This is a genomic window from Thiolinea disciformis DSM 14473, from assembly GCF_000371925.1.
In the GTDB taxonomy this organism is placed as follows: domain Bacteria; phylum Pseudomonadota; class Gammaproteobacteria; order Thiotrichales; family Thiotrichaceae; genus Thiolinea; species Thiolinea disciformis.
In genome coordinates this window covers 1-97,133 of sequence record NZ_AQVE01000014.1, presented here as the reverse complement: position 1 = coordinate 97,133, position 97,133 = coordinate 1, and the positions used below count along the sequence as shown (strand labels likewise).

The window sequence follows — 97,133 nt, the reverse complement described above, 5'->3', positions numbered from 1 at the left end:
CCATCGCCATCGGTGTCTGCCTTCAAAGGATCCGTTTTCGATGTGTTAAGCTCATAACTATCACTTAAACCATCGCCATCCGTATCCGCCTTTAACGGGTCGGTTTTATGTGTCGTCACTTCAGCGCCATCAGTCAAGCTATCACCATCGGTATCCGCTTTTAACGGATCGGTTTTATGTGTCGTCACTTCAGCGCCATCAGTCAAGCCGTCACTATCCGTATCCACCTTTAACGGATCGGTTTTGTGCGTTGTCACCTCAGCACCATCGCTTAAACCATCACCATCCGTATCAGACGTTAATGGATCCGTTTTATGGGTAGTCACTTCAGCGCCATCACTCAAGCCATCGCCATCCGTGTCAGCCTTTAACGGATCGGTTTTATGCGTCGCCACCTCAGCACCATCACTTAAACCATCACCATCCGTATCGGACTTTAGAGGATCGGTTTTGCTGGTATTTACCTCATAGTTATCACTTAAACCATCACCATCCGTATCGGACTTTAATGGATTAGTTTTGCTGGTATTCACCTCATAGGCATCACTTAAACCATCCCCATCGGTATCCGCTTTTAATGGATCCGTTTTATGGGTATTGACCTCAACACCATCGCTCAGTCCATCACCGTCGGTATCTGCTTTTAATGGATCGGTTTTGTGCGTTGTCACCTCAGCACCATCGCTTAGTCCATCACCATCGGTATCTGCTTTTAATGGATCCGTTTTATGGGTATTCACCTCAGCACCATCACTTAAACCATCCCCATCCGTATCAGACTTCAATGGATCGGTTTTAGTGTTAACAACCTCCACACCATCACTTAAACCATCATCATCAGAATCACTATCATTCGGATTCGTCCCTAGTGCTTTTTCCTCACCATTCTTTAAACCATCACCATCCGTATCAAAACTATCACTACATTCAGCACCAGTCCCATAATTGCCCGCGTAGTTATTTTCTCCCGGATAATCAATCCAGCCCATATTAGAGAACTGATTCCCCGGATTAGTATTCGCTGAATTTTTTACAATATTAAAAGGATCGGTATCCTCTAACACAATAACCTTTCCAAGACAGCTACCTAGATTTTTAAAATTGAAAACTTCTTTTTCGACATTCGCTTGCCACTTAAACGCCGCTGAATCACTGGTAGCCAATGTAAAGGACAAGTAATCTGCAGCAGGATCTTCAACAGGCGCATCAACACGAGATGTTAATGACCAAGAGGCATTAGGGACGGTATTTACCAAGGTGCTCGAAATATCAAAAGTCTGTAATTTAAGGCCGTGCGGTACCTTGATAGTGATTTGTGCAGTAGAGCTTCGATCCGGCACAGGCGTAGTACTTGGCGTCATATAAACATGATACCGCTCATCCGTCATGCTCCAGCGAATACTGTAGCTTAATGTCTGAGCAGCCCATGCTTGACTGGTTGTCATCAATAAGACCGATGCACTTAAACTCAAGCTAAGTGATAAGGATAATTTTCTATTACGCATGGGAACATCTCTGTTATTTTTATTAATGTTTAAATGCCTAAGCCAAGACGCCTATACTATAAAGCTATATGCACAAAAGGAGGCGCTAGTTAATACTATTTTTTAGGGCATTTCGGTGTATTGCCATACACTTTTCTAAAGTGATTTTCATTGGCAGCACCCCAACCCAAATTGGAAAAATGATTACCCGGATTGGTATGGGCTGAGTTATCAGTTTTATTAAAAGGATCATTGGCCTCAATAATACTGACATCATTCACACAGCCTGCTTCGTTCGAAAACGAAAAAATAAGCTGTTCTTTACCTGCTTCCCAATTATATTTTTTGACACTACTACCGTTTTGCACGCCAAAAAATGAGAAGGAAATATAATCGGAGTCTTTAGCTTCTTGAGGCGCATCTACGCGTGAAGCCTCTGTCCACATGACATCTTTAATGGCTGGCTTCACTTCACTGATCTTAAAGCCTGCTTTATGTGGAACCTTAATCGTTAATTGACCAGTTAAACTCAAATCAGGTTTAGGTGTTTCAGTGGGCATCATCCACACTTGATAGGCAGAACCATCTTCAGAAAGTGTAAGTTTGTAATCCAACACCGGTGCTGCCTGAGCAAGCACAGTACAAAAACTTAGACTCGCCCCTACCAACCATAAACCATACCAACGCAAGCGACTTTTCATTGGGTTCGCATCCTTATATAAGAAATCTAGATTTACATAATTATATAATTTTATCCATGGACGTGAGTGCTGAACTGATAAGCGGTGAAGCCCAGCGAGCGTCCATCACGCTCAGCGTCGCTTTATAAAACTTGCGCCTGACTACATGAACCGCTAGATTGCCAAGAATTTGTTGAGAGCTGACCATGAGCCAAAATGTCACGATTTACCACAACCCACGCTGCTCTAAATCACGGCAAACCTTGGAATTATTGCAAACCCGAGGATTAGCACCAGATGTGATTCATTATTTAGAGACACCCCCTGATGCGCAAACTTTGGAAGCTTTATTATCATTATTAACAATGGAGCCACGTGACTTAATGCGTCAGCAAGAAGAAATTTATACAACCTTACATTTAGCGCAACCTGATTTAACACGCGCCCAATTAATTCAAGCTATGGTAGATCACCCACAATTAATAGAACGCCCCATCGTTATTATAAATGGTAAAGCTGTTATTGCCCGCCCACCTGAAAACGTCTTAAGTATTTTATGAAAACTGTTTTAGTCTTGTATTACAGCCGTCATGGCTCAACCGCAGCCATGGCCCAATTCATTGCCCGTGGTGCCGAAAGTGTGCCCGATACTCAAGCGATGTTACGCACAGTGCCTGAGGTTTCGGAAACGTGCGAAGTGACCAGTCCACGTGTTCCTAATGACGGTGCGCCCTATGTGAGCCTTGAGGATTTACAAAACTGTCATGCCTTAGCATTAGGTAGCCCCGGACGCTTTGGCAATATGGCAGCGCCACTTAAATACTTCCTCGAAAAAACCACCAGCTTATGGCTATCCAGCGCTTTATCTGGCAAGCCTGCTGGCGTTTTCACCTCCACCTCAAGTTTGCATGGCGGACAAGAATCCACCTTACTTTCCATGATGCTACCCTTATTACACCATGGCATGTTGATCAGCGGCCTCCCCTATTCTGAAGCAGACTTACTCAGTACGACCACGGGTGGCACACCTTATGGAGCAAGCCATGTAGCAGGCAGTGACAGTCAACGTCCGCTGGATAATGCGGAAAAACGCTTATGTATGGCCTTGGGCAAACGTCTAGCAAGTTTGGCGCATCAGTTATGACAAAAATATTATGGATTTGGCGCAGTTGCGTCATCATTGGTTTGATTGGACTTATTTTATTAATTGTTATTTGGAATGGTTGGCTGTCCCCGATTCAACATATTCCGCGTTCTGTAGAAATTATTATTTTAGTTGCCCCTTTATTATGGCTAGTACGTGGCGTGTTATATGGTCGTAATAGTACGCAGGTTTATTCGATCATCCTGTCACTCCCTTATGCTATACTAGGCGTTTGGTATTTATTAAGCCCAGTAGAAATCTATTATGGTGTAGGTTTATTAATCTTTAGTACCTTAATGTATCTTGGGGGCTTTTTCAGTGTTAAAATAGTAGGCTCACAAGCCGCTCTTGCCCCAAAACAATCCGTCAATCAGGAAAAATAAAGGCAATCAGCGAGATACGGCATAGTGAGTGCGCCATTCAAATTTGAGTAAGGTTTATAGCAAATGATCCCGTTTTCCCATTTGTGCCTGAGTAGCCTATTAATCCTCATAAGCTCAACAAGCTTTGCAAGTTCTAGCTTATGGCACGATATTCAGCAGCATACGGTGATTATGTCGGGCAACACCATCGAGCAGCGCATCCTCAGTTTGGACGAAGCTAATCTACAAACCTTACTTCTGCAAAGTGCAGAGCCAGAAGTTAGCATTCCATTACCACAAGGTGGCTATACCACCGTACGTTTTGTCGCTGATGCGCTCTTATCAGATGCACTTGTTACGCAATATCCACAAATCAAAACTTGGCGTCTTGAAGGCTTGGATGGACAAATACAGTCGGGGCGTGCTGACTTAACTCCTCTGGGTTTGCACGTCATGCTACTCACCACCCAAGGTGATACTTTATTTATTGAGCCGCAACAAATCACGGATTTAGCCAGCGAGCGTCAATACCGTAGCCTAAGCAAAACCGCCAACGCTACCCAATTTAAGCGTAATTATTCTTGTGGCGCACAAACAGCACCTGCCAATAAAACACAAGCATCCAAATTAATTCCTAACAACTCTACTGGTTTAACGCTAGGTGCTAAAGCCGGCGAAACCTTACATACCTATAGAATTGCCGTGGCAGCCACCGGCGAATATACCGCGTATTTTGGTGGTGATCAGGCTAATGCACTAAGTGCCATTGTCACCACCTTGAACCGTGTGAATGGTATTTTGGAGCGCGACTTAAGTATCAAACTTAAGCTAGTCAGTGACACCGCGACGGTTTATTCCGATATTAATACCGACCCTTACAATGCAAAATTAACAAGCTCGCAATTAATGGGCATTAATCAAACAGTCCTCGATGAAGTGGTAGGCAATGCCAATTATGATATTGGGCATTTGTTCACCACTGGTGTTGGTGGCGTCGCCATCATTCAAGGGCTATGTAATGATCAATATAAGGGACAAGGGCTCAGTGGCTGGAATTCACCCGAAGGCGATACCTTTGCTATTGATTTTGTGGCACACGAAATCGGCCACCAACTGGGTGCTACTCATACCTTTAACAGCGATAAGCTAGGCAGTTGCAATAGCAACAATCGTACCGGCGCTACTGCTTATGAACCGGGTTCTGGCAGCTCTATTATGGCTTATGCCGGTGCGTGCTACGGCGATGACCTTCAATTGCACAGTGATACCGCTTTCCATGCAGGTTCTATTGCACAAATCACTAATTTTGCTCATCTAGGCTCAGGTGCAAATTGCGCCACAAAAATAGCTTTCAGTAATCACAATCCTGTCGTCGATGCCGGTGCAAACTACACGATTCCTGCGAATACCCCTTTTGTCTTAAGTGGTACAGCGAGCGATGTGGATAATGACAGCTTGACCTATTCTTGGGAGCAAATGGATGCAGGCAAAGCTGCCAATGTCGATGTTGACCAACAAAATAATGCTATTTTGCGTGCTTATGCGCCCAGTAGCGCAGCAACACGAATGATTCCGCGCTTCACAGATTTAGTGAGTGGATCGCATACTATTGGCGAAATTCTTCCCACTACCAGCCGTAAACTCACGATGCGCTTGCAAGTCCGTGATGGCAAAGGTGGCACTGGTTTTGATGATACTGTGATCACAACTGTCGCCACTGGTGCTGTGTTTGGCATTGTTAGCCCGACCAAAGCCTCGATGGTGGCGGGTAGTACGACAGAAGTAAAATGGACGGTTGCTAGCACTGACCAAGCTCCGATTTCTTGCGCTACTGTCGATATCGCCTTCAATGCGGAAGGCACTGAAGACGGCTTTCAAGATTTAGTAAAAAACGTGCCTAATAATGGGACAGCCAGCGTTACCTTACCTGCTACGTTTGGCAGCAAAAATCTCATTCGTGTTAAATGCTCAGACAATATTTTCTTCGCCTTATCCGGCACCAATAGCAAAGCTACTGGCACAGGCGGTGGCACAACCGGAGGCGGAACGACCGGTGGTAGCACTAATAGCGGTGGTGGTGGCAGTCTACCCTTAAGTTTCTTACTTGGCTTAATCCCATTGCTTGCTTTGCGTGCCAGAAAAAGGATGAATAAATGAAAGTTTGGCTGATGTGCCTAAGCAGCTTTATCACATTAAGCGCATGTGCGGCGGATCGCGCTGCACCACCACATCAGCCTCAAGCCGAAGTGCATGTCCCTAGTGCTTCCGAGATTTTTCAAAATGAGGATGCAAGCTATAAAACCACACTGAGCCAACTCCAGCAACGCAATCCGATACAAGAAGCGCAGGCGGCCATTCAGCGTGGCGAACGTTATTTCTATTGCAACGCAGGACGGAGCAACACAATCCCAGGCATAACCGCACAAACCTATGCGAGTTTGCCCGCTAGATGTGAGGTACGTTGTTTAGAAGGGGTCACCGATGCTTTGCTAGGGCCGCATCATCACGCTTACCTCAGTGCAGCGTTAGCATTTTCGGCGCGCTGGAATCAAATCATGCTCCTAGCGTGTCGTTAACAGTTAACTAGCCTTTAGCGTTTTTGCACCGCTTGGCGTCCCAAGAATCAATATATCCGCAGGGCGCAAAGCAAAAATACCATTCGTTACCACCCCCGGAATATTATTCAGCTCACTCTCAAAATTCGCCGCATCGCGAATGTGTAAGCCATGCACATCCAAAATAAGATTGCCATTATCAGTCGTGAAACCGGCGCGTAATATAGGATTACCTCCCAAGTTTTTCAGGTAGCGCGCCACTACTTCACGCGCCATCGGAATAACTTCAATCGGTAGCGGAAATTTACCCAAAGTATCCACCAATTTGGTTTCATCAGCGATACACACAAAGGTCTTACTTGCACCCGCGACGATTTTTTCACGCGTTAAAGCACCACCACCGCCCTTCACGAGATGTAAATGATGATTTGATTCATCCGCGCCATCCACATACAAAGACAACTGCCCAGCTTCGTTCAAATCTAGCACACGAATACCATGCTTTTGTAAACGTTCGGCGCTGGCAATAGAGCTGGCTACCGTAGCATCGACTTTGTTTTTGATACCTGCCAATAAATCAATAAAGTGATTGGCCGTAGAACCTGTACCAATACCGATTATCGAACCGGCCTCGACGTAAGTGAGCGCGGCTTCTGCAGCAGCTTTTTTCATCTGATCTTGATTCATGCACACTCCAAGATGCTTGCTAGGAAAGATTGCCCTATACTAGCCGACTCATCATTGGCAAAGCTACCGAGAATAACGTGACTACCTCATCAGGCAAATCTCTCATTGAACGCATACTCACCGCGCGCGTGTATGACGCGGCGATTGAAACCCCACTAGATAAAGCAAAAAACCTAAGTAGCCGCTTGAATAATAATATTTTTTTAAAGCGCGAAGATTTGCAGCCGGTGTTTTCGTTCAAAATTCGCGGTGCTTTCAATCGTATGTTCCAGCTTACCGAACCAGAACGGGCGCGCGGTGTGGTCGCAGCTTCAGCGGGTAATCATGCGCAAGGGGTAGCGCTTTCTGGCAAGCAATTAGGCATTAGAACCACGATTGTGATGCCTAAGACTACACCTGATATTAAAGTGAATGCCGTGAAGTCGTTTGGTGGCAATGCGGTGTTACACGGCAATAATTTCGACGAAGCCTATGCCTATGCGCGCCAACTAGAGCGTGAAGAAGGCATGACTTTTGCGCATCCTTTTGATGATTTAGACGTTATTGCGGGTCAAGGTACGATTGCGATGGAGGTTTTGCGCCAGCATCAAGATCCTATCGATGCGATTTTCATTACTGTTGGTGGCGGCGGTTTGTTAGCTGGTGTGGGTAGCTATATCAAATATCTGTACCCCAACACCAAAATTATTGCCGTCGAGCATGAGGAGGCTCCCACTTTTCATGACGCTTTCAAAGCGGGTAAGCGGGTACAACTCGCCCAAGTCGGAACATTTGCCGATGGTGCAGCCGTAAAACTGATTGGTGAGCAAACTTTTGACATTGCTAGCAAAATTGTTGATGAAACCATTTTAGTGAACACCGATGAAACCTGCGCGGCGATTAAAGATGTATTTGAAGATACCCGTACCTTGCTTGAGCCTGCGGGCGCATTAGGATTGGCGGGACTGAAGAAATATGTTGAACACTATGGTCTACAAGGTAAGAACTTAGTCACCATTACCAGTGGTGCCAATATCAACTTTGATCGCTTACGCCATGTAGCGGAGCGCGCTGAGTTAGGAGAAGGCCGTGAAATCCTGCTTGCGGTAACGATCCCTGAACAGCCCGGCAGTTTCCGCCAATTCTGCCACGCCATTGGTAATCGTTCGATTTCAGAGTTTAACTACCGCTATGCCAATCAACGTGAAGCACAAGTCTTCGCGGGTGTAAAAATCTCAGGTGGCAAGGCAGAACGTGAAATATTATTAAATGAATTACGCGCCCAACATTATTCATTCGTCGATATGAGTGACAATGAAGTAGCCAAGATTCACTTGCGCTATATGGTAGGTGGCCATGCTCAAGGCATTGAAAATGAAGTACTTTATCGCTTTATGTTCCCCGAACGTCCTGGGGCTTTATTGCACTTCTTGACCAGTATGGGTGGCAATTGGAATATCAGCCTCTTTCACTATCGTAATCATGGCTCCGATTACGGACGCGTATTAGTCGGTATTCAAGTTCCACCGAATGAGCGTGCTGAATTCCAGAAGTTCTTAGAAAATCTGGGTTATGAATATTGGGAAGAAACCCAAAACCCAGCCTACCAGCGCTTTTTAGGGTAATGGAGATAGTTTTGACCGCATACCCTTCGGAATGAGTAGAGCCTTTGTGCAAATTGATTGTCGAGCACATGGATTGAGTGCAAACTGATACGAGACGTTTCAGTTTGCAATTTGACCACTGTTCATTAATTAGCGTAAGTTTTGTTTAAGACTGAGCTTCCAAAATGTATTTTCGGTTGCCGTTTCAAAAAAGGTTTTGAGGCGGTAATGCTGGCGAGAGTACTTGATTTGGGACTAATTGATCAGTGGGTCGTTGATGGTTCAATAATAAAAAGCGCTGAAATTAGTTTACCACCTGCCACACCACACGCTCAAACCCCAGCGCCACTACTGCTAAGGCATGTAAACGCTCAGGCTCTTGATATTTCTCCGTGAGTACTTGGCGATAATGGGTTAATTGGCGTAAAGCATCTTGTAATGCGGCTTGTACCACAGGGAGCTGTGCTAAAGCTTCACGAGATAAGTTCTTTAATTGCTCGCCTGTCAGGTTTAACTCACTCAGGCTTAAATACTTAAATTCAAAGATAATGTCCTGCAAGCCTCGGTACTGACGCATATTGGGGCGAATGATCATAATCAGATCGGTATAACGCCGCGCTAACGCGGTTTCGGAGTCCATGATGTAGTACAGATCATTATACAATAAGCTGGCAAATGCAGTTTTAATGGTCAGCTCATTACTCCAGCGGTAATCACGATTGCTGAACACTTTGAAATATTTCTGCTCCATGAAGTCAGCCAGTGCTTGTACGTTAGCATCTTGATAAAATTGTTCTGCGATAGCCTGTGCGGTTTTCTCGGTGCGAATATCAGGTAATGCATGACGTTTAAGTTCTTCTAAATACAAACCACGTACCACCAGATTCGGTATTTTCAAGGACAAACGCCCAACCTCATTCACACCGTCTAAAGTCACCACGCCAAAGTAATATAATAGCGACAGCATATAATCCGCATCTTGCTGCACACGCTCTAAATTACCAATGCCAAAATCACTGGCTAACTCATTTAAGGTACTGGGATTTTCTTCATCTAACAGTCGATCAATCACCGCTTGCCCACCTGCCAAACCCGCAATATAACGAATTCGTCCTTTATCCATCGCCAGATTGCCATCCAGCATTTGCCGTGGGGCAGCACAGCTTTTTTGATAGGCTTGTAGGAAATGAAAACACAGAATGGGGTTATAAATACGCGGAGCATTCAGGTCATAGCTAAAGCGATAACCATTGTAAAACTGGCGCAAAGTGTCCATGACCGATGGCTGTGCTGCTTCTTTTTGACAGGTATGTAATACAGGTTTTACTAAAGTATTTAATTCTGTTTCAGTCATACCGCATAAAATATTGAACTCATCTTCTAAAGAAATATTCTTAGACACATTATAACCACTGGTCATATCACTCATCACCACAGGTGAAACCCCAGTGATAAATACTCGTGCAATACTGCCTTGTGAGGCACGCGCCTTAATCACTTTGAATAATGATTTGAGAATGCCTTCCCCTTCCAATAGTGCAGAGTAGCGCACCTTATCACCTTGATTATGCATCAGAATTTCATTGGCGAAGTTATCGTATTCATCAATCAGTAAATACAGTTGATAACCACTATGACTGACCGCATTAAGTAAAGACTCAAAAGCAGTAATACCATCATTCAAGTCATTATGGATGGGAAGTGTTAAATAGCCTTGATAAGTAGCTGCGAATAGTTCAATCGAGCGATTGAGATGGGCAAACAAGCTACGTTTAATCTGTTCCACATCACCTTGTGGCGAAACAGCAGAAAAATCCCAATGCAGAATCAAGTATTGATTCTGCTCAGAAGTCGGGTTTTGCCCGATGGCTAAATCACCAAACAAGCTTGCAAATTGATCTGCTTGCTTAATGTCGTAATAGCTATTCAGCATAGACAGCAGCAAAGACTTACCAAAACGGCGCGGACGTAGGAATAGCAGTTGTTTTCCTGCTTGCTCTAGGGTAGGGATAAATGGGGTACGGTCAAGGTAGACATAATGCTCCTTGCGGATGGCAATAAAATTACTAATACCATATGGCAGTTTGAGCATGGAGTGATCCTACTATCCGACTGATTGGGCTTAGCAGGATTGTAGCATAGTGCAAGCACTGAGCTTAGCTCAGTGCTCTACACTCTCAGCACTAAAGTACTAGCGTGTTGATAAAGCAGGTTTCTATGGATTTTTCCATAACCCTATCCTCAGTGACCCGATAATTGTTTTAAAGCAGTACCCCAATCTTCTAAATGATAGGTATGAGCCAATTTGCCGTCTTTCAGGGTATGAATATCAATCGACATAATTTTAAAACTCTTACCTGTTTTCGGTACACCCATAAAATCACCCGTAGGTGTACCTGAGCCTTGACCACGCACTACAATTTTGTCGCCCGTATTGATGGTTTCTAGTACTTCCCATTTCAGATCAGGAATGAGTTTAAACAAACCATTCAGTGCACCTACTAACTCATCACGGGTTTGGCAAACTTCACCATTTGCGCCGCAATTTTGCCAATTATTGGCCGTACTTTGAGCAAGAATGGCTGCGGGATCACTACCAGCACTATAGGCACTGTAATGTTTTTGGACTAAAGCATTCACATCTGCCTCTGCATCGGCTGCATAACTGTGTGCTGTCCATAAACTTAATAGCAATACTGCTGTGTGCGCTAAACGTAGTTTCATTGGTCTTTTCCTAAAAAGTTTAAGTGCCCCAGAGCATAGCCTGAATGCTATTGGCTTGAGAAACCCATTTATGGAAGATACAATGCCAAAAATGAAAGAATCATGGGAAACCCTCGCTGATATTGCGCTATTTGTAGAAGTTGCCAAAACGCAAAGTTTTGCACGGGCTGCTACGCGTTTAGAAATGCCACCCTCCACTTTATCGCGGCGTATTAATCAGATGGAAAAACGCTTGGGTGTGCAACTGTTTCAACGTACCACGCGCAATGTGGCACTAACCTCCATCGCCCAACCCTATTATCAGCGCTGTTTAGAAGTGCTGGCTGCTGCGGAACGTGCGCAACATCAACTTGCCTCCAGCCATGCGCAACAAAGCAAAATTCGCATTGCGATGCCTGTAGATTTAGGTGTGGAAATTTTGGGGCCGATTATTGCGGATTATGCCTCACAACGTTCGGGTTTACGGATTGATTTTGATTTGTCGGCACGAGCAGTGGATTTGTATCGTGACCCGATTGATTTAGCTTTTCGGATTGGTAAGCCAATGGATGAACGCGTGATTGCTCGTAAAATTGGTAGCATTGCCAGTGGTTTATATGCAGCACCAAAGTACTTAGCAAACCATTCTAAAATCACAAAAAGCAGTGATTTGGAACATCATCACTGCCTAAATTTGCAAACCTCACAAGGATTCATGGCATGGGCAGTCGGTACTCAACATTGGCAGTCTGCACCGGGTCAATGTGCTTTTGCGGCTAATAGTGTGGGGCTATTGCGAACCCTTGCCGAACGCGGTTTAGGGATTGCACTCTTGCCTAGTCACATTGTTCAATCAAGTGTTGAGCAAAAAACGCTAGTGCAAGTACTAGCCCATGAAGCTACCCCACAATGGCCTTTGTATGCGATCACTGCCAGTCGCATTATCTCACCTGAGCTTAAACAGTTAATTAGTTTTGTGAAAATAGCACTAGTTAAGAGCGCACTGGGTGAGGTGTAAACACGAATGCTTCCCTTTGAACAACTTGGTAAACCTATTTGGAATTCCAAGTGTTATCGTGGCAAAGTCCGCGTCAAAGCTTTACGGTGGCGTTTGTTTAAAACATTCACAAGCTACCTGATCAGAACCTGCTTGCCTTAAGCAAACTCAGGCACACGCCTTCGCATATCAAATCACTGCCACAAACAACGACCCGCAGTTTTTTCAATGGCGGCTAAGCGCTCGATGTGTGCGGCGGTTTCTGTATCATTTGCTCGAATGACACGTAAGGCACTCGCATTAATCGTGAGGCGGCGAATTTCGCCACTCCCCTGCTGTGCATCGTCTTCTTGGCTTGAACCGAGCATTAAACTAACCTGCCCGCCTGTCATAGCCAGATAAACATCTGCTAAAATTTCAGAGTCCAGCAAAGCACCGTGCAAGGTTCGATGAGCATTGTCAATCGAATAACGCTTACAAAGTGCATCCAAGCTATTGCGCTGGCCAGGGTACATTTGCCGTGCCATTACCAATGTGTCAATGACACTACAATATTCGGTAATGGGTTTAAAACCGCGCTTAGTGCGATTTAATTCGTGATTTAAGAAACCAATATCGAAGGGAGCATTGTGAATAATCAGTTCCGCACCGCGCAGATAAGCAATCAGATCATCGACAATATCTTCAAAGTGCGGTTTATCCGCTAGAAACTCATTGGTGATGCCGTGCACTTGAATCGCTTCCACATCAATCTCACGGTCAGGTTGCAAGTAAAAATGAAAATTACGGCCGGTCAAACGCCGATCCACCATTTCTACACACCCAATCTCAATCAAGCGATGCCCTTCTTGTGGATCTAAACCGGTGGTTTCGGTATCGAGAATAATCTGCCTTGCCATGCTTTAACCTATAAATTTTTCTTCAATTGCGCGATTCGCCAAGGCATCCACACGTTCATTTTCAGCATGTCCCGTATGCCCACGCACCCATTGCCATTCAATCTGATGGGGTCGCGCGGCTTGATCGAGGCGCTGCCATAACTCTTGATTCTTAACCGCTTGGCCGTTGGCACTTTTCCAGCCTTTTTTTTTCCAAGCGGCTATCCACTCCGTCATGCCTTGCAAGACATACTTAGAATCCGTGGTTAGCTTCACGTGGCAAGGCCGTGTCAGCGCCTCCAAACCGCGAATGGCGGCCATCAACTCCATTTGATTATTCGTGGTGTCCGCTTGATAACCATATAACTCACGCTCAGTCGTACCATAGCGCAATAATACGCCCCAACCACCTACTCCAGGATTGCCTTTACAAGCACCGTCGGTAAATAACTCAACCACTTGACTCACTAGCGCACCTTCAGATGACGTAAACGCGATGGTGTAGAATTCACCACAATACTGGGCTGCAGCAAAGGACGCGCACGAAAACGCGGTTTACTACGGATCGGACGCATCACTTGCTTGCGAACATGAATCACCTGTAAATTACCGAGCGCCGGTTGATAACGCCCACCTAGCTCTTCTAACCAAGTACTACGTTGGAATAAGCCTTGGTTCAAGCGTGGACGAAAACCAATTTGTTGCGTTTCTAAATGCTCAAAACCCAATAAATCAAACCAGTCACGAATCCGTGAATTAGTATAAACGGCCGGTGAAGAAGGCCCTGCACCCACATCAGAGCGTAAGCGCTTCCACGATAAATTCAAACCGCGCATACTAAAGGGATTAAATGCCACTAAAATACAATGCCCTTCAGGCATCAAAATGCGATCAATTTCGCGTAATACTTGATGGGGGGAATAGGCATATTCCAACACATGAAAGCCAACGACTAAATCCACCATATCAAAGCCTATGGGTAAGGCTTCAGGGTCAGCAACCAAATCCGCATAAGCCAGCTCACTATTACTAGCCGGCATACGCCAATGCCGACTAATCCGTGACTCCTTCAAAAACTCGCATTGCTCATTAAGCCAACCGATTTCCAGCGCATAATAACCAAACACATCCGCCGTCATGCGTTGAATCACTTGCTGCACCTCAGCTAACGCATAAGCACCTTGGCGCGTGCTATACCAACGCTGCAAATCACTCATCACCGCTAAATTCGAACGGCGTTTGGCAGGGACAAGTTGCTGTAAAGAACTGGGCTTTATCAGCTTGTCAGTAAATTTTCGTTTTAACATAGTATTTGGTTTATGCTTACAACTTTAGGATGAGGCTCGCAACACAGACTCTCAGTCTGGCACTGTTGCCTCTTTGACGCAAATACAACTATAAAAAGCACAGCCCTAGGCCTTTGTTAGGAAATTATGGCACAACTAACCATTAGCTTAAGTAATCAAGTCCTAAAGCGCATCAAACTCACTAGGCCTTGCTACACCATTGGCCGCGCCGCCAATTGTGATGTACAGCTACAAGATCGCACGGTCAGTAGCCAACATGCACGCATTGTCGTCGCAGGCGAGGATTGCTTTTTGGAGGATCTAGGCAGCACTAATAAAGTGTTAATTAATAACCTGCCTTGTGAGCGCCATTTGTTGCATCATGATGATGTGATGTTAATTGGTATTTATACCCTCCTCTTCCAATCATCCACCCCAGCACCTGCCCCCAATAACCAATCTGCAGACCTTAAACTAAACACCCTCAAAATCGCACAATTAGAAATTCTCAGCGGTCGAAAACAAGGCCAAATCCTGCCACTCAATAAAGATCGTATGACTTTAGGTCAGTCCAGTAATGGGAGTGCCGTGATTATTGAGCGCTCTGCCCAAGGGCATTTTTTACTAAAAACGGTGAATAGCAAGGGTGAACAATCCAGCACCAACCTAGAGCACGGCTATACTTTTAAGGTGGGTGAACTGAGTCTACGCTTTCGTGAAGTACCAAAAACCGATACGCTACTGGTTTAAACCTCTTATGATTGGACTATGTTGCCCAATAAAAAACTATTACGTCAGGAATTAAAGCGCCGTCGCTCTGCCCTATCTTCGTTACAGCAAGCCAATCATTCCCAACAAGCCCTGCGACATTTGCTTAATCAACCCCGTATCCGTAGTGCGCGCTTAATAGCCCTTTATTGGCCCGTACGTGGTGAAATCAGCCCCCTCCAATTAAAGACCCTCGCATTGCCCCAGCAACGCTTGTATTTACCTATCGTACGACGCTTGGCTAGCCCTTTACTGTTTGTACGCTGGACGAAGTATACTCGCTTTCAAACCAACCGCTTTCATATTCCTGAGCCTTGGCCGCGCTACAAACAGGCCATAGCCGCTAAATCCTTGGACATAGTTCTTATGCCCTTAGTAGCGTTTGATGAGCAGGGCACACGACTTGGTATGGGAGGGGGATTTTACGATCGGAGCTTTGCTTTTAAGCAAAAACGGCGTTTTAAGCGTCCCCTGTTAGTCGGATTTGCTTATCAATTTCAGCGAGTTAGCCAGCTAGAGCGTGCTAGTTGGGATATAGCTTTAGATGCCGTAGTCACCGAAGATGGCTGGCATCGTTACTAATATTCAATTGACAATATTAGAATATACTGATATATTGAATACATGGTAATGCATATGTCTCATTCCGCATCAGGAGCGTGTATCATGAAAAAATTTTTAGTCGGCCTTAGTTTATTAGCCTTATCCTCCGTAGCGAGTGCTGATTTCTTTGGGGGTGGCAATAATGGCGAGTGGAAAATGGGGCCTTATGGGCCGTATTGGGACGCCAATGATTGGCCTGAATGGACACCTATGTACTGGATGCAGGAGATGTCTGACAGTTTCAACAACGATGATAACAATGGTGGTTGGAACATGCCTTTCTTTGGTAACGGTTCCAATTTTGGCGGTAACTTCCCCTTCGGAAATGGCAGCAATTTCGGTGGCACTATGCCTTTCTTTGGTAATAATCCTTATGGCGCGATGCCTTATGGCTATGCACCGATGCCTTACCCACAGCCCATGCTGCCTTATGGCGCAGCGCCTATGCCTGCACCAATGCCAGCGCCAGCCCCCTTAACCACGGCTCCTGGCCCTGCAACTAACACACAGTAATACGATTAGATTCTGAGGGATGAGACCATGAAAAAACTCACATGGATGGCATTGGGATTAAGCTTAATAAGCGCTAGCGCTGCACATGCTTTTAATTTCACACCCAACTTCAATTGGAGCACGCCTAATATGAATTGGGGAAGTGGCCCTTCTTGGAGCACTGGCCCTAATATGAGTTGGGGCTTTCAGCCTTCGTGGAATAGTGGTAGCTGGGGTTACAATCCCAGTATGAGTTGGGGCAATATGCCTTATGGAAACATGGGTTATATGCCATGGATGGGTTATAGCTATTCCAATCAACCCTATAACAGTTGGAGCCAGATGTATTACTGGAATCAACAGCCGGGGCAACCGCCCTCCTATATGTGGTATCAGTCAGCCCCCATGAATATGCCACCTATACCAGCACCACCTGAATCGACTATGCCTCCAACACCTGTACCCAACATGATGCCACCGGCTATGTTAAACCCAACACCTATTACACCACCGACGCCCAGTGCTCAGATGATGGGAAATCCGCAAGTAGCTGCACCCGCTAGCACCAATAGTAATGGTGCTGTATTTCCCAGTGCTACCGATGTACCTGCAGAAACTATGGAAACGCCTGCGCCCGCTGGCCAGAAACCAGCGCAGTAGTTATCTGCGTTATTCGGCTTTACACGTTCCTGCCTGACCTAATTGGCAAAAATCAGCAGGAAGGTCTACACCCGCTGGTGGCGTAGCAAAATGTGTTTTATTAGCAGTTTTTTGTAGCTCAGGCCCTACATTCTCAGCCTGAGCCTGCAAAGGAATATCGGCTTTGGGCGTGTGTAAAACAGCCGGTGTTGTCTGTTCTGGCGAGCTGCTTGAAGGCTTTTGTTCAGGGCGCAAACTACTCACACGCAAATGGTGAAAGTGCTGTTTTGCTTGCCAATAATCTTTCAAATAAACCTGTCGATTTTTATTCTGCTGCCATTCGCTATTATTCAAACCCAAACTAGGCAATAGCTCCTCCAAGCCTTGCAGTGCTTGGACAATAGCTTGAGACTGATAATCTAAAGCATTGTGTAACTCATAGTCATCTCGTCCTTGTGCTGCAAGGCGATCATATTGCTGCACGAGTTGCATAAATGCCTGATTTTTTGCCAAATAATCAGCTTGATTCGCAGTATGTTGAGCGCTAGTAACGACCGGCATCGTTAGGGGATTGGTGGTCGCGCTAAGCCGCGTTGATGGTTCGGTGGCTGACCATAAAAAACCTAGTAATACCAAACTACCCAAGCCAGTTGCTGTTAAATAAGGCCAGTGCGGTAAATAACGTTTATACCAAGGTGATTCTACTGCTTGGCGAACAACCAATTTAGCCATGACACTCATCCCTAACTGATTTATTGAATCAACACGCAAACTAGCGCTGCGAGAGAAATTTTTCTCTGATATAACAGATGATCCTAGGTAGGAATAGTTCAATTCGCAAATTGCTGAAATTTAGTACAAAACGCAGGAATTAATCATTCACTTATAAGAAAAGTGCTTAGCCCTGTGTCAGTAGTCAGTGGATTTACTGAGAGTGATTAGATAAGAGCCAAAACGAACAAGTCTCAGGATACAAGGTAGCAGCAGGATTAGCGCTTAAACCGCATCCCATTCCCCAATCAATACCCCTTCACTTTCATCAAGCCCTGTCAGACGCATCGTCGAAATACTATTGTCTAAATTAGCTTGATCATGACGTATTGCACTGACTTTACAATAATGGGAGGTATATCCCGTGTAAATGGTCTGTCCAGCGTCACTCTTTTGCTGCTCCCATAATACCGGTAGTGTTTTACCCACTTGCTGCTTGAGCCATTGCAGACGGGCTTGTTCAGCGAGACTGTGCAACATTTGACTACGCTGTTTTTTAAGCGCTTCTGGTACAGGATTAGCTAAACCAGCCGCTTTTGTGCCAGCGCGTGGCGAATAGGAAAAAATGTGAATATGGCTAAAACCAATCGCCTCAACAAATGCTAATGTCTCTTCCCATTCCTGCTCAGTTTCACCAGGAAAGCCGACAATAATATCGGTAGTAACATTAAAATTTGCAACGCTATTACGTGCCTGCGCTAATAATTGCTTGAACTCAGTGGTCTTACAACGGCGTGCCATACGCCTTAACACGCTATCTGAACCACTCTGAATCGGTAAGTGCATATGGGGCATCAGACGGGGGTTGGCAAAGAGCTCAAAAAAATTGTCAGGTAAATCCCAAGGCTCTACCGAGGCAAACCGAATACGCGGAATATCGGTGTCTTGCAATAAGCGCTTGACTAAACTGTATAAAGAACTGTGCTCTAAGTCGCTGCCATAACCCCCGACATGCACACCTGTGAGAACGATTTCTTTAATCCCTTGCTCGGCTAATTGATTAATCTCCGCAATGATGTCTGCTTCAGCACGACTACGTTCCGCACCACGCGCTACCGTGACAATACAAAAGGTACAGCGATAACGGCAACCATCTTGAATTTTAATAAACGCCCGATGCCGTCCGCGTAAAAATAGACTATTTTCGCCCGGCTCGGTCGCCAGTGATGGCATAGTTGGCAAAGCGAATGCTTGCATAACTTTCTGAGGTAACTGATCTTTTTCGCTATTAGGAACGACTAAATCAACCCCTAAATTAGCAGCGACTTGCTCGGCTTCTAAGGTGGCATAGCAACCACTCACTACTAAATGTGACGCAGGATTTTCACGGTATAAACGATTTAATAAGCGACGGGATTTGGCGGAGGCTTCTTGTGTGACGGCACAGGTATTTAAAATAACGACATCTGCGTCAACGGCCTCAGTGACAATCCGATGTCCTGAGGCACGAAATCCTTGCGACCACTGTTCCAACTCGGCTTCGTTTAAGCGACAACCCAGCGCTTTTAAATGAATTTTCATAACAGTGGCACAAGCAATTTAAGGATTAGAAACTATCAGGATGACGTTCGATCTTTGCCTGCTCGCGTAAAGCCTCAATAGCGGCTAAGGCTTCACGATTACCAAGATTTGCACTATAACCTTTAGCTATATTGGCATCCGCCTCATCGGTGCCATCTTGCACCGCCGCTACGGATAACAGTACATAATCGCCTGTTGGGAGAATCAAACTATCCCAAGTGAATTGATCTTTTGCTGGACGCCCCATAGAAAAGGCTTTTTGCACAAGTTCTGGATTTAAAGCAGAATCCGAGCGACCGATCAGCCCCGATTTTTGCACGGCTGTAGTAGGTATCCCTGCTGCCTCCAGAGCTGCCCAGCCACCCGCTTTTACTTTCTCCAATAACTCTTTACCTTTTGCTTCGGCTTGCTTACGCGCTTCCTCAGCCTTCAAACTAGCGACAATCATCTCTTTAACATCTGCCAAAGGTTTTTGCGCGGGTGCTTCTTGCGAAGCCAGACGCACAACAACCCCTTCGGTATCAGTCACAGGAATAAGCGCTGAATTCTTACCCGATTTGAGCACATCTTCTGAAAAAGCGGCTTGACGTACTTTAGGATTTTCAGCAATGCCTGTACCTGCATTTTGAGTAAACCAATCACTTTCCTGAATGGTTAATCCAGCCGCTTTCGCCGCAGGTGCTAAATCACCACTTTGCTCATAAGCAATATTTTGTACCGATTGGAGTTTCTCTTGAAAGATTTTCTCAGCCTCAGTATTTCGAAAATCCGTTTCAACTTGTGCTTTCACATCCGCAAAGCTTTTTTGCTCAGCAGGCTTAATCGCTGTTACTAATGCCAACTCATAACCACGTTGCGTTTTAATAGGCTCAGATACTTTATTCAGCTCTAACGCAAACACTGCCTTTTCAAAATTAGGATCCCAATCACCCACCACAACTTCGCCTAAAGCACCACCTTTAGCCGCGGTGTCTTTATCATCTGACTCGGCCACTGCTTGCTCAAAAGTCTTTTTATTGGCTAGGATATCCGCATAAAGCGCATCGGCTTTAGCCTTCGCTTCAGCATCTTTGCTCGGCTCGGTTACCGCCACCAAAACATGGCTCGTTTGGCGCGACTCTGGCGTGATGTACTTATCGTTATTTTGCTCATAATAAGCCTGCAGGCCAGCCTCATCGACTTGAACCTGTTTAGCATAATCATCTTGTTTAAGCGTCAAGTACGACACCTTGATACGCTCTTCGGTCATATAACTTGACTTATTTTTTTCGTAGTACTCATTAATTTGCTGATCAGTCACTTGAATTTGCGCTTCAAAATCAGCCGCCTTAACCGTAAAACTGGACACATCACGCTTTTGATTTTGCAGTGCTTGATACTGAGTAGCTTGTGCTTTGGTAATGAAAGCGGTCTCCGCAATACCTTTTTGAAATTGGCTATTGGTTAAATCATCTAAAATACCTTGTTCAAATTCCAATGAGCTACGGCGATTAGCATTAAGAATAGACTCATATTGAGCACGATCAAATTTGCCATCTTTTTGGAAAGCTTCCATGCCTGCAATCACATCAAATACTTGTTGCGGCGTAGCGCGATAACCTTGCTCTTTAACTTTTTGGCGCATTAGCTCTTGGGTGATTACTCCATCTAAGGCCATATTCTTTAGCGTGGTCGGATCCATATTCGCTGCCATGGGGCCAAATTGTTGACGTATTTGCGCCAAACGATTTTGTGCCTGCATACTAGAAATTTCTTCACCATTCACCGTGGCTGCTGGTATGGCCTTCCCACCATCAAAATAGGAGTTAATACCCCATAAGGCAAAGGGAACAATCAGCATCCCAACAATAACGTAGGAAGCCCAACCTTTAATATTATCGTGGAGATTCTGTAACATGAGTTCTGTATTTTAGTTAATGTTTAAGAAGTGTGAGGTCGCTACTAGCGGCGACTGGTGCAGCATCATACAAAATGCTGGTAGTCAGGGGAAGAAAAAAGAATCAATCTAAGGTTTAAGAATGGCGGAGTGGACGGGGCTCGAACCCGCGACCCCCGGCGTGACAGGCCGGTATTCTGACCAACTGAACTACCACTCCGCTGTTTAAACCATATTCCAATATGGTGGGTGATGAGGGACTCGAACCCCCAACCCTCGCCTTGTAAGGGCGATGCTCTACCAATTGAGCTAATCACCCATATTGAATTACAACTTCAATCCTAAGGGATGAACGAATTATATCTTTCAATAAAAAAGGATGCGCTGTGCATCCTTTAGAATAAGTGGCGGAGTGGACGGGGCTCGAACCCGCGACCCCCGGCGTGACAGGCCGGTATTCTGACCAACTGAACTACCACTCCGCTGTTTAAACTATATTCCAATATGGTGGGTGATGAGGGACTCGAACCCCCAACCCTCGCCTTGTAAGGGCGATGCTCTACCAATTGAGCTAATCACCCATACCGGAAAGCGCATTAGTTTACTGCATCTTTCAAAGCTTTACCAGCTTTAAATGCAGGAATTTTTGCTGCATCAATTTTAATCGTTTCATTGGTGCGTGGATTACGACCAGTACGTGCTTTACGCTCACGAACTAAGAAAGTGCCAAAACCAATTAAAGAAACCTGATCGCCCTTTGCGAGTGCTTCCGTGACCACATCCACCATGGCTTTAAATGCACGATCGCTATCCGCCTTCGTCAGCCCTGATTTAGCAGACACTGCATCAATCAATTCAGTTTTATTCATGAAAAAGTCCTTTGAATTCGTTATTAGGGAAACCGGAGCATTTCTCCCACACTTTGTCGCGAAAAAACGACGGGTGCGAATATGCATCACTGTTATACCAGTCCGCTTGAAAAGGTGTCAACCAATTTCAGCCTGAAATTGCTATAAAATGGCTCTGCAGCTCAGTGGGTACGGGCTGGCTCAGCATTTTCCTCAGCAATTGGGACCGATGGAACGGATTTACTCTCGTTTTCATCATCGTCATCATCGGCACTTAATGGTTCAGGCATACGCTCCAACGCTAATTGCAAAACCTCATCAATCCATTTGACAGGACGAATTTCCAAGCCTTTTTTGACCGTATCAGGCACTTCCGCCAGATCCTTTTCATTATCGCGAGGAATGAGCACCAATTTAATACCACCACGATGAGCCGCCAAGAGCTTTTCTTTTAAGCCACCAATCGGTAATACTTCACCGCGCAAAGTGATTTCACCGGTCATTGCTACGTCGGCACGCACCGGAATACCGGTCATGGCAGACACCATCGTAGTGACCATCCCAATACCAGCACTTGGGCCATCTTTGGGTGTTGCACCTTCAGGGACATGAATATGCACATTGTGCTTGCGAATAAAGCTACGCTTTAATCCTAACAAGGCAGCCCGACTTTTCACGACTGTTTCAGCCGCATGAATCGACTCTTTCATCACCTCGCCTAAGCGCCCCGTACTCTTCACCGCACCCGCTCCAGGTAAGAGCGCACTTTCAATAGTGAGTAAGTCCCCACCGACTGACGTCCATGCCAAACCCGTGACTTGCCCCACCTGGTTTTCTTTATGGCCACGGCCGTAATCATATTGCTGCACACCCAAAAACTTATGCAGATTTTTAGGGGTAACCGTCGTTTTTGCCTTAGCTTTATTACTTAATAAATGTTGCTTAATCGCTTTGCGGCAAATTTTCGAAATTTCCCGATCCAGATTACGCACACCCGCTTCACGGGTGTAATGGCGAATAATATCAATCAAAGCCGCATCAGAAAGAATTAACTCACCTTCACGCAGACCATTCGCTTTTAACTGCTTTGGGATAAGGTAATTCTTAGCAATATTAATCTTTTCATCTTCGGTATAGCCCGGAATCCGAATCACTTCCATACGATCCAACAAAGGTCCTGGAATGCGCATACTATTGGATGTGGCTACAAACATGACATCCGACAAATCAAAATCAACTTCCAGATAATGATCGGAGAATGTGTGATTCTGCTCAGGATCAAGGACTTCTAACAAGGCTGAAGAGGGATCACCCCGAAAATCGGTGGACATCTTATCGATTTCATCCAATAAGAATAGTGGATTACGTGTACCCACCTTACTTAAATTCTGAATAATTTTACCGGGCAAAGAACCAATATAAGTACGGCGGTGGCCACGAATCTCAGCCTCATCACGCACCCCGCCTAAAGCCATACGCGTAAACTTACGCCCTGTGGCCCGTGCAATGGACTGCCCCAAAGAGGTTTTGCCAACCCCGGGCGGTCCCACTAAACACAAAATAGGCCCTTTGATTTTCTTAACACGCTGCTGCACAGCTAAGAATTCTAAAATACGCTCCTTGACCTCATCGAGACCATAATGGTCTTCGTTCAGAATTTTTTCTGCTACCGCTAAATCGGATAAGACTTTAGATTTTTTCTTCCACGGCAAATTGACCATCCAGTCAATATAATTGCGCACCACCGTCGCTTCCGCTGACATCGGTGACATCATTTTTAACTTATTCAGCTCTGCGGTTGCTTTATCACGCGCTTCCTTCGACATACCAGCTTTGGCAATTTTGCGACTTAACTCCTCAACTTCATTCGGCGCATTATCATCTAAATCACCAAGCTCTTTCTGAATCGCCTTAATTTGCTCATTTAGATAATACTCACGTTGAGTCTTTTCCATCTGCTGCTTAACTCGCCCGCGAATCTTTTTCTCAACTTGCAGCAAATCCAACTCATTTTCAATCAACTCAATTAACTGCTGAATACGCTCAGTCGCATCCAATATTTCTAGCAATTCTTGCTTACGATTAATCTTGAGGCTCATATAGCCCGCGATGGTATCTGCCATGCGTGCCGGATCCTCAATGCTGGTCACAGCAGACACTGTTTCCGTAGAAATTTTTTTGCTCAGCTTGGCATACTGCTCAAATAAATTACTCATGGAGCGCATCAGCACTTCGCCCTTACGCGCATCAAACTCCGTCAATGTTGGGCGCAATTCAACCTTAGCGGCAAAATAATCACGCTCTTCGTCAATTTCGACCATTTCAGCGCGTTCTAAGCCTTCTACCAACACCTTTAAAGTACCATCAGGTAACTTTAATAATTGCAGAATCGTCGATAAGGTGCCTAGTGTATGCACATCGCTTAAATCGGGGTCATCAATATCAGCACTTTTTTGCGCTACTAATAAGACTTGCTTGTCTTCCGCCATCGCTGCCTCAAGGGCGTGAATTGACTTTTCGCGTCCCACAAATAAGGGGATAACCATATGGGGATAAACGACAACGTCACGCAATGGCAGAACCGGAACTACCTGTGAATTCATGGTTTCAAGTTTCTCGTATTTAGCAGATTTAGCTGGCATTTAAACACCTCATGTGGTGACACACCAGAAACATTAAATAGAACTAGGGCTTTGGCAGCCAATGAAAAGCTACTCCGAACTCGCTCGGAGCAGCTCAAAGAGTTATTCAGCAGCAGCGGCTTTCGGCTCAGGGTTTTCGTAAATCAAATAGGGAGTAGTGTCACCATTCACGACACCCTCATCCACCACCACCTTGCTAACCGAGCGCTCGGATGGTAAATCATACATGGTATCTAATAAGATTTTTTCCATAATGGTTCTTAAACCGCGTGCACCTGTTTTACGCTCCATCGCTTTCTTCGCGATGGCATGTAAGGCTTCTTCACGGAATACCAACTCCGCACCTTCCATGGAAAACAATTTGCCATACTGCTTGGTTAAAGCATTTTTCGGCTCAGTTAAGATACGCACCAAAGCCTCTTCATTCAGCTCATCCAAGGTCGCCACCACTGGCAAACGACCGACAAACTCAGGAATCAAGCCATAGCGCACTAAGTCTTCGGCTTCAATATCGCGAATCACATCACCAAAACTACGACTATTGTCGGCTGATTTGACGGCTGCCGAGAAACCAATACTGCCCTTTTCGGTACGATCCTTAATCACCTTATCCATACCAGCAAATGCGCCGCCACAAATAAAGAGAATGTTTTTCGTATCGACTTGCAAAAATTCTTGTTGCGGATGTTTACGACCACCTTGGGGTGGAACGGAAGCAATTGTCCCTTCAATTAACTTCAATAAGGCTTGCTGCACGCCTTCACCCGACACATCACGCGTAATCGAAGGATTATCTGATTTGCGCGAAATTTTGTCGATTTCGTCAATATACACGATCCCTGACTGCGCTTTTTCAACATCGTAATCGCATTTTTGCAGCAATTTTTGGATGATATTTTCAACGTCCTCACCCACGTACCCTGCTTCCGTCAAGGTAGTGGCATCGGCCATCGTAAAAGGCACATTTAAAAGACGCGCCAAAGTTTCCGCCAATAAGGTTTTGCCACTACCGGTTGGACCAATGAGCAAAATATTGCTTTTCGCCAGCTCTACATCGTCCTTACCAGTCTTTTTAAAGAGCCGTTTGTAATGATTATAAACCGCGACTGCTAGAACTTTTTTGGCTAGCTCTTGCCCAATAACATATTCGTCTAAGCTTTGGCTAATTTCGCGAGGGGTTGGCAAGGATGACTTTTCATCCACTTCATCATGGCTAGACGTCATTTCTTCTTGAATGATGTCGTTACACAAATCCACGCATTCGTCGCAGATAAATACAGAAGGACCGGCAATCAGTTTGCGCACTTCATGCTGACTTTTTCCGCAAAACGAGCAATACAACAATTTACTGTTGTCTTGGCTGCCTTTTTTATCTTTACTCATCAGAACCTCTATTCATGCCAGACTGCACTGACAACCCTCAAAAAAACATCATTAACCGTAGTATGTCGGGATAAAACCGCTAATTTCAACCATCTTTATTATAGATTCTAAGAGTTATCTAACGATTTAACCAGAAATAGAAATAAAAACAGCCTGATTAACAGGCTGCTTAATAAATACAGTGACGCTGAAGCTCATTAAACTAGGCGCGCTCGGTAAGAATTTGGTCAATCAAACCATAATCCTTTGCTTGCTGAGCTGTCATGAAATTGTCGCGATCCGTATCTTGCTCGACTCTTTCCAGCGGCTTACCGGTATGGCGCGACAAGACCTTATTTAACTCTTCGCGCACCTTTAGAATTTCACGTGCATGAATTTCAATATCTGATGCCTGCCCTTGGAAACCGCCTAAAGGCTGATGAATCATGACGCGTGAATGTGGTAAAGCAAAACGCTTACCCGCTGCACCACCGGCTAATAAGACAGCACCCATACTGGCCGCCTGACCAATACACAAGGTACTCACTTGTGGCTTAATAAACTGCATGGTGTCATAGATAGACATACCCGCAGTAACCACACCACCGGGCGAATTGATATAAAGATGAATATCTTTTTCAGGATTTTCTGATTCCAAAAACAACAACTGCGCGACAATTACATTAGCCATGTAATCTTCGACAGGTCCCACACAGAAAATTACACGCTCTTTTAATAAGCGCGAGTAAATATCATAAGCACGTTCACCACGTGATGATTGCTCAATGACCATGGGCACTAAATTCAGTGCTTTGGTTGGCATCCCACCGTATTGGTTAGACATTATTGAAGCTACTCCTAAAGTATCGATTAAGCAGCTACACGATCCTGTGCCCGACTCATCACGCTATCAAAATCGCGCGCTTCCTCGGTCACTTTCGCTTGATTCACTACCCAATCCACAATCATGTCTTCCATCACCGCCGCTTCTACGGTTTGCATGGCCTGACGATTAGAACGGTAGTATTTGATCAGTGCAGCAGGCTCTTCATAAGAAGCTGCCAATGAGTCTAACATCTCATCCACTTTTGCTGGATCCAGTTTCAGACCTTTTTGGCGAATCACTTCACCCACAATCAGCCCCAACTTAACCCGGCGCTCAGCTTGTGGTTTGAAAAGCTCATCAGGAATATTATTGGCAGGAGCCTGCATATTTTGCGAAAACTCTTGACGAATATGTTGGATTTCGTCTTTAACTAAAGCTTCTGGTAGCTCAACGTCGTGCAGTTTTGCCAAGCCATCCATGACTTGTTGTTTAACGTTAACTTTGAGCGCATTGCCTAATTCACGCTCCATATTCTTACGCACTTCTTGGCGGAAACCTTCTACACCGCCCTGTTCAACGCCAAATTGCTTAATAAAATCATCGGTCAATTCAGGCAAAACAGCTTCTTGTACTTTGCTAACAGTTAACTTGAATTGGGCTGTTTTTCCCTTCAAATTTTCCGCTTGGTAATCTTCAGGGAAAGCAACATCAGCGACTTTCTCATCACCAGCACTCATACCTTCCAAAGCCGTTTCGAAGTCTTTTAGCATACGACCTGCGCCCAACTCAACGCGATAGTCACTAGCCTGACCGCCCTCAAACGTCTCGCCTTCCAAAGAACCATCGAAATCTAATGTGACTAAATCACCTTCTTTAGCAGGACGCTCAACGTCGACCCAAGTGCGTTGTTGCTTACGAATAGTTTCCAACATTTTATCAATATCAGACTCTTGTACGCTGGCCACCGGGCGCGTTAATTCTAGGCCTGACACATCGGCGATTTCAAAGTCTGGGTAAATTTCAAAACTAGCCACATAAGCTAAGGGCTGACCAGCTTGCAATGTTTTTAAATCGATATTAGGCAAACCAGCGACACGTAGTTGCTGACTGGTGGCTGCTTCTCGGAACGTTTCTTCTAAAACTTCACCAACCACTTCTTGATGAACAGATTGACCATAACGCGCTTTGACAACATTAAAGGGGACTTTACCCGGACGGAAACCATCGATACGAACGCGCTTGGCTAGATTTTTTAGACGGCTATCTACCGCTTGGTCTACACGTTCGGCAGGCACTTCTACCGTCATTTTGCGCCCAATTTTCCCTGTTGTCTCTACAGAAACTTGCATGCCATACCTCTTTAACTCTCGCCATCATGTGTGGGAGAGTGCTCATCATGGATTTGAATTTGTTTATAGGTGGTGCGAAAGGAGAGACTCGAACTCTCACGCCTTACGGCACTGGAACCTAAATCCAGCGCGTCTACCAATTCCGCCACTTTCGCATATTTCATTAGTTTGTTGCTAATATTTTTAGCGGACAAACTAGAAAGGGGACGATTATACATACCAACGGAGAATTTGTATAACCAAAATGAAGGGAGTGGGGTGGATGATGGGGCTCGAACCCACGACAACCGGAATCACAATCCGGGGCTCTACCAACTGAGCTACAACCACCACTGATAACCTTTACTGAGTCTAGGCGGGACAACGATGGCGCGCCCGGCAGGACTCGAACCTGCGACCCACGGCTTAGAAGGCCGTTGCTCTATCCGGCTGAGCTACGGGCGCAGTGACTATGTAAGCCGGTCTAACCCTTTATAAAAATGGTCGGGGTAGAGAGATTCGAACTCCCGACATCCTGTACCCAAAACAGGCGCGCTACCAGACTGCGCTATACCCCGACTGAACTGGCAAACTCCGTTGCACAGCGTTTCAAGACCGCGAACTATACGCACCCTTTGAATAAACGTCAAGCAAAAACGCTACCGAAAATCCGAGTTAATACTAAGTTTGTCATGGATGCTCACTCAGCCACGCACCAATCGCTGGGGCAATCATTTTTTGAGCTTTACCACTCACATAAATGCCAATGTGTCCGCCTTGAAACACCAGCTCATCATAATCGTCACTCTTCACATAATGTTTTAGGGCCTTGGACGAGCTTGGCGGCACTAAATGATCTTGTTCCGCATAGACATTCAATACTGGCATCGTGATGTTGGCTAAATCAACCTGATAATCGCCAATCTGAAGTGTGTTATTGATCAAACGATTAGCTTGGTAGAAATCTTTAATAAATTGGCGGAAGGTTTCACCCGCTTGATCAGGGCTATCAAAAATCCACTTTTCCATGCGCATGAAATTTTGCAACAAGGTTTTGTCGCTCATCATGTCAACCATATTTAGGTATTTTTGTCCCATCAGTTGATAGGGCTTTAAGTTGAGAAAAGTCCAATTCAATAAAGCCCCAGGGATATTCCCCAGCGTGTCTACTAATAAATCAATGTCGACATTCTGCGCCCAATGGCTCAAATGGCTATCCGGCGTTTGAAAATCAACCGGCGTAACCATGGTCACTAAATTTTTGATTTTTTCCGGATGCATAGCGCTGTAACACAGGCTAAACGTTCCACCCTGACAAATCCCTAAGAGGTTAACCTGATTGGAGCCAGTAACTTCACAAACTTTATCAATACAAAGATCAAGATAATCATTCAGATAATCATCTAGGGTAAGAAAGCGTTCGGCTGCTTCAGGATAACCCCAATCCACCAGATAAACGTCCTGTCCCGCTTCTAATAGACAGCGTAATGTCGAGCGCCCTTCTTGCAAATCCAACATATAAGGGCGATTTATCAAGGCATACACAACAACGAGGGGAATGGGATTACGCGGTTCGGCTTGGGCGCTGGTTTCATCACAGTAATAATGCAACAAGCGCACTTTATCTTCTTGATAAACCACTTCATGTGGTGTAATGCCAACACGCACTTCGGGCATATCCAATAAATTACTCACTCCGCCCATGAGCTTCTCTTGAAAGTTTTTTACCTCATCAGCAATCGCTTCGGCGGGCATCTGAAACGGCGGCATTGAACTCTCCTTATGACTGTGTGTTTAATGCATCTAAACGACGTTCCAATTGCGCCAGTTGGCGACGCAATGCGCAATTTTCGCGGCGCAATTCATGCTGCTTTCGATATAACTCATCTAAATCGGAACGCACCGGCAAATTCAAAGTATGCATATGCTGCGTAAGTGCTTCACCAAAACCTTTGCGTAGAGCCATATGTGCATTCACCAAATCACCATAGACCACTTGGTACTGATCACTTAGCGCAAAACGCGCATAAGACTCCTCACTCACGGTTACCCACAAATCATATAAAGCACGCAAATGGCGAATGGAGCGCCCCTCCCCTGCCATGTGCCACAAGCGAGCACGCAACTGTTGCAGCGCCTCTAAATTTTGTTGCGCCATCGCATCCATAAACGCCGCTAAAGAGGTTTGATAATTATTAATCAATGGCAACAGAGCCTGCCAAGTTTGCTGCTGAGCCAGTGATGACGCATTAGGGATACTCAGGGATTTTTGCCAGTAATTGAGCCACTCTTGGGGATTCGCAGTTTGGCCGCGCATGGATGCTGGCATCACTGGCATCCCGGGCAACTGATTGACCAAATGATGCCAGCCTTCAAACAAGCTGCCCGCCAAGCCAAAACCACCACTATACGATTTTTTCTGTTGTTGCCACTGGGTTAAAAACGTCTGTTCCATCGAAACCAGCCACGCCTCTAATGGTGTTGCAGCATCGCTGTTATGGACTTTCGTATAGATTTGCTCAGCTAACTCCAAATAGCTGCGACTCATGGACAAAACACGATTTAGAACATCTTGTAAATGCGGAGGCGTATAAGTGATGGCGCTTTCCCACCACTGATCAATTTGCTTGCTCCAGTCAGGATTGTTGGAAACCTGAATAGGTAGTGAGGTAGTGGTTTGGAGGACTTGAGCCGTGTGTTCCCACCAGATTTTTTGTGTTTCAAGCCAAGTATTTAGCAAGTCTTGTTGCCAACCGGTGGTGTTCATACTTATCTCCGACAAAATGGTTGTGCGATTCAACCATATCATGGTAGTTTTTGCGGCGCAACACACGCAAATGCTAGTATTTGCGGGTAATATTGCCACGGTTAGACAAAGAATTGGGCTACGCTGTTTCACCCTATCTTAACGCTAGGATCTGATTCCCCAGAATCAACACACGATTCTTAAGATAATATAGGAAAAATCAAAGCGCTTGCCAGTGTGGGACTGCTTCCTGTTATGATGCAAGAAGACCCTGCACCAGCGACTATGAACGCCTGAAGCGAGCGGGCTTGCTACGAACCCAATGAACCCAACCACGCGGTTTATTGGAAATCAATCTAAATTTTCCACAAAGGACTTGAGCTATGAGCAAAATTGCATTGGTAACTGGTGGCACAGGGGGTATTGGCACCGCTGTTTGTCAACGTTTAGCAGATAACGGCTTCACGATCATCAGTACTTATTTCGAGCCAGAGGAGCAAGCAAAAGCGTGGGCAGCGAAACAAAATTTCAAAGCCTCCATCTACCCTTGCAACGTTAGCGACTATGCCTCTTGCCAAGAATTGAAAGCTAAAGTTTTAGCGGATCATGGCCAAGTCGATGTAATCGTTAATAACGCAGGCATTACGCGTGACGCTCGCTTCCTGAAAATGACACCCGATATGTGGCGTGCAGTTATTTCCACGAATCTAGACAGCTTATTCAATGTTTGCCATCAATTCTTCGAAGGAATGACTGAGCGTGGTTTTGGTCGTATCATCAATATCTCCTCAGTTAATGGTCAAAAAGGCCAATCGGGTCAAGTCAACTATAGTTCTGCTAAAGCAGGCGTACATGGCTTTACTATGGCATTAGCGCAAGAAGGTGTTAGCAAAGGCGTTACCGTCAATACCGTTTCTCCGGGCTATATCGGCACTGAAATGGTCATGGCGATTCGTGAAGATATTCGCAATAAAATCATTGAGCAGATTCCGGTGAAGCGCTTAGGCAAGCCTGAAGAAATTGCAGCAACCGTAGCATTCTTAGCTTCTGACGATGCAGCCTTCATTACAGGCGCGAATATTTCTGCCAATGGCGGTCAATTCATGCACTAAGACGCTAGCCGCGTCGCAAGCGATATAGAGATTCTATATCGCTTGTTAGGCTAGCGAGTTGGCACTTTGTTTTTATTAATTATTTTCAACTTGTTGCACAGTGCTTTACTAACCATCAAAATAGCATCTACAGATTAAAACAATCAGTCATCCATGACCAGCACCCAGCACCGATGAAACCATTAGTGCCAATCATTGGTTATAAACCCTATTGGTAAGATACATGCTAACAACCCGTATCATTAAAAAATACCCTAACCGCCGCCTTTATGATACCCATCAAAGCTGTTACATCACTTTGAACGATGTACGTGACTTGGTTATGAATCAAACGCCATTTCAAGTGATTGATCGCCAAACGGGTGAAGACATTACCCGCAGCATTTTATTGCAAATCATTTTGGAACAAGAGTCGGCTGGAAAACCTTTATTTACTGCAGAATTGCTAGCCCAATTTATTCGCCATTATGGCCTGAGTACTCAACAGGGTTTTAGCACTTTCCTTGAACAAAGCTTGAATGTATTTGGTATGCATCAACAGGCTCTCACTGAACAAATGCAAAAAGCTTTAGCGGGGACACCGTTAGACAATTGGTTAAAGCTTGGTGAGCAAAATATGCAGGCTTGGAATAAAATGCAGCAGGAATTATTGAAAAATATGACTAGCAAAAAAGATCACGAGTAAAACCACAGCAGCAGATACAAAAATACCCGCTAAAGCGGGTAAGAAAAATGAGCAACCGGATACTAGAGGAGGAGGAGAGGAGTAAGCACCCGGCTGCTGGACAACTAAATCGATCTAAAACTTAAGACTTTTTAGAAGCTGCTGGTGCAGCAGAAGCAACCACTTTGTTCATCGCTTCATTTGCTTTTTCCATGTTCTCGTTGAAAGCTTGCTTGCTAACTTCAGCCAATTTCTGAGTACCTTCAGAAGCTGCTTTAGTCGCTTCTTCAACGATAGCTAATAATTCATTGCGCGCTGCGTTTAATACGTCAGCTGATTCACGCAAACTAGCTAACCATTGTTCGCCATAGCCTTTTAATGCTTCTTGTTGTAAAGACATAAATTCTTGAGGATTTTTAGCTTTCGTTAGAGCTTCAAAGTTTTTAGTACCTGCTTCAAAACAAGTATTCATTAACTTGGTTTGCTTTGCTGCTAATTCTTCGAAAGTTTTCAGGTTCAATTCGCCAACACGCTTGGCAGATTTAACTGATTTTTCATTCAGGTCTTTTAATGTATCAACTACAGCGTTAGTCATGATTTCAATCCTACTAAAAAATTAATATGAAGTTACTGGTTAGTGCATTCGTTCTTGTTCTTTGTTGCAGTGCACAATAATAAAATTCACACCGCCTGTCAACTAATTTTGTTGCTTTGCACAAAAATTTTTTGGTTTTTTTGCGGTACTTTTTCTTACCCGTCTTGGAAGTTATCACTCAGCTATAGGTTTCGCGAAAAACTTGCGGCATAATTTTTGCTGCGTGCTTGATTGTTCACAAACCACCATGAGCAAATACTATGACGATGACGCCTACATCCACTCCCTCGACACCGCCCCCTTTGGAAAATTTGAATGTATTACAAGATAAAGTACGTCGCCTTGGCGATTTACTAGGCTCTGTATTACGCGAATTAGAAGGTGAAGAACTGTATCAGGCTGTTGAAAAACTACGCCGTGGCTATATCTCCCTGCGCCAACAAGATGATCCAAACCTAAGGCAGGAATTAATGGACTTTATCTTAGCTTTAAGTGTAGATCAGCTAGAAAAAGTGATCCGTGCCTTCAATGCGTTTTATATTCTCACCAATATTGCCGAAGAAGATTTTCAGCACCGCGAAAGGCGTAATCGCTTTGCCCACGGCGATCCTTTGTTGTGGAAAGGCTCAGCACGGCGCGCTGTGGTTGAATTGCGTGACTCGGGCATTACCGCCGAGCAAATGCAATATTTGATGAATCAACTGCGTTATATTCCCGTCTTTACAGCACATCCTACGGAAGCGCGCCGCCGCACCTTGATGGATTTACACCGACATATTTTCTTGGCAATTGATGAATTGGAATCGCCCGGCTTAGGTGATGATGAACATGCCTCATTGCTGCGCCAGTTAAAAGGGCATATTCAAATGCTATGGCGCACGAATGAGGTGCGGATCCGCAAACCTACCGTGGAAGATGAAGTACGCTATGGGCTTTATTATTTCCAAGAAAGTTTGTTTGAAGCGATTCCCATGCTGTATCGCTATTTCGAACGTGCCGTGCGGTATGCTTATCCCCAAGACCGCATTAGTATACCGAGCTTTCTGCGTATTGGCTCATGGATTGGGGGTGATCGCGATGGCAATCCGTTTGTTACCGCCGCCATCACGCGCAAAGCCATTCGCTTAGGCATGGAGCAAGCGCTCACTGAATACCTAAAGCGCGTGGAAAATCTGCGCAATATGCTCTCGCATTCGCTGCAATTCATCCAGCCTAGCGCTGAATTTATGGCCTATTTGAATACCGAGAATGAGCGTCTTGGTAGCCACCTCTTCGCGAACAAAACCGTCACTTTCTCAGAAGAACCTTATCGGCGCTTATTAAGCTTAATGCGCCACAAATTACAGCAGACGCTCTCCACCGTTAAAACCCGTCTCAAAACAGATTATGCAGTTTTACCTTGGGATGCGTATAACAGTGCTAGCGTATTTTTGGAAGAGTTACGCTTAATTGATCGCTCGTTGCGTAGCCACCATGATGCTCCCATTGCGGGGCGCGATTTGAAAGATTTAATCCGTTTAGTGGAAACTTGCGGCTTTGGCTTGTATCAATTAGATATTCGCCAAGAATCCACCATTCATAGTGAAACCGTTGCAGAAGCACTCAAGATTACCGATTTATGTCCTGACTACTTGGAACTTTCTGAAGAACAACGCCTTGCATTATTAAGCGATTTACTCATGCGTAATCGCTTGCCCATGCCACACCGCCCCAAGCTAAGCGCGCGTTCTATTGAAGTGATGGAAGTATTCGACACCATTAGCGAAATGCGTGTGGAATCTGATACCGGTATTTTTGGCACTTATGTCATCTCTATGACTCATCATGCTAGCCACTTACTGGAAGTCTTATTCCTTGCCAAACTCGCCGGATTAGTAGGCTATAACGCGGATCACAGCCTGTATTGCTATGTGCGAGTATCACCTTTATTTGAAACGATTGATGACCTAAAACGCATTAGCGCAGTACTGGGTACTGTACTTAATAATGAAGCTTATCGTGCTTTATTAAAAGCTTCGGGTGATTTGCAAGAAGTTATGCTGGGCTATTCGGATTCCAGTAAAGATGGCGGCATTTTAGCTTCCAACTGGAATTTGTATAACGCACAAAAAGAAGTCATTGGCTTAACCAAGCAGCATGGCATTGTCTGCCGCTTATTTCATGGGCGTGGCGGTACAGTAGGCCGTGGAGGTGGTCCTACCCACGAAGCGATCATTGCCCAACCCCCACACACCGTTCAAGGTCAAATCAAAATTACCGAACAAGGTGAAGTCTTAGCTGCCAAATACAGCAATCTTGAAACAGCCGTTTATGAATTAGGCGTAGGTGCAACGGGCTTATTAAAGGCCAGCGTCGATTTAGTCAAGCCGCGCCCCGAATTTAGCGCTGCGTTCATGCAAGCCATGAGTGAATTAGCTGCAAGCGGTGAGCGTAGTTATCGCGCCTTAACCGATGACACACCGGGTTTAATGGACTATTTTTATGAGGCCACGCCCGTTCAAGAAATTAGCCAGCTCAATATTGGTTCGCGTCCCGCCCATCGTAAGCAAACGATTCGCAGTAAATACTCGATTCGTGCGATTCCTTGGGTATTTGGCTGGGCGCAATCGCGTCATACCCTGCCCGCTTGGTATGGCATAGGAACCGCCTTGAGTGAGTATCAAAACAAACACAGCGATGGTGCAGAACAACTCAAGGCCATGTATCGCGAATGGCCTTCGTTTCGTGCCTTAATCAGCAATACGCAGATGGCTTTGAATAAAGCCGATATGGATATTGCACGCGAATATTCGCACTTGGCACACGATGCCGACAATAGTCGTCACATCTACGACATGATTCGCACCGAATATTTATTGACGGTGAAGGAAATTTTGCACATTAGTGGTCATAAGGAATTAATGGAAGATACGCCTTTGCTGCAATACTCCCTTAAACGGCGCTATCCTTATCTTGACCCACTCAACCATATTCAAACGTCCTTATTGCGCCGTCATCGAAGCGCCTTAGCAGCAGGACAAGAATCGCCTTGGCTAGAGGCTTTGTTGCGTACTATCAATGCTATAGCGGCAGGCATGCGTAACACCGGCTAAGTTAAGCTATAAAAAAAGCCGCTCTAAGAGCGGCTTTTAATCGAAAACCCGATTGGGATACTAGCTTAAATTACGCGCTAAAGGAAGAACCACAGCCACAAGTTGTGGTGGCATTAGGATTACGAATTACAAACTGCGCCCCTTCCAAACCTTCGGTGTAGTCAATCTCAGCACCGACCATATACTGGAAGCTCATAGGATCAATCAATAACTTCACTCCGCCATTCTCAATCAAGGTATCGCCATCACCCTCTTCCTCATCGAAAGTGAAGCCATACTGGAAGCCTGAGCAACCGCCGCCAGTGACGAATACACGTAGCATGAGCGCTGGATTATTTTCTTCCTCAATCAGGCTTTTTACTTTCGCCGCTGCTGCATCCGTAAAAATTAATGGCGCTTCCATCGGTGCGGGTGTACTCGCACTGGGAGGCGTTAAGGTTTCAACCTGCATGAGAATCTCCTAAAAACTGTTTAATAGCCAAACACTATCACCCCCCTAACAGAGTATCAATATGACCTATTAGGCGTAGGTTGTTGCTTTTGCATCAAGATTCGTCAGTAGATGACTGATGTGGCAAAGACATCGGTGCTGGACGTGGTGCATCCGTTGGCTTTTGACGTACTAATTTCCCATTCACTTCAGCGCCGACCGCCATTTCCAATAAGTTGTAGTAGACATCACCACAGATACGCGCCTTCTCAAACAGCTCTACTTTACCATTGGCAAATACATCGCCATCAATAGCACCATTTAATAGCATACTAGAAACGCGTACTTCGCCCTGAATGCGACCTTGCTCACTTAATATCAAGGTTGAATCGTCATTATCAGCCGTCAGATTGCCTTTAATGACCCCTTCAACATTTAAGTTACCCGAAAAATGCAAATCGCCATCAATTGTGGTACCTCGACCAATGAGCGTATCAACCCGAGCACTTCTATTACTTTTAATAGGTTCGTTTTGCTGTTGATGACTGGGCGCGGGTGGGAGCGGTGCTGGTAGGGGAGCGGAAGTCGTAATAGCTGGACTACTTAAAGTATTATTCGTTGCCGTGTTCCCTTTAGAACTTTTCCCAAACATGTTTGCTCACTCCTTAACTTTGCGTGGATTTGTGAATTATTGGAATGTATCCCAGTTATGGGTTTGTGTCACGGGCTGAAGCTATACTTTCTCTAGCAAGCGTCACCACCTGCCCATAAACTTATGGTCAACTCAAGCGATACCTATGAAACCCTTAGCAAGCTGCCTAAAGTCCGCACCAAGCACAGCAACCTTTTTCACACTGTTCCTTTTAACGGTATTAGCCTAAAACTGCTGTATAATGGCGGCTTCACTCACGATAGACAAGCATCACATTATGAAACTGGATATCAAAGCCCTACTCACTGTTGCTTTAATTGCTGGTGTTGCTGCATTCTTTTGGTTTGCTCCCAGCCAAGGCTTACAAGCAGCCCCCAAACTACAGATGACAACGATTGATGGTCAGCCCCTCAATTCAGCCGATTTCAAAGGCAAACCTTATTTAATGGTTTTTTGGGCCACTGATTGCAGCGGCTGTGTTAAAGAAATTCCGCATTTGACGGAATTAAACAAAGAATTTAGTGCTGAAGGCTTTAAAATTGTTGGTGTTGCCGTGAAACACGATCAAGTTCCTTTGATTAAAGCCATGCGCGATCAGAAACAAATGAATTATCCTTTGGTACACGATGCCACTGGCGAAATTGCTCAGCAATTCGGCAAGGTCAATATCACACCAACCAATTTTTTAGTATCTGCTGATGGCAAAATCGTGTATCAGAAAATGGGCGAATTTAAACCTGATGAAATGCGTGGTCGGATTCGCGATTTATTGAAAGGTTAATCATGCTCTATCTGTGGATTAAAGCCTTACACATTATTTTTATGGTGACGTGGTTTGCCGGTTTATTTTATCTGCCACGGCTCTATGTCTACCACGCTATGCCGGAAAATAAGCCGAGCTTTGAGCTTTATAAAGTCATGGAAAGACGCTTATTTGTCATGATGACGATTGGAATGCTGTTAACCGCGCTATTTGGCATCATTATGATTGTATTAGGTCATGGCGTGCTTTTTAAGTCAGGCTGGTTTCATGCCAAACTGTTATTCGTAGCAGGCTTGTTGGGGTATCACTATGCCTGTTACCGTTTAATGCTCAGCTTCCGAAACGATGCGAATACGCGTACGCACAAATGGTATCGCTACTTTAATGAAGCGCCGAGCTTATTATTGATTGTGATCGTAATTTTGGCCGTGGTAAAACCATTTTAAGGTCGGTAGCCATGAAAATGAAAAGGACGCCTTTAGGCGTCCTGATGCAGTAGGGGTGCTAGCTCATCTAAAGCCCGACGATAAACGCGTCGCTTAAAGAACACAACCTCCTGAGCAGGGTGCCAATAATCCACCCATTCCCAATGATCGAACTCTGGCTTTTCAGAAGCTTTTAAATTTACATCTCCGTCCCGACACAGCATTTTCAGTAAAAACCAACGCTGTTTTTGTCCAATGCATAACGGCCGAGAGCGACGGCGTAGCATGTAATGGGGAATGCGATAACGCAACCAACCGCGTGTCTGTCCGATAATCGCAACGTGTTCGCGTTTTAAGCCCGTCTCCTCACGCAATTCTCGAAACATCGCTTCGATGGGGGTTTCGCCTCTATCGATGCCACCTTGAGGGAACTGCCAAGAATCCTGTCCCAGCCTTCTACCCCAAAACACTTTGCCGTCGCGATTACAGAGGATAATGCCCACATTGGCACGGAAGCCGTCCTCGTCAATCACGACTGTTCTCCAAACATCAATTTCCAATGATTTTTTCATATTCTAACTGTTTCAGCAATTTCAAGGATGTACAATCAGGATTTTTTCTGCCGAACTGCTAGGATTTATTTTATGACACTCGCTTTATTTGATCTTGACCATACTTTATTGCAAGGCGACAGCGACCATACGTGGGGACGTTTTTTAGTACGTAAAGGCTTAGTCGATCAGGAAACCTATGCCCAAACCAATAACGATTTCTACCAACAATATTCCAATGGCACCTTAGACATTCACGAATATGCTGCGTTTGCGCTCCATTTCATTAGCCAAACCGATCGCGCTACACTGGAGCAATTACACCGTGAGTATATGGCGAGTGAGATTCTGCCGATGATTAGCCAAAAGGCGCGTGATTTAGTGGAATGGCATCGCTCGCAAGGCCATACCTTAGTCATTATTACGGCCACTAATAGCTTTGTGACGACGCCAATTGCTAAAGAATTAAACATCCCTAATTTATTGGCCATTGATATACAAATGGATGGCGAGCGTTATACGCGCAAAATCGCTGGGGTACCTACTTTTCGTGAAGGCAAAGTCACCCGTTTAAACATGTGGCTAGCAGATCGCCACGAGACCTTAGCAGGCAGCTATTTCTATAGCGACTCGCACAACGACCTACCCCTTATGCTGCAGGTCGATCACCCTATCGCTGTTGATCCTGATCCTAAGCTCAAAGCTTATGCTGAGCAACAAGGCTGGCAAATCATTAGCTTGAAAGATTAGTGTTATTCCAACTTCTCTAAAACCGCGAATAAACCTGCTAATACTTGTTGCGAGCACTCGCTAAACGCATCAGCCTGTTCTTGAATAGGCTGTCGCCCGCGATATAACAGCGCATATTCTGCTTGTGTGCTTTCCCCAGCTTTATAGTCCGTACCTTCCCAGACTTTCTGCGCTGCCTTAAAACTCATACCTTCCTCAACGAAAGCCCATGATGATTTCGGGAAAAAAGCCAATGGCTCACGCAAACCACGCCAATAAGCTTGCACTAAAACCTCTAACTGTTGCAGGGCGTTTGGAACTTCACCAAGTTTATAAGTAGCCTTTTCGGTGAATACTCGGGTACAGCGCTGATAAGCTGCCTGTACATTAGGTGCTGCATTCAAGGCCAAATGCTGAAACCAAATCATAATCCACTGCCACACCCCCGTATAACCAAAGTGGCATACTTGCAAGCCCTCCGAACTTAGCCCTTGCACATTGGCAAATAAATTGAACTCGCCCCATGCAAAGTTTACTTCCAAGGAACGTAATGCGTTTTGGATCGGCATTTTTTGATAAATCGCGGCAACTTTTTGATAATGCTCTTCGAAAATCAACTCACCTTTTTTACCATGCGGCAAAATCCCTTGGGCGCGGATAGAGCTTAGCAATTGTTCCGCATCGCCCCCGCGTTGCAAATGCTTTAAGGTTTGCTCACCCAGTGTACTATCCATGAAGGCCTCTAGGCTGAAAGGCTCACGCTGCGCTAACTCATCCTCGGTTTCACGCACCGCCACATCCAATTGACGCAAAAAACGTCGGGCTGGATGACGATAAAAACTAATCAGCTCACTTAAAGAAAGGTGTTTTAACTGCGCCTCAGGCTCAGCCAATAATTCGCCATTCCAGAACGGCTGTACTTGCTTACCGTATTCAGTATTCGTGTGCAATTGCACATAATCGTTGGCATAGCTGAACAACTCGCCACCTTGAAAATAACGCTGGCTAAACGCTTGCAAAGGATGCTGGGTGATTAAAGCCGCGTGTGGTAAACCGAAGCGTTTTTCCAGATAATCTAATAGCTCCTCCACCAACACCGACGGCATACTCGGACTATTATCTTGCACACTTTGGCCGATATAGCTGATATAAAAACGTTGACGCGCCGCCAGTAAGCTTTCGAGGAATAAATAGCGATCCTCATCACGCCGCGAACGATCGCCTTTGCGTTGGCTATCGTAGGCTAATTTATCAAAGCTCAGGCGATTCTCTTGGCGCGGAAATCCGCTATCTTGCATCCCCAATAAAGCCACTATTTGAAAGGGAACACTACGCATCGGCATCAGCGTGCAGAAAGTTATACCGTTGCCTAAAAAGCCTTCATTTTGATGCGTGGTTTCTAATAAACGACGTAAGGCGTCACGAAACACGATCCAGGCGATTCTATTGTGAAATTCGGCTTGTTTCGCCTCCGTGAGTAAAGTGTCCAAAGCCTGATAGATTAAATAGCTCTCAGCGTTATCGGGAAATAGTTGCTCCAAAATTACCACAAACGCATCACGCCACTCAGTTAAGGTTTTGCGCTGTGTAGACCATTCCGCCATGTCAAATAACACACGCACATAGTGCTGGAAGCGCTCCAGAATTTGCGCTTGTGTCCCCTCGATCTCGTTATAGGGCAAAATACCACCCAATAATTGCTCACCAGGCATGGCATAACCGAGTAATAAACGATCTAATCCATACATCCAAGTATGTTCAAACGTCGTCTGCTCAGCGAATTGACGGCGGAAATTTGCATCCACGCCCCAACGAATATTCACGGCACGCACCCAATCACGGCATTGTTGCACCTGTACCTCATCCAAATCGAAACGCTCACGAATCTCGGGATATTCGAGCAAGGTAAACACGGTTTCTGCTTCAAAACGTTGCTGCGGTAGATCCATTAATTGCAGGCAGGCATTGCTTAAACTTAAGGCCGTGGTAAAACGCTGATCGGCAATACTGAAGGGCAAATACACCTTAGCAGCACCAAAAATTGCCTCAATAAAAGGCGCATACGCTTCAATATCAGGCATCATCACCACAATATCAGCGGGTGTTAGGGTCTTTTCAGCTTCTAGCGCTGCCAAGATTTGATCGTAGAGCACTTCGACTTCGCGCATGGGTGAATGGCAGGAATGAAGCGCCAACGAGCCATCCGCCGACCAAGCTTTTCCCTGAGGCGTGGTTAAGACTTCTGCGTTATCAGCATCGCCTTGCAAATACAAAATATCAGTTTGTAGTGCATGGAGTATGCTGTCTGTATCAGGTGCAATAAAATACTCGGACTCCAGCGGATAAGGCTCGTTATTGCGCAAAATCTCAATAAAATCGCGACCTTGCCTGCCCCATGAGGCTAATAAAGGATTGCCAACAGTAATGTAATCTTGCTCTTCAGGCTTGGCGCGAATTTTTCGCTTATCCGTTTCAATATCGCCCCAATACAGTTCCGAGGGATTCATAATGAAGAAATACACGTCAACTCGATTAGCCACCTGCCCCATCATTTCTAAATACATCGGTGACAGGGCTGGAATGGAGAAAAAACTAATCCGTTCCGGAATCTGATCTAAAGGTGCAGTCGGCCACTCACGAATAAAGCGATTTTGTAATCGAATCCAATGATATAACTTTTTTTCGCCAATCAGATCATGCCATAGTTGCTCTTGCCAACCGCTTTGTGGCTCACTTTCCCAAGCCTTGACCCAATCCGGACGAAAAAATAAATAACTATCAAAAACCCGTGCAATCTGCTGCGCCAGTTGCCATGCACTAGCATCTTGACCCGCTTTGAGATAGTGACCCAAGCTGTGGCGGTATTTTAACGCATGTTGCTGAAACTCACTCAGTAAACGCCAGCGCAATAAACGCGGCGAACCAGGATCGCGCTCCGGCACATCTTGCAACACTTTAGTGAGCAATTCCCACGTCAGTTCGGCCGGAAAACGGTACTTCATATTGGCTGCAATGCCATTGTGTTGCGCCAATTGCAAGGATAACCAACGCCCCATCCCTGCGTTTTGCACAATCACATATTCAGAAGCAAACGGATCACTCAAAAGCTGTGAGTTTACCAAGCTCGCAAACTGCTCAGCCAACGCTTCAAGGCGGTTACTATGAATCAAATGCAGCATCGATTGTTTCGGCTCAAGAAAAGTCCATTTTACCGCAAAAAAAGGGCAAAAGTTGGACAAGGCGTACTACTCATATTAAGGTTTAGGCATTATAACGCTTCAAGGAGGATAGAATGGCTAGTTTAACCCGCGACGCTTTTGTGCAGGAAATGGCAAATAAACGCATTGCCTTAGCCGATGCCAAGCGTGATGCACGCCTCAATGCCATTAACTTCAACGCTTTAGATACGAGTGGCAATGGCTATATCAGTGGGGCGCAGGAAATGGCTGCGTTGTTCACGGCCATCGACAAATTCGACAATAATGGCGTGGCACAGTCGATTGAGACGGGTACTACTGGTCAGCCTACGCGTGCGGGACTTTTAGTGAATGTATTACGCGCCATCGCCCTGCCCTTACCCACTATGCCCGAACCTACCCCACCACCGACGGGTGCTTTACGTGATCCAGCGTTGGCAAAAGCCTTTCCGAATGGTTTACGTACTGAACTAGCACGCGGCGCTAGTGGTACAGGTGTGGTCGCCTTACAATACACCTTGGGGCGCTTAGGCTTTTTAAATAGTTTATGTGACGGTGCCTTTGGCGGCGGTACAGAACAAGCCGTAAAAAACTACCAAGCCTCACGCTCCGTTCCGGTTACAGGCCGCGTCAATGCAGGCTTATTGGGTTTAATGGATCAGCAAGTCGTCAAACTCGACTTACGTACCACGGCGGCACGTGCGGCTGATCCGCTCGCTTATTTATCCAATTTTCGCCAACTCGATTTGCCAGTCATCACGATTCGTAGTACGGCGGAAGTTTTTTCGTGGTCTAGCCCTGAAATTCGTAATGCCTTTGGGCAATTTGTGGGCTGGTATTGGGAGGTGATGAAGCGCAATCGTGTGGAAGGCGACTGCAAAAATATTGCGCTGTTTTTAATGGATCAATTCCGCAAACAAATTAAAGAAGATCGTTTTATCAATCTTCCCCATCCAGTGTTGCGTGGTGCGCCTGAAAAACGTTGGATTGTCGCGACTGCCGACAAAACCCAAGGTTTATTTAGCCGCGCCGATCGTCTTAAGCAACAAAGCGGTGTGGATATGGCACGTTCGGGCTATCAGGCGATACGCAATGTTCAAGCCCTCGATGCCCAACATACGATGTTGTACGGTGTAAATGTGCATTACCCTGAGCTCAGTGCGAATCAAGTGGCAAGATCGTGCACGCGCTTATTTGATTGGGATCCTAGCCGCGATAATCGTGGTGACACCAGCAAGCCCGAAGTGCCTGTTAATCAACTCACAGCGGGTAATATTATTTTCATCGATCATACTGGCGATGGCTCTTTTGACCATACGGTAACCGTGATTAGTGTGGAAAAAGATGCCAACCAACGCACGCGCAAGTTAGTGTTGGCCGTAGGCTCTTATGATGATGTGCGCGATAACTCATCCGCTACCAGTGTGGAGGGCGTGGGTCTAGCCATAGTGAATACTTATTCGGAAGAGGTGACCGTGGAACTAGATACCAATGGGCGCATTACTAGCTCGACAGTCACTTACGCCTCAGAACCCAGTTATATCGTTGATACCCGTTATAGTGCACGCACGACACTGATGGAACAGAAAGCGGGTGGGAAAGTGATTGTGGCGCGTTGGGGGTAAGGATCTTAGTTTTATAAGCGCAGAGGCAGGCACAGTAAACTCTGTGCTTGCGATTAAAGGAATTCAGTAGAGTTCATATCTTTTTTACCCTTCCGCCCCTCTAAATTAAGGGAAGAAGTGCCTATTATTCTTGAGTAGGATCTCAAACTACGTAAGCAATCGCGACAACGATAACGAGATTCTCCGCTACGAGCGTGCCTATATTTGTACACTATTATGACAACCGCTCAACGCTTCTGGCGCATCACCCTCCACTACAAAACTTACAATATTTCGATTCTCTTTACTAAACTCCACACCAATTAAATGAATCGGCTGTCCCAAGCCCTTATATTTTTCAGCATAACCTTTATCTTTGATCTGCTGTAAAGCCTCACCCTCAGGTACTAACTCTACCACTTTAAATTCAAATAAATAGACCTGCTGATTAAAGCGTAAGGTCATATCTATACGCCCCAGATTAGTACTATCTTCCACGATGACATCTAAACCTAATGAGGCAAAGTAGGAATAAAATACACTGGCATAATAGCCTTCATAATTTTTAATATCATTATTGGAGTACCAGTGATAAGGAATACTAGCGAAAAAGCTATGAAATAACTGTCTTAAGCCTGTAAAGTCATTTTGCAACAATAGCTCATATAGGCGTAACGTATTCTGACTTTGCTCAGGTGTATCGACTAATGCCGCCAATAAGCTTTCATTCAGGCTTTGATACACTTCTCTATTAGGATAACCTAAGGTATAAAAAGTCTGCCCGCCCGCACGCTGACTATTTTTGATGGTTAAATAGCCTGTTTGAAATAATAATGCTTCGGTAGCAATTTTCTCAATTTCAAAACTTGAAATCACGCTACTACTGGTAATCATGCGATCTAAGCGTAGGGTCGGTACTTTACGCGAAAAGAGCAAATCAACTAAGAATGTGGGTGTCCCCGTCTCAAACCAGTAATTATCAAACTCTCGACGTTTAAATAACTGAAGAATATCAAACGGATTATAAACGCCCTCACCTAACCAATGATAACCATTATACCACTCTCTAATTTTATCTCGATCTAATCCTTCCAACTCTATTGCAAACAAGGTATCTAAATCATTATCAGTATAACCACAAATAGTTGAGTACTTAGGGTCTAAAGTAATGTCATATAAATTATTCAAGCCTGAAAATAAGCTCACCTTAGAAAACTTACTGACGCCTGTTAAAAAACTAAATTTAATATGCGCGTCATAGTCCTTAATAGTGGCGTAAAATCCTCTTAAGAAATCACGATTATTGCGGGCAATCTCAGGTTTTAATAAAGCATCCAGAATCGGTTTGTCGTATTCATCAATCAACACCACGACGGGTAAGGAAGTCTTTTCGTGTAAGTGGACAATCAAATCCGCAAAACGACCCGCAGCATCAGGCAAAGGCTTTTCTATCTGCCAAACTTTTTCAAAATAGGTAAGTTGCCGATGTAAAGCATCTTGTATGCTTTGAGGATGATTAAAATTAGTACTACCAAAACTAAACCGCACTACAGGATATTTTACCGACCAGTTCCATTGACTTTCGGCGGCTAACCCTTTGAATAAGGCTTCATTGCCCTCAAACAATTCTTTTAAGGTATCTAAAAACAAGCTTTTACCAAAACGACGCGGACGCGAGAGAAAGTAGTATTTACCACCCTTGACTAAATCCAGAGCGATGGGAGTTTTATCCACATAGTAATATCCCTCCTCACGAATTTCACGCAAGGTTTGAATACCGATGGGGAGCTTTTTGCGTTTTGCTGTTTGGGTCATAGTAGAGGCAAGGTAGTATTGGCTAATAACCCCAGTCTAGCATAATTTGTCAGTCGAATGGGTTACTACCAAACCCCAGCATGGAAATGCTAGGATGAATCCTTACACTCACCCCACCGAACTCAAACTCTGGTCACACCTTACCGTCGCGTTTCAGTTCTTCATACCACAAAGGATTGTGGTGCTGAATAAACGCTATCTCGGCATAACCACTTTTCATGGTCTCTAGGGATTCGCGTTCTTCCACCACGGCAAAGTAAATATGTGCGACTAAGCCAATCAAGACTAGAACAACGGCTGCTTGATGCGCAACCAATGCCCAACGGAATAGTTCGCCATATAAAGGATTGCTAGCAAAACTCAGTAGCTTCGGCCCCCAGAATAAATACATACCACTCATGGCAATTAATAGCGAGCAGCCGATAATCATGGTGCCTAATAGACGTTGTGCGCCGTTATAACGCCCTTGGGGTGGCACAGGGGTATTTTTCATTAAGCCAAATAAATGCGCTAAGGTCACTGTCATTGACCACATATCACGCAAAGCTGCCATCGGGGTGAGTACTAGCACATTTTTTAAAAAGGGTAAGACTACGCGTCGCGCATTTAGCAGTGCATAGATAGCAATAACAGCCGCCCAGACCATACCGCCAATACCATGCAGGAGCGCGAGATTGGCATTACCACCCACGAGGTTTTGCATGAAGGATGACCATGCCGTCGGTACTAAACGCACAAAATCGCCCGAAATAATCCCAAAGCCACTTATCACTAATACTAACCAGAAAAAGGCATTGAACCAGTGAATCGCAATCACATCTTTAGTACGAATTTTGATTTTAGTACTCGCGCCTTGTTTAGTGTTGCTCATGATTACCCTCCTGTATGCCCACTTGTTTACGCCTATCCACTAACTTTTTCACGCCTGCCAGAGCAAACACCGCAACCATGCCACCCAAACCGAGTTTGGCGACAGGATTCAGCACCTTCTCAATCACTGTTCCTGCTAAATAGTGTTCATTGCGTTTGGGCATAACCTCTTGAGGAATGGCTTTACCATCCGTGAAGTAATAATGATTCGGGCCAATATTGACTTCATCTGTGACTAAACGCTGCCACTCTTTCTCTTTCAACAATTGGGACACGACTGAATTCGGATCATTAGCATCACCAAAAATCAACGCATGTCCCACACAAGTTTGCACACAAGCAGGCTCTAAACCTTTATCAATGCGTGGCTGGCAAAAGGTACATTTGCTAATGGTATTAGTCACCGGATTCAGCCAACGCGCCTCATAAGGACAAGCAGGCACACACAACTCACAGCCTGAACAGGTTTCGTGATCGACCAAGACAATCCCATCTTCACGTTTCCATGAAGCACCCGAAGGGCAAGCCTCCACACAAGGTGGATCATCACAATGCTGACAGCGACCTGGGAATAATTGCACCTCAGGTAAACCTTTAGCATTTACGTACTCCACCTCTTTCACCCAATCGCGGGTAAAGCCCATTGGCGTATCCCATTCCGCACGACAAGCCACTTCACAAGCTTTACAGTTAATGCAGCGCGTGGTATCAGCGAGCATGACATATTTTGCAACCATCATTTTCCTCCTTATGCCTTGCTCACAGTAACAATCGAAGTACCCATTGAAATCGTACCAATGTATTGTTCTATCGTATCTGATGCTAATAATGAGTCAGACAAACCCTTATCTTTGGCTAGGTTCATACGCTCATCCCAATGCCCAAAACCATGCACCGTAAATACCGTATCAGGGCGAATACGGGGCGTGACTTTCGCTTTGATTTTGCCGCCGCGACCTTTTTGATCTTTCACCTCCACCCAATCCTCATGGGCAATGCCTAAGGCTTTGGCAGCTTCAGGATGAATCCACAGTACATTTTCGGAGAGAAAATCATGTAACCAGAGGTTGTCTTGTGTGCGGGCATGTGTATGAAAACCAATGCGCCCAAAGGTGAAATGAAACTGGTTTTGTTGAGTAGGTCGTGCTTGTTCTTGCCAATCTAAGGCATGGTCAGCACCTAAATTTTTTAAGGTGCTAGGGATTAATTCAATTTTGCCACTTGGTGTGGGGAACTCTGATTTCAGACCAAATTCGCGTGGGAAATTAGCCTTATCATCAGCGGACTTTTTGATAATGCCCTTCTCTTTCAATTCAGCGAGGGAGTAGCCCGCTTTTTTCAAGCGATCATCCAATAGGGCTTCAATAGTGTCGTGAGGAAAATAAGCCTCCAAACCTAAGCGCTTGGATAATTCCTTACAAATCTCCCATGAGCCTTTGGTATTGTGTAGAGGTTTCATAGCTGCCTCACGCAAGGCAACAAAGCCTTCTCGTGCCCCACCGATTTGTAAATCATCATAACGCTCTAAGTAGGAGGCTTCTGGCAGTAAAATATCCGCATAGCTATTCATTTCATTCGGAATCACATCCGCTGCCACATAGAAATCCATATTCATCAACGCTTGACGAATCGTGTCGTAATTGGTGCTATTGTGGAAACCATTTCCGCCTGCGGTGAGCAACGCTTTCAAGGGATAAGGTTGCTGATTAGCCATAGCCAACCACATTTGATTGGTTAAACCATATTGTGCATTCGCTAAAGGCCAACGTCCCATCACACCTGCACCATCGGCGCGTTGTACTTTGCCTTCTGCATCTAAAGCGAATGAAGTTGTAGAAAAGTCAAAATCACCGTGTTGTTCTGCACGATTCACATGCGCATGTGGAAAAGGCGGCAGATCAATCTCAGGAATAGTGATAGTTTGGGGTTTAAAAATCCCGCCTTTACGATCCCACACACCAAACAAGGCATTTAAGATCGCCATACTCATTGACGTTCCTAAATCATTAGTCGAGCGCGTCAGACGCCGTGGGCTATAAACCATCACACTGGGGGCTGCTTTAGCCATTTCGCGGGCAATACGGGTCACCGCCTCCGCCGGAATGCTCGTGATTGACTCCTGCCATGCGGGGGTATATTTCTCCACACGAGCCGCTAATTCGTCTAAACCGCTAACATACTCGGCGACAAAGGCTTGGTCATATAAGCGTTCTTTAATCACCACATGAATCATTGCTAATAAAAAGGCATGATCCGTCAAAGGGCGAATTGCTAACCATTCATGTGCTTTGGAGGCGGTAATGGTATAGCGCGGATCGACATAAACGACTTTTGCACCATTCGCTACACCGTCAATCCAGCCTAAGGTTTCACCATTATGTAAGGATTCGGTGACATTACGCCCCATCATTAGGAAATACTTGCAGTTCTCAAGATCGATGGTTTCATTGCCGGATAATTCGCGTCCGGTTACCAACATCGAACCCACCCCACGCGGACCACAACACAAACCAAAGACAGGGCTAGTAGTATTGGGTGTGCCAAACGCATGAGCCAAACGATGATACGGCTTCTCCCAAGTACCATGCCCAATCATCACTAATGCTTGTGAGCCGTACTTGTCTTTAACCTTAGTCAACTCCTGCGCTACTTTGTCTAAGGCTTCATCCCAGGGCATAGGTCGCCATTTATTTTCACCCCGCGCCCCTACCCGCTCCAGCGGTTGCTTGAGCCGATTTTCTGCAAAAGCAACTTGAATACCTGCATTACCCTTACCACACACCACGCCACGATTTAAGGGATGCTCAGGATTGCCATCGATTTTAAAGGCTTTACCATCGCGGGAACGCACCTTTAGACCACAACGCCAATAGCACATATCACAAAATCCCCAATGCTCCTCATAGTCCTTGAGGGTTTCGGTCGAATGGGGAACATGGGTTAAACGCGCTTGAGCGTCAGGGATAAACGCAACGGTAGATAAAGCCGCCGAACCGGCTAGGCTTTTTAGAAACGCTCGACGCGAGTTGCGCGTCGAATCTTTAGATTGCAAAGGCATTCCTCCCTCCTCACAAAATAAACCAAAGATACATTTGTGTTTAGTTTGTAATTTTCTGCCGCAATGCACCTTGCGCAATCGCATTTGCTAACCAATATTTATTGATATAGGTCAGGTAACGTTCAATTAGTATTGAGAAAAAATAATATTTAACAATGACTTTGCAAAAAATCAAATAAAGCACTGGCGAAAAAACACAACGACATTAGCCAAGTTTTAACGCACCGCCTCTTTAGCTATTCGCTTGAGAAGGCTAGTATAGGTTATTCCCTTCACTACCAATAAACGCCCATGCCTTATCAATTTGACACGCTCTCGCTCCACGCCGGACAAATGCCTGATGAGCCATTTGGAGCGCGCGCCCAACCGATTTATCTGACCTCGTCTTTTGTGCTTAAAAACGCGGATCATGCCGCCGCTTTGTTCAATATGGAACAAGGTGGGCATGTGTATTCACGCATCTCGAATCCGACTAATGCGGTATTGGAAGAACGAGTAGCGGCACTCGAAAATGCCATCGGCGCGATTACGACGGCCTCAGGGCAAGCCGCTTTGCATCTCGCTATTGTGACCTTGATGGGTGCAGGCAGTCATATTGTCGCGAGTCGTGCTTTATATGGTGGATCGCATAACTTATTGGAATACACCTTGCCACGTTTTGGTATTGAAACGAGCTTTGTCGATACCGGCAATCTGGATGCTTGGCGAGCGGCGATTCGTCCCAATACCCGCTTATTATTTGGAGAAACCTTAGGCAATCCCAGTTTATCGGTGTTGAATATTCCCAAAGTCGCTGAGCTGGCACATGAGCATGGTTTACCCCTCTTGGTCGATTCTACTTTAACCACACCCTATCTCATCAAACCGGCGGAATGGGGGGCAGATTTAATCTATCACTCGGCCACCAAGTTTATGTGTGGGCATGGCACGGTCATTGGTGGTGTGTTAGTCGATGCCGGAACATTTGATTGGACTAAACAAGCTGATAAATTCCCAACCCTCACTCAAGCTTATTCAGGCTTCCACGATATGGTCTTCAGCGAAGAATCGCCGATTGCTGCATTTTTATTGCGGGCACGACGTGAAGGTTTACGTGATTTTGGAGCAAGTCTCAGTCCACTATCTGCTTTCCACATTCTACAAGGTTTAGAGACCCTATCATTGCGTATGACTCGGCATATTGAGAATACGCGTCATGTGGTGGCTCATCTAGAAACGCAATTGGGCAAAACGCTTGAATCGGTGGTCTATCCTGAATTAGAAAGCCATCCTGATCACGCATTAGCGCAGCAATTATTACCAAAAGGTGCAGGTTCGGTATTCACCTTTACGCTCAAAGGCGGGCGTATGGCTGGTCAAAAGTTTATCGAGGCACTGAATTTATTTTCACATTTAGCGAATGTAGGCGATGCAAAGTCTTTAGTGATTCACCCCGCGTCCACCACGCATTTCCGCATGTCGGATGAAGCATTGGTCGCGGCAGGAATTCATCCCGCCACTATCCGCCTTTCTATTGGCCTAGAAGACCCAAGTGATTTGATTGAAGATCTCAACCGTGGCTTATATGCTGCTGCTAAGGTGAGCGCATGAAACTACTCATCCAAGAGCATGAAGCCTTTATTTATACAGGCGGTAAAACCTTCAAAACCAGTGCCGACAAACCCACCTTAGTTTTTATTCACGGCGCCCAACAAGATCACTCTTGCTGGGGCTTACAAAGTCGCTATTTCGCGCATCATGGCTATCCAGTCTTAGCACCTGATTTACCTGCACATGGCAGTAGTCAGGGCGAACCTCTGACTTCGATTGAAGCGCTAAGTGCATGGATTCAAGCTATGTTAACAGCTTTAAACGTGGACAAAGCCATTTTAATTGGCCATAGCATGGGTTCATTAATTGCACTTGAAACAGCACTGCAAACCCCCGTAGCCATTGAAAAAGTCGTTTTAATAGGCACGTCTTTGCCGATGCCTGTGTCGCCTGCTCTGCTAGAGGCAGCAGCGAATAATGAAGCGCAAGCAGCGGCGTTAATCAATCAATGGTCTTATTCAGCACGCGCCCAATTGGGTGGTAGCGCTATCCCTGGCTTGTGGTTATTAGGCATGAATCAACAATTGATGGCACGTCAGCGCCAAGGTGTGTTCGCTGCTGACCTAAATGCCTGCAATAACTACCAGCGCGAGTTGGATAGTTTAAAAGCGCTGGATAAACCTGTTCTGATGTTGGCAGGCAGCTTAGACAAAATGACCTCGCCTAAAGTGTTACACAATATTCAACAATCACTACCCAAAGCACGCCTACAAATATTAGCAGGAGCAGGACATGCTTTAATGGCAGAACAACCCGATCAAGTATTATTCGCCTTAAAACATTTCGTCGCTTAATTAATATTGATTACCATGGCGGTCGGTATTAATCCTCTGCTGCTAGATTTACAAGCAGCTCCTGTTTAAGCTGAGCTACACTTAAACTTAAACAATCTTTGGAGTAGCTTATGAGTAGTCAAAATCCCTATCAACCGCCACAATCCAATGTGGCGATGCCCCCTATGCCTGGACAGGTAGATAGCTTGTTGCCTGCGCCCAGAAGCGTAGGTATAGGAGCAGCTATCGATTGGTTAAGCGATGGCTGGCGTTTATTCAAACGCGATTTCGGCATGTGGTTATTGATTGATCTAATTATGATCGTGTTAGTCGCCATTATTGCTATTGTGGGTGGTATGGTCATTGCTAACTTGCCCACAGGTATTGGCACAGTCATCAATGCTCTATTCGAAATTGCTATGACCGTGTTTATTACCCTGCTTACTGCTGGCTTATTTATTGGTATGCACGAGTCTTATCGCGGTGGAGCCTTAGATGCTGGGCATTTATTCGCTGCCATGAAACAACATTTAGTGCCTTTAGTGATTCTTGGCGTTATTAGCGCTGTATTATCAATCGCTTTAGCTTGGGCTTTTGAAGCTTTATGGCAAGCACCGAGTGCTGAAAACATGAGCCAAGAAGCAAACCCAGAAGCAATGGGCTTGATGATGCAAGAGATGTTTTCTGGCAGAAATCTCTTGATTGGCTTTATCTATTTTATGCTGTCTGTTTTAATTTCTTTATTACTATGGTTCGCGCAACCGCTAGTAGTACTCAATAATGTTTCCCCTATGGAAGCCTTAAAACTTAGCCTTCAAGGTAGTTTAAAAAACATCTTAGCTCTTATTTTATATACGTTTATTTCTCTCCTAATAACCTTTGGCGGCGCACTTTTATTACTACTGGGGCTATTAATCGTATTCCCATGGCTATTCTGCGCAAGCTATATTTCTTATCGCAACATTTTCCTGCAGTAAGCGATACACTAGAAAGGGAGAGCATCCGCTCCCCTTTCTATGGATTGCTTAAGAAAGTCGAGCCAGCAACTTGATTTAACTTCTCATGCCCCCCATATCCCTACTTATCGAAGGTGTTTAGCCGACACCCGCCAGTTTTTGGCCTAAAGTTACTCAAAATCAAAACAACTTTAATGAGGTACTATCCACATGAGAATGGATAAACTGACCAGCAAATTTCAGCTCGCCCTACAGGATGCACAGTCCTTGGCGTTGGGGCGTGATCAACAATTCATTGAACCCATCCATTTAATGACCGCATTATTAGATCAGGATGGTGGTTCAATTCGTGGTTTATTAACCAAGGCAGATGTCAATGTTAATCAACTCCGTTCCAAATTAGGCCAAGAATTAGAGCGTCTACCCAGTGTCACTGGTGGGGATGCTGGAAACGTCCAAATTTCTAATGATTTAGCCCGTATGCTAAATGTGACGGATAAAATCGCTCAGCAGCGTAAAGATCAATACATTACTTCTGAGTTATTTGTGCTGGCTGCGTTAGAAGACAAAGGCACTTTAGGCAATTTATTGCGTGAAACGGGTGCTACCAAAGGTGCAATCGAAAAAGCCATTGAAACTATGCGTGGTGGGCAAACCGTAAATGACCCAAACGCCGAAGATCAACGCCAAGCCTTGCAGAAATATACGATTGATATTACCGAGCGTGCGGAGCAAGGCAAAATTGACCCTATTATTGGGCGTGATGAAGAAATTCGCCGCATGGTGCAAATTCTGCAACGTCGTACCAAGAATAATCCGGTGGTCATCGGTGAGCCTGGGGTGGGTAAAACTGCGTTAGTCGAAGGTTTAGCGCAGCGGATTGTGAATGGTGAAGTGCCAGAAGGCATTAAAGGCAAGCGTTTATTGTCGCTAGATTTAGGTGCTTTATTAGCCGGTGCAAAATTCCGTGGCGATTTCGAAGAGCGTTTAAAAGCAGTCTTGAATGACATCGCCAAAACCGATGGCAATACCATTCTATTCATTGACGAGATTCATACGCTGGTTGGTGCGGGTAAAGCGGATGGTGCGATGGATGCAGGTAATATGCTCAAACCTGCGCTAGCTCGTGGTGAATTACATTGTGTGGGCGCGACCACCCTAGATGAGTATCGCCAATATATTGAGAAAGATGCTGCGTTAGAGCGTCGTTTCCAAAAAGTCTTGGTGGATGAGCCGAGTGTGGAGGATACCATTGCGATTTTGCGCGGCCTGCAAGAAAAGTACGAAGTGCATCATGGGGTAGAAATTACTGACCCAGCTTTAGTCGCGGCGGCGACTTTGTCGCATCGTTATATTACGGATCGTAATTTGCCAGATAAAGCCATTGACTTGATTGATGAGGCTGCATCACGCATTCGCATTGAAATTGATTCAAAACCAGAGGCTTTGGATATTCTGGATCGGCGTTTGATTCAATTGAAAATTGAACGCGAAGCACTGAAAAAGGAAAAAGACGATGCTTCTGTGAAGCGCCTGAATAATTTGCAGGAAGAAATTACGCGCTTAGAAAAGGAGTCTGCGGACTTAGGCGAGATTTGGAAGGCTGAAAAAGCCGCTATGCAAGGCACAGCACACATTAAGGAAGAATTGGATCAAGCGCGTATTGAGTTTGATACAGCGAAACGTGCAGGTAATTTGCAGCGCATGGCGGAATTGCAATACGGGCGTATTCCTGAATTAGAAGCGCAATTAAAGCAAGCCGATACCGCAGCGGGTGCTACTAGCGAGCAACCTAAGCTCGTGCGTAATCGAGTAACGGAAGACGAAATCGCGGAGATTGTGGCACGTTGGACGGGGATTCCAGTGAGCAAAATGCTCGAATCTGAGCGTGACAAATTATTGCGCATGGAAGATGAATTACGTAAGCGGGTAATTGGTCAGGAAGAGGCCATGGTAGCGGTTTCCAACGCGATTCGGCGCGCACGGGCTGGCTTGTCTGATCCGAAACGTCCGAGTGGCTCGTTTCTTTTCTTGGGTCCTACTGGGGTCGGTAAGACCGAGCTGACTAAAGCCTTAGCGACCTTCTTATTTGATAATGATGATGCCATGGTGCGCATTGATATGTCGGAGTTCATGGAGAAGCATTCCGTGGCACGCTTAATTGGTGCACCTCCAGGATATGTGGGCTACGAAGAGGGTGGGTATTTGACTGAGGCTGTGCGCCGTCGGCCTTATTCTGTGATTTTATTGGATGAAGTCGAGAAAGCACATCCCGATGTATTCAACGTACTGCTACAAGTCTTGGATGATGGACGCTTAACTGATGGACAAGGACGCACGGTTGATTTCCGCAATACCGTGATTGTTATGACCTCGAATCTTGGCTCGCATCTGATTCAGGATATGGCAGGCGAAGACAATTACGACAAGATGAAAGCCGCAGTGATGGAAGTGGTCGGTACGCATTTCCGCCCTGAATTCATTAATCGGATTGACGAAGTGGTCGTGTTCCATCCATTAGATAAAGCAGAAATTCGCAAGATTGCGGACATTCAATTAAATAGCTTGCGTAAGCGTTTGGCGGTACGTGAGTTGAATATTGAGTTTAGTGATGCTGCGATGGATATGATTGCGGAAGTGGGCTTTGACCCTGTGTATGGCGCTCGTCCTCTGAAGCGAGCCATTCAAAATCAGGTCGAAAACCCCTTAGCGCAAGAAATTCTCGCAGGCCATTTTATGCCGGGTGAAACGATTAAAGTGGATGTGAAGGATGAACATCTAGTATTTAATGAGACGGTAAGTAAGTAACCACTGTCTCACTACTTGCAAGAGGTTATTGTTTCAAACAACAACCTCTTTGTCACAGTTACGGAGGGACAAAAGAAACCACCTGCATTCCCAAATAATCAGCGCTTTCCAACATAATTTTATCTGCACTCGCCAAAGCTGCAAAAAGTTAGCGAGGCGACCAAGCAGTTGTCGTGCCATCAATAAATCATTTTACAACTGTCATTCTAAACAATAGCGCTATCAACCAAGCTTCACATTGCTTATTAATATAAAATCTTCTTTTAAGCAACCTTTAACCAACCTTTTTGCATTAGTCTCCTATACCAAGGCAAGGCATTCGCCTGATGCCCTTCAAAATTTGGTTATGCAAGAGGAGATTCGAGGATGCAATACGCCAATCCCAATACAGACGGCGCAGTCGTCAACTTTAAATCACAGTATGAAAACTTTATTGGTGGCAAATGGGTTGCACCGGTAAAAGGTGAATATTTTGACAATATTTCCCCCGTTAATGGCAAAGCCTTCACCAAAATTCCGCGCTCTAGCGCGGAAGACATTGAATTAGCTTTAGATGCGGCGCATGCTGCCAAAGATGCTTGGGGCAAAACCTCTGTCACCGCACGCTCCAATATTCTGCTGAAAATCGCGGATCGCGTTGAAGCAAATTTAGAAAAATTAGCGGTTGCCGAAACTTGGGATAATGGTAAAGCAGTACGTGAAACCCTGAATGCAGATGTGCCATTGGTGGCTGATCATTTCCGTTATTTCGCAGGTTGCATCCGTGCTCAAGAAGGCACAATGGGTGAGCTTGACGAAAATACCGTTTCTTATCAATTCCATGAGCCATTGGGCGTGGTAGGGCAAATCATTCCATGGAATTTCCCATTATTGATGGCGGCTTGGAAACTAGCGCCTGCCTTAGCCGCTGGTAACTGTGTGGTGTTAAAACCAGCCGAGCAGACCCCTGCCTCGATTCTATTATTTGCTGAAATCATCGGCGACTTACTGCCTGCTGGTGTATTGAATATCGTAAATGGTTTCGGTGCAGAGGCTGGTAAAGCATTAGCCACTAATACACGTATCGCAAAAATCGCTTTCACGGGTTCTACGCCGGTTGGTTCGCTGATCATGAAATATGCAGCGGACAATATCATTCCATCCACCGTGGAATTAGGCGGTAAATCACCGAATATCTTCTTTGCGGATGTATTAGATCAAGAAGATGCGTTCGTCAGCAAAGCAGTGGAAGGTGCCGTGTTAGCCTTCTTCAACCAAGGTGAGGTTTGTACCTGTCCATCACGCTTACTGATCCAAGAATCGATCTATGAAAAATTCATTGGCATGGTGGCTGAACGTGCAGCAAAGATTAAACGTGGCAATCCATTAGACACTGAAGTCATGGTGGGCGCACAAGCTTCACAAGAGCAGTTCGAGAAGATTCTCAGCTACATCGATATTGGTAAGAAAGAAGGCGCACAAGTCTTGATTGGTGGCGAGGTTGAAAAGCTAGAGGGCGATTACCAAGGTGGCTTCTACATTAAGCCGACCTTGTTAAAAGGCACCAACAATATGCGCGTATTCCAAGAGGAAATTTTCGGCCCTGTCGTATCAGTTGCCACCTTCAAAGATGAAGCCGAAGCCTTAGCGATTGCGAATGACACAGAGTTCGGCCTCGGTGCTGGCGTGTGGACGCGAGACATCAACAAATCCTATCGGATGGGTCGCGGTATCCAAGCGGGTCGTGTGTGGACGAACTGCTACCACTTATACCCAGCCCATGCAGCCTTTGGTGGTTATAAAAAGTCTGGCGTAGGCCGCGAAACCCACAAGATGATGCTGGATCACTATCAACAAACCAAAAACCTATTAGTAAGCTACGACATCAATCCATTGGGCTTTTTCTAAAAGGACTTTCTTTCCTCCTCGTGTTTATAGGAAGCCAATTGGCTTCCTATTTCTTTTAGTCTGTAAAAATCATGACGCTGTCCTACGCTAACTACGCCTAACTTCTCAAAGCGTTGATTCCTCATTTCGCTACTATCAGCACCACTAATAATAAACTTATTTAGCCGTCAAACCGTTCTGCGCTTTAACAAAACTAGCCTTATTAAATAAACCATTTGCCAAAGCCGTCCCCAGTAAAATAACACCACAACCAAACACCATTCCACCGGTCACTGGCTCATGTAGGATCAATGCACCCCATAGCATAGCAAAGGCTGGAATCAGATAAGTGACGGTTAAACTACGGGTTGCACCCACTAGGCGAATTAAACGAAAGTAGATTAAATAAGCGAGCGCGGTTGAAAATAAAGCCAAGGCGAATAAAGCAAGAATCGCTTTGAGTGATGGAAAAGCAGCAGGTACTTTAAAGGGCAATAACGGCAATAGCCACAAACTAGCGCTGATTTGGCTGCCTGCAGCAATGACCATTGATGGGACACCAGTCAACTTTAGCTTGATAAAATTAGCAGAAATCGCATAAAGCAATGCGCCACTTAATCCAGCAGCTACCGCAAGCCAAAAATGTGTCGTAATCTGCATAGGGCGCAAACCAATTAAAATAGCTACGCCTAGAAAACCAACCAAAAAACCGACCATTTGCGCACGGCTTAAGGTTTTAATATTGCCACTTATAATGACTAATAACACACCAAATAGCGGCGCAGTAGCATTTAGAATAGAAGTAAAGCCGCCAGTTAGAAAAGTTGTCGCAAAAGCAAAACCTAAAAAAGGCAAGGCTGAATTAATCCCGCCCAGCAATAAAACTGGAAAGATAGTTTTGCGTAAATCTGCCAAGAAACCTTGATAAATCAGAATAGGTAATAACACTAAACCTGCTATTAGCACACGAATAGCACTAAGCCAAATAGGACCAAACTCAGGAACCGCAATACGCATAAATAAAAACGACGCGCCCCATAAGGCAGCAAGACCAACTAATTCCAAAAAATAACGGAAATTCATGAAGTGAGTTCCTGTTGTCGTTATCGTCTAAGGCTGTGGGAGAGATTGGGATTTAGCAAGCTTCCCTTCTGTGACGATAATCTGCCATCCCCCTGAAACACGCAATAGGTGTTAGCTTGGAATGAGGACTTAGAATTAGTGTATTAGGGATTACAACTTATCACTTCTGCATCCAGAATTAGCACTTTGCCCGCAAATGCAGGATGTTTATGCGGCGCTTTAAAATGGCAGGTATTTTTTACTGAGGGGCTTGTTTGCTTATCCGCTAGCTCAATGAGAATATCTTGCCCCGGCTTAAGGTCCTTCCCCAAAGAAACATATTGTACAATCGCGCTATAGCGTGTTGCAGGCATTCTACCGGTCGATGCACCGCGACCCAGATCAATCAAATTCGCCTCGCTAACCATCGCGGTAAAAGCGTATTCAGGCGCCTTCTCCGTCGTATTCTCTACAGCGGGTGGATTGGTATTGCAGCCCATCAAACTAAGACTTAATCCCGTAATAAGCAGGGTTGATACGAATTTAAACATGATAGCCCCTCAAACAGAGTTTGTTGTAATAAGTCGCCTAACTGTATTTTGATTTGTTAGGTGTTTCAAGCTTAGCAGGTCTGATAAGGTTTGGATTGTGTGATACGTTAAATTTCGGGTATGGTTAGGACTAAGAGGACGAGAAATGATGCTGAATAGTCTATTACCCCCCTTTCCATGGTTAGCCAAACCTGCGATGGGCGATACTTCACCCGAAGTTAAGCAGTTATTACATATCGCTAGCCATTCATTGCTCATGCAATTTGCCGACGTTTGCGAAGGCGCGCTTATTGTGGATCGTCAAGCGCGTGTGGTGTGGATGAATGAGCACTATCCGAAGCGCTTAGGCATAAAGCAGCCGCAGCTGTATCTGGGTAAGCCAGTAGAAACCTTATTACCACATAGTCTGATGCGTGAAGTGGTCGAATCCGGCAAACCTATCATGCTCGACATTATGGATTTTGGTGTGGATGATGCCTTCGTGGTTATGCGCCTCCCCTTGCGGGATGAGCAGGGTACTGTCATAGGCGGCATCGGACTCATGCTATTAGACGACCCGCGCCACCTTGCCCCCGTGGTATCGCGTTACAATCAAATCTGCCGTGAACTTAAAGCCACGCGCCAGCAACTCGCCCTCGCGCGCCGCGCCAAATACACCATGAGTAGTTTGATTGGTTCATCGCCTAGTTTTGTCGAAGTGAAAACCCAAGCACGTCGCGCCGCCCGTACCGATGTACCTATCCTAATTCAAGGCGAAACCGGCACAGGCAAAGAGCTATTAGCCCAAGCCATTCACAGCGCCAGTTTACGCGCCGATCAAGCCTTTGTAGCCGTCAATATTGCCGCCATTCCTGATAATTTATTGGAAGCGGAATTCTTCGGTGCCGTCGCGGGTGCTTATACAGGAGCCGATCGTAAAGGACGCGAGGGCAAATTTAAACTGGCGGAAGGTGGGACTTTATTCTTAGATGAAATCGGTGATATGCCATTGGCTTTGCAAGCTAAATTGCTGCGCGTTTTGCAAGAAGGCGAATACGAAGCACTCGGATCGGATCGTTTGGTGAAAAGTGATGTACGGATTATTGCTGCCACCAGTCGCGATTTAGAGCAGTGTATCGCTGAGGGCAAATTCCGTGCTGATTTATATTACCGTCTCAATGTGGTACCGCTCAATTTGCCACCGTTGCGCGAACGCTTGGAAGATATTCCGCCGCTATGTGAAACACTGCTGGATAGCATTAGTCACAAACACAATGAACCGCCACGTGAATTGTCTGCTGAAGCACTTGCCTATTTGCAACAACATCATTGGCAAGGCAATGTGCGTGAATTACAAAATGTTTTGGAACGCGCGTGTATGTTGTCGGATGCCTATATTTTGCAATTGGCTGATATTCAACGCTTTCTGCCTAAACTCAACACGTCAAATCAAGCGACTCCAATTAATGCTCCTCCACTTAAGCCAATATCTAGAACCGCAACCCTTGCTGAACAAATGGCACAGATGGAGCAGCAAAGCATTCAACAAGCACTCGAAGCCTGCAAGGGTAATAAGCTTAAAACAGCCCAATATCTGGGTATTTCGCGTACTTCTTTATATGAAAAACTAGCCTTGTACGGTTTGGCTTAGACTGTTCAGTATCGCGAACAGTAGTGTTCAGAAATGCGAACACTATTTTTAAACCCCTAATCATAAACAAACATAATTATTAAACTAATATATTGATTTAATTGATACTTTAAACCTCCCCTATCATTTGGCATACGACTTGCTAAATACCAAACAATTGAGTGTTTGGCTCAAGAACAAACTGTTTTAGAGGAGAGGGTTAGATGGATTTTCTCATAGTCTTGGGAGCGCTTGCGTTTCTCATGTTTGTCGCGTATCGCGGCTATAGTGTCATCTTGTTCGCACCCATTGCTGCATTAGGTGCTGTGTTACTGACTGATCCCCACATGGTTGCACCTATGTTCACCGGCTTGTTTATGGACAAGATGGTGGTGTTTGTTAAGAACTATTTCCCTGTGTTTATTCTGGGTGCGATCTTCGGCAAGGTCATCGAATTATCAGGTTTCTCTCAGGCGATAGTTGCTGCCGTAATCAAGTTGATTGGTCGCGAACGCGCTATGTTGGCGATTGTGTTAGTGTGCGCCATTTTGACTTATGGTGGCGTTTCTTTGTTTGTCGTGGTTTTCGCAGTTTATCCGTTTGCTGCGGAAATGTTCCGTCAGGGTAATATCCCCAAGCGCTTAATTCCGGGCACGATTGCCTTGGGGGCATTCACCTTCACGATGGACTCACTGCCTGGCACACCGCAAATTCAAAACATTATTCCGACCACTTTCTTCAAAACTGATATTTATGCGGCGCCCATCTTAGGGATTATTGGTGCTTTATTTATCTTTGCTTGCGGAATGAGCTATCTAGAATGGTCACGCCGCAAAGCTGCCAGAAATGGCGAAGGCTATGGCACTAATTTATTAAATGAGCCAGCTCCGTTTGAATCGACCAATCTACCTAATCCGTGGATTGCGATTCTGCCTTTAGTAGTCGTTGGCGTCATGAACAAGGTTTTCACCTTAATCATTCCCAGCTTATACGGCAAAGAAGTGGCGTTTGCTTCAGCCGTGGTGGGCAAATCCACGCAAGTGGTACAACAAGTTGATGCTGTGAAAGCCTTATGGGCAGTCGAAGGCGCTTTACTGTTGGGGATTCTGACTATCTTCATTTTTGCGGGTAGAACTGTCATTAGCAAATTTGCCGAAGGTTCAAAAGCCGCGATTGCAGGCGCTTTATTAGCCACCATGAATACCGCGTCTGAATATGGTTTTGGTGCGGTGATTGCCGCCTTAAGTGGCTTCTCAGTGATTGCCAATGCTTTAACCGCCATTCCGAATCCTCTAATCAATGAAGCGATTACTGTCACGACACTGGCGGGTATTACAGGTTCAGCATCAGGTGGAATGGGCATAGCCTTAGCCGCGATGGCTGATACCTTTATTGCCAATGCTAATGCCGCAGGTATTCCACTGGAAGTCTTCCACCGTGTAGCATCTATGGCCTCAGGTGGTATGGATACCCTCCCCCACAATGGTGCGGTTATTACCTTATTAGCTGTGACAGGCTTAACGCACAAGCAATCCTACAAAGATATTTTCGCGATTACGTGTATCAAAACTCTTGCGGTATTTGTCATCATAGCGGTTTTCTATATGACAGGCTTAGTCTAAAGGGGTCTAATGATGCGTACTGATAACGCGCCAGCCGTTAGCAGTCCATCCAAAATCATGAGTGCTCACCAAGCCGTGAGCCTCATTAAAGCCAATGATACCATTGCTACCAGCGGCTTTATTGGAATTGGATTTGCGGAAAATATTGCCATTGCACTCGAACAACGCTTTCTCACCGAACACGCCCCCACCGATCTCACCTTAGTGTATGCCGCAGGCCAAGGCGATGGTCAAAAACGCGGCTTAAATCACTTAGGTCATCAAGGCTTACTCAAGCGTGTGATTGGCGGGCACTGGGGCTTAGCACCGAGCTTGGGCAAACTCGCGGCTGATAATCAGATTGAAGCATGGAATCTACCTCAAGGGGTGATCTGCCATTTATTCCGTGATATTGCCGCCGGCAAACCCGGCACGCTAACGCATGTAGGTTTAGGGACTTTCGTTGATCCGCGTTATGGTGGCGGCAAGCTCAATAGTAAAACCACGGAAGATTTGGTGCGCGTGTTAGCACTGGATGGCAAAGAGTATCTGTTTTACAAAGCCTTCCCGATTCATGTAGGCATTATTCGCGGCACGACCGCCGACTCTGATGGCAATATTACGATGGAACGGGAAGCGTTAACCCTCGAAGCGCAAGCGATTGCATTGGCAGCCCATAATAGCGGTGGGATTGTGATTGCACAGGTAGAACGGATTGCCGAGCGCAATACCTTAAATGCACGCCAAGTCAAAATTCCTTCAGTTTTGGTGGATTGCATTGTGGTTGCCGAAAAACCCGAATACCACCAACAGACTTTTATTGAACCTTATAGTGCGGCCTTTGCCAGCGAATTACGAGTACCGCTCTCTTCCATTCCACCCATGGTTTTGGATGAACGTAAAATTATTGCACGCCGTGCCGCCATGGAATTAGCCGCCCATAATGTGGTGAATCTCGGCATTGGGATGCCTGAAGGTGTTGCATCAGTAGCAGCCGAAGAACAGATCTTTGATCTTATGACGCTCACCGCCGAACCTGGAGTGGTCGGTGGGATTCCCGCTGGTGGTTTGAATTTTGGTGCCGCTGTGAATGCACAGGCCATTGTCGATCAAGCGGTGCAATTCGATTTTTATGATGGCGGTGGCTTAGACATTGCGGTGTTAGGTTTGGCGCAAGCGGATCAGGAAGGCAATCTCAATGTGAGTAAGTTTGGCCCTAAACTAGCGGGCGCGGGTGGTTTTATTAATATCTCGCAAAATGCCAAAAAGGTTGTGTTCGTGGGCACATTTACCGCCAATGGTTTAAACATTGCTATCGAAAACGGACAACTCAAGATTCTGCAAGAAGGCAAAACCCGCAAATTTATTCAACAGGTCGAACACCGCACCTTCAGCGGGCGCGTCGCCTATCAATCAGGACGTACCGTGCTTTATGTGACGGAACGTGCCGTGTTCCAACTCTGTGCGGAAGGCATTGAGCTGATTGAAATCGCCGCAGGCCTAGAGGTAGAACGCGATATTCTCGCCCACATGGATTTCAAACCCGTGATTAGCCCAAACCTGAAATTGATGGATGCGCGGATTTTTGCACAGGAAAAGATGGGTTTATTAAGCCTGTTATAGCAAGCCCAAGCGTGCTAGCTCAGTGATGGGTTAGCCCTTTTACCAGCCAAGATCTGGAGGAGATCTCATGAGCATTAAGTGGTTATGATTTAGAGGAGTCGAAGGCTAAGGAATCATGAACTACGCTAAGGCTTTCACTGGTATGATTTCTACGGAACTAAGTGAAGGCTACGACAGCAAGTCATGCGCCAAAAGCGTTGAACGACGTTGGTAACCCTCAAACGACCACCGTTATTGACTGAATCTTCCGGCAAACGATGGCTAAGATAGCGGTGAAGTGTTGTTGCGTTGAAAGCGAGTTCGTGTACCAATAGAGCCATGCTCGTAGCGGAGAACCCTACTATCGCTAATAGCGTATTAGCTGAACGGTGGGTTCGTTTCTGATCCAAAGGACAATGTATTTGAACATGCTGCGCAGGGTTATGGTAGGAGCAGAGGTGAAGGAAGATGGTGGCCATCATGGTAATAAAACGTCAACTTATACTAGGTTTACTGATATTACTTTTATCGGGTTGTGATGGATTTTACGGGCTTAATCTTCGAAACGAATTAGATACCAGCGTGACGACTATGATGCGAGATACTAAGGGTTCAGTATCAATACTGGATTTGCCTCCATGTCAGGACACTATTATTGGGTATTCAAATAAGCCAAAAGAAGACCTTGGTCTAGAGGAGGTTAAAATCAGTCGGCAGGGCGTCGTGCTTCACTATCTAAATGCTGAGCAATTAAATCGCATGTTAGCCCAAGAAAACCGTACCAAGGGGTATACGGCGTGGAGTATTACCCCTGATGGTCTTCATCTGGTTACAAGGCAAGATTCGCCAAACTGCTGGCAAGGAAAAAGGCGCCAATAATCTTTCTTAAAGCCTTTTCATGATTTTAAATTATAAGCAATGCCAGCAGTTACTTTTAGGTCATTTATTAGACCTTCTGCGAAAGTCATTTTTTAAACATTTTTATAGAATAAATTTTGAACAATTTTAGGTACAAGTGTTATATAGAACAAGTTTTAGCAGAAAAATAGAGTTGCTTAATTTTTGATATTCGCAGGATAGCTAATGCTGGCCAGCAAATAAACTTCGGTATTGTGCAAATTCGTCTAATTTTACTAAACCTCTAAAACCGCAAGTGTTTCACTGATAGGCCGTTATTAATTAATTCATGCAATGAATCAATGCCAATACGTAAATGGCGCTCGACAAAAGCTTCAGTCACTTTTTTATCACTGGCCTCGGTTTTAACACCTTCTGGCTCCATGGGCCGATCAGAGACTAATAATAAAGCGCCTACCGGAATTTCATTATAAAAACCCGTGCTAAATATAGTGGCTGTTTCCATATCAATCGCCATACAACGAATTTTTTTCAAATAAGCTTTAAATTCATCGTCGTGCTCCCAGACGCGGCGATTAGTGGTATAAACCGTTCCAGTCCAATATTCGAGCTGGTATTTGCGTGAAATAGTAGTTGAGACGGCCTTTTGCAAACTAAATGCAGGTAAGGCTGGTACTTCAACGGGGAAATAATCTGATGATGTTCCTTCACCACGAATACCTGCCAGTGGTAAAATTAAATCACCTAATTGATTTTTCTTTTTTAAACCTCCACATTTCCCTAAAAACAATACTGCTTTCGGTTTAGCGACACTGAGTAAATCCATCATGGTCGCAGCATTGGCACTACCCATGCCGAAATTAATAATGGTGATTTTTCCCGCCGTAGCATTGGGCATACTACGATCTAAGGCTTGTACAGGTACATCATGCCATTTCGCAAATAATTCAACGTAGTGATTAAAGTTGGTCAGCAGAATGTATTGACCCATCGTTTCAGGCGTAAGACCGGTATAGCGGGGTAGCCAATTCGTCACGATTTCAGTTTTGGTGCGCATAAGTTATCCTTTATTATTGTATTAGAAATACCATACTTTACTATTTTATAAGTACAGATGTGCTTTGAAGAAAATTTTGGCTGAGGTGTAATAAGATAAGACTGACATTTCCTCCTCCAAGGTCTTAGTCAATTTAATGACCCTGCGATTTTTTTTCAAGTAAGAATTATTCAAATTTTATTCGTAATGAAGACCCTTAGTACTTTATAAGCTTACAAGCCTAGTATTGGAAATGCTTCCGCTTGGCTTTTGCGTGCGCTATGCTGCAAGAATGGATAAGAAAATCGTTGTCGCGCGACTGGCTGCTTTAGCACAAGAATCGCGTTTGGAAATGTTTCGCGCTTTGGTGCAAGCAGGCAAGAATGGTTTAACTGCAGGTGCGATTAGTGAGCAGACGCAAACTGCACCTAATTCAGTCTCCTTTCATATGAAAGAGTTAGTTCATGCCGGTTTAGTGAGCTCGCGTCAAACAGGGCGGTATGTGATTTACACCGCCGAGTACGGCAATATGAATGAATTGCTGGCTTATCTTACGGAAAATTGTTGCAGTGGCGATGCTTGCGATTTGAATTGCGCCTGTTAATTCAGCACTTTCTTCATCACCTGCGCCGAGGCAGGACATGCGCCTTGCACTTGGCTGGAAAGCTGTAGGGCTGGCGGCAAATCAGCTCGTTCAATCGCTCGATACTGTAAGCGCTCGAAAAAGGACTGAGCACTGGTGGTTAATAAATATAATGCACTCAACGGCTGTTGTTGGGCATAGTTTTCGACCCACGTGACTAATTGCGTGCCCCAGTGTTGCTGACGTTGGTCTTGTGCGACGACGAGAGAACGCAATAAACCAAATTCGCCATAGCGCTCCAACCCAATCGCCGCATAATACGGCTGACCCAAACCCCAAAACTGGCTACTGCCCTGCTGCCCTAGATCATGACTAGGTAAATGTGCAGCCTCTAATAGGGATTTTAAGGTGTTTAAATCGCTAATCCAATACGGGGTAATCATGCTTGTACCTTTTGGGTGAGGCCGGATTCGTACCATGCGCGACTACGATTAACGAGCGTCACAATCGATAGCATGACAGGGACTTCCACCAATACGCCAACGACGGTTGCTAAGGCAGCGCCAGAGTCAAAGCCAAATAAAGCAATGGCACTGGCAACCGCCAACTCAAAGAAATTACTCGCACCAATCAACGCGGAAGGTGCGGCAATACAATGCGACACACCAAAATAACGATTGAGGCCATAAGCCAATAATGAATTGAAATACACTTGCAATACAATCGGAATAGCCAGCAATACAATAATCACCGGCTGTGCTAATACACGCTGACCTTGAAAGCCAAATAATAGAATGAGGGTTGCTAATAAAGCGATTAAAGAAAGGGGTTGCAAGACCTTCAAAAAGCGCTCTAGCTGATTATGTTTTAAAAGTAAGTGGCGCAACCATTGACTTAAAATCAGCGGCAAAATAATGTAAATCAAGACGGATAAAAATAAGGTGTCCCACGGCACACTAATCGCTGCAATACCCAATAAAAACCCCACCAAAGGCGCAAAGGCAATTATCATAATGGCATCGTTCAGAGCAACTTGTGACAAGGTGAAATGTGGCTCGCCATCCGACAAATTGCTCCACACAAAAACCATCGCAGTGCAAGGCGCTGCCGCTAATAAAATGAGGCCCGCGATATAACTATCTAACTGATCCGCAGGCAACCAAGGCGCAAATAAAACCCGAATAAATAACCAAGCGAGGAAAGCCATTGAGAAAGGCTTCACCAGCCAATTGATAAATAAGGTGACGCCGATTCCTTTCCAATACTGACTAACCTGCTGCATGGCACGAAAATCAATTTTTAGCAGCATGGGAATAATCATGAGCCAAATCAATAGCGCAACCGGTAAATTCACTTGTGCCACTTCAAGTGCAGCAATCGTTCGGAAAACGGAGGGAAATAATGCCCCTAGCCCAATGCCAATCACGATGCACAACAACACCCAAACGCTTAAATAACGTTCAAATAGGCTCATGGTTTTACCACTTTTTTGAGCAGCAAGTTCGCATTGTGCTGACATTTATACCTCCAAACCCAAGGCTTGTTGGATGCAAGGGATTAAGCGAGCACGAATATCATCTCGTACCTGCACAAAACTTGATAACGCTTCGTCATGAGGATCGTGAAAAGGCAAATGAATCATGCGTACAGCTTTGGGGAAAATAGGGCAACTTTCTTTGGCGTTATCGCAGACCGTAATCACCAAATCAATAGGCTCATCCAGCAATTCATCCAGCGCTTTAGGTCTTAAACCCAAAGTACTGACTTGAATCTGGCTCAACGCTTCTAAGGCTCTGGGTGCAACGCAGGGCTGAGGATTCGTTCCAGCAGACAAAGCCCGCACTTTACCGGCTAAATCATGATTCACTAAGGCTTCAGCCATTTGCGAACGACAAGCATTACCTGTGCATAAAATTAGAACACTGGGTACTGGCATGATGAATCCCCTTAACAACAAGTCGTTTTGCCAGCCACTGGCGTACAACAAGCGCTTTTCGCCTCAGATTTTGGTGTTTCAGGTGTGCAACAATTATTTTGTCTAGCACTCGTCCCACCAAACACGGGAATACTGTCTAAGGTGTGAAACTGCTCCCAAGCAATCCCTTGTGGGTCATTGATCCAATATTTATCCGACACAGCATAACAACAGGCTGCCGCTGTCTCGGTAACGATAGCTTGCTGTAATCCTTGCAGACGACCATTCAGCACTTCTAATTCCTCGTTAGATTCTGCCTGAATCCCCAAGTGATTTAAGCCAATCGGGGCGCCACGCTGGGAAATAGCAAAGTTAACGCGCGGATCTTCCAGCATCCACTTCGCGTAGTCATCTTTCACCACACTAGGACTAGCACCAAATAATTGTGAATAGAATTGAATGTTGTCAGCTAAATCTTCAACCGAAAGATGGATATGTAGACGTTTCATGATAGCACCTCAGCGTTATATTTCATTATTTCAATAATAGTTGAAATAAAATCATTATTCAAGTTAGCACCAAGATGTTTTTGATGGACGGGGATCAAAAAAATAGCTGGTATGACACTTTCAGTTTTTACCAGCTTTGCGTAGAGCCCTTCGCTTGTGCAGGTGGTTTTCTTATATCAAACCACCATTTTTTTGCATCTATGGTTTGGAAAGCAAGGTAGTGTTCTTTTAAAACGATTGGACTGCGCGTTATAGCAGACTCACGTTTAATCCAAGGTGCATTACCGCAAGTACTGACTTGAAATCGGTTTAGCTGCGGCATGAAAGTCCGAGGCGAATAGCTGAAAATAAGTTTGCCACGCTGATAGACTCTCATAGCCTTCTTATCATCAAGGCTTTTAGCAAAATTGATTTGAACTAAAAAAATACCATCATCATCTAGAAAGTACTCCCCCTCAAAATTGCGGTAATAAACATAGTCTAATGGCATTTTCCACATCAATTCTAGTGAGCCATCAGGTTTTGCTCGGAAGGCTTCCCCATAAGCATTGCGACTTATAACAAGTCCTCTTTGTGGGTCGCGAGTATAAACGGGGGGAACCAATTTCACCATATATAGCCCATTAGCTGAGGCTATGATTTTGGTAGGCTGTTGGTTTTCTTGTCCAGGGCTCGGAGGGATAGGCGGGCTACAAGCGAAAGCCGTTTGCATGAATACGCAAGCGACTATCGCTCCCAGCATCAAGTGAGTAATTTTTTTCATCAGTATCTCTTTTTGAACCCTCTTTCTCAACAAGAAAGAGGGCAGATTGAGTGAAAAATAAGGCTAATTACTCGAGTTCAATAATTAAATCACCCTGCTCGACCAACTCGCCCACTTGCAAATGCACTTTCTTCACTTTGCCCGTAGTAGGGGCAGTCACCGTCGTTTCCATCTTCATCGCTTCAATCACAAAGAGCGGCGTATTTTGCTCTACGTTATCACCGGCTTTCACCATAATCGCCGCCAATTTACCTTGCAGTGATGTACCGATTTCATTCGGTTCAGCAGCTTTACGATGCGAAGCTTTCGTAGGTTTAACCGATTTGTCGCGTACCTGTACCGCGCGGATTTGACCATTAAATTCGAAGGTCACCGTGCACATACCACTTTCATCGGCGGGTGAGCGATACAACATACGAATGATCAGTACTTGACCTTGACCCAATTCCACTAACACTTCTTCATTGGTTTTTAAACCATAAAAGAACAGCGGCGAAGGCAAATGACTGACATCCCCATATTCTTGCTGATGCTTGTAGAAATCGCGGAATACGGCGGGGTACATTTTGAAGGATAAGAAGTCGAGATAGGTTTGCTCAGGATCGAATTCCTTTTTGAAGGCTTCGAACTCAGCGTCTAAATCAACTGGTTTCAAATGATCATTTGGACGACCTGCATAAGGCTTTTCACCCTTTAAGACGATATTGCTAAGCTTTTCGGGAAAACCACCCGCCACTTGACCCAAACCACCTTTGAACAAATCGATGACAGAATCAGGGAAAGCTAAGGTTTCGCCACGCTCCATGACATCCGCTTCCGATAAGCCATTGGAGGTCATATAAATCGCCATATCACCGACAACTTTAGAGGAAGGCGTGACTTTCACAATGTCACCAAACATACGATTGACGACCGCATAGTTTTCCTTCACTTCCTCGAACTTATGCTCTAAACCTAAAGCAATGGCTTGAGGGCGCAGATTGGAGTATTGCCCTCCTGGAATTTCGTGATTATAAACCTCGGCCGTACCGGCTTTTAAGCCTGACTCAAACGGATAGTAAACCTCACGCACATCTTCCCAATAGTTCGCATATTCATTCAACGAACGCAGATTGAATTTCTGCTCGCGGGCTTGGCCTTCCATAGCAGCGATTAGGGAGTTCAAATTCACTTGTGAGGTTAGACCCGACATAGAACTTAAGCAGCCATCCACCACATCCACACCGGCTTCAATCGCTTTTAACAAGGTTGCCGCTTGAATGGAGGCCGTATCATGTGTGTGCAAATGAATCGGAATGCTGACCGCTTCTTTTAAGGCTGGAATCAATTTTTCCGCCGCATAAGGCTTCAGTAGACCTGCCATGTCTTTGACCGCTAGCATATGTGCGCCCGCATCTTCTAACTGCTTAGCCAGATCAAGATAATATTGCAAGTTGTATTTGTAGCCACTATCCGTGCGTAATACATCGCCGGTATAGCAAATCGTACCTTCCGCAATACCACCGGTGCGTTCACGTACCACTTGGATGGATTTACGCATCCCTTCGATCCAGTTCAAGGAGTCGAAAATACGGAATACATCGATACCTTGTTCCCACGCCTTTTCAATGAAAGACCCGACGACATTATCGGGGTAGGCGGTATAACCTACCGCATTGGAGCCACGGAATAACATTTGGAATAAGATGTTTGGCACCGCCTTACGCAACAAGCGCAAACGATCCCAAGGACATTCATGTAAGAAGCGCATCGCCACATCAAAGGTCGCACCACCCCACATTTCCAGTGAAAACATTTGTGGATGGTTTTTCGCAAAACCTTCTGCAATACGCAACATATCATCCGTACGCACACGCGTTGCTAATAAGGATTGATGGGCATCACGCAGCGTGGTATCGGTATAGAAAATATTCGGTTGGTCCTTCACCCACTGACAGAACTTTTCCGCACCTAATTCAGTGAGCTTGTCTTTCGTACCTTTTGGATAAGTACCCGTTTGATCAAATTCAGGAATAATAGCTTTACGGAAATGCTTATTGGGGTCGACGTATTTTACATCGGGATTGCCATTTACAATCGTATTGGCAATGAATTTAATCGTCTTAGTGCCACGGTCAAAACGTTGTGGCGTATGGAATAATTCAGGATGCTGATCGATAAAGGTAACCGTGGCTTTCCCTTTAACGAAGGTTGGATGTTCCAGCACATTTTCCAAGAAACCAATATTGGTTTTTACACCACGAATACGGAACTCTTTTAAGCCCCGCAAGCTACGGCTAATCGCCCCCTCAAAAGTACGACCCCATGAAGTGACTTTTACCAACATCGAGTCGAAGAAAGGCGATACTTTGGCGCCCGGATAAGCTGCGCCTGCGTCCAAACGAATCCCGAAACCGCCAGTAGAGCGATAAGCGATCAAGGTACCGTAATCGGGCTTAAAACCGTTTTCAGGGTCTTCTGTGGTAATACGGCATTGCACTGAATAACCATTGGCCGTAACTGCCGCTTGACTAGGGATCGCGATTTGTGGATCACCTAACAGTGCCCCACCCGCGATCAAAATCTGACTACGTACAATGTCGATACCCGTGATCTGTTCCGTGACCGTATGTTCTACTTGTACACGCGGATTCACTTCAATGAAATAGATATTTTCTTCCGCATCCACCAAAAACTCGACCGTGCCCGCGCAGGAATAATTGACATAGCGCGTAATCGCTAACGCATAATCATATAATTTTTGACGCGTTTCTTGTCTTAAGAAGCTGGGCGCAACCTCTACTACTTTCTGGAAACGACGCTGTACTGAACAATCACGCTCGAATAAATGCACCAGATTGCCGTGGGTATCACCCAAAATCTGCACTTCAATATGCTTGGGGGAATCGATATATTTTTCTAAGAAAACCGTGTTATCGCCGAAAGCTTTTAGGGCTTCATTGCGGGCATCATTATACGACTGCTCTAATTGTGAGGCTTCACGAATCACACGCATCCCGCGTCCGCCGCCACCTGATGCCGCCTTCATCATTAAAGGATAGCCAATACGTTCCGCTTCTTGACGCGCAATATCAATGCTCGTTAAGGCTTGTTTGCTGTCCTCAATAATCGGTAAGCCTGCTGCGATAGCAATTTCTTTGGCAGCTACTTTATCGCCTAGCTTTTGCATAGCCTCAGGGCTTGGGCCGACGAAAGTAATCCCTTCTTCACGGCAACGCGACGCAAAACGTACATTCTCGGATAAGAAACCATAACCCGGATGAATGCCATCGGCGCCAGTGCGCTTTGCCACGGCAATAATCGCTTCAATATCTAAATAAGGCTTTAATGGCTCATCATCTTTGCCAACCTGCCATGCTTCGTCGGCCTTGTAGCGATGGGGAGAAAAACGATCTTCATAGGTATAAATAGAGACAGTTCTTAACCCTAATTCCGCCGCCGCACGTAAGATACGGATTGCAATTTCGCCACGATTGGCGACCAATAGCTTCTTAATTTTGGAACCCATGTAACCTTATCCTCGTAAGTAAGATGTAAACCAAGCCTAATAGGGTGCATGTAGTTAGCTTTAGGTGGTAACGCTAGTATAACTTTTCCGAAGCTTGAACGCAGGATTCATGCCAGTGTTTTTGGCAGGAGGCTGTTGAAAGAATCTTCAATCGATAAAAGTCTGTAAGGCCGCATGACGCCCAATGCCGCTTTAAATACCCGCGTTTTCACAAAATGGCATTGGGTGTTTTGCCAAAAACTTAATGGAAAGCACACCGACCCAACAATAGCGGTAGCGCTGTTAAAATATTTAAACTAAAGGGGTAATTGAGAAATCTTGGCACAACAAACCATCACTGTCATGTTGAGCCTACATCAATTAGCAAAAACAGCTTTTGACTTTGATCTAGAAAAGCACGTACAGCCCCTACAGAAAGCATAGGGTCACTCGCTAACTTGGCTCGATGATGTATTCATCGCACCATTCTGCGGCAGAAGTACGGGGTTAAAAGGAATAATATCATAAGGCATTTGACTCAAATGCGATGCATTGGTGAGTTGAATGCCGCGTTCATCACAAAGTTTTTTAAACAAGGTAAAGGCTGGGAGAATACGAGCGTGCAAAGCCTTTTCTAGGCCACTTTTATTCTTCGCACGGCTTTGCTGCGTTTCATAAAAGCGTGGTTGTTGTGCATTGCCCAAATCAAATCCCACTAAAATGATCGTTTGCGCACGCCAATAGAGCATTAATTGCGCCGCGACATACATCACCGTACCTGCCTCAGCAAAACCTTTTTTAATATCTAAACTGCAAGCCACGTCTTCACTTTTAGCAAAATAGTGAGCGTCTAATTGCGCCGTAGTAAGCGCTGGCCGACCATAGGGTTTACTGGCTTTTTCAATGAGGTATAAAGGACGGGCTTCAAAAAACTCAGGCTCAAAGCGCAAAATTTGTCGCACCACACCTAAGGTAAAAATGCAAGGCGTGCCAACAGGAATGAGCCTAAGAAAGTGTTGATGACGCTGGATAAAACCTTTATCGATAATTAATACCGCACTGGGCTTCAGTTGATGTGACTCCAGAAGTGAAAGTGCACCATTCAAAAAAAGCGTTTGGCTTGACTTTAAAGGAGCGAGATTCTGCTCATTAATAGAAGGGCCTGCACCGACTAAAAAAACCGTTTGGGCAGTGAATAACGCTTTAAGCTCATCTACGTTTCTACTAGAAATCTTTAAGTTATTCTGAAAAATAAGTGTTTCGCTTTGCTGCTGTCGCTCAAGACGAAGCTCGGGCCAATACTCCAGATAATGCCATTTTTTGGGCGAGTGCGTCAGTTTAAACCAGAGTTTTTTTATACTCATGATGAAGAAAAAATATTTTTTATGATCTTAAAACTCATTTGTGGCAAACGCAGCGGCAATTTTAAGATTTGTAGGATTAAGGCTTGCCATGCTTTGGCATTATGAGGTCGCAGTTTCACAGCGACATAAGGCCGATACCATTTCATCAGATAAGGCTTCAAGACACTTTTGCCATGCATATTGCCTAAAGATAAACCCTGAGGCTGATGAAGATTATATTTAACGGGAATCTGCTCTGCCCAACATGACGAGTGTTTAGCAAGCGTCGCAAAATAAATCCATTCTTCGCCATTACGCACAAAGCTTGAAAATCTGGCTAACTTCGCTAAATCAACCTGAATAAAGTGGGTAGCATCTTTCTTAAGGGATGTACCATACAAATAGTCATCAATGTAATCCATTGGCCCCGAGCGTGCCATATAAGTTTTGTTATTATTATTGAGGAAGCATTGCAGTACTAACCAAGCTTGTGGATTTTTGGTTAATAAGGCATTGGCAATAGCAAAAGCTTCCGGCACTAAATACTCATCGTCATCGACAAAGCACAAATAATCAGTCACTTCGGCAGGCGCTTGTTCTAAGGCGATATTCCGTGCTTGATTGACGCCACGATTTTCAGTTTGTGCTAAATAGCGAATTTGTGCATGTTGCCAGTAAGGCTCTAAAGAACTGTAATCGGCACTAGAGCCATCATTCACTACAATGACCTGCCAATGCGTATAAGTTTGAGCCAGTAAAGAATCCAAACAGCGCTTTAGCTCTTGAGGGCGATTATAGCTAGGGGTAATAACACTAAAACGTAGCATAGTCGTTTATGAGGCTGCGAACAGTTTATAAATCAACCACAGCACTAATAATAAAACTATTAAACCAAGTACCCGATTGCGCCAACGTCGTACATGGTTTTTTAACTTTACTTGTTTACGGCTGGCTTGGAAATGCTCAATGACTGGCTCGATGCCCTTGTTCTGATCAAAAACTTTGACATAACTAAAAGGTAGAGGATAAATCGTGAGATCAGGGATTTTCTTGACAGCAATATCGAAACTATCCTGATCGACTTGCAATGCCCCTACATGCTGCTCGTCCATCCATTGTTGCAGCAGCGCACGACTCTTTTCATTATTTTTGAAATAAACCGTACTGGTTAAATAGTCATGCGTAAAATAGCCCGATTTATCTGGCGCTTTGAAAATCGCTATATCTTCGTTAAGATTTTCGAATAACGCAGGGTTTTTACGAAAGACGGAATCCGCATCGGTATAGACGATATGATGGTTCGGAAAGTGATTCAGACACTTCAGAATAAACGCCGGTTTAGCGCGTGTATTCTTTTCCCAATACCCTAAGTCCTCGTGCGGATAGATATAATGATTAATGCTCAAATGGACTAATGATTGGTGCAGGCTTTTAATTTCATCGAGGTAGTTTGCTGTGAAATAAGCGCAAACGATATAAGCTTGCCCACCTGCTAGCCATGTGATTTCATGTTGGTAATTATAATCAGACACCGTTATTCCTCAGGGGTCTATTCGCGCCAATCATCCGCTACCCATTGCGTAGGACGTACCGGACGATACCACTTGTGAGTAATACCCACGATGGCCTCGTGTGGTTCAGGATGTCCATGAAAAATCACCACTTTTGCCCCTTCAGGCACACGGGCATCTTGCCAATAACTCAGAGGCCAAGGTTTCATACAGTGATATTTGAAGCTTGGACACCATGCTTCCGGCCAAAACTCCAACTCACCTTTTTCACGAATCGCGGCAGATAAATAAGCCTGCTCATTCCGATACATTTGGCGAATGGCGTCGAATTCACGGCGAAACCGCTCTAATACCTCAACATAACGCCCAACTTCAAAGCGGTAAACCGATGAATTACCAATGAGGCGGCGCCGCAATTTCGTATCACGAATAATCAAAAATTTTCCTGAATGGGTAAAAAGTTCATTAATCGACCCCACAATTACAACATCCAAGTCGAGAAACAAAACATTACCACTTAAACCGCCCAGATCAGCATCCAAGGTACTTAATTTATTCCAGCCACGTTCCGGCGCACCCTTGGGTAAGTGCAATTTGGGCAAATCACAAATACGTACTTCAGGGCGAATAGCCTTGGCATTGTCGGTAAAACAGGTTAATTGGAACGGCAAACTTAGGTTGCGCGCAATCATGCCATATAAGCGATTTACATAATCGGCGCCGTATTTCGTGCCCCATTTCATGCAAATAATATTGACTGGCGTTGCCATTAAGTTGTTTTAGCTCTCGTAGTTGGAATGGCGCAAAAGCATACACCGCCCCACGCTTTAAAGCTATTTTCGCTTGTTAAAGAATAGGCAGGAAGCTTATCAGGGTAACTTGAATTACTGGGGATTGTCCTTACTATTAGCTGCATAAAGCTTATGCATTAAGCATGGCTACTTTGAAGGAGTGAGTAATGAATCAAATCCAAACCGTTAGCGCAAGTCGCTCGCTGGCTTGGTATCAAAGCGCTTGGGACTTGTACAAAGTCGATTGGCTGAGTTGGGGCTTGATGACCTTTGCTTTGGGTATTTCAAGCTTAGTCATAGGCTGGATACCCTTTATAGGTTCAGCCATTTTCGTATTGATTTTGCCGATTATGCAAGCAGGCATGTTGTATGCTGCACAAAAAGCCACTCAGCGACAACGGGTGTCGTTTAGCGATTTATTCGTTGTGTTTCGCGATGAACAAAAACGCAATGCCTTGTTTGTGGTTGGGGCGTTTATGTTGGGTATTGCTTTGCTGGTGTCTCTCTTATTGGGTGGCTCTATGCTGGCAACCAGCAGTGCTGGCCTAGCGGCTTCTGTCAGTGACTTGCCTAAAATTGGTGCAGGTAGCTTTCTTGTCGGGGCGATGGGCTTATTATTTATGACCATGCTGTTCTTATTTGCGCCAGCCTTGGTCTTATTCGATAACTTGCCACCGATTGAAGCCATCAAACAAAGCTTTAGTGCCTCGCTCAAAAACTTTACCCCTATCGCTGCGTTTATGGTGATCTATTTAATCGCAAGCTTCATTGGTGCAATCCCAGCCCTGCTAGGTCTATTGGTGGTGATCCCCGTCAGTAGCTTGGCGCTTTATACCGCTTATAACGAGCTTTTTGATTAAGTTGACTTGGCAACGTGCGGTTTATTCACTGATTACTTATCTGGCTGCCCCCATTCTATGGGGGCGCTTATTTTGGCGTGGACGAAACAATCCCGCTTATCGCCAAGCGTGGTTAGAACGTTTAGGCTTTATTAAAGCGCAAACGCAGCGGCCTTTCATTATGCTTCATATGGTTTCAGTGGGCGAAACCATGGCAGCCCGCCCGCTTATTGAGGCATTGCTTCATACCTACCCCAATTACCCGTTATGGCTCACTTCTACCACACCTACAGGCGCAGCAACGGTAAAACGTTTATTCGGTGAGCGTGTCGCACATTCGTATTTACCTTATGATTGGTTAGGCGCCAATGCGCGTTTTTTAGATCGTATCCCTATTAAGCTGTTAATCATTTTAGAAACCGAATTATGGCCAAACTTATATGCTGCATGTGCTAAACGACACATTCCCTTGCTCTTAGTGAATGCACGTTTATCCGAGCGTTCGGTGCGACGCTATCAAAAAATTCCGAATCTAGTACGTAAAACACTAAGCCATATTACTCTCATCGCAGCACGAGAGACGCAAGATGCTGAACGCTTCAAAGTACTGGGCGCTAACGCCGAACAACTTATTATCACAGGAAATATTAAATTCGATTTGCAATTAGCTGCTGACACCATTCAACAAGTAGCCTCCTTAAAACCACTTGTGAATCAACGTTTTGTCTGGGTGGCAGCCAGTACTCATGCTGGTGAAGACGAGCAAATGTTAGCTGCACATCAACAAGTATTAGCACTGAATCCACAGGCTTTATTAATCCTTGTACCGCGCCATCCTGAACGCTTTGAGTCAGTGGCTCAGCTATGTGCAGAACAAGGTTTTAACCTCATACAGCGCAGTTTGAATGAAAGACCCGATGCACAAACGCAAGTATGGCTTGCTGACAGCATGGGCGAGTTATTGCTGTGGTATGGTTTGGCCGATACCGCTTTTATTGGCGGTAGCCTTGTTCCAGTGGGCGGTCATAATCCTCTAGAAGCCGCACTTTGGGGTATTCCGGTGCTAAGTGGCACACACATTCACAATTTTATGGATATTTATCCCGCCTTAGTCGAAAGCGGCGGTGCAAAGCTAGTTGAATCTGCTCGCCATTTAGCTGATCATTTGGTGTTTTGGGCGGATGCTAAGCTGGCACGCGAACAAGCAGGGCAAGCGGCTCAGCAGTTCTTACAACAACATCAGGGTGTGGTGCAGCAATTAATGCAGATCATCGCAAACTATATTCCAATAAAGTCATCATAAAAATTTCATGGGAAAGACTGTCATGCGAGTCGTAAATCGGGTTAGTCAATCGCTACTATTAGTGTGTTTGGGTGCTGTTTTACTGAGCGCTTGTGAAAAAAAGGAAGCGCCTCCGCCAGCCATTGAAGATAAAAAACAACCCACTAACTCAGCAGCACAAACTAAAGAAGCTGCTATCGCTGCCATGCCGGGCAGAACGCTACACAACACGAATTGTGTTAGTTGCCATGATGCAAAAATTTATACCCGTCCTGAGCATAAAATGAAGGATTTAATGCAGCTTAATGCGCAAGTAACACGCTGTAATGCTAATTTAGCTCAGCCTTTGGGTGAAGCGGATTTAAAACAATTAAGTGATTATATCAATCAAGCTTATTATCAATTTGCTAACTAATCATGACTTATACCGTCATTATTCGTAATACTAACTATCAATTTATAGTTGAAGCACAAGAAAGTATTTTGCAAGCGGCACTGCGGCAAAATATTCCACTACCTTGGGGTTGTGGAGCGGGTTTATGCGGTATGTGCTTAGGGCAAATTATTCAAGGACAGGTTGAATATACCAATGGTATGCCCTTAGCCTTATTTGAAGAAGACGAACAAGCCGGAAGGGGCTTGTTTTGTTGCGCTTATGCGCGGAGTGATTTAATTATTGATCATGCTGAAATAAATAAAAGCTAATCACTTAGCACTTGTTTCCATGGCTTATTATCAATTAATAAATCACGAATCGAAGCATTACCGTATTGATCAATCGATAACTCTAATTTAGCACGTTTGGCTTGCACTAATTGCTCTAATTGCGCCGCTTTCTGCTCAGGAATATAAAAGCGTTCAAATCCTGCATCAAATTGCTTGTCACTATTACAGGTACCCGGCAAATAAAGCGTGCATTGCGCGGGTAATTCATCTTCAGGATAAACCCGTTTTTCTGGCTCTAAACACAATTTGGCATTAATATCGCTACTGGGACAACTATTGCCTTGGGCAATTTCGTAGTTCACCTTGAAAACCAAGTAATGCCCTGACAATAAATCACGTGGATCAAAACCTTCGATAGGAAAAGTAATACGCTTACCTGCCTCACGCTGTTGATGATTCATCCACGCATTGCCGGCTAATACTACAATGGGAAAGACCAAAGCAGCTACTAAGCGCATTCTGGGCGTTTTCATGACGCTAGCCTCTTGCTCCAATTTTGCAAGCGCTCACGACTACTATACCAAAACCATGCTATCCCAATAATCATTAAGCCTGACACGATTAATCCAATTCCTGTTGCTGCTAATCCACCCATGGCTTGGAAGTACAACACCACAAACCGCAAACCAATCAAAAAGGTAATCATATTAAAGGTGCGATGATGCCCGCAATTACCGGCATGAATCGCATAGAGAAACAAAATCAAGGTCGTTAATAAAGGAGCACGAACATCATCCGCCATCCATAAACTCACGGGTTGCACAGCGTCCAAGGCAGCAAAGGTATAACGCGTGTGACCGCTGAATAAAATGTTAGGCTGATAATAGAAAAGTAATAAAACCAAAGCACTAATCAATAAGGCTTTATTTAATAAGCTATAATCGTTGCGCGTCACAATCAAGCCGATGACTAAAGCCGCCACCAGCCAAGAAGGAATATACCACGCAATATTAAAGGTTTGATCATCTCCGCCCGAGCGAATCAAATCGATCGCTATCAAAGCAACCAAACCAGCTACTTCAAACCAGAAATAAAAACTACTGGCAAAATGTGTGATAGGCTTAATGCGCTGGGTCAGTAAATAAAAAAAGGCGGCGGCTAACGGTGCAAAGAGAAATATAGCAGGCATCGCTTGGAAATTTTTGCCCAAGCCCTGATCAGCAAAAGCGATGCAGCTCCACACGAAACCGTGTAAGAATAGACTTACCCAAAAGAAACGCACAAACACATTGCGCGAAAATATTGTCAGCGGAAAGGTAATGACTGACCATAATAATAAACCATGATACCACTGACCATGAATATGATAAATCTGTGCAATAAGGCCAATCGTGGCAAGACATAAAATCAGAAAAATCATAATCAGTGCATCAAACCAATGACCACTGGTTTTGTCATATTGCCAAATAATAGCCGCAGCGGTACTGCCTAAGAGTAGGAAATCGGCGGCCAACTTAACTGAATCGGGAATATTCGCCCAATTCGCAGCAATAAGGGAAATAACGCCTAAGCCAATAATCGCTGAGCCTAGAACTAATAAGCTATAAAGCCACCAATTATTGGGGCTAGCATTATCACCATTTTCAAATGCCAAAATTTCATCGACTTGGTCGGGCGTAATCAGCCCGTTTTGTTCCCAAAGCGCTAATTTTTTATCTATGCCTGCCATAAGCTAACGCGTGCCCAAAATTTTTTAGTCATCATTACTAGCGCAACTCAACCTAGCGCGCTCCCTCACGTTAGCACACACTAAGTCTATTTTCCCTGAATATAGTGCGGTTCTAGTTACTTTAAAGCCTTGTACACTGTTTTATCACCTGCAAGAAAGCGGCAAGCTTAGGAGAAACAATACGATTCTTAGGGTAAATCAACGCTGAGTAGAAAATATAAGGCGTATCATCAACCGCCTGTTGTTTGAGCGTACCTTGCTTTAGCTCTTCTTCCACAACACACTTAGGCACTAAGCCTATGCCCATATTGGCCAATAAACAACGCTTAATCACTTCCACATTTGCAAAAGCTTGGCGCGGGCGCAATTGCAGGCCTTGGCGCCGAAAATGTGCCTCAGCACTTACCCGATACGAGCATCCCGGCTCGGTGGTAATAATCGGATGTTGATTTAAGGCTTCCAAACCGAGGCTTTTTGGCTGATAACGCTCAGGATGACATACATAAATCACATCCTCTTGATATAAAAAAGCCGTGCTCCATTCATCGCTGAGCGTCTCAGTCACGGTAATCGCCGCATCAATATCCACCGTCATTAACGCGCGCGCATAATCAAAAGGCTCGTGCGTAAGCACTATTTCAATCAAGGGTACGGTTTGTTGAAGCGCATCAATCAAAGGCGGCAAGCGATAAATACACATGGAGCTAGGGGCATATAACTTCAAAGTGCCGCTGGGCTGATGCGCAATACTGGTGGCCATCTGCGTAATTTCTTCCGACAGCGCCTGCATAGCATAAAAACTTTGCTGCAATTGTCGCGCTGCCGCACTCGGTACAATGCCACGCCCTGCACTTTCGAATAAAGTCACCCCTAATTCACCAGAGAGCTCGCGAATCTGTGCCGAAATGCTGGAAGGCGCTAAATGCAGCGCCTGCGCGGCACGCTGTACACTACCCAGCTCCATTACTTTTAATACACTACGAATTTGGCGTGGCGTCATTCTGCAAAATTTCCGAACAATTCATGCAAGAATATTCGCTTTTATTAAATTTGTCATTGAATTAAGTTCACGCCTGTGAATTACATTTATCCAAGGAACTGAGTCATGCAACTATTCATCGCCTTTAAAAACTATTCGTCTTGGTCACTACGCCCATGGATTGCTTTGAAAGCCAAGGGTATTGCGTTTGAAGAAACCGTTCTGGAATATTCCGAGCTGGATAATTTTGGTGCACAGCATGAAATTCCACCTAAAGTGCCCGTCTTGATGGATCAAGGTTTGGTGATTTGGGATAGTCTAGCGATTTTGGAATATTTAGCTGAGCAATTCCCTGAACAAGCTTTCTGGCCGAAAGAGAAGGCTTTGCGTGCTTTAGCACGGAGTGCATCGGCTGAAATGCACAGTAGCTTTATGGGTTTGCGTAGCCAATGCTCCATGAACTGCCGCAAAGAAAGGCGGGTGCCGATGACAGTTGAAATAGAAAACGACTTAAAACGCTTAGCGGAAATTTGGCAGGAATTTGGGCAAGCCCAAAACAAACCTACAGGCGCATTTTTATGTGGTGAATTTTCCAATGTCGATGCGATGTATGCTCCTGTTATGTGGCGCGTGCGTAATTATGGCTTAACAGTCTCACCAGCCTTTGATCACTGGGCTAAGGCGATGTATGAATTACCTGCCATGCAAGAATGGTTGGCCGCAGCGAAAGCCGAAGAAACAAAATGGGTTCTACCACAATATGAAGATTAATGATTAGTATGGCGGCGGATATTGATCCTTGTATCAATATCCTTTGCTAGGGCCAACAACGGTTACATCTCATTAGACACCTGACTGCCTGAGGATAAGCTAGTCTACCTCCACCTCAAAAGAAACTATCCCCTGCTCCCCCGCCTGAAGTGTTCCTGTGAAAGACCAACTAATTGCTCCATTATTTACTATTACCTGACATACGCCTAAGCTACTAGGCGTATTCATACACTGAGGAGTGCCAACCAACACAGCAAATTTCGGCACTACATCATATAGTGCTAGGCTGTTTAAACGGCCATTACCAGTGTTATGGTATTGTAAGGTATAGCGCAACACCTCATTCGGCTTGGCTAGACTACCTACGCTATTACGTGTCACATTCCACACCGATTTACTTAATACCAAGTTGCCCGCGCCCTGTAAATCAGCGGATACCGTTGTTAAATCAGTATTAGCTTGTGCCACAGGCGTATTCAGCAAGCTCGCATCACCAAAGAGGAACGAGCTGTGTATACTGACCTGATAGCTTGCCCCACTGGCAACATGGGCAGGACTAATAACTTTTACCAACAAACACACCGTTTCATTCGCTGCCACACTCAAACTCGTGCTTAAAGGCGTATCATTGGTGTCTAAAGTTTGATTGCAATTCACATCGCGATACAACTGACTAGACCAAGATAAAACAGGATCAGCCACGGAGTCCAAGCTCAGGGTCACTTGGCCTGCGGTATAAGCCTGAAAGTGATGTGGGTAGATGCTTACACTATTTGGCTGAATCACAGCACTATTATCAGTGATCAAACTGGGCATACGCACGTCCGCAAAGTTTAGCCCCGTCACCGATTGATTCGCCACTGTTATGGTTAATTGATTTGCACTGCTAGAGAGATACTGATTGGGATCACGAGGGGCAGGCGGACAGGCCGTCGTCAGATTGGTGGTTTCGTAAAGTGTATAATTGCCACTGGTTAACTCATTGAAACGATAACCACCAGTGGCGCTGGTGCGGGTAGATTTACAGCTAGCAGTCGAGACATCGTATAACACCACTACCACATGGCTTAAGCCTGCTTCACTATCATCCAAACCATTCACATTGGCGTCATGAAACACACGCCCGCTAATAGAATGCAATTGGGTATTTGTTAAACCCACACTGGTTAAACGCGTGCCAAAATTATCTGTATCGAGGGTCGGTAAATAGGTGGGGCAAGTTGTACTAGCTGTGCCGCTCGCCGTCGGCTCCCAGCACGCCCCCTGACTCAATTGTCCATTAGGACCCAGGCTTACCGATTGGCCGCGCATCACATTGCTTAAGCTCGCACTGTAAGCTGCATCCCACAGCGTGCTAGGTGCACCACTATTAATCCCGCTCCCCGTCCCAATCGCCACATAATCGACTAAGGCCAAGCCGCTTGCGGTTTGCTCATACAACCATACATCATCGCCGGTATCGTTCAACTTTGGCGCATTACGCAACCATGCTTGAAAACTGGCATAAGCAGCACTCGTGCGAGTGGACTTTTGTCCCACCCAAACCACCGCATAAGCTTTGGGCGGCAGCCATTTAGAACCTTCACAAACCTGCGCACCCATACAATTAAATGTAAAAGGTGCGGTATTGCCCGTAATACTCCCGACTGTACCATCTAAGTCGTTGGTAAATAAATTCCCATCTATTATACGTAATTGTGTCAGATTAATACTGGACGAGCCTGCATTGTATAACTCAATAAACTCGTCATTTTCTGCAATCGTATTGCCTGCCGACTGCCGAGCCAACACCTCATTGACGACCAACTCCCCGCGTAAAGAGGAGAGCGGATAATCCGCCTGTGCGCGGATAGGAAACAAAGCTAGCAATAACAATAGCCCTAGCAGCCATTGAACCAAGCTTAAGCAAAATCTCTTATTGTTATTATTGTGAGTGATAAGCATATCGCTAGCTAAGCTTGCAAACCGAATGACCTAAACTCATGCCCTGATGAGTAATTGTTGACAGTATAAAATGTCTTTGTATTTCTAAGGCAGCTATAAGATTAAAGGTATAAATCAGCTAGTAATTTCAATGAAATTCAATTATTTAAGCATGATCATGTAAAGCCAGAACGGCTGAAAAATCACTCTAAATTTAGCACCTGTTGTACAATGAGCGGTGCAAAAGTCACTACATGCTCAAAACAATCTAATTTAAAACTTGTATCAATACATTCATCCCAAAAAGCATTATGCAGCTTGTCGATTGCATACTCAGAAGTTTCTACTGATTCAGGCTCATCGCCTTGAATGGAAAACCAAGACAAATATAAACACCCCTCTTTTTCTGTCATAAAAATCGTTTCTAGCATCATTTTCTCGCGCTCCAGCGTTTGAATACACTCTGCTTTTCGCTCACGCAATAATTGCATCCATTCTTTGGCGCGTGCTTCTTTGCCTAATTTTATACGGAAGGTATCGAATTCAATTTTCATGTTAGTCTCTCAAAAGGCTTAACGGGGAAGAACTAGGGAAACCTAAAATCTTTCTCTACCCGAATACACCGAAAATCCACCCTTCCGCACCCATCCCACTAAGGTCAATCCGGCTTCTTGAGCATGTTGCAATGCCAAGGAAGTCGGCGCCGACACCGCTGCAATTAACTCAATCCCCGCAAACGCCGCCTTATACACCAACTCATGACTCGCACGACTGGTTAGCAGCAAAAACCCCTGCTGTGTATTGACTTGGTTTTTAAATAAAGCACCTAAGAGTTTATCAAGCGCATTATGTCGCCCCACATCTTCGCGCAAATACTGAATATTGCCTTCTGCATCCGCCCACGCTGCTGCATGCACACCGCCCGTGGTTTGGTGCAAGGTTTGCCAATCGGGGAGTTGGTTTAAGGCACGTTCTAAGGCGTCGGGTTGGATGCGTAATTTTTTACCGATTTTGGGGATGGGGCGAATGGCTTGTTGCAAGGTTTCTTGCCCGCATAAGCCGCAGCCGGTGCGCCCTGCCATTTGCCGCCGCGAGGCTTTGAAACCGTGGAAGGATTCAGCGGCAATGTCGATATAAATTTCCAAGCCTAATTCCGACACCACCACTTCCATATCGCGCAAGTGCTTGGCCTCACGAATCAAGCCTTCAGTGAGGCTAAAGCCCAGTGCAAAATCGGCTAAATCCGCTGGTGTGCCGAGCATGACCGCGTGGGCAATGCCGTTATAAATCAAAGCTAAGGGGACTTCTTCGGCGATGCGATCAGGGCTTTCTTGCCATTCACCGTGGGCGTAACGCTTAGCCACGACTGCTTGGGCAGTGGCTAAGTTATCGGTGTCGAATTCTGACTCGAACTTCATGGCAATAAAGCTTGTTGTTCTGCCTCCATTTGAACAAACTCTTGCTGCCACACCGTCGCCTCTTCACAACGCGAGACTTGCACCGCTGTCACCTTATATTCAGGGCAATTGGTCGCCCAATCGGAATTATCCGTAGTCACTACATTCGCACCCGACTCAGGGAAGTGGAAAGTGGTATACACTACGCCTGGCTGCACGCGATTGGAGATTTCTACGCGCATTCGCGTTTCACCCGCACGGCTGGCAATCAGCACCCAATCCCCCTCATTAATCCCACGATCTTCTGCATCCTGCATATGCATTTCGAGCTTATCTTCCGCGTGCCACACCACATTCTGAGTTCGGCGGGTTTGTGCGCCCACATTGTACTGACTCAAAATGCGCCCTGTGGTCAAAATCAGTGGGAAGCGTGCCGTGATTTTCTCGGTGGTCGGCACATATTCAGTGAGAATAAATTGTCCTAAACCACGGGTGAAGGTTTCGGTATGCATAATCCGATAACCTTCAGGATGCTCGTCATTACACGGCCATTGCAAACTGCCGAACTCATCTAACTTTTCATAAGTCACACCACGGAAAGTGGGTGTCAAAGCAGCAATCTCGGCCATAATTTCCGATGGATGCTGATACTCCATTTTCACCCCTAAAGCATTCGCCAGCAGCATGGTTCCTTCCCAATCCGCTTTGCTGCCTAAGGGTTCCATCACTTTACGCACTCGTGAAATGCGTCGCTCGGCATTGGTGAAAGTGCCATCTTTTTCTAAGAACGACGCGCCAGGTAAGAACACATGCGCATACTTCGCGGTTTCATTAAAGAAAATATCCTGAATCACCAGGCATTCCAGATTCGAGAGTGCCGCTTGAATATGTTTAGTATTCGGATCCGACTGAGCAATGTCCTCCCCTTGGATATACATGCCTTTGAAGGTGCCTGCAATCGCGGCATTCATCATATTTGGAATGCGATAGCCAGGTTCAGGATCAAGCTCAGCTTGCCAATAAGATGCAAATTCATGACGTACTGCATCATTGCTCACATGGCGATAACCGGGCAACTCATGCGGGAAGGAACCCATATCACAAGAACCTTGCACATTGTTCTGCCCACGCAGCGGATTGACCCCTACCCCAGCACGCCCAATATTGCCGGTGAGCATGGCTAAATTCGCAATGCCCATTACAGTAGTCGAACCTTGACTATGTTCGGTCACACCTAAGCCATAATAAATCGCACCATTCGGTGCTGAAGCATATAAACGTGCGGCTCCGCGAATATCATCAGCAGAAACACCCGTAATCTCAGACACGGTTTCAGGGCTATTTTCGGGGCGCAGAATAAACTCGCGCCACTGTGCAAACGCAGGCTGTTCGCAGCGATTGCGTACAAAGTCCTCATCCATTAAACCCTCTGTGACAATCACATGTGCCAAGGCATTAATCATGGCGACATTGGTACCGGGCTTAAGGGCTAAGTGATACGCTGCATCAATATGCGGAGCGCGGACAATCTCAATCTCACGTGGGTCAATCACAATAAGTTTGGCACCTTGGCGCAAACGCTTTTTCAACAGTGAACCAAACACCGGATGACCTTCGGTTGGATTCGCCCCCATGACAATAATCACATCGGCGTGCATCACCGATTCAAAATCTTGTGTACCAGCAGACTCACCCAAAGTTTGCTTTAAACCATAACCGGTCGGTGAATGGCAGACACGTGCACAAGTATCGACATTATTATTGCCGAATGCCGTGCGTACTAGTTTTTGTACTAGCCATGTTTCTTCATTGGTGCAACGTGAAGAGGTGATGCCACCGACGGATTTACGCCCATATTTGGCTTGGATACGCTTGAACTCACTCGCCGCATAATTCACTGCTTCATCCCAATTCACTTCCTGCCAAGCGTCATGAATCGACTTACGAATCATCGGTTTTGTCACCCGATCAGGATGGGTCGCATAACCCCATGCAAAGCGCCCTTTCACACAGGCATGACCTGCATTAGCGCCACCTTGTTTATTCGGCACCATGCGCACCACTTGCTGACCCTTCACTTCCGCATGGAAAGAACAACCTACCCCGCAATACGCGCAAGTGGTAGTCACCGAACGCTCGGCTTGCCCCATTTGAATCAGTGTTTTTTCGCTTAAAGTCGCTGTTGGGCAGGCATTCACACAAGCACCACAAGAGACACATTCCGAGCCTAAGAAACTTTCATCCGCACCAGCCGCCACTTTAGAAGCAAAACCGCGCCCACTAATGGTTAGCACAAACGTCCCCTGCACTTCCTCACAAGCCCGCACACAACGCGAACAGACAATGCATTTGCTGGGTTCAAAAGTAAAATACGGATTCGATTCATCTTTTGGCTGAGCATGTTGAGCGTCAAAATGATTCTCCCCTGCCATGCCATAACGTACTTCGCGCAAGCCAACCACACCGGCCATATCCTGCAATTCACAGTTCCCATTCGCGGTGCAGGTCAAGCAATCGAGCGGGTGATCGGAGATATATAACTCCATCACGCCTTTGCGAATCTCAGCGAGTTTCGGTGATTGCGTGACAATCTTCATCCCTGCTTCAACAGGTGTAGTGCAAGAGGCCGGATAGCCGCGTCGCCCTTCGACTTGTACTAAACAAAGCCGACACGAACCGAAGGAATTGAGTTGCTCAGTCGCGCATAATTTCGGGATTTTGATCCCTGCTTCCGCTGCGGCGCGAATAATGGTGGTTCCCGCAGGTGCACTGATCGTTTGACCATCGATAGTGAAACTCACGCGCTCGGTGGAAGTACTTGCAGGTGTTCCTAAATCAAGACTGGATTGGCAATGGCAAGACATAATGAATCCTCACACCTTAGGCACGGCAGTGATGCCGAAATCAGCCGGAAAATATTTTAAAGCACTCAATACGGGAAAGGGCGTCATCCCACCCATGGCACACAGCGAGCCATTGATCATGGTGTCGCATAAATCTTTGAGTAACTCAACATTAGCGTCACGGTTTTCACCGTTGCGAATACGCTCAATCACTTCAACCCCACGCACCGAACCAATCCGACACGGCGTGCACTTACCGCAAGATTCTTCGACACAAAACTCCATCGCAAATTGCGCCATCTGTGCCATATCGACCGATTCATCAAAGGCCACTACGCCACCGTGCCCAATCATAAACTCTTCTTTAGCAAAGGCTTCATAATCGAGTGGTAAATGGAATTGTTCCGCCGGCAGATAAGCACCCAATGGCCCACCGACTTGCACCGCACGAATCGGTTTGCCAGAACGACTACCACCGCCAAACTCATATAAAAGCTCATATAGGCTTAAGCCAAACGCCTTTTCCACCAAGCCGCCCTGCTTAATATTGCCAGCCAATTGGAAAGCTAAAGTTCCGCGCGAACGTCCCATGCCATAATTCGCATAGAATTCAGCACCTTTCGCTAAAATCACCGGCACACTCGCTAGTGATACCACATTATTTACTACAGTCGGTTTGCCGAATAAACCTTGAATCGCAGGCAACGGTGGTTTAGCACGCACTTGACCGCGCTTGCCTTCTAAACTTTCTAAGAGTGAAGTTTCTTCACCGCAGATATAAGCCCCTGCCCCTAAACGCACTTCTAGCTCGAAACTTTTGCCAGAATTAAGAATATTCGCGCCGAGAAAACCGGCGGCTTTGGCATTGGCAATAGCAGTTTTCAGCGTATTAAACGCACGCGGATATTCAGAGCGCAGATAGATATAGCCTTGTGTTGCCCCGACCGCCACACCTGCAATAATCATCCCTTCAATTAAACAGAATGGATCACCTTCCATGAGCATACGATCAGAAAAAGTCCCCGAGTCGCCTTCATCCGCATTGCAGACTATATACTTCTGCTCACTTTCTGCTTTTAGTACTGTTTGCCATTTAATTCCGGTCGGAAAAGCCGCGCCACCACGCCCACGTAAGCCCGAGGCAGTGACAGCAGCGACAATATCCGCTTGTGTCAAACTCAAGGCATTCCGTAAACCAACCCAGCCACCATGTGCGGCATAATCTGATACTGAAAGCGGGTCAATCACCCCAACACGCGCAAATGTCAGGCGCTCTTGTTTTTTTAAGAAAGGAATTTCTTCGGTCAGGCCGAGTTTCAGAGGATGATCACCCGCTTGGAAAAACTGCGCTTCAAACAAACTAGCCACATCACTAACCCGCACAGGGCCATAAGCGATCCGCCCTTGTGCAGTTTCAACCTCGACCATTGGTTCTAGCCAAAATAAACCGCGTGAACCATTACGCACTAATTCTATTGCTAAGCCTTGAGCTTGGGCTTGTTGACTGATGGCAGCAGCGACTTTATCAGCACCAATTGATACGGCTGTGGTATCACAGGGCACATAAACTTTATAAGTCATGCTGCACCGCCTTGACGTAATTCAGCAATCAACGCATCCAATTGCGCCGCATCCATTCGCCCTTGTATTTCATCGTCTACCCGTACTGAAGGCGAGCAAGCACAATTTCCCAAACAGTACACCGGCTCAAGAGTAATCGCGCCATCAGTGGTAGTTTGGTGGTAATCAATGCCTAAACTGGCTTTAGCGTGTGCTTCCAGCTCACGGCTACCCATGGCTTGGCAGGATTCAGCCCGACAAATTTGCAAGCTATGTTTACCCGCAGGTGTGGTGCGGAAATGATGATAAAAGCTAATTACCCCGTGCACTTCAGCCCGCGACAGATTTAAACCCTGCGCAATTAGCGGAATAGCTTGTTCGGGAATATAAGAAAACTCAGCTTGAATCGCGTGTAGCAAAGGCAACAAAGCCCCCGCTTGCTCACAGTGACGATCAATTAAAATTTGGATGGTGGCAGTATTCATGGTGCATCCTGATTATTTTACAAGCGAGGTAAAGCAACCTAGAGCATTATAGTGGGTGGTTCTCCTCACTTTGCGAGCTTAAAACAAGTACTTTGTTTGATAAAGCAGAAAATTCAGAAGAAGTGTTCGGATTTGGTGAACACATTGATGCGCTAGTTTTGTCTTGCTGCGCCAGTTAAAGTCTTAGAAAAACTCACGCCAATACCCAATAAAGGCTTTTAAACTAGCGGATTGTTTTCGACTGGGATAATACAAAAACAAATTAAAATTTTGGTCGCAGTATTCGTTGAGGACAGCCACCAGACTACCTTGTGCTAAGTCCGCTTCAACTTGCGCTTTAAATAAATAAGCCAAACCTAAACCTTGGCGAGCGGCTGCTATTAGCATTACAGCATCATTACTTGCAAAACGTCCTTGCACGGCTATTTCTATAAGTTTCCCTGCGTCCATTAATTCCCAATGGTAATATTCGCCATTGCTAAACCGCCAACGTAAACATTGATGCTGGGTTAAATCGTGCGGGATTTGGGGCGTACCGTGTTGTTGTAAGTAGGAAGGCGCCGCCACCATGACCATAGGTAGGTTTTGGATCAAGGGAATAGCAATCATGTCTTGTTGCAGTCTTTCTTCAAACCGAATCCCTGCATCAAACCCTGCGGCTACGATATCAATTAATGCATCTTCACAGACTATTTCTAGTTGAATATCAGGATATTGCTGTAGAAAAAGCGCCAGATGGGGCGCAAGAATAAACTGGGCAACATTGGCTGGTACATTTAGCCGTAAAGTCCCGCGTGGCGTCGCACGAAACGTATTTAAGCCATCCAAGGCCTGATCTATCTGCTCTAAAGCTGGTTGGACTTGCGCCAATAAGGCTTGCCCTGCTTCCGTTAGAGACACACTGCGGGTCGTTCGTTGTAATAAACGAATGCCTAACTGTTCTTCCAAATGGCGCAGGGTATGGCTTAATGCGGAAGCCGATACTTCAAGCTCTAAAGCCGCGCGGCGAAAGCTTTTGAGACGTGCAACGGTACGAAACGCAACCAGATCATTCAGGGCAGGACGGGGCATTCGTGAATTTTTCTCAGCAATTCATCTAGGATTATGCAGATTATCAAACAATCGCTTTAGCTGCATACTCTCTCTTCGTTCAAGTTGAGAAAAACTCATGCAGACTGATTTATTGGATTTAAGCGAAACCGTAGCAATGGTAACAGGCGCTTCGTCTGGCATTGGTGAAGCATCTGCTCAAGCATTAGAGCGCAAGCCGGTTGCAAGGTCGTGGTTGCAGCACGGCGGCAACCTGAGAAGCAGTAGTGAGTGCTATTCAAGCCGCTGGTGGTGAAGCCTTGTTTGTGCCAACCGATGTCTTACAGGAAGCCTCGATTGCTAATCTAGTACAAACCACACTGGAGCACTATGGGCACTTAGATATTGCATTTAATAATGCGGGCACAGAAGGCGTGAGCCGAGCATTTATTGATAATACGAACGACGATTACGCGCTGACTATGAATACCAATATACGTGGCGTTTGGTGGTGTATGCAGCACCAATTACGCGCGATGGTCAAACAAGGTCGTGGTTGCATTATTAATAATGCCTCGATTGTCACGCAATCTGCTTTTGCACAAACCGCTTTATATACCGCCAGCAAACAGGCTGTTTTAGGTTTAACCCGTGTCGCTGCCTTGGAATATAGTCCGCATAGTATACGGGTTAATGCCGTTTCCCCGGGCGTAACCCAAACGCCTATGTTGCACCGCTTAATGGGCGACGCTGCCCCTGATTTTATGCAAACCACTGCCGCCCATCGAACGGGTACACCCGCTGAAATTACCGCCATAGTGGTGTTTTTAGCTAGCAAGGGCGCATCCTATGTGAATGGGCAAAATTTCACAGTGGATGGTGGTTATACCTTGGGATGAGCCATGCCAAAGATAAATCTACAATACGTTGCTTATTTTATTGCTAGGATTGGCGAGCATTAAATCCTAGTATTTTACTAAGGTTAACGGGCAAATCCTGATAATTTCACTACAATAAAATTATTGAAACATTGATACGTTCAAGGAGTGCCCCTAATGCTTGGCGAAATCTATGATCTCCCCACCTTGTTCAAACAATTGGGTTTACCCAACGACGAAGCATCAATTGAACAATTTATTCAAACACATCAAGTGCCGCGTGGTGTGCATTTGAGCGAAGCCGATTTTTGGACAGAATCACAATCGAAAGCGTTGTGCCAAGGCTGGGCGACCAATGCTAACTGGGCGGGTGTCATTGAAGAGTTAAATGTACGACTGCATGAGGATGCGTAGGATTAATAAGCTATAAATAATTCGGTGCAACTTTTTTCTTAGTTACCCACTTTGATAAGGCGTGGCTCTAGGCAGAAAATGGATTAACCAGCATTAACCCACAATTCTCAAAATCCTTACTATTATGGGTGGCCAAAGTGAAACGATTGAACCGTGCAATCGCTGCGATTTGTCCATCAGGTACACTCATTGGCACGCCTAAACTACGTCGATACGCCATAATATCCGCATAATGATGCGCGACTTCGGTTGTGAAATCCAAAACCCGCTCTGCAAAACCTTGTGCAATAAACCAAGCAAATTTTTGCTGCAATAGACGCCGCCTTTGTCCCTCTAGCAATACCCATAAACCATACTCAATTTCAGCTATCGTAATAACCGAAATATAGATATCCAAAGGTTCTTGGGCATTCAGCCATTCAATAACCGTGGTTTGTGGCTCAGGGCGCATCAATTCAGAAACAATATTAGTGTCTAGTAAAATCATACTAAAAACTCAAAGGCACATGCGCGCTATGCTGGGGTAACTCCAATTCAATCCCTGATTCTTTGCCAAATAATTGACAAGCCAAATCCCCCAAACGCACGGAACTGCTCACGGCTTGACGCAGAATACGACGCGCCTCCTCTTCCATTGACACATTGTGCCGTGCAGCGTGTACCCGCAATCCTTATAAAGTAGCGTCATCTAAACGTCGAATACTTAAGTTTCCCATGATTCACCTTTCACTATTCATAGACTCCTGAAATGATAGCAAACGCACGCAATGCCAGCATTTTTTAAAAATGCTAGCAAGCTGGAAAAATCCCCCTCAAAGCAAGGCCCCACCCACCCCTATATTAATTCATACGCCATGCGCACTAGCAGGTGCTCAGTAACATCTCTAGGAATAGACTTAGCTCATGAATTTAAAGGTTCCAGTTTAATAGGCAAGTTTTTCTCGGGACGCAGCGATACATTAAACACGGCTTTCATACCGTCAAAGCTCATAGGTTCTGTCAGCGTGAGGTTAAAACGTTGTAATAGCATAGAAGCAATCACTACCATTTCCGTCGTCGCTAAATGCTGCCCTAAACAGACCCGTGTACCAATCCCAAAAGGCATATAACTACCGCGTGGTGGTGTGGTTTTGCCATCAAAGCGTTCAGGCATAAAACGCTTGGGATTTTCAAACCACTCTGCGTCCTGCTGCATTAAGTACAGGGGCACTATAAACAGCGTGCGTGCTGGAAATTGCCAATTGCCCAGTTGAATTGCTTGAGTGGAGCGGCGTGTTAATAGTGTGGGTGCAGCGGGATATAAGCGCATGGTTTCTTTTAAGGTTTGCTGCAAATAATTTAATTGTCCCAGCGTTTCAGCCGTAGGGGCTGATTGTCCTAACACTTGAGCAATTTCTTCACGCGCTTGCATTTGTGCCTGTGGATGGGTTGCCATACACCAGAGCCACCAACGCAAAGTCACCGCCGTCGTTTCATGCCCCGCAAGAAACAGTGTCATACATTCATCGGCGACACTGGTTAATGACCAAGCGGTCGGGTCTTGTTGATGTAAATGCAACAATTGTGACAATAAATCAGGTGACCAATTTGCATCGTCTAAGGCTAAACGTGCTTGAATATGTTGGTCAATCCATTGGCGTAAATAATTTAAAGCCCGCCGCTTTTCCCATTTCCACGGTAACCAATGGGGTACTTTCATGGGCACATAAAACTCTGCATTGGCGTGCATGAGTAGGGTGTGTACTGCCTGCGGCGCTTTAGTCATTTCCTCACCCGTTAATGCGTTAGAAAAGAGTAGGCGCGTAATAATATCCATCGTCAACGCCGTTAACAGGGTTTCGACGGGCTTGGCTGACGTCGTATACGACTGCACTGCTTGCTCCGTAGCGGCTACGATTTGCGGAATAAACTGTTGCAAGTTTTTTTGCGTAAAACTAGGCTGTAAAGCTTCGCGTTTTTGCTTCCACGTTTGACCCTCGGTGGTAAGCACACTGTGCCCATCGAATTGGCTAAAGACCTGTATCGCATGTTCCCAACGAATAAGTGCCTGATGATGAGTGACTAATAATTCACGTGCTAAAGCCGGATCCGCTACAATGATTTCATGTTCAGGCCAAATATCCAGATGGATAACATTACCATATTGCTGTTGCCACAACTGAAAACTACCCAAAAAATCGCGGCGCAATTGACTTAATAAACTCCAGCCAAGTAAGCGCCTTTTTGGACCAGCAGGCCAGCCTGTATTGAGAGCAGTAGCCGTTTCTGAAACAGTATGTACAGGGCATTTAGGCTTATTCATGGAATTATTCTAATGGGTTAAATGCGGCAATCATACAGCAATAATCTTGGGTATAATGGACAGTCTATGTAAAACTAAGGTTATTAGTTTAGAGAGGCGTTTATTCTTTAAGCGCGAACTGATAAGTCAAATCACTCAAACGCAGGGGGCTTCTTAGTGCTTGACGCAAAATACGACGTACCTCCTCATATAATCCACTGCGCAAAATGTATCGGACAAAATCCCATTGAAACGTTAGGTCGTGATTTAAGGGAGTTGAAAACGCTTTGATGGAGCTTTATCGTTAAAGGCATTTGATCTGAGGAAGAGGTGTGTATGGCCACCGTACCAGTCGACTGCCGCTACTGTCAAAGTGCATCGATTTACAAACACGGCTATGCGCGTAGTGGTGAACCGCGTTACCGCTGCCGTGATTGCCAACGTAGTTTTCAACTTTACTATCATAATGTGGGCAACCGCGACGGTATTCCCGAAAAAATTGTTG

90 protein-coding genes and 8 tRNA genes are annotated in these 97,133 nt (G+C 45.4%); 37 read left to right on the top strand and 61 right to left on the bottom strand.

Translation table 11 applies throughout. From position 1 onward, the window contains the following. Positions 1–1,505, bottom strand: a 1,505-nt coding sequence (locus tag A3IE_RS22105; protein ID WP_211206825.1) for a thrombospondin type 3 repeat-containing protein, incomplete at its 3' end; no start/stop codon positions are given. Positions 1,506–1,600: 95 nt separating this feature from the next. Then, a complete protein-coding gene (locus A3IE_RS0111945) occupies positions 1,601–2,185 on the bottom strand; it encodes a hypothetical protein (RefSeq protein ID WP_020395854.1) in 585 nt (194 codons plus the stop codon). A 185-nt stretch (positions 2,186–2,370) separates the two neighbouring features. Between A3IE_RS0111945 and arsC the strand changes: the two genes are divergently transcribed. The 5 genes from arsC (at position 2,371) to A3IE_RS20555 (ending at position 6,246) form a co-directional block, all read left to right on the top strand. Further along, positions 2,371–2,724, top strand: a complete 354-nt coding sequence (gene arsC, locus A3IE_RS0111940) for an arsenate reductase (glutaredoxin) (protein WP_020395853.1) — start codon at positions 2,371–2,373, stop codon at positions 2,722–2,724. Then, entirely contained in the window at positions 2,721–3,308 is a 588-nt protein-coding gene (gene wrbA, locus A3IE_RS0111935) for an NAD(P)H:quinone oxidoreductase (RefSeq protein ID WP_020395852.1), read from the top strand. The genes arsC and wrbA overlap by 4 nt, the downstream gene beginning before the upstream one ends. Further along, entirely contained in the window at positions 3,305–3,691 is a 387-nt protein-coding gene (locus A3IE_RS0111930; RefSeq protein WP_020395851.1) for a DUF2069 domain-containing protein, read from the top strand. Before wrbA ends, A3IE_RS0111930 begins: the two co-directional genes overlap by 4 nt. A gap of 63 nt (positions 3,692–3,754) precedes the next feature. Next, positions 3,755–5,827 carry a reprolysin-like metallopeptidase gene (locus A3IE_RS20560; RefSeq protein WP_083900634.1) on the top strand — a complete coding sequence of 691 codons (2,073 nt, stop codon included), beginning with the start codon at positions 3,755–3,757 and terminating at the stop codon, positions 5,825–5,827. Beyond that, positions 5,824–6,246, top strand: a complete 423-nt coding sequence (locus A3IE_RS20555; protein ID WP_020395849.1) for a hypothetical protein — start codon at positions 5,824–5,826, stop codon at positions 6,244–6,246. The genes A3IE_RS20560 and A3IE_RS20555 overlap by 4 nt, the downstream gene beginning before the upstream one ends. A gap of 3 nt (positions 6,247–6,249) precedes the next feature. Here A3IE_RS20555 and rpiA read toward each other — a convergent pair whose 3' ends face one another. Next, positions 6,250–6,912, bottom strand: a complete 663-nt coding sequence (gene rpiA, locus A3IE_RS0111915; protein ID WP_020395848.1) for a ribose-5-phosphate isomerase RpiA — start codon at positions 6,910–6,912, stop codon at positions 6,250–6,252. A 77-nt stretch (positions 6,913–6,989) separates the two neighbouring features. On the opposite strand from rpiA, the gene ilvA reads away from it, so the two are divergent. Beyond that, entirely contained in the window at positions 6,990–8,516 is a 1,527-nt protein-coding gene (gene ilvA / locus A3IE_RS0111910; RefSeq protein ID WP_026154909.1) for a threonine ammonia-lyase, biosynthetic, read from the top strand. Between the two features lie 283 nt (positions 8,517–8,799). Here the strand turns inward: ilvA and A3IE_RS0111905 are convergent, their stop codons facing one another. Then, the gene (locus A3IE_RS0111905) at positions 8,800–10,587 is read right to left on the bottom strand and encodes an AAA family ATPase (protein ID WP_020395846.1); all 1,788 of its coding nucleotides are present in this window, start codon (positions 10,585–10,587) and stop codon (positions 8,800–8,802) included. A gap of 149 nt (positions 10,588–10,736) precedes the next feature. After that, positions 10,737–11,219 (bottom strand): ester cyclase, encoded by a 483-nt coding sequence (locus A3IE_RS0111900; RefSeq protein ID WP_020395845.1) that lies wholly within the window; start codon positions 11,217–11,219, stop codon positions 10,737–10,739. 82 nt (positions 11,220–11,301) lie between these two features. Between A3IE_RS0111900 and A3IE_RS20550 the strand changes: the two genes are divergently transcribed. Beyond that, a complete protein-coding gene (locus tag A3IE_RS20550) occupies positions 11,302–12,216 on the top strand; it encodes a LysR family transcriptional regulator (protein ID WP_020395844.1) in 915 nt (304 codons plus the stop codon). A 173-nt stretch (positions 12,217–12,389) separates the two neighbouring features. Here the strand turns inward: A3IE_RS20550 and dnaQ are convergent, their stop codons facing one another. The 3 genes from dnaQ to A3IE_RS20545 are packed head-to-tail and all read right to left on the bottom strand — an operon-like array spanning position 12,390 to position 14,380. Continuing rightward, complete coding sequence (dnaQ, locus tag A3IE_RS0111890; protein WP_020395843.1) at positions 12,390–13,094, bottom strand: DNA polymerase III subunit epsilon; 705 nt, start codon at positions 13,092–13,094, stop codon at positions 12,390–12,392. Positions 13,095–13,097: 3 nt separating this feature from the next. Further along, positions 13,098–13,541, bottom strand: a complete 444-nt coding sequence (gene rnhA / locus A3IE_RS0111885; RefSeq protein WP_020395842.1) for a ribonuclease HI — start codon at positions 13,539–13,541, stop codon at positions 13,098–13,100. Beyond that, a complete protein-coding gene (locus A3IE_RS20545) occupies positions 13,541–14,380 on the bottom strand; it encodes a methyltransferase domain-containing protein (RefSeq protein WP_020395841.1) in 840 nt (279 codons plus the stop codon). The genes rnhA and A3IE_RS20545 overlap by 1 nt, the downstream gene beginning before the upstream one ends. Positions 14,381–14,506: 126 nt before the next feature. Here A3IE_RS20545 and A3IE_RS22100 point away from each other — a divergent pair, with 126 nt between their 5' ends. The 4 genes from A3IE_RS22100 to A3IE_RS0111860 all read left to right on the top strand — a co-directional run bounded on the left by A3IE_RS22100 (position 14,507) and on the right by A3IE_RS0111860 (position 16,882). Then, complete coding sequence (locus tag A3IE_RS22100) at positions 14,507–15,109, top strand: FHA domain-containing protein (RefSeq protein WP_020395840.1); 603 nt, start codon at positions 14,507–14,509, stop codon at positions 15,107–15,109. 18 nt (positions 15,110–15,127) lie between these two features. Next, entirely contained in the window at positions 15,128–15,709 is a 582-nt protein-coding gene (locus A3IE_RS0111870; RefSeq protein ID WP_020395839.1) for a 5-formyltetrahydrofolate cyclo-ligase, read from the top strand. Positions 15,710–15,793: 84 nt separating this feature from the next. After that, positions 15,794–16,243, top strand: coding sequence for a hypothetical protein (locus A3IE_RS0111865; protein WP_020395838.1), 450 nt, complete (start codon positions 15,794–15,796; stop codon positions 16,241–16,243). 27 nt (positions 16,244–16,270) lie between these two features. After that, entirely contained in the window at positions 16,271–16,882 is a 612-nt protein-coding gene (locus A3IE_RS0111860; RefSeq protein WP_020395837.1) for a hypothetical protein, read from the top strand. Positions 16,883–16,891: 9 nt separating this feature from the next. Here A3IE_RS0111860 and A3IE_RS0111855 read toward each other — a convergent pair whose 3' ends face one another. From A3IE_RS0111855 to A3IE_RS0111770, 18 genes are all read right to left on the bottom strand, one after another. After that, positions 16,892–17,593: a hypothetical protein gene (locus A3IE_RS0111855; RefSeq protein WP_020395836.1), complete on the bottom strand. Its 702-nt coding sequence runs from the start codon at positions 17,591–17,593 to the stop codon at positions 16,892–16,894. A gap of 264 nt (positions 17,594–17,857) precedes the next feature. After that, positions 17,858–19,153, bottom strand: a complete 1,296-nt coding sequence (gene mtaB / locus A3IE_RS0111850; protein WP_020395835.1) for a tRNA (N(6)-L-threonylcarbamoyladenosine(37)-C(2))-methylthiotransferase MtaB — start codon at positions 19,151–19,153, stop codon at positions 17,858–17,860. A gap of 25 nt (positions 19,154–19,178) precedes the next feature. Continuing rightward, positions 19,179–21,050: a SurA N-terminal domain-containing protein gene (locus A3IE_RS0111845; RefSeq protein WP_020395834.1), complete on the bottom strand. Its 1,872-nt coding sequence runs from the start codon at positions 21,048–21,050 to the stop codon at positions 19,179–19,181. 122 nt (positions 21,051–21,172) lie between these two features. After that, positions 21,173–21,249: transfer RNA gene (locus A3IE_RS0111840), tRNA-Asp, on the bottom strand. Between the two features lie 23 nt (positions 21,250–21,272). Beyond that, positions 21,273–21,348 (bottom strand) — tRNA-Val (locus A3IE_RS0111835). Between the two features lie 86 nt (positions 21,349–21,434). Continuing rightward, a tRNA-Asp gene (locus A3IE_RS0111830) sits at positions 21,435–21,511 on the bottom strand. Positions 21,512–21,534: 23 nt separating this feature from the next. Further along, a tRNA-Val gene (locus tag A3IE_RS0111825) sits at positions 21,535–21,610 on the bottom strand. Positions 21,611–21,625: 15 nt separating this feature from the next. Then, complete coding sequence (locus A3IE_RS0111820) at positions 21,626–21,898, bottom strand: HU family DNA-binding protein (RefSeq protein ID WP_020395833.1); 273 nt, start codon at positions 21,896–21,898, stop codon at positions 21,626–21,628. Positions 21,899–22,059: 161 nt separating this feature from the next. Then, on the bottom strand, positions 22,060–24,519 hold the full coding sequence (gene lon, locus A3IE_RS0111815) for an endopeptidase La (RefSeq protein ID WP_020395832.1): 2,460 nt from the start codon (positions 24,517–24,519) through the stop codon (positions 22,060–22,062). Between the two features lie 102 nt (positions 24,520–24,621). After that, positions 24,622–25,902, bottom strand: a complete 1,281-nt coding sequence (gene clpX / locus A3IE_RS0111810) for an ATP-dependent Clp protease ATP-binding subunit ClpX (protein ID WP_020395831.1) — start codon at positions 25,900–25,902, stop codon at positions 24,622–24,624. Positions 25,903–26,104: 202 nt separating this feature from the next. Further along, the gene (clpP, locus tag A3IE_RS0111805; RefSeq protein WP_033407006.1) at positions 26,105–26,725 is read right to left on the bottom strand and encodes an ATP-dependent Clp endopeptidase proteolytic subunit ClpP; all 621 of its coding nucleotides are present in this window, start codon (positions 26,723–26,725) and stop codon (positions 26,105–26,107) included. Between the two features lie 26 nt (positions 26,726–26,751). Further along, positions 26,752–28,056 (bottom strand): trigger factor, encoded by a 1,305-nt coding sequence (gene tig / locus A3IE_RS0111800; RefSeq protein ID WP_020395829.1) that lies wholly within the window; start codon positions 28,054–28,056, stop codon positions 26,752–26,754. Positions 28,057–28,126: 70 nt separating this feature from the next. Beyond that, a tRNA-Leu gene (locus A3IE_RS0111795) sits at positions 28,127–28,211 on the bottom strand. A gap of 99 nt (positions 28,212–28,310) precedes the next feature. Beyond that, positions 28,311–28,386 (bottom strand) — tRNA-His (locus A3IE_RS0111790). 37 nt (positions 28,387–28,423) lie between these two features. Then, positions 28,424–28,500: transfer RNA gene (locus tag A3IE_RS0111785), tRNA-Arg, on the bottom strand. Between the two features lie 36 nt (positions 28,501–28,536). Then, positions 28,537–28,613 (bottom strand) — tRNA-Pro (locus tag A3IE_RS0111780). A gap of 112 nt (positions 28,614–28,725) precedes the next feature. Next, positions 28,726–29,805: a class III poly(R)-hydroxyalkanoic acid synthase subunit PhaC gene (gene phaC / locus A3IE_RS0111775; protein WP_020395828.1), complete on the bottom strand. Its 1,080-nt coding sequence runs from the start codon at positions 29,803–29,805 to the stop codon at positions 28,726–28,728. A 10-nt stretch (positions 29,806–29,815) separates the two neighbouring features. Then, the gene (locus A3IE_RS0111770) at positions 29,816–30,802 is read right to left on the bottom strand and encodes a poly(R)-hydroxyalkanoic acid synthase subunit PhaE (protein WP_020395827.1); all 987 of its coding nucleotides are present in this window, start codon (positions 30,800–30,802) and stop codon (positions 29,816–29,818) included. Between the two features lie 362 nt (positions 30,803–31,164). Here A3IE_RS0111770 and phbB point away from each other — a divergent pair, with 362 nt between their 5' ends. Both phbB and phaR read left to right on the top strand, forming a co-directional pair. Continuing rightward, positions 31,165–31,893 (top strand): acetoacetyl-CoA reductase, encoded by a 729-nt coding sequence (gene phbB / locus A3IE_RS0111765; RefSeq protein WP_020395826.1) that lies wholly within the window; start codon positions 31,165–31,167, stop codon positions 31,891–31,893. Positions 31,894–32,116: 223 nt separating this feature from the next. Then, positions 32,117–32,578, top strand: a complete 462-nt coding sequence (phaR, locus tag A3IE_RS0111760; RefSeq protein WP_020395825.1) for a polyhydroxyalkanoate synthesis repressor PhaR — start codon at positions 32,117–32,119, stop codon at positions 32,576–32,578. Between the two features lie 121 nt (positions 32,579–32,699). Here the strand turns inward: phaR and A3IE_RS0111755 are convergent, their stop codons facing one another. Further along, positions 32,700–33,152, bottom strand: a complete 453-nt coding sequence (locus A3IE_RS0111755; protein ID WP_020395824.1) for a phasin family protein — start codon at positions 33,150–33,152, stop codon at positions 32,700–32,702. Positions 33,153–33,412: 260 nt separating this feature from the next. Between A3IE_RS0111755 and ppc the strand changes: the two genes are divergently transcribed. Next, complete coding sequence (gene ppc / locus A3IE_RS0111750; protein WP_020395823.1) at positions 33,413–36,244, top strand: phosphoenolpyruvate carboxylase; 2,832 nt, start codon at positions 33,413–33,415, stop codon at positions 36,242–36,244. Positions 36,245–36,314: 70 nt separating this feature from the next. Here ppc and erpA read toward each other — a convergent pair whose 3' ends face one another. Then, positions 36,315–36,695 carry an iron-sulfur cluster insertion protein ErpA gene (erpA, locus tag A3IE_RS0111745; protein WP_020395822.1) on the bottom strand — a complete coding sequence of 127 codons (381 nt, stop codon included), beginning with the start codon at positions 36,693–36,695 and terminating at the stop codon, positions 36,315–36,317. A 94-nt stretch (positions 36,696–36,789) separates the two neighbouring features. Beyond that, a complete protein-coding gene (locus A3IE_RS0111740; protein WP_020395821.1) occupies positions 36,790–37,326 on the bottom strand; it encodes a bactofilin family protein in 537 nt (178 codons plus the stop codon). Positions 37,327–37,603: 277 nt separating this feature from the next. Between A3IE_RS0111740 and A3IE_RS0111735 the strand changes: the two genes are divergently transcribed. Beyond that, complete coding sequence (locus tag A3IE_RS0111735) at positions 37,604–38,107, top strand: TlpA family protein disulfide reductase (RefSeq protein WP_020395820.1); 504 nt, start codon at positions 37,604–37,606, stop codon at positions 38,105–38,107. A gap of 2 nt (positions 38,108–38,109) precedes the next feature. Beyond that, the gene (gene hemJ, locus A3IE_RS0111730) at positions 38,110–38,535 is read left to right on the top strand and encodes a protoporphyrinogen oxidase HemJ (protein WP_020395819.1); all 426 of its coding nucleotides are present in this window, start codon (positions 38,110–38,112) and stop codon (positions 38,533–38,535) included. Between the two features lie 32 nt (positions 38,536–38,567). On the opposite strand, the gene A3IE_RS20535 is transcribed toward hemJ, so the two are convergent. Then, positions 38,568–39,047, bottom strand: coding sequence for an RNA pyrophosphohydrolase (locus tag A3IE_RS20535; RefSeq protein WP_033407029.1), 480 nt, complete (start codon positions 39,045–39,047; stop codon positions 38,568–38,570). A gap of 111 nt (positions 39,048–39,158) precedes the next feature. On the opposite strand from A3IE_RS20535, the gene A3IE_RS0111720 reads away from it, so the two are divergent. Beyond that, entirely contained in the window at positions 39,159–39,815 is a 657-nt protein-coding gene (locus A3IE_RS0111720; protein ID WP_020395817.1) for a histidinol-phosphatase, read from the top strand. Between the two features lie 2 nt (positions 39,816–39,817). Here the strand turns inward: A3IE_RS0111720 and recC are convergent, their stop codons facing one another. Further along, entirely contained in the window at positions 39,818–43,033 is a 3,216-nt protein-coding gene (recC, locus tag A3IE_RS0111715; RefSeq protein WP_157832869.1) for an exodeoxyribonuclease V subunit gamma, read from the bottom strand. 53 nt (positions 43,034–43,086) lie between these two features. Between recC and A3IE_RS0111710 the strand changes: the two genes are divergently transcribed. Continuing rightward, on the top strand, positions 43,087–44,616 hold the full coding sequence (locus A3IE_RS0111710) for a peptidoglycan-binding domain-containing protein (RefSeq protein ID WP_020395815.1): 1,530 nt from the start codon (positions 43,087–43,089) through the stop codon (positions 44,614–44,616). Between the two features lie 198 nt (positions 44,617–44,814). Here the strand turns inward: A3IE_RS0111710 and A3IE_RS20530 are convergent, their stop codons facing one another. The 4 genes from A3IE_RS20530 to A3IE_RS0111690 all read right to left on the bottom strand — a co-directional run bounded on the left by A3IE_RS20530 (position 44,815) and on the right by A3IE_RS0111690 (position 50,338). Then, complete coding sequence (locus tag A3IE_RS20530; RefSeq protein WP_020395814.1) at positions 44,815–46,410, bottom strand: ATP-binding protein; 1,596 nt, start codon at positions 46,408–46,410, stop codon at positions 44,815–44,817. 133 nt (positions 46,411–46,543) lie between these two features. Beyond that, entirely contained in the window at positions 46,544–47,281 is a 738-nt protein-coding gene (locus A3IE_RS0111700) for a cytochrome b/b6 domain-containing protein (protein ID WP_020395813.1), read from the bottom strand. Further along, positions 47,268–48,020 carry a 4Fe-4S dicluster domain-containing protein gene (locus tag A3IE_RS0111695; protein WP_026154907.1) on the bottom strand — a complete coding sequence of 251 codons (753 nt, stop codon included), beginning with the start codon at positions 48,018–48,020 and terminating at the stop codon, positions 47,268–47,270. Before A3IE_RS0111695 ends, A3IE_RS0111700 begins: the two co-directional genes overlap by 14 nt. Before the next feature lie 8 nt (positions 48,021–48,028). Further along, entirely contained in the window at positions 48,029–50,338 is a 2,310-nt protein-coding gene (locus A3IE_RS0111690) for a molybdopterin-containing oxidoreductase family protein (protein ID WP_020395811.1), read from the bottom strand. 291 nt (positions 50,339–50,629) lie between these two features. On the opposite strand from A3IE_RS0111690, the gene A3IE_RS0111685 reads away from it, so the two are divergent. The 5 genes from A3IE_RS0111685 (at position 50,630) to exaC (ending at position 58,352) form a co-directional block, all read left to right on the top strand. Next, complete coding sequence (locus A3IE_RS0111685) at positions 50,630–51,928, top strand: O-acetylhomoserine aminocarboxypropyltransferase (protein WP_020395810.1); 1,299 nt, start codon at positions 50,630–50,632, stop codon at positions 51,926–51,928. Next, positions 51,925–52,722, top strand: coding sequence for an alpha/beta fold hydrolase (locus A3IE_RS0111680; RefSeq protein ID WP_020395809.1), 798 nt, complete (start codon positions 51,925–51,927; stop codon positions 52,720–52,722). Before A3IE_RS0111685 ends, A3IE_RS0111680 begins: the two co-directional genes overlap by 4 nt. 110 nt (positions 52,723–52,832) lie before the next feature. After that, on the top strand, positions 52,833–53,678 hold the full coding sequence (locus tag A3IE_RS0111675) for a BPSS1780 family membrane protein (RefSeq protein WP_020395808.1): 846 nt from the start codon (positions 52,833–52,835) through the stop codon (positions 53,676–53,678). A gap of 189 nt (positions 53,679–53,867) precedes the next feature. Continuing rightward, entirely contained in the window at positions 53,868–56,465 is a 2,598-nt protein-coding gene (clpB, locus tag A3IE_RS0111670) for an ATP-dependent chaperone ClpB (RefSeq protein WP_033407004.1), read from the top strand. Positions 56,466–56,831: 366 nt separating this feature from the next. Beyond that, positions 56,832–58,352 (top strand): acetaldehyde dehydrogenase ExaC, encoded by a 1,521-nt coding sequence (exaC, locus tag A3IE_RS0111665; protein ID WP_020395806.1) that lies wholly within the window; start codon positions 56,832–56,834, stop codon positions 58,350–58,352. Positions 58,353–58,508: 156 nt separating this feature from the next. Here the strand turns inward: exaC and A3IE_RS0111660 are convergent, their stop codons facing one another. Beyond that, positions 58,509–59,414 carry a DMT family transporter gene (locus A3IE_RS0111660; protein WP_020395805.1) on the bottom strand — a complete coding sequence of 302 codons (906 nt, stop codon included), beginning with the start codon at positions 59,412–59,414 and terminating at the stop codon, positions 58,509–58,511. A gap of 143 nt (positions 59,415–59,557) precedes the next feature. Next, positions 59,558–59,944, bottom strand: coding sequence for a hypothetical protein (locus A3IE_RS0111655; protein WP_020395804.1), 387 nt, complete (start codon positions 59,942–59,944; stop codon positions 59,558–59,560). A gap of 145 nt (positions 59,945–60,089) precedes the next feature. Between A3IE_RS0111655 and A3IE_RS0111650 the strand changes: the two genes are divergently transcribed. From A3IE_RS0111650 to A3IE_RS0111635, 4 genes are all read left to right on the top strand, one after another. Then, entirely contained in the window at positions 60,090–61,574 is a 1,485-nt protein-coding gene (locus A3IE_RS0111650) for a sigma-54 interaction domain-containing protein (protein WP_020395803.1), read from the top strand. 203 nt (positions 61,575–61,777) lie between these two features. Further along, positions 61,778–63,175, top strand: a complete 1,398-nt coding sequence (locus tag A3IE_RS0111645) for a GntP family permease (protein ID WP_020395802.1) — start codon at positions 61,778–61,780, stop codon at positions 63,173–63,175. A gap of 9 nt (positions 63,176–63,184) precedes the next feature. After that, positions 63,185–64,777 carry an acyl CoA:acetate/3-ketoacid CoA transferase gene (locus A3IE_RS0111640; RefSeq protein WP_026154906.1) on the top strand — a complete coding sequence of 531 codons (1,593 nt, stop codon included), beginning with the start codon at positions 63,185–63,187 and terminating at the stop codon, positions 64,775–64,777. Between the two features lie 447 nt (positions 64,778–65,224). After that, the gene (locus A3IE_RS0111635; RefSeq protein ID WP_020395800.1) at positions 65,225–65,635 is read left to right on the top strand and encodes a hypothetical protein; all 411 of its coding nucleotides are present in this window, start codon (positions 65,225–65,227) and stop codon (positions 65,633–65,635) included. Positions 65,636–65,897: 262 nt separating this feature from the next. On the opposite strand, the gene A3IE_RS0111630 is transcribed toward A3IE_RS0111635, so the two are convergent. Then, on the bottom strand, positions 65,898–66,671 hold the full coding sequence (locus tag A3IE_RS0111630; RefSeq protein ID WP_020395799.1) for an AMP nucleosidase: 774 nt from the start codon (positions 66,669–66,671) through the stop codon (positions 65,898–65,900). Between the two features lie 271 nt (positions 66,672–66,942). Here A3IE_RS0111630 and A3IE_RS0111625 point away from each other — a divergent pair, with 271 nt between their 5' ends. Beyond that, complete coding sequence (locus tag A3IE_RS0111625; RefSeq protein WP_020395798.1) at positions 66,943–67,254, top strand: ArsR/SmtB family transcription factor; 312 nt, start codon at positions 66,943–66,945, stop codon at positions 67,252–67,254. On the opposite strand, the gene arsN2 is transcribed toward A3IE_RS0111625, so the two are convergent. From arsN2 to A3IE_RS0111575, 10 genes are all read right to left on the bottom strand, one after another. Beyond that, complete coding sequence (gene arsN2, locus A3IE_RS20525) at positions 67,251–67,676, bottom strand: arsenic resistance N-acetyltransferase ArsN2 (protein ID WP_020395797.1); 426 nt, start codon at positions 67,674–67,676, stop codon at positions 67,251–67,253. The two genes, A3IE_RS0111625 and arsN2, sit on opposite strands and share 4 nt — an antisense overlap. Further along, positions 67,673–68,752: an ACR3 family arsenite efflux transporter gene (gene arsB, locus A3IE_RS0111615; RefSeq protein ID WP_020395796.1), complete on the bottom strand. Its 1,080-nt coding sequence runs from the start codon at positions 68,750–68,752 to the stop codon at positions 67,673–67,675. Before arsB ends, arsN2 begins: the two co-directional genes overlap by 4 nt. Next, positions 68,753–69,169, bottom strand: a complete 417-nt coding sequence (locus tag A3IE_RS0111610) for an arsenate reductase ArsC (RefSeq protein WP_020395795.1) — start codon at positions 69,167–69,169, stop codon at positions 68,753–68,755. A gap of 11 nt (positions 69,170–69,180) precedes the next feature. After that, positions 69,181–69,657, bottom strand: a complete 477-nt coding sequence (locus tag A3IE_RS0111605; protein WP_020395794.1) for an ArsI/CadI family heavy metal resistance metalloenzyme — start codon at positions 69,655–69,657, stop codon at positions 69,181–69,183. Positions 69,658–69,784: 127 nt separating this feature from the next. Then, entirely contained in the window at positions 69,785–70,420 is a 636-nt protein-coding gene (locus A3IE_RS0111600; RefSeq protein ID WP_020395793.1) for a hypothetical protein, read from the bottom strand. A 67-nt stretch (positions 70,421–70,487) separates the two neighbouring features. Continuing rightward, entirely contained in the window at positions 70,488–73,928 is a 3,441-nt protein-coding gene (locus A3IE_RS0111595; RefSeq protein ID WP_020395792.1) for a pyruvate carboxylase, read from the bottom strand. Between the two features lie 425 nt (positions 73,929–74,353). Further along, entirely contained in the window at positions 74,354–75,271 is a 918-nt protein-coding gene (locus tag A3IE_RS22095) for a 6-hydroxymethylpterin diphosphokinase MptE-like protein (protein ID WP_020395791.1), read from the bottom strand. After that, positions 75,268–76,077 (bottom strand): glycosyltransferase family 2 protein, encoded by an 810-nt coding sequence (locus tag A3IE_RS0111585; RefSeq protein ID WP_020395790.1) that lies wholly within the window; start codon positions 76,075–76,077, stop codon positions 75,268–75,270. The genes A3IE_RS22095 and A3IE_RS0111585 overlap by 4 nt, the downstream gene beginning before the upstream one ends. Positions 76,078–76,083: 6 nt before the next feature. Then, the gene (locus tag A3IE_RS0111580; protein WP_020395789.1) at positions 76,084–76,782 is read right to left on the bottom strand and encodes a putative nucleotide-diphospho-sugar transferase; all 699 of its coding nucleotides are present in this window, start codon (positions 76,780–76,782) and stop codon (positions 76,084–76,086) included. 17 nt (positions 76,783–76,799) lie between these two features. After that, entirely contained in the window at positions 76,800–77,531 is a 732-nt protein-coding gene (locus A3IE_RS0111575) for a hypothetical protein (protein ID WP_020395788.1), read from the bottom strand. Positions 77,532–77,719: 188 nt separating this feature from the next. On the opposite strand from A3IE_RS0111575, the gene A3IE_RS0111570 reads away from it, so the two are divergent. Genes A3IE_RS0111570 through A3IE_RS0111555 form a run of 4 tightly spaced genes read left to right on the top strand, consistent with a single transcriptional unit; the run spans position 77,720 to position 80,378 of the window. Beyond that, a complete protein-coding gene (locus tag A3IE_RS0111570) occupies positions 77,720–78,412 on the top strand; it encodes a BPSS1780 family membrane protein (protein WP_020395787.1) in 693 nt (230 codons plus the stop codon). Beyond that, positions 78,405–79,694: a lipid IV(A) 3-deoxy-D-manno-octulosonic acid transferase gene (waaA, locus tag A3IE_RS0111565; RefSeq protein WP_020395786.1), complete on the top strand. Its 1,290-nt coding sequence runs from the start codon at positions 78,405–78,407 to the stop codon at positions 79,692–79,694. Before A3IE_RS0111570 ends, waaA begins: the two co-directional genes overlap by 8 nt. A 22-nt stretch (positions 79,695–79,716) precedes the next feature. After that, positions 79,717–80,088, top strand: coding sequence for a hypothetical protein (locus A3IE_RS20515; RefSeq protein WP_020395785.1), 372 nt, complete (start codon positions 79,717–79,719; stop codon positions 80,086–80,088). A gap of 2 nt (positions 80,089–80,090) precedes the next feature. Continuing rightward, positions 80,091–80,378 (top strand): 2Fe-2S iron-sulfur cluster-binding protein, encoded by a 288-nt coding sequence (locus A3IE_RS0111555; protein ID WP_020395784.1) that lies wholly within the window; start codon positions 80,091–80,093, stop codon positions 80,376–80,378. Here the strand turns inward: A3IE_RS0111555 and A3IE_RS22090 are convergent. The 3 genes from A3IE_RS22090 to A3IE_RS0111540 form a co-directional block, all read right to left on the bottom strand. After that, positions 80,375–80,872 (bottom strand): GDYXXLXY domain-containing protein, encoded by a 498-nt coding sequence (locus tag A3IE_RS22090; protein ID WP_020395783.1) that lies wholly within the window; start codon positions 80,870–80,872, stop codon positions 80,375–80,377. The two genes, A3IE_RS0111555 and A3IE_RS22090, sit on opposite strands and share 4 nt — an antisense overlap. Then, positions 80,869–82,068, bottom strand: coding sequence for a DUF2157 domain-containing protein (locus A3IE_RS0111545; RefSeq protein ID WP_020395782.1), 1,200 nt, complete (start codon positions 82,066–82,068; stop codon positions 80,869–80,871). Before A3IE_RS0111545 ends, A3IE_RS22090 begins: the two co-directional genes overlap by 4 nt. A 121-nt stretch (positions 82,069–82,189) precedes the next feature. Continuing rightward, positions 82,190–83,068 (bottom strand): LysR family transcriptional regulator, encoded by an 879-nt coding sequence (locus A3IE_RS0111540; protein ID WP_020395781.1) that lies wholly within the window; start codon positions 83,066–83,068, stop codon positions 82,190–82,192. Between the two features lie 105 nt (positions 83,069–83,173). Here A3IE_RS0111540 and A3IE_RS0111535 point away from each other — a divergent pair, with 105 nt between their 5' ends. Next, complete coding sequence (locus tag A3IE_RS0111535) at positions 83,174–83,818, top strand: glutathione S-transferase (protein ID WP_020395780.1); 645 nt, start codon at positions 83,174–83,176, stop codon at positions 83,816–83,818. A 99-nt stretch (positions 83,819–83,917) separates the two neighbouring features. Here A3IE_RS0111535 and A3IE_RS0111530 read toward each other — a convergent pair whose 3' ends face one another. The 7 genes from A3IE_RS0111530 to A3IE_RS0111500 form a co-directional block, all read right to left on the bottom strand. Next, on the bottom strand, positions 83,918–85,687 hold the full coding sequence (locus A3IE_RS0111530; protein ID WP_169333058.1) for a lamin tail domain-containing protein: 1,770 nt from the start codon (positions 85,685–85,687) through the stop codon (positions 83,918–83,920). 257 nt (positions 85,688–85,944) lie between these two features. Beyond that, positions 85,945–86,295: a DUF6176 family protein gene (locus tag A3IE_RS0111525; protein WP_020395778.1), complete on the bottom strand. Its 351-nt coding sequence runs from the start codon at positions 86,293–86,295 to the stop codon at positions 85,945–85,947. Positions 86,296–86,337: 42 nt separating this feature from the next. Next, positions 86,338–87,159, bottom strand: coding sequence for a formate dehydrogenase accessory sulfurtransferase FdhD (gene fdhD / locus A3IE_RS0111520; protein WP_020395777.1), 822 nt, complete (start codon positions 87,157–87,159; stop codon positions 86,338–86,340). Next, entirely contained in the window at positions 87,156–90,002 is a 2,847-nt protein-coding gene (gene fdhF / locus A3IE_RS0111515; protein WP_020395776.1) for a formate dehydrogenase subunit alpha, read from the bottom strand. Before fdhF ends, fdhD begins: the two co-directional genes overlap by 4 nt. A 9-nt stretch (positions 90,003–90,011) precedes the next feature. Next, the gene (locus A3IE_RS0111510) at positions 90,012–91,562 is read right to left on the bottom strand and encodes a formate dehydrogenase beta subunit (RefSeq protein WP_020395775.1); all 1,551 of its coding nucleotides are present in this window, start codon (positions 91,560–91,562) and stop codon (positions 90,012–90,014) included. Further along, a complete protein-coding gene (locus A3IE_RS0111505; protein ID WP_020395774.1) occupies positions 91,559–92,026 on the bottom strand; it encodes a formate dehydrogenase subunit gamma in 468 nt (155 codons plus the stop codon). The genes A3IE_RS0111510 and A3IE_RS0111505 overlap by 4 nt, the downstream gene beginning before the upstream one ends. Before the next feature lie 183 nt (positions 92,027–92,209). Beyond that, a complete protein-coding gene (locus A3IE_RS0111500) occupies positions 92,210–93,097 on the bottom strand; it encodes a LysR family transcriptional regulator (RefSeq protein ID WP_020395773.1) in 888 nt (295 codons plus the stop codon). A 97-nt stretch (positions 93,098–93,194) separates the two neighbouring features. Here A3IE_RS0111500 and A3IE_RS22720 point away from each other — a divergent pair, with 97 nt between their 5' ends. From A3IE_RS22720 to A3IE_RS0111490, 3 genes are all read left to right on the top strand, one after another. Continuing rightward, positions 93,195–93,371, top strand: a complete 177-nt coding sequence (locus A3IE_RS22720; RefSeq protein WP_157832868.1) for a hypothetical protein — start codon at positions 93,195–93,197, stop codon at positions 93,369–93,371. Further along, the gene (locus A3IE_RS21655) at positions 93,343–93,954 is read left to right on the top strand and encodes an SDR family oxidoreductase (protein WP_020395772.1); all 612 of its coding nucleotides are present in this window, start codon (positions 93,343–93,345) and stop codon (positions 93,952–93,954) included. The genes A3IE_RS22720 and A3IE_RS21655 overlap by 29 nt, the downstream gene beginning before the upstream one ends. Before the next feature lie 156 nt (positions 93,955–94,110). Further along, positions 94,111–94,347 carry a DUF2789 family protein gene (locus A3IE_RS0111490; RefSeq protein ID WP_020395771.1) on the top strand — a complete coding sequence of 79 codons (237 nt, stop codon included), beginning with the start codon at positions 94,111–94,113 and terminating at the stop codon, positions 94,345–94,347. A 67-nt stretch (positions 94,348–94,414) separates the two neighbouring features. Here the strand turns inward: A3IE_RS0111490 and A3IE_RS0111485 are convergent, their stop codons facing one another. The 3 genes from A3IE_RS0111485 to A3IE_RS0111475 all read right to left on the bottom strand — a co-directional run bounded on the left by A3IE_RS0111485 (position 94,415) and on the right by A3IE_RS0111475 (position 96,649). Next, entirely contained in the window at positions 94,415–94,834 is a 420-nt protein-coding gene (locus tag A3IE_RS0111485) for a type II toxin-antitoxin system VapC family toxin (protein WP_020395770.1), read from the bottom strand. Position 94,835: 1 nt separating this feature from the next. Then, a complete protein-coding gene (locus tag A3IE_RS21650) occupies positions 94,836–95,015 on the bottom strand; it encodes a FitA-like ribbon-helix-helix domain-containing protein (protein WP_425425138.1) in 180 nt (59 codons plus the stop codon). Positions 95,016–95,248: 233 nt separating this feature from the next. After that, entirely contained in the window at positions 95,249–96,649 is a 1,401-nt protein-coding gene (locus A3IE_RS0111475; RefSeq protein ID WP_020395768.1) for a cytochrome P450, read from the bottom strand. A gap of 315 nt (positions 96,650–96,964) precedes the next feature. On the opposite strand from A3IE_RS0111475, the gene A3IE_RS23400 reads away from it, so the two are divergent. Then, the coding region (locus A3IE_RS23400) for an IS1/IS1595 family N-terminal zinc-binding domain-containing protein (RefSeq protein ID WP_020395767.1) at positions 96,965–97,133 on the top strand (169 nt) is incomplete at its 3' end.

What these genes read in the sequence shown, in the direction of transcription:
- A3IE_RS0111945 (WP_020395854.1), bottom strand. Translation starts at nt 2,185, where the DNA reads ATGAAAAGTCGCTTGCGTTGGTATGGTTTATGGTTGGTAGGGGCGAGT.
- arsC (WP_020395853.1), top strand. Translation starts at nt 2,371, where the DNA reads ATGAGCCAAAATGTCACGATTTACCACAACCCACGCTGCTCTAAATCA.
- wrbA (WP_020395852.1), top strand. Translation starts at nt 2,721, where the DNA reads ATGAAAACTGTTTTAGTCTTGTATTACAGCCGTCATGGCTCAACCGCA.
- A3IE_RS0111930 (WP_020395851.1), top strand. Translation starts at nt 3,305, where the DNA reads ATGACAAAAATATTATGGATTTGGCGCAGTTGCGTCATCATTGGTTTG.
- A3IE_RS20560 (WP_083900634.1), top strand. Translation starts at nt 3,755, where the DNA reads ATGATCCCGTTTTCCCATTTGTGCCTGAGTAGCCTATTAATCCTCATA.
- A3IE_RS20555 (WP_020395849.1), top strand. Translation starts at nt 5,824, where the DNA reads ATGAAAGTTTGGCTGATGTGCCTAAGCAGCTTTATCACATTAAGCGCA.
- rpiA (WP_020395848.1), bottom strand. Translation starts at nt 6,912, where the DNA reads ATGAATCAAGATCAGATGAAAAAAGCTGCTGCAGAAGCCGCGCTCACT.
- A3IE_RS0111905 (WP_020395846.1), bottom strand. Translation starts at nt 10,587, where the DNA reads ATGCTCAAACTGCCATATGGTATTAGTAATTTTATTGCCATCCGCAAG.
- A3IE_RS0111900 (WP_020395845.1), bottom strand. Translation starts at nt 11,219, where the DNA reads ATGAAACTACGTTTAGCGCACACAGCAGTATTGCTATTAAGTTTATGG.
- A3IE_RS20550 (WP_020395844.1), top strand. Translation starts at nt 11,302, where the DNA reads ATGCCAAAAATGAAAGAATCATGGGAAACCCTCGCTGATATTGCGCTA.
- dnaQ (WP_020395843.1), bottom strand. Translation starts at nt 13,094, where the DNA reads ATGGCAAGGCAGATTATTCTCGATACCGAAACCACCGGTTTAGATCCA.
- A3IE_RS20545 (WP_020395841.1), bottom strand. Translation starts at nt 14,380, where the DNA reads ATGTTAAAACGAAAATTTACTGACAAGCTGATAAAGCCCAGTTCTTTA.
- A3IE_RS22100 (WP_020395840.1), top strand. Translation starts at nt 14,507, where the DNA reads ATGGCACAACTAACCATTAGCTTAAGTAATCAAGTCCTAAAGCGCATC.
- A3IE_RS0111870 (WP_020395839.1), top strand. Translation starts at nt 15,128, where the DNA reads ATGTTGCCCAATAAAAAACTATTACGTCAGGAATTAAAGCGCCGTCGC.
- A3IE_RS0111865 (WP_020395838.1), top strand. Translation starts at nt 15,794, where the DNA reads ATGAAAAAATTTTTAGTCGGCCTTAGTTTATTAGCCTTATCCTCCGTA.
- A3IE_RS0111860 (WP_020395837.1), top strand. Translation starts at nt 16,271, where the DNA reads ATGAAAAAACTCACATGGATGGCATTGGGATTAAGCTTAATAAGCGCT.
- A3IE_RS0111855 (WP_020395836.1), bottom strand. Translation starts at nt 17,593, where the DNA reads ATGGCTAAATTGGTTGTTCGCCAAGCAGTAGAATCACCTTGGTATAAA.
- mtaB (WP_020395835.1), bottom strand. Translation starts at nt 19,153, where the DNA reads ATGAAAATTCATTTAAAAGCGCTGGGTTGTCGCTTAAACGAAGCCGAG.
- A3IE_RS0111845 (WP_020395834.1), bottom strand. Translation starts at nt 21,050, where the DNA reads ATGTTACAGAATCTCCACGATAATATTAAAGGTTGGGCTTCCTACGTT.
- A3IE_RS0111820 (WP_020395833.1), bottom strand. Translation starts at nt 21,898, where the DNA reads ATGAATAAAACTGAATTGATTGATGCAGTGTCTGCTAAATCAGGGCTG.
- lon (WP_020395832.1), bottom strand. Translation starts at nt 24,519, where the DNA reads ATGCCAGCTAAATCTGCTAAATACGAGAAACTTGAAACCATGAATTCA.
- clpX (WP_020395831.1), bottom strand. Translation starts at nt 25,902, where the DNA reads ATGAGTAAAGATAAAAAAGGCAGCCAAGACAACAGTAAATTGTTGTAT.
- clpP (WP_033407006.1), bottom strand. Translation starts at nt 26,725, where the DNA reads ATGTCTAACCAATACGGTGGGATGCCAACCAAAGCACTGAATTTAGTG.
- tig (WP_020395829.1), bottom strand. Translation starts at nt 28,056, where the DNA reads ATGCAAGTTTCTGTAGAGACAACAGGGAAAATTGGGCGCAAAATGACG.
- phaC (WP_020395828.1), bottom strand. Translation starts at nt 29,805, where the DNA reads ATGCCGCCGTTTCAGATGCCCGCCGAAGCGATTGCTGATGAGGTAAAA.
- A3IE_RS0111770 (WP_020395827.1), bottom strand. Translation starts at nt 30,802, where the DNA reads ATGAACACCACCGGTTGGCAACAAGACTTGCTAAATACTTGGCTTGAA.
- phbB (WP_020395826.1), top strand. Translation starts at nt 31,165, where the DNA reads ATGAGCAAAATTGCATTGGTAACTGGTGGCACAGGGGGTATTGGCACC.
- phaR (WP_020395825.1), top strand. Translation starts at nt 32,117, where the DNA reads ATGCTAACAACCCGTATCATTAAAAAATACCCTAACCGCCGCCTTTAT.
- A3IE_RS0111755 (WP_020395824.1), bottom strand. Translation starts at nt 33,152, where the DNA reads ATGACTAACGCTGTAGTTGATACATTAAAAGACCTGAATGAAAAATCA.
- ppc (WP_020395823.1), top strand. Translation starts at nt 33,413, where the DNA reads ATGACGATGACGCCTACATCCACTCCCTCGACACCGCCCCCTTTGGAA.
- erpA (WP_020395822.1), bottom strand. Translation starts at nt 36,695, where the DNA reads ATGCAGGTTGAAACCTTAACGCCTCCCAGTGCGAGTACACCCGCACCG.
- A3IE_RS0111740 (WP_020395821.1), bottom strand. Translation starts at nt 37,326, where the DNA reads ATGTTTGGGAAAAGTTCTAAAGGGAACACGGCAACGAATAATACTTTA.
- A3IE_RS0111735 (WP_020395820.1), top strand. Translation starts at nt 37,604, where the DNA reads ATGAAACTGGATATCAAAGCCCTACTCACTGTTGCTTTAATTGCTGGT.
- hemJ (WP_020395819.1), top strand. Translation starts at nt 38,110, where the DNA reads ATGCTCTATCTGTGGATTAAAGCCTTACACATTATTTTTATGGTGACG.
- A3IE_RS0111720 (WP_020395817.1), top strand. Translation starts at nt 39,159, where the DNA reads ATGACACTCGCTTTATTTGATCTTGACCATACTTTATTGCAAGGCGAC.
- A3IE_RS0111710 (WP_020395815.1), top strand. Translation starts at nt 43,087, where the DNA reads ATGGCTAGTTTAACCCGCGACGCTTTTGTGCAGGAAATGGCAAATAAA.
- A3IE_RS20530 (WP_020395814.1), bottom strand. Translation starts at nt 46,410, where the DNA reads ATGACCCAAACAGCAAAACGCAAAAAGCTCCCCATCGGTATTCAAACC.
- A3IE_RS0111700 (WP_020395813.1), bottom strand. Translation starts at nt 47,281, where the DNA reads ATGAGCAACACTAAACAAGGCGCGAGTACTAAAATCAAAATTCGTACT.
- A3IE_RS0111695 (WP_026154907.1), bottom strand. Translation starts at nt 48,020, where the DNA reads ATGATGGTTGCAAAATATGTCATGCTCGCTGATACCACGCGCTGCATT.
- A3IE_RS0111690 (WP_020395811.1), bottom strand. Translation starts at nt 50,338, where the DNA reads ATGCCTTTGCAATCTAAAGATTCGACGCGCAACTCGCGTCGAGCGTTT.
- A3IE_RS0111685 (WP_020395810.1), top strand. Translation starts at nt 50,630, where the DNA reads ATGCCTTATCAATTTGACACGCTCTCGCTCCACGCCGGACAAATGCCT.
- A3IE_RS0111680 (WP_020395809.1), top strand. Translation starts at nt 51,925, where the DNA reads ATGAAACTACTCATCCAAGAGCATGAAGCCTTTATTTATACAGGCGGT.
- A3IE_RS0111675 (WP_020395808.1), top strand. Translation starts at nt 52,833, where the DNA reads ATGAGTAGTCAAAATCCCTATCAACCGCCACAATCCAATGTGGCGATG.
- clpB (WP_033407004.1), top strand. Translation starts at nt 53,868, where the DNA reads ATGAGAATGGATAAACTGACCAGCAAATTTCAGCTCGCCCTACAGGAT.
- exaC (WP_020395806.1), top strand. Translation starts at nt 56,832, where the DNA reads ATGCAATACGCCAATCCCAATACAGACGGCGCAGTCGTCAACTTTAAA.
- A3IE_RS0111660 (WP_020395805.1), bottom strand. Translation starts at nt 59,414, where the DNA reads ATGAATTTCCGTTATTTTTTGGAATTAGTTGGTCTTGCTGCCTTATGG.
- A3IE_RS0111655 (WP_020395804.1), bottom strand. Translation starts at nt 59,944, where the DNA reads ATGTTTAAATTCGTATCAACCCTGCTTATTACGGGATTAAGTCTTAGT.
- A3IE_RS0111650 (WP_020395803.1), top strand. Translation starts at nt 60,090, where the DNA reads ATGATGCTGAATAGTCTATTACCCCCCTTTCCATGGTTAGCCAAACCT.
- A3IE_RS0111645 (WP_020395802.1), top strand. Translation starts at nt 61,778, where the DNA reads ATGGATTTTCTCATAGTCTTGGGAGCGCTTGCGTTTCTCATGTTTGTC.
- A3IE_RS0111640 (WP_026154906.1), top strand. Translation starts at nt 63,185, where the DNA reads ATGATGCGTACTGATAACGCGCCAGCCGTTAGCAGTCCATCCAAAATC.
- A3IE_RS0111635 (WP_020395800.1), top strand. Translation starts at nt 65,225, where the DNA reads ATGGTGGCCATCATGGTAATAAAACGTCAACTTATACTAGGTTTACTG.
- A3IE_RS0111630 (WP_020395799.1), bottom strand. Translation starts at nt 66,671, where the DNA reads ATGCGCACCAAAACTGAAATCGTGACGAATTGGCTACCCCGCTATACC.
- A3IE_RS0111625 (WP_020395798.1), top strand. Translation starts at nt 66,943, where the DNA reads ATGGATAAGAAAATCGTTGTCGCGCGACTGGCTGCTTTAGCACAAGAA.
- arsN2 (WP_020395797.1), bottom strand. Translation starts at nt 67,676, where the DNA reads ATGATTACCCCGTATTGGATTAGCGATTTAAACACCTTAAAATCCCTA.
- arsB (WP_020395796.1), bottom strand. Translation starts at nt 68,752, where the DNA reads ATGTCAGCACAATGCGAACTTGCTGCTCAAAAAAGTGGTAAAACCATG.
- A3IE_RS0111610 (WP_020395795.1), bottom strand. Translation starts at nt 69,169, where the DNA reads ATGCCAGTACCCAGTGTTCTAATTTTATGCACAGGTAATGCTTGTCGT.
- A3IE_RS0111605 (WP_020395794.1), bottom strand. Translation starts at nt 69,657, where the DNA reads ATGAAACGTCTACATATCCATCTTTCGGTTGAAGATTTAGCTGACAAC.
- A3IE_RS0111600 (WP_020395793.1), bottom strand. Translation starts at nt 70,420, where the DNA reads ATGAAAAAAATTACTCACTTGATGCTGGGAGCGATAGTCGCTTGCGTA.
- A3IE_RS0111595 (WP_020395792.1), bottom strand. Translation starts at nt 73,928, where the DNA reads ATGGGTTCCAAAATTAAGAAGCTATTGGTCGCCAATCGTGGCGAAATT.
- A3IE_RS22095 (WP_020395791.1), bottom strand. Translation starts at nt 75,271, where the DNA reads ATGAGTATAAAAAAACTCTGGTTTAAACTGACGCACTCGCCCAAAAAA.
- A3IE_RS0111585 (WP_020395790.1), bottom strand. Translation starts at nt 76,077, where the DNA reads ATGCTACGTTTTAGTGTTATTACCCCTAGCTATAATCGCCCTCAAGAG.
- A3IE_RS0111575 (WP_020395788.1), bottom strand. Translation starts at nt 77,531, where the DNA reads ATGGCAACGCCAGTCAATATTATTTGCATGAAATGGGGCACGAAATAC.
- A3IE_RS0111570 (WP_020395787.1), top strand. Translation starts at nt 77,720, where the DNA reads ATGAATCAAATCCAAACCGTTAGCGCAAGTCGCTCGCTGGCTTGGTAT.
- A3IE_RS20515 (WP_020395785.1), top strand. Translation starts at nt 79,717, where the DNA reads ATGCGAGTCGTAAATCGGGTTAGTCAATCGCTACTATTAGTGTGTTTG.
- A3IE_RS0111555 (WP_020395784.1), top strand. Translation starts at nt 80,091, where the DNA reads ATGACTTATACCGTCATTATTCGTAATACTAACTATCAATTTATAGTT.
- A3IE_RS22090 (WP_020395783.1), bottom strand. Translation starts at nt 80,872, where the DNA reads ATGAAAACGCCCAGAATGCGCTTAGTAGCTGCTTTGGTCTTTCCCATT.
- A3IE_RS0111545 (WP_020395782.1), bottom strand. Translation starts at nt 82,068, where the DNA reads ATGGCAGGCATAGATAAAAAATTAGCGCTTTGGGAACAAAACGGGCTG.
- A3IE_RS0111540 (WP_020395781.1), bottom strand. Translation starts at nt 83,068, where the DNA reads ATGACGCCACGCCAAATTCGTAGTGTATTAAAAGTAATGGAGCTGGGT.
- A3IE_RS0111535 (WP_020395780.1), top strand. Translation starts at nt 83,174, where the DNA reads ATGCAACTATTCATCGCCTTTAAAAACTATTCGTCTTGGTCACTACGC.
- A3IE_RS0111525 (WP_020395778.1), bottom strand. Translation starts at nt 86,295, where the DNA reads ATGAAAATTGAATTCGATACCTTCCGTATAAAATTAGGCAAAGAAGCA.
- fdhD (WP_020395777.1), bottom strand. Translation starts at nt 87,159, where the DNA reads ATGAAGTTCGAGTCAGAATTCGACACCGATAACTTAGCCACTGCCCAA.
- fdhF (WP_020395776.1), bottom strand. Translation starts at nt 90,002, where the DNA reads ATGTCTTGCCATTGCCAATCCAGTCTTGATTTAGGAACACCTGCAAGT.
- A3IE_RS0111510 (WP_020395775.1), bottom strand. Translation starts at nt 91,562, where the DNA reads ATGACTTATAAAGTTTATGTGCCCTGTGATACCACAGCCGTATCAATT.
- A3IE_RS0111505 (WP_020395774.1), bottom strand. Translation starts at nt 92,026, where the DNA reads ATGAATACTGCCACCATCCAAATTTTAATTGATCGTCACTGTGAGCAA.
- A3IE_RS0111500 (WP_020395773.1), bottom strand. Translation starts at nt 93,097, where the DNA reads ATGCCCCGTCCTGCCCTGAATGATCTGGTTGCGTTTCGTACCGTTGCA.
- A3IE_RS22720 (WP_157832868.1), top strand. Translation starts at nt 93,195, where the DNA reads ATGCAGACTGATTTATTGGATTTAAGCGAAACCGTAGCAATGGTAACA.
- A3IE_RS0111490 (WP_020395771.1), top strand. Translation starts at nt 94,111, where the DNA reads ATGCTTGGCGAAATCTATGATCTCCCCACCTTGTTCAAACAATTGGGT.
- A3IE_RS0111485 (WP_020395770.1), bottom strand. Translation starts at nt 94,834, where the DNA reads ATGATTTTACTAGACACTAATATTGTTTCTGAATTGATGCGCCCTGAG.
- A3IE_RS0111475 (WP_020395768.1), bottom strand. Translation starts at nt 96,649, where the DNA reads ATGAATAAGCCTAAATGCCCTGTACATACTGTTTCAGAAACGGCTACT.